The organism is Marinifilum breve, assembly GCF_003202155.1.
In the GTDB taxonomy this organism is placed as follows: Bacteria; Bacteroidota; Bacteroidia; order Bacteroidales; family Marinifilaceae; genus Marinifilum; species Marinifilum breve.
The window spans coordinates 230,686-346,028 of record NZ_QFLI01000002.1 but is presented as its reverse complement, the minus strand read 5'-3'; the positions used below and the strand labels follow the sequence as shown (position 1 = coordinate 346,028).

The following is a 115,343-nucleotide window of genomic DNA, read 5'->3' as shown; positions in this document are numbered from 1 at the left end:
ACTTTGGTCTTTACACCTTAAAGCAACTATGATGAAGATTTCTGATCCTGAAATGTTTAAGCATGCAGTAGAGGTATTCTACGAAGAAGCTATTGCCAAGCACGCTGATACAATCAAGGAATTAGGAGTAAACTTCAACAATGGTTTGGGTGATCTTTATGCTAAGATTGAAAAATTACCAGCAGACAAGAAAGCAGAGATCGAAGCTGATATCATGGAAGTGTACAAAACTCGTCCGGATATGGCTATGGTTGATTCAGATAATGGAATTACCAACCTACACGTACCAAACAACGTAATTATCGATGCATCGATGCCAGTTGTTGTTCGTGATGGTGGTAAAATGTGGAATCCAGAAGGACAGCTTCAGGATTGTGTTGCATTGATTCCAGACAGGTCTTATGCTAGAATGTTCCAGGTTTGTTTCGATGATTGTAGAAAGAACGGAGCTTACGATGTAACTACTATGGGATCTGTATCAAACGTTGGTTTGATGGCTAAAAAAGCTGAAGAGTACGGATCACACGATAAGACTTTTTACGCACAAGGAGAAGGTACTATCCGTGTTGTAGATTTCGACGGAACTGTTTATATGGAACAAGCTGTTGAAACTGGCGATATCTTCAGAATGTGTCAGGTGAAAGATGCTCCAATTCAGGATTGGGTTAAATTGGCTGTAAACAGAGCTAAAGCAACTGGTGCTCCTGCAATTTTCTGGTTAGATGAAAACCGTGCTCACGATGCTCAGTTAATTGCTAAAGTAAACGAGTACTTAAAAGATCACGATACTACAGGATTAGATATTCGTATTCTTGCTCCAGTTGATGCAATCACTGTATCATTGGAAAGAATCCGTAAAGGTGAAGATACGATCTCAGTAACTGGTAACGTTTTGCGTGACTACTTAACTGACTTGTTCCCAATTCTTGAGCTTGGTACTTCTTCTAAGATGTTATCTATTGTTCCATTGATGAATGGTGGTGGTTTGTTCGAAACTGGTGCAGGAGGATCGGCTCCTAAGCACGTACAACAGTTCGAAAAAGAAGGTCACTTGCGTTGGGATTCACTTGGGGAATTCTTGGCATTAGGTGTATCTTTCGAGCACATTGCTAACAACTTCAACAACGAGCAAGCTCAGCTGTTTGCTGATACTTTAGATGCTGGTGTTACTAAGTTCTTAGATGAAAGAAAGTCTCCATCTCGTAAAGTAAATGAATTGGATACTCGTGGTTCTCACTTCTACTTGGCAATGTATTGGGCTGAAGCATTAGCTGCTCAAGATAAAGATGCTGAGTTGAAAGTGAAATTCGCTAAAGTTGCTGCTGATATGCAAGCTAACGAAGAGAAAATCGTTAAGGAATTGAACGACGCTCAAGGTTCAGCAATGAACATTGGTGGGTATTTCATGCCAAACGATGAAAAGGCTTTCGAAGCTATGCGTCCATCAACTTCATTGAATTCAATTGTAGACGCTATCTAATTACATTAGATAAATCATATAGAAAGGCCTTCCAAACGGAAGGCCTTTTTTTTTGCTAAAAATCATAACATATAGGGATTTTATCTGCGATTTGCATGAAGTATTTTTGTATTGCAATGAAGTATGATTTACTTAATAAATATTGATTTATACAATGTCATACTATTTGCGCAAAATCAAATAAACAAACAGAATGTAAATGGTATCTTTTACAAAGAATAGTAAAATGGCAGAGATAATTTTGAAAAATTATCAGTTGCTGCCCATTATCTCGCGATTTGGTATTAAGTTGGGATTTGGGAATAAAACGGTTGAAGAGGTATGTGCAAACAAAAATGTAAATGCTGCCTTCTTTTTGGAAATACTGAACTCTTATCACAATTCAAATTACTTTCCCGATAATCACTTAGGCGATTTTAATGTTGATGTAATGGTAGATTATCTTACCAATACGCATACTTACTATTTGAAGTCAAAAGTGCCGCATATCGAACTTTTTATTGATAAAATGGAAAGGGAAGCTCAAGAGGAAAATAGCAGAAACATAAATTTGTTAAAGCACTTTTTTAGTGAGTACAAATTTGATATTGAGAACCACTTTAAAGAGGAAGAAAAACACATTTTTCCATATGTAATTGATTTAGAAAAGGCTTTAAGTTCGAATAATTGTACCAAAGAGCTTATCGAAAAAATAAAGCACGAGCCCATTGAAGTTTACGAACGAAATCACGATAGTCTTGAAATAAAGTTGGCTGACCTGAAAAACCTAATCATTCGTTTTCTGCCACCATTAAACTGTGAAGATGATTGTGAACATCTTTTGACTGAGTTGTTTCAATTAGAGTATGATATTGAAGAGCATACAAGAATGGAAGAAAAAGTGTTGATTCCGAAAGTTAAGATGTTAGAACAAAAAGTATTGGAGTATTATGGAGTTTGAAGAGAGAAAATTGCATACGGTTATCGCTTCGGAACAATATCTGGTACGACTGGGAGTTAAGACACTTTTAAATGTAATTGGAATAGAGTCCGAGTTACATGAGGTAGATACTTTTGATGAATTGGAATATTTTATGCAAAATGATGAGAATATGGATTATTTAATCCTAAGCGAGGATATTCTGCAAAAGCAAAGAAAAATAGACTGTTTGGAGTATGTGAAAAATTCATTTGGATTGAGTAGTACCATTTTAATAGGCAAACAGCAATTTCCAACTTGTGTGTGCGATCATTTTATTTCTTATTCATGCAGTAGAAAAGAGGTAGTAGATAAGTTGCAGCAGTTCTTTTACGCACCTAAAGCAAATGAACAGCAAGAGGAGGATTCACTAACCTTAAGTGATAGAGAGAGAGATGTTTTAAAGGCTGTGGCACTGGGTTTTTCGAATAAAGAGATTGCCGACCAACTCTTTATTTCTATTAATACAGTAATAACGCATCGTAAAAATATCACCAGTAAATTAGGCATTAAAACCATCTCAGGATTAACCGTGTATGCATTGATGCATCATATCATAAAAGCAGAAGAGGCTATGTAATAGCATTTAAATATTTGCGCAATTGATATTTTTAATTTTATCAATAGTGAATAGGTTTGGAATTTTATTTAAAACGGTAAGTCCTTAAGTGGCTTACCGTTTTTGTATTGTTATACCTTTTAATTTCTGTTCCAGTAGTCACCGGAAGTACTTTCACTGATACTGAGGAATCTTAAATTGAAATTCCGATAAAGAAAACAAAAATATAATTAATACGTGTGGTGTAGTTCTGATTCAATATGATTTTTTGAACTATCAGAACTGTTAATTTGCTGTATCATATTTAAGCAATATTAATCAATTGAAATATTGATTATAAACTATAATTTTGCGTAGGAACTAAAAGCTCAATCCAATACCTATTCATGTAATTATTTATTCTATCTAACACAGTTTCGTAAGTAATTTACATTTCTTTCTCACATCCTTACTTCGAAATTCTACAAAGTTTCCAGATCACTTCTTATTAGAGAAGTCACACTGATCACATAAGCTAATTGCCTTATTTATAGGTATATTTTTTAGGCTAATAAATACTGTTCATGACATGTGAAATATAGAGTACCAACTTCTAATTAGTCATTTGTAGGTATCACTATGTCAGTAAATTACCAATTTCTTATGATTGTCGCCAAAGTAGATTAACTCTAATTTTGGAGCGCAGAACCGATATAAAACACACAAAAAATGCGATTATCAATAAAGACTTTAATCATACTTATATCATTAATTTTTACAGGAGAAGTTTTGTTAGCACAAAACTCACAAATTCAAATTGTACAAAGGAATAATAACAAACCTTTAACTTATGCCAATATTAGTTGGCAGGTTTTGAATCAACCCAAATGGATGGGGTATGCAGCTTCTGATGAAAAGGGATATATTGATATACCTGTTGATGCAGATAAAGAAATAATTATATCAGTTACTAGCGTTGGATATAAATCTGTTTGGGACACCATTGTTCAAAATAAGATAAAAGTAATTTATGTAGAAGAAGATGTATTAAACCTGGAACAGGTAACCGTTACTGGAACTCGTACTCAACATACATTAAAACGAGCTCCTATTCTTACTCAGGTAATAACGCATAAGGAACTGGAAAGGATTGATGCTGTAACTGTTACAGATGTTTTGGAAGCCGAAGTTCCTGGGATTGAAATGGGACGACATGGTTACGGGCCTTCAATGAAAGTTCAAGGTCTTGACCCTCAGTATACTCTTATTTTAATTGACGGCGAACGTATGGCAGGCGAAACGGGTGGAAATGTTGATTATTCTCGCTTAAATGCTGCAAATATAGAGCGTATTGAAATACTTAGAGGTGCCAGTTCAGCACTTTACGGTTCTAACGCAATGGGAGGGGTTATCAATATTATCACTAAAAAACCTCAAAAAAAGTTAGATGTTAGCGTAAGTCTTCGTTATGCAGAAAAAAATCAAAAGAATTACGATAAAAACAAAACTTTTCCAACGGTTTACGAACGTGATTTTTTTAAAAATCAAGACAAACTCAATCTGAATGGTAATATCAATCTTGGTTTCAGACATAAAAATTTCTATTGCCATACTTTTGTGAATTACAAAAGTTATGACGGTTACCACATAGAAGATAAAGAAAGACTTGAAAAAAAGTTTGTATATATTGATACTTCGACCTATTACAATTTTGGTTCATCTACAATATCTGGCTTTCAAAATTATACAATCAAACAAAAATTCGGTTATACTGATGATAAATGGGATGTTCAAATTTTTGGAAATTATTACGAACATGAAGACTTTCCTGTTGCACTTTTTGATTATCGTTACGATACAACTTCTGTAGACAAAGCTGTAGTAGAATATGCTTATAATTGGAAACATGATAAATTCAAAAATTATACGATTGGGGGCTATGTAAACTATAATGTCTCTAATAATAAAAAGATTAGACTTTCTCATAATACTGATGTTTACGATAAATTTGATGTTTTTGAGAAAAGCGGAACAGAGGTTCACAACTATCGTAATACAGTAAATAACACCAAATTCAATTACACTCTACGATTAAAAAAACATAATCTCTTCACAGGCGTTGAAAATCTTTATGAAATTCTGGAAACTGATATGTTTAATGCAGACGAAAGTATGGAAGAAAAAACAACCAACGATGTTGTTCTGATTCTGCAAGATGAAATTCAACTATCGCAAAAATTACAAGCTGTTGTTGGTGTAAGAGGTGGTTATCATACAACTTTTGATTTTCACGCTTCGCCATCTGTTACTTTCAAATATAATATTAACCCGTTCAATATCCGATTAAATTATGCAATGGGTTATCGTGCGCCTACTTTAAAGGAATTATTCATGGATTGGAGTCACATGGGAATGTTTCAAATTGTAGGTAATTCCGATTTAAAACCCGAAACAAGCAATTATTTTTCTTTTTCATTGGATTTTCTTAACAAGAAGAAAAACTTAAATGTAACTGTAATCACTTCATACAACGATATAAAAGATAAAATAGATAATTTATTTATTACAGAAGACGTAATCAAATATTTAAATATGGATGAAGTTGAAATATTTAATGTGGAAGCAATTTTAAAATGGCGTATAAGCCAGAATTTCAATTTTAAGGGTGGATATATTTATACGTCAAGACATGCAGATAATGAAGCTGTTTCTTTATCAGATGTAAGTCCTCACGCATTAACTACTCAATTAGAGTATTTATATGCCAAAAATAAAATAAAAGGATCGGTAAATTTATCTGGTAAAATTTACGGAAAGAAAACTCTTGACGCCTACGAAACCGATGTTGACGAAACTGATGTTCTTTATAATCAGATTTATGAATTACATTATCCTTCGTATGCAATATTTAATCTTACAGCTACTTGCTCTTATGGTGCGCACATAACATTAAGTGCAGGAGCAAAAAATATTTTTGATTATAGAGCACCCGTAGTTACAATGAATACTACTCCTACTGTCGGAAGACGCTTTTTTACCGCTCTAACTTTTAGATTTTAAGGATGTGTATTTAATACAATCAAATAATTACAAAACCGCTTGTGATGAAGTAGTAATTAAAACTCGAATCGTAAGCATAAACAACAAAAAAATGAATAAAATCAGTCTTTTAGCATTAGGTTTGCTATTTTCAACGTCGTTCTTATTTACTTCGTGTAGTGATGATGATAACATTGTTCCGGTAGAAGCAAAAGAAGTAATAATTGATGCTTCTGATTATACTAAATGGGTTTACTTTTCTTTTGAAGAAGGAAAAATTGTAGGCGAATCGGCAGCAAACGAAACTCGTGATGCTCTTGATTGGGACATCGCATTCCATCGTTACAACTTCCGCACAAACAGTGGCACTTCAGGCTCAGGACAAGGTGGACTTTTAGAGTCAACAGAAAATACGGGACAAATAGGTTGGGACAATGTAGTTGAGGCTCCTGAAACAGGTTACAAAGTAGATGAGGATATTACAATAATGCAAGTTTTTGAAATGCCTCCAACACCTACAACTTATGTAACTACAGGTGGAAGTACTGTAATGACAGGCGGAACAGAAGTAGGTTTAACTGTTAGTTTTGATATGTCAACAAGACAATATAGTGTAAATGATCAAATTTATGTTATTAAAACCGCCGATGGAAAATATGCAAAGCTTTGGGTTAGTGATTTTTATGATGCAGATTCAAAATCAGGTCATGTAACCTTAAAATATAGTTACCAGGAAGATGGTTCAAGATCTTTAAGATAATTCCTTTTTTAAATGAAAGGAATCTCCCTGAATATTGATATGCAAAGGGATGGGCAAATATTGCTCATCCCATTTTCTCTTTAAAGATTTAAGGTTATTAATACTTAGTTTTGTGAAAAGTAAAATTTATAAAATTAGCCGCTGGATACATAAGTACTTTGGTTTGCTTGTCCTTCTTTTTATGGCTTATATGAGTCTTTCGGGTATACTGCTAAACCATCCTGATTTAATTCAAAATGCATCCGTTTCTCGAATGTTGGTTCCAAAGCAATATCAGCCAGATAATTGGAATCGTTCTAGTTTAAAGGGGATCGAATATTTGGGAGACTCGCTACTGGTTTATGGTCGACAAGGGATATTTTTATCAACTGATAATGGAAAAAGTTTACAAGCTTTCATGCAAGGAGATTACCCTAAATCTGCTTTAGGGAAACGATCTAATCACCTTTATTATTCCAGAGAAAATAAGCTTCTGCTTTGCGCAAGTAATCAAGGGTGCTTGCAATATAATTTTAAGCAATCTAAATGGATAAATCTCCCGCTTCCGAACGGAGATCATTCAATTATAAAGATTTTAAATACAGGCAAGCACTTATTACTTGTTTCAAAGTCTGATGTCTATCAGACTTCACTTCATAATGATAAGCTCAATTTTGAGAAATTAAGCTTAAAAAAGAAAAAGTATTCTTCCTATATCTCGCTTATTCAGGTATTTTTCCAATTGCACGATGGTTCGATTTGGGGCTTGCCTGGCAAAATACTTTGGGATATTGTGGGACTTATACTGTTCTTTTTAAGTATATCAGCATTTTATATTTGGTATTATCCTAAAAAATGGAAACGTCGATATAAAAGAGAAGGAAGAAGAGCTTCCTACAAAGAGAAAAATGTTCGTTCATTCTTTTTTAAGTACCACAAAAAGCTTGGATGGTATTTTGCCATTTTTTTAGTGCTTATAACATTTACAGGTATGTTTATGAACCCAATTCTCATGATGACTCTTGTAAATGGAAAAGTAAATTCTAAATACTATCCATCGCTTAAAAATGAAAATCCCTGGTACCATAAAATAAGAAATGCCCTTTACGATAATCAACAAAATCAACTGGTATTAGAGTGTTCTGATGGTATTTGGGTTGGAAATTATAATGAGAACATAGAGTTCGAAAAAATTAAACTTCCTGTACGAATTTTTGGTATGGGAACAACGGTTTTTAGAGAAGAAAAACCTGGAGTATGGCTGGTAGGTTCCTTTGGAGGATTAAATCGTGTTGACAGGAATGAAAATCAAAGCGAAAAGATTCTTCAAACAAAGAAAAGTGATAATTCAGGAAGACCTGCATCCACATTTGTTACTGCTTATGAGAAATTGCCGGATGGCAATCACTATATAATGGGCCATTACAAGGGAATATGTAATGTTAAAGGAGAAAAACTTATTGATGTTTTTCCAATGCCTGATAAAATTAGAAAGAACAGCAAACTTCCTTTATGGAATTACATGTTTGAACTGCACAATGCTCGCATGTTTAGAGGATTGATCGGCGGGTTCTACATGTTGATTATACCATTGGGTGGATTGTTATGCCTTCTAATGTTGTTGGCTGGTGTTCTGGATTACTGGCTGACTAAACCCAAAGTACGAAACCGAATTAATTAAAATATAATGAAACGTCCATGAGTAAATAATTATTACCTCATAGACGAGAATGATTATTTAGGAATGGTAATTCCGATAGCTATCGGAACCATCTGACCTAAAAATAAAAATATAAACAGATGAAATTGAAAACTAAAAAATATAAAATAACAATTGGTCTAATAGCACTTGTTGCGCTATTCATATTTTATCAGGCAAAAATTGCCCCAACAAAGATAGGTTTAGTCAATTATCCAGAATTTCTATACACAAAAATAGCTAAGTCGACTGATAGTAAGTTCATATCAGTAAAGCATATTAAGATGGATCAATTGAACAAATTGGATCGATATGATATGTTGATTGTATTTGGCATGGGAATTCGATTATCAGAAGAAGGTGAGCAGGAAATTATCAGAGCTGGCGAAGAAGGTACAAAAATATATCTGCAAGCCTCTACAAATCCCAGATTGAACTTAACCAACATTGAAGGTGAAAATCTTGATAAGGTAACAGATTATTTGAACAATGCCGGCAGTAAGAATTACCGTAACCTGTTGAGCTATATCCGAATGGAAATTGATGGAAAATCATTCATGACTGATGATGTGGAAGATCCTCAGGAAATAGCTTCTGATGTTCTATTTCATATCGATGAAGAAGTAGCATATGAAAAGGTAGCTGATTTTGAAAAATATTGTCTGGAAAAAGGATTTCATAAGGAAGGAGCCAAAAAAGTAGCTCTTTTCACAAGTATTCCGGGACCATTTAATACCAATCGTGATCATATGAATAGTATGATTGAAGAGTTGGAAGGAAGAGGGTTTAATGTTTATCCGATTGCTGCATTTCGAGGACGATTGCCTTATATGCAGGAAATTAAACCAGACTTGGTTGTTTATATGCCTCATGGACGTATCTCAATGGGAGGATCGCCAAAGCGAATGGAATCCTGGTTGAAAGAATTGAATGTGCCTGTCTTGTGTCCGGTAAGTGTATTTAAAAGACATGATGAATGGGTGAAAGATAAACAAGGAATGTTTGGCGGATTATTAAGCCAGTCTGTTACCATGCCCGAATTTGATGGTGGAGTGGTACCATATGCTGTTTTTGCACAATTCGAGGATGAAAATGGATACCTCCTGTTTAAACCAATACCAGGCAGGTTAAAGAAGTTTGGTGACATTGCTGAGAATTACATAAAGCTTGCCGAAAAAAAGAATAAGGATAAAAAATTAGCAATCGTTTATTTCAAAGGCCCTGGGAAAAATGCCTTAGTAGCAGCAAACCTAGAGGTTTTACCCTCTCTTCATAACATGTTGTTGCGTTTGAAAAAGGAGGGATATGATTTAGGTGATTTGCCAGCTAAATACAATGACTTTAAAAAGCTTGTAATGAAAAAAGGACCGGTTTTAGGACCTTATGCCGAAGGAGCGTTCGATCAATATTTAAAAAATGGCGATCCGGAACTAATTCCAGCAGAAGAGTATGAAAGCTGGTGTCATGAAATCTTGCCATCGGAACTGTATGATGAAGTGGAGAAAAGATATGGAAAAGCACCAGGTTCATACATGTCAGTCTATAAAAATGAAAAGGATTATTTGGCTGTTTCGAGAGTTAAATTTGGTAATGTAGTATTGCTTCCACAACCATTGCCTGGATTAGGGAAAAATGAATTTCAATTAATTCATGGCGCTAAAGTAGCACCTCCACACGCCTATATTGCACCTTATTTTTGGATTCAGAGAAGTTTTAAAGCCGATGCCATTTTCCACTTTGGAACACATGGTAGTTTAGAGTTTACTCCTGGCAAACAAATTGCCTTGTCGGATTACGATTGGACTGATCCTTTAATTGGAACAGCACCTCATTTCTATGTGTATACAATTAGTAATGTAGGTGAGGGAATGATCGCAAAACGTAGAAGTTACGGTGTTTTGCAGACATACCTAACTCCTCCCTTTATCGAAGCCAAAGCCAATAAGGAGAAAGACGATATTCGTAAAAAAATGTTGAATTACGAACAAGCCGAAGGTTCGTTGAAAAAGGAATATGCTGTTGCTATTAAAAAACTTCTGATTCAAACAGGATTGCACAAAGATTTGGATTTAGATTCGACACTTACGACTGTTTACACTCCAGAACAAATGATGGATATTGCCAATTATCTTGAAGAAATTGAACATGAGAAGATAACAGGCGGTTTATACACCATGAATGTACCATATACCGAGGCAAAATTAGATGAAACCATTCGCTTGATGTATGAGGATGTTTTGGCTTACAATATGGCTGAAATTGATATTGTTAATGGAAAAATATTAAGATCGGAAATAGACAATAAAGCATTTTTTAATAACAAATATTTACTTCCTGCTAAAAAGCATTTACAAACAATCTTAAAGTTGAAGAATGCCGATCAGTATTTAAGCAAAATAATTAGTAAAGCTGATATTGATAGAGCATCGGCCTGGAAGAAAAGAAATGGAAATTCTCATGGCAAAAAGAGAAGACATCCTCATGCAGTTATGCAGCAAGATAATGAAGATGTCAGTGAAGAAGAAAAGAAACAAGTTCGTGAATTGATAATAAAAATATTACCTAATGCTGAGAAAACGGCTTTCCTGAATAAGCAAAAATCTGAGAAGGAATATGAGAAAACAATGGGAATGTTTGATCCTTCGAAAGCTGCTAGAATCAAGAAAATGGCTAAAATGATTCCTGCAATGGAAAAGGCATTGAAAATGGCAAATGATTCAGCGGTTAAACCAGTTCTGCATTTGATGCAAAAAGAGGAGTTGCGCAAACTTGCAATTCAGTATTTGGATGATAAGAATTTGTTAAAGGAAGTAGAAGAAGAAAGAAAAAAGCAAAATGCACAACTACTGGCAAGAGCTCTTTCTGTCCAAATGATGTCGGTTTGTGATTTAAACGAAGAGACAATTAAAAAATCATCATTAGGAAGATTAGAAGGCAATAAGCATATTTTGAATTTTTATCATGAAAAATCGAAAGTGCTATCAGAACTTCTAAAGAACAATTCAGATCCGAGTGCTGTAAAATTAAAATCTTTCATCAATGAAAAATTAAATGGTTTAATTACTTTAAACGCAGATAGATGGGCGACATTAACTACGAGAGAGAAGAATTTTACCAATGCCGTAGGTGAATTGGAAAATAGTGTAAAATCGGTTCTTGCAAAGCGAGAGAGTTTAGAAATGAGTCCTGAATATGAATTGCGAGCAATTGTGAATTCATTAAAAGGTGGCTATACACCTCCAAGTCCGGGTGGTGATCCTGTGACAAACTCTGCAACAGTGGCTACAGGTCGAAATCTTTATGCAGTAAGTGCAGAACATACACCTTCAAAAGAAGCTTGGGAAGTTGGTAAAAAACTGGCAAACAGTCTTATTGAAAACTATCGTGAAAAGAATGATGGTGCATATCCAAAGAAAATCAGCTTCACTTTGTGGTCGGCTAGTTATATCGAAACAGAAGGAACAACCATAGCTCAGATTTTATACTTCTTAGGAGCAGAGCCAGTTTGGGATCCATTTGGAAGAGTGAAAAATGTACGTCTGATTCCTGCTAAAGAATTAGGAAGACCACGAATAGATGCTGTGGTTCAGACATCTGGACAGTTAAGGGACTTAGCAGCTTCCAGATTGTTCTTGATTAATAAGGCAATTGCTATGGTAGCAGAGGCCAATGAAGAGGATAATAATTTCGTATCTGAAGGTATATTGGCGGCCGAAAAACTATTGGTAGAAAAAGGATTTTCACCAAAAGAAGCACGTGAATTATCTAAACAAAGAATTTTTGGTGGTGTTAATGGCAACTATGGAACTGGAATCATGGGGATGGTTGAAAGTAGCGATCGTTGGGACAGTACCAAGGTAGTAGCTCAAACCTATATCAATAATATGGGAGCAACTTATGGTAGTGAAGAAAGCTGGGGTGATTTTGGAAAAGGAGTATTTGAGGCAGCACTGTTAAATACCGATGCCGTTGTTCAACCACGCCAAAGCAACACTTGGGGTGCTTTAAGCCTGGATCATGTGTATGAATTTATGGGAGGATTGAACCTTGCAGTTAAAGAGGTTACAGGTAAAGATCCTGAATCCTATTTCAACGATTTTAGAAATTCATCGAATCCACGTGTACAAGGTTTAAAGGAAGCAATATGGGTAGAAAGTCGAACAACTCTTTTGAATCCAAGATACATTAAAGAATACATGAAAGGTGGAGCTTCTTCAGCAGAATCATTTGCAGAAACCTTCAGAAACACATTCGGATGGAATGTTATGAAACCTACGGCAATTGAAAACCGCTTGTGGGATGAACTGTACGAAACTTACGTACAAGACAAGCAGAATTTAAATGTGCATGAGTTTTTCAAGAGAGAAAATCCTTATGCCTTACAGGAAATGACAGCTATTATGCTCGAAACAGTTCGTAAGGGCATGTGGAAAGCCAGTCAGGAACAGATAGATGCAATCGCAAAATTACATACAGAATTGGTAAAAGAACACGAAGCTGGATGTAGTGGATTCGTTTGTGACAACCAAAAGCTAAGAAACTTTATTAGTCAGCAAGTTGATTCTGATTTGTCTGAGTCGTACAACAAAGAGATTAATAATGTAAGAGAAGTTGCAAAATCTGAGTCGAAAGACAATGTTGTTCTTAAAAAAGAGGAAAAAATTAATCCATTAAGCGATAAACAAGATAGCTTTAAAATAAACAAACTCGTTGTTTATGGAGCCATTGGATTTATTTTAGCAATGATAGCTGTATTTATTGTCAGAAGACGTAAATTAGACTAATTCTAAAAAAAAGATTATGAAGAGGAAAATTAATTACAAAATACTTGATGGAAGAGGGCAGACAGAAGAATTTAAAGATTGTGTTTTAAATGCTCTCGAAGAAATAAATGAAGGTGAAGGAATATGTGTCATTAAGGAGTTTGAACCTTTTCCTCTTTATAAAATGATGGAGAAACGTGGTTTCGACAAGCATCTTGACAAAATTGGAGAAGAAGAATTTCATGTTTGGTTTTTTCCAAAAGAAATAAAGAAAGATTTGAAGATGAAGCAACATTTAAGTTTGGATGATGAAAAGTTGCAAAAAATAATGGATATAAAACTTCAAGTTTTTAGAGGTGAATTAAAACCTGAAGCGGCAAAGAAAATCATAAATGAGAATTTTGACTCGATAACACCTGAGGAGTTTGCTTATGGCGAACAACATATGCTAAATCATGGAATTGATGATGATTTGATGACTGAAAAAATGGATGATATCATCGAAATATTTAGTGATGTATTAGTTCGTGAAGATTTGAATTTGCCAGAAGGACATCCAATTAATACATACTTAAAGGAGGCTGAAGCATTAGATGGCATTCTTGTAAAGATGGAAGAGCAGTTAAAGGTGAAATTTGCAAAAAATCCTTGGCTGGTATTATATGAAAAGCTAAGCCAAATAAATGTTCATTTTAGCAGAAAGCAGAATCAATTATTTTCTGCCTTAGAGCAAAAAGGTTTTGATAGACCTTCGAAAGTAATGTGGACTTTTGATAATAATGTTCGTGATGCCATAAAAGATGCTTTCATTCTTTTAAATGATGATAAAGATCAGGAATTCCTTAAAGCTCAGGAAAATGTAATTTTTCTGGTTAAAGATATTTTGCTGAAAGAAAGGGAAATTCTCTATCCAACATCCCTAGAACTTATACCGGAAGCTGAATTTGCTGCAATGAGAAAAAGTGATGATGAAATTGGTTATTGTCTCATTGATCATCCGCCTGTATTTAGAGTTGAGAATTCTGAAAATAAAACTAGTGATGAATTATCTGCTAAAGATGATTTGATATCTGATTTGTCTGCTGTTTTGAATAAGCATGGTTTATTAACAAGCAAAACTGATGATGAAGTTCTAGATGTTAGCATGGGCAAGCTAAAACTTGAACAGATAAATCTGATATTTAAACACCTACAGGTTGATCTATCATATGTTGACGAGAATGACATTGTTAAATTTTACAGCGATACCAAGCACCGTGTATTTCCAAGAAGTGCTGGTGTAATTGGCAGAGAAGTACAAAATTGTCACCCACGAGAAAGTGTTGAAACTGTAGAAGAGATTATTAAAGCATTCAGAGAAGGAAAGCAGGATAAAGCAGAATTTTGGTTAGAAATAGGTGGAAAATTCATTTACATCATTTATAACGCTGTTCGCGATGATGAAGGGAAGTTTAGAGGTGTTTTGGAAATGATGCAGGATGTTACTCGCATTAGAAGTTTAACTGGCTCACAAAAACTTTTGAATTGGGAGGATAGTCCTAAAGAAGAAGTTGATACATCTCATCAAAAGGAAGCATCTTCAAACATCAATCCACAGATGACAATAGGGAAACTGTTGAAAGCATATCCTTATCTTAAAGAGTATCTCATTAAGCTAAATCCAATGTTCAATAAATTGAACAATGCAATTGTGTTTAAAACCATGAAAAATGTTGCAACGATGGACATGGTAGCATCAAGAGCAGGAATAAGTACCCATGAGCTAATTGAAAAATTGGATGCTGAAATTGAAAGAAACAAATAAGTCAATATGCAATTATTAATTATTCTTCTTTTTATACTGGCATTTGCCTCGTTTGCATTGCATATCACTTTAATAAAAAGGTGGTTGGTGCAGTTTGTAATCCTTGCAGTTTTAGGATTGGGCTTTTATTTCGCCTATCCTTATGCAATTGAACAAAGCTATACCAGTTTCAGAACAACAATCGATAACCAGCAAATTGTTTCAAATTTTTTAGTCCTACAAATTATAGAATGCATTATGGGTTTACTGTTTTGCATTTTCCTGATAAGAGATTTCTATAAGGAAAGAACAATTGCCATATTCCGATATTTTAAGCTGTTTCCGGGTATAGTAATATTACCTGCACTATTTTATGCAGAGAATATTGTATTTATAACTATTCATGGCTTAAACTTTCAATTCCTGGCAGTGCTAATTGCTATTATTGTTCCCTTGTTTATTTTCGGACTAATAAAACTGATTTCCTGGTTAATTCCTGAATATGATTTAAGACTAGAACTTAAGTTCATACTTCATATCCTTCAGCTGGTGTTGAGTGTAGTCATATCAGTTAAACTTTTTGCCTTACCGGTAAATTCATCTGTTGGAGAGATGAACTATATCCCATTAACAGTTCTGTTAGTTCTGTTGCTTGTTATGGGAAGGATTGGTGTTTATTTGCACCATAGAAAAATGAACAAACTGATAAAATCAAAACTATAATAATGGATCAAATTACGAATCTTTTATACTGGATTTCAACGGGCTTGTTGATACCGGTAATTGTACTTCTTTTAATATTCTTTCTGAGAGCATTGCTTTTGGTAGGATTATTTTATGGTATGTACATACAAAAACTAAAATTCAACAAAACTTTTAAGGAGAAAATCAACAATTTGAATGAAGATAATGTTGATGATCTTTTGGGGAACATAAATGGAACTACCAAATTACTACTAAGTATATATCTAGGGAAATTAATCAAATCACATCCAAAGGATATTTACTACGATAAAATCTTAAACGACTTTGAAATGGCATGTCAAAAGGATTTGTCAGGTAGTCAGACATTGGCAAAATTAGGTCCAATATTGGGTTTAATGGGAACATTAATTCCTATGGGACCAGCATTGGTAGGCTTAGCTTCTGGTGATATTGAATCCATGGCTTTGAACATGCAAGTAGCTTTTGCAACTACAGTAATAGGATTACTAACAGGAGCCGTAGGATTTGTTGTAATGCAGGTAAAACGTCGTTGGTATGCATCCGACATTAGCGATATGGAGTTTGTTGTAGAATTGTTAAAATTATCAAAGAAATAAGATGAAACGGCTATGATTAAATAATTATTAACTCACATGTATAAATGATTATTTAATTCATGGTAAGTTCCATCCAAGAATAACAAATAAAATAAAAGGATGAAACGATCACGCAATTTTCTTGATCAGGAAGATTTAGATCCTATGGCTACGGTATCGAACCTGTTTGATGTTGCTATGGTTTTTGCTCTTGCCCTAATGGTTGCCCTAGTTGCTCGATATAAGATGACTGAAATGTTTTCGCAGGAAGATTTTACCATGGTAAAAAATCCTGGATCTGAGCAAATGGAAATTATTACCAAAAAAGGAGAAAAAATAGAAACCTATAAAGCCTCTGATGAGCAAAAGAGTTCTGGCAATAAAGGGAAAAGAGTTGGTACAGCCTACCAAATGGAAAACGGGGAAATTATTTATATTCCAGATTGAGTCTTGAAATCTGATATGTCATTTTCAGGTATTTAAGGAAGAGATAGGTGATATTGTAATTGCTGCCTGTCTCTTTTTTTAATTAAAAATATGCCTGATTATATTTCAATTTGATATCCATATTTTCAAAAATCAGTATCCAAATAAGACACAAATGCTTGATGAAATTGGGCATAATTTATTTTTGTGAGAAAATTGTAGTGGTAAGTAGCAAATTATTAGTTAGATAGTAGTTGTTCATTGGTTTTTATTATTGAAAGTGTAACGATATCTTTATAAGAATGTAAATTAACTTGCTTCCCGATACATAATGAGTTGCCTATATATAATGATATTAAACTAAGCTGCATATTCTTTAATATTGGTACAAGTTTGCTTATTGATATAAAAAAAACCTCCTTGCTAAAGGAGGATTTTTAGTTTGTTCGGATATGATATATTTACAATAGATTTCCGATTTTAATACCAAAGCTTACAATTCGTGGATTGCCGGGACCATAAATGTAAGCAGGGTCTCTATCTTTTCCCTTATCGAAATCATCTTGATAAGAGTTAAAGATGTTTTTAACACCTCCCCAGAATTTTACACTTGCTCCATTTAATTGTGTGGTATATTCAATTTTTGTTCCCAAGTCAAAGAATGATGAACTCTTTCTCAATTCTCCAGCTACAGGATCAGCAATGGTATTTCCGTAATAAGGCACATACATTTTACCAGTATAATTACCGGTTGCATTTAAACACCAATTGCCTGCAAAATCCCAATCAAGAGTAATGAAACCATAGTTGTTTGGAGTTCTTAAGAAGCTTTTGGTATCGAATTCCTGTGCTTTTTCATATTCGCTTCGTTGCGTAGTAAAACCTGCAACAATAGAAACATCTCTGGATGGTAAGATGTTTAACTCAGTATTAATACCATATACAGAAGCTCCATCTTCAGCATTTTTACGCAATCGGGTTACCACATTGTTTTCGTCAGGTTCAGAAGATTCTTTTACGAAGGCATCGTTCAATTGTGTGTAAAATCCTTCTACTAAAAGACCTATTTTTACATTGCCAATTTTGGTGTTGTAATCCAAAGAAGACATGTAACTATGACTGGTCTCTTTTTTCAGATCTGCACTATTTTTATGAATCACTCTGCGAGCTTGTGAAGCTTCAATGTGTAAATCTTCATCAAAAATTTGAGGTGCTCTATAACCCTGAGAATAGCTAGCTCTAAATTGCAATTCAGGCAAAACATCGTATAAAACATTTACCCTTGGACTAAATACATTTCCTGATTTATCAGATAATGCATGATCAGGGTCCTCAGCTTTGTTTTTGATGCTGTAATGATCGAATCGACCACCAAAGGATAATTTAAATTTTTCAAATTGATAGGTATATTGAGCGAATGTACCAACTGTATTACTGGTTTGATCAGATACTGTTGTATTCTCAGTATAAATATCTTTTTCTTTGTCGTAGTATCCAAGTTTCTCATCTTCAAGAGCTGAGTGTGTATTCTCAATACCAAATACAAGAGAAGAATTCATGAACTTAGCATTGTATTGTGCTCCTGCATTGTAAGTAAAATCATCGGTTTGTCCATAGTCTGCTAATGATTGATTTACACCATAGTAGGAAGCTCTATCTACCTTTTGTCCTGATATGTATAAGGATAATTTATCTTCTTCTCTAAAGAATTGATCGTAGCTAACTGCAGTAGTTGTAATTTTGTGCTCCAGTTGCTCAGCAATATCAGCTCTATGTGCTGGGTAATTAAACATGTTTCCACCTCTTCTTTCTTCGTTAATGTGGAAGAAGTCAACTGCGAGTTTTCCTCTAAAACCAAAACGGTGGAAAAATCTTGTACCTACAGTTGTATTATCCAATTGAGTCGATTCAGAGAAACCATCATCATTGGCATCAAAAGCTTCTTTATCGCGGTAGAATCCATAAACCGATAGGCCTGTTTTGTAATCATCTGATACAACAGAAGCATTAAAATTTACATTGTAATCGACAGCTGGATCATCAGCGCCATCAACACCTACACCAATAAGGCTAGTACTTGCGCCCAATTCATACGAGTTGGTTAATGGATCTTTCAATATCATATTAATGGTACCTGCTATGGCATTGCTGCCGTAAAGGGCAGAACCACCACCGCGAACAACTTCTACTTTTTCAATCATATTGGTAGGAATCAATTCTAATCCGTAAACACCTGCCAAACCACTAAAAATAGGTCGACTGTTGATTAGGATTTGGGAGTATGGTCCTTCCATACCATTCATACGAACCTGGTTGAAACCACAATTCTGACAATTGGTTTCCATGCGCAAACCAGGACTAAAGTTTAAGCTCTCGCTTAGTACAGCAGACTGACTAACTGAAAATAGTGCAGGAGACAAGGAACTTACAATCACCGGTGATTCGGTTCGTTTGCTGGCACCTTTATCGCCGGTAACTACCACCTCGTCTAATCCCAGGGCATCTTCTTCAATATCAAATTTTACTTCAATGGTTTTATCAGCCTCAGTGTTTACCACTTTCTCGCTGGTTTTATAGCCAATTCCCGAAACGACAACTGTTAATTTGCCAACAGGTAAATGCACCAGTCGGTAATGTCCTGTTTCATCAGTTGTTGTTCCAATGGTTGTTCCTTTAATAACTACATTAACAAACGGGAGGTGTTCTCCCTTACATACTACATGGCCAACAATTACAGCATCGCTGTGATCTTTCTGACAAAATGCAAATTGGGCCGTTAGTATTAATACGGCCAGAGTTAAAATGTACTGTTTCATAAAAAATGTTTGAGATTATCATTCTACGCTAACTTGGCGCACCAAGTAGCATGTTGATGAATATTTTGTGAATTAAATAAAATACAAATGTTTAAGCCTTTACCAAGTAGTGGCAAAGCTGTTTTATGGGTATTGTGTAGTATAAAAACATTGCAACAACCAAGTTGAGCAAGTCAGTAGTTGTTATTGAGTTGGTTTGTTTTCTTGAAAAAGAGATATCTGACTTGAACAAATTCATATAAACTTGTTAAATCTCACTAAATAATTGCAATCTCTCTACAAGATATGAATACCAATAATGCACTTGATGAAACTGAAATGGACTCTAATCATTCAGTTTAACCTACAGCAATACGAATTTTATAAGAATTGTTTTGGAGGAGCTCTTCCAAAATCGGAAATAGCAAGAGTCTGATGATATGCTATTGGCAAAGTATCATGATTCTCTTTGGGTGCTAATTTAGCAATGAAACCAAGTACAAGAGCTCCAGTGAAGAACAACAAAGAGATATTTTGCAATATCTGAAGATCATTCTTGTTATGATGATGTTCTGTCGGAGGATTGTCGGTTTGATTAAATGGATGGGCATGTACAACAATCTGACCATCGGCAAGAGAGTGCTGATGGGTAAACAAAATGCTGTTGACAATTAGCAAGCCTATTATATAGAGACCTATATAAGCAAACTTTTTCATATGTCGATGTACCATTTCCATTGCGTAGGCAAATGTATATTAAATTAATTATGGATCATAGTTTTTTATATAAAGTTGTAGATAGATTCTATCAATAAGCCGTTCAGCGGGATGTATGAGCATATAAACCAGTTAACAATTGGATGTTTAAAGGCAAGCAAATAATTCCATTTTATACTAACAAATGATTTTGATGGCTTAAACTCATCAATTCAAATGAGTAAGTAGAAGGAATAATCATAACATATGAGGATTGTAAAAATGAGTAAATAGTAAGAACATTGTAGTCTAATAAAGAACAGTGTTCAGCTTATGCAAATACAAAAAGAAGATAGTAAGGAGCGTATTCTAAAAGTAGCCAAGGAAGAATTCTTGATAAAAGGGTTCAAAGATGCTTCTATGCGTGTAATTGCTAAGAAATCAGGTGTAGGTCTTAGTAATATTTACAACTATTTCAGGAATAAGGATGAAATATTTTGTGAAGTGATGTCATCAGTTCTAGCGGCATTTAGAAAAATGGTAGACGATCACAACGCTCCGGAGCATATCAATTTGAATGTGTTTACCAATTCTGATTTTCAGCATATCATGATTAATGATTTTTTAGGACTTATTAATAAATATCGTCAGGAACTGAAGCTTTTATTATTCTACTCACATGGCTCATCCTTGGAAAACTTTAAAGAAGAATTTATTCAGGAAAGTACGGAAACAGGCAAGGCATATTTGCAGAAAATGAAAGAAAAATATCCTCATCTGAATAGCAATATATCGCCTTTTTTTATTCATACCATTAGTTCAATGTGGATGAATATTATTGGAGAAGTTGTTACCCACGATGAATTATTGGATTCAGAGATAGAAGATTTTGTTAGAGAATATATTGCTTTTAGTACAGCTGGTTGGAAGCGTCTTATGAAAGCTTAAATTTTTTGAACAAACATGAACAGTGTTCGTTTTTGAATATTGGAAATAATTGAAAAGAAATAGTGTACAGTTTTTAAAAGAGAAACAAAAAGACGTTATGAAAAAAATCCTCGTTGCATACTATTCCGAATCAGGATCGACAAAAGAAATTGCTGTAGAAATAGGCAAACAGTTTACCTCTGCGCAGGTTGATGTTTTAACTGTTCAGGAGGTAGATCATCTAGCTTATGATATCATTGTTTTAGGATCGCCCAATAGGTACGGAAAACCAGCCACAGAGTTAATTCAATTTCTGAAAAAGAACGAAGCCAAATTGACAAAGATTCCAATTGCATTTTTCTTTTCCTGTATGGATTGTTACCGTTCTGATCAGGAATCTAATTTGGATATTGATGTATACTGCGATTCAAATTTTCAAGATCAAATAAGAGATTTGAACAAGCTTTCTTCCTGGGAAAAAAGCCATGCAGTTTCATCTTACCTCGAAAACCTAACAGGAATAAGTAAGGATATAAATATACAATCAATAGCCTTTTTCAAAGGACGTCTGGATTTTAAAAAGTTGAGTTTTTTCAATGCTTTGGTCATGCGTCTGGTTTGTTTGCTAAACAAAAATATTAAAAAGGGAGATTATTTTAAATCCAAAGACATAATTGATTGGAGTTATAATTTGATTTTAGCCTAGATAACTGTCATGATTAATAGTCATTATGAGATGGAACAGCTTTAGATATCGAAACTACTATTATTGTAAAGATTGGACAGATATTTATTCTCTGCTAATCTCTATTATCAGGGGAATCACACTAACAATTATTTCTTCCATTGTTATGGTTTTAATCCATACGTTCATATGCATTGTAGATTTGATTTTCTGTAAAATGGAAGAATAGTGAGAAGAAAGTGATTTTATAGGATATATGGCTTTATGCTTCGAGTTTTCAATAAATACCATTAGATATGAAAAAAAATAATAAACAAACACAAGGATTACTACGGCTTATTGAAATAGCTGGCACAAAAAAATGGTTGCTAATTGTATCTATGATTTTAGCAATAGCCTGTAGTGTAGCACAATTTACCCCTTTTGTATCTGTCTATAAAATACTGACAGAGTTGGCAGCTCATGCTACGGATCCTGCCTTATTGGACAAAGCTTACATTTGGAAGTGGGCATACATTACTTTGTGGTCATTTGTAGCTTATGGGGCATTATTGTTCTCCTCTTTGATGTTTTCGCACATTGCAGCATTTAATATATTGTACGAGTTGCGTATGAAACTGGCTCAAAAGTTGGTACGCTTGCCTATGGGTTTTTTCACCAAAAGAGCATCGGGTGATATCAAAAAAGTGATGTCGGAAGATGTGGAACGTATTGAACTGTTCGTAGCACACCACATTCCGGATATTGTGTCAGCTTTTGTATTTCCACTTTTGCTACTTACCTACATGTATGTAGTGGATTGGCGATTGGCACTTGTGGTAACATGTGTTTTTGTAATGGCAATGGGTTTCATATCAAGTATGTCTTTTAATCCGAAAATGAAACTTGTAGTAGAAAAATATTTAAATACCATGGGGCAGATGAATAATAGTATCATTGAGTATGTTCGAGGTATTCAAATTGTGAAAATTTTTAATCGTTCTACAAAAGCATTCGAACGTTTGAATCGTGATATTGATGATTTTCGTGATTTCTCAAATGATATTACTAAAAAATATGCACCAACTTATCTTGGTTTCTATATTCTTTTATCTTCTGTGTTGCTATTTGTAATTCCTGTTGCAGTTTTATTACTACTTAATAGCGAATCTTATTCAGCTTACATTCCCACGGTTTTGTTGTTCTTGATATTAAGTGGTGGTATTTTCTTTCCCATGCTTAAGTTGATGTGGATTGGAGGAATGATGTCGCAAAATAATGTTGGAATTAGTATGATTGATGAAATTCTGAATAAGGAAGAAATAACAGATCCTGAGAGTGAAGAAAACCCGAAGGATGCCTCTATTGTATTCGATAATGTATCGTTTGCATACGATACAACTCAAATTCTGAATCAGGTTTCGTTTACGGCAAAACCTAATACGGTAACAGCACTCGTAGGTCCGTCAGGAGCAGGAAAAACAACCATAGCCATGCTCGCAGCTCGTTTTTGGGATGTAAATTCAGGTGAAATTCGTATTGGAAATGTTCCTATTCACAAAATAAAAGTGTCCAATTTGATGGAAAACATTGCCTTTGTATTCCAAGACAATATGCTCTTTTTCGATACCGTGGAAGAAAACATTCGCATGGGAAACAAAGCGGCGTCAATAGAACAGGTGCAGCAAGCAGCACAGGCAGCGCAATGCCACGAATTTATCACAAAACTGGACCAAGCTTACAATACTTTGGTAGGTGAAGGTGGAACTTATCTGTCGGGTGGCGAACAGCAGCGTATTGCACTGGCACGAGCCATTTTAAAAGATGCCTCTATTATTTTATTGGATGAAGCAACGGCTTATGCCGATCCTGAAAACGAAGGGAAGATACTCGATTCTTTCTCTCATCTTGTAAAGGGAAAGACAGTGATGGTAATTGCGCACAGATTAAGTACGATTACCAATGCTGATCAGATTTTGTACATCGATAAAGGGAAAGTTCAGGAACAAGGAACACATGAAGAATTACTGATGATGAATAAAGAATATGCCCATATGTGGCAAACCTATTCACAATCCAGAGAATGGGTAATTAAAACAGAAAAGGAGGTTTTGATATGATGAATGTGTCAGCAGCATTAAGCTCAGCAACTATGGGGAATCCCAAACGCTTGCGACCAATGATATGGTGGACTATTGTTGAATATTTTTTCCGTGGATCACCTTACGGCATTACACTTTTTATTGTTTGGGAATTGTTTAAACCCTTGCAGAATCCAGGAACATCGCTTGATGTGCAAAAAATAACAATGGCATGTATCAGTATGTTTGTCTCTTTAATATTGCTATATTTTGCCAGTAAAAAAGCCTATTTCGCATCTTACAAAGCAGGTTACGAAATTTGTGCCGATGGACGAAAAGAAGTCACCCGACACCTAAAACGTTTGCCCATGGGATTTTATAATAGTCGCGATCCTGGTGATATTGGGGCTTATGTAGTAAGTGATTATGCCAATATAGAGCAAATGGTTACCCATATGGTGCCACAGTTTTTTGGAGCTTTGGCAATGCCATTGGTCCTGTTAACTGGCTTGTTCTTTTTTAATTGGCAACTGGCCTTGGCAGCTACATTGGTAATCCCTTTGTCTTGGCCTATGTTATTGCTCACCAATTATGTTGTGCGGAAATTTGGAGGAAGACATCAGAAAGTAAAAGTGGAATCGGCTTCGCGTATGATTGAATACATACAAGGGATTCGTTTGATTAAAGCTTTTAATCTTGGTGGAAGTAAATTTGAAAGGCTTGAAAGGGCATTTCGAAAACTAAAGAAAGAAAGTATTCGTCTTGAAGCTGCACCAGGACCAACCATAGTGTTTGCTTCAGTTATTCTGAACGGAGGAATTATACTCATTATTCTTTTGGGTTTCTCTATGTTGCTTTCAGCAGATGTTTCTCTGCCTGTTTATATTCTGTTTTTGGTGTTGGGAGTACACATCTACCAGCCATTGCTGCATGCTATGACATTCATGGCTGAAATGAATTATATGAAATTAGGTGCCGATCGTATTGAGAAGCTTCGTAAAACACCTTTGTTGGAAACAAATATGGAAAAAGAGGTTCACTGTGCCGATATTGAGTTTAGAAATGTTCATTTTAGCTATAAGGATGCGGAAGTAATTAATGGCATATCTTTAAAAATTCCTGAACAGAGCCTAACTGCACTGGTAGGACCTTCAGGATCTGGGAAAACCACTCTTACTCGTTTAATTGCCAGGTTTTGGGATGTTGATGAAGGAGAAGTCTTGATTGGAGGGAAGAACATCAAAAATTATAGTTCGGATACCTTAATGTCACAATTATCCATTGTATTTCAGGATGTTTATTTGTTTAACGACACAATATACAATAACATTCGAATAGGTAAAGAAGATGCCAGGGAGGAGGAAATAATTGCTGCTGCTAAAACCGCACAGTGCCATAGTTTTATTGATGCATTGCCAGAAAAATACAATACAATGGTGGGAGAAGGAGGGAGTACGCTTTCAGGTGGAGAAAAGCAACGCATTTCCATTGCAAGAGCCATTTTAAAAAATGCCCCTATTGTTTTACTCGATGAAGCAACAGCATCGCTCGATCCGGAGAACGAATTGTATATTCAGAAGGCTATTGATGATTTGGTGAAAAATAAAACGGTCATCATTATAGCACACCGTCTGCATACCATTCAAAAAGCCGATAAAATTTTAGTGATTGATAAGGGGCAAATTGCAGAGGAAGGAACACATGAGCATTTACTTGCCAGCAAAGGATTGTATAAATCTCTTTGGGATGAACAACAAAGACTTAAAGGCTGGAAATTTTAAAGTAATAAGTTGAAATTTATTGTCGACCTGTCTTTCCTGTACTTATAGAGGAATATTTTTTAAGAATTCAGACTTGAATTTTATTGAGATACAAGTAGAAATGAATTTGAGATATATCAATGTTGCTTTAAAATCATAATAAGTAGTGATTTAATGAGAGTTAATTCATCAATTCTGATGATTGACAGAGATTAAATCAGATAGTATTTTTATCAAACCAAACATGAAGAAAATTTAAAAGCAAAAAATATGAAAATTCTATCAGTAAACGAAAGTGCAGACAATTTAACAGTTCAATCGGTAAACGGATTAATGTTTATTGAAGAAGATTGGGTGAGGGAAGCCAAAAAGAACAAAAATAAACAAAAGAAAAAGTAAAATATAAAAGATATCTTAGATTACTTCTTGTATAAGTTGTTAATTTAGATTTTGTTAGTTGAAAAAAACCTTGTTGGATAGAGACCAGCAAGGTTTTCTTTGTTTATAAGCATACCATTAGCTCTGAATGAGCTAAATCGGGAAAAACATAAAACCAAATTTCATCTCAATTTTTAAAATCATACTTCTTCTATTCCGATTAATCACCTCCTATTGATAAGAAAGATCATTATGGTTTCATAACATATTGTGATAAAAGGGTGATGTATTTACCAATAAATGATGATTGTAAGTTTGGGATAGCATACATAAATTTGATTTTGAAGTTTTAATAATTGTCCCAAGTGATTGAATTTGGATTTGTTATATAAGTAATAAAATCAATAAAAACAGAACTTAATAGTAATCATTTAAAATTTAACCCAATGTCAGTAAAGTATTCAATTAGCCAAAAAGGAAACCCTAGTAAACCCGAAGAACCTAAAAAATGGTATGCCAATGCCAAAGCTAGTGGCGAAGTAACCTTTAAAGAATTAAGCAAAGAGATTTCGCAAGGTTCCACCACAGTAAGTGATACCGATGCAATGGCTGTTTTAAACGATCTTAACAAACTTCTTGCACGTCATCTTTCTGGAGGCGAAATTGTTCGTTTTGGCGATTTTGGATCATTTCAAGTATCTGTAAAGAGTGAAGGTGCAGAGACCGAAGAGAAATTTCATGCTTCTTTAATTAAAAAAGCCAAAATTAACTTTCGCCCGGGTAGCGATTTAAAAGATATGCTACTTACCCTAAAATATACCAAAGCAGAATAATGAATCGTATTGGTTTCCTGGATGTTTTTTTATTCGTTAAAACATCTTACAAAAAACGTATAGACGATTTACTGAAAACGTCTATACGTTTTGCCTAAAACCTTTAAACGTTTTTGTGAAAAGATATAGACGTTTTGTAAGCCCCGTAGAATAAGGAGTTGCAGAGTGCCTATTGAGCACAAATATTTGAAGACTATTTGATGATACAGCCACAGTAATGTGGCTGTGTTTTATTTGCTAATTTAAATCTTAGAATGAAATGAAAAGAATTCTCTTATTACTTACTTTTTGTATTTTCATGTTTGCATCTTGTGACGATGACCATGAGAATGTTTTACCTGAAACTGATGAAAATGTATTGCCAGATTCTAACCTGGAAAATAGTAAAGAACTAAACTTTCATCTGAAGGTAAAACAAACTTCCATGAGCATTTTTGAACGAATGGAGTTCGAATTTAACCCAAATGAAGGGCATGCTTACAATGAACTGAATAGTACTTACGATTCTATTGAATGGCATGTTGATACAAAGGGGAAGATGAATATTTTTTCTCATGGCTATGATGACGGAGTTGCATGGTCTCATACAACATGGACATGGTCTCACAATTTCTTTTTGCCAGGTAAGTTCAATACTTTTTTGATTGGTTATAAGGATGATAATAAATTCTATAGTGACACAACTGTGATAGATATTACGAATGATAGAGATTTTTTGGCTTATAGGTGGTCGGATATTAAAGGATCTATCGGACAGGGAATGGGCTATCATACACAGTTGCCAAACAAACAAGACTTCACTACCTATCAGGATAAACATGATGATGTACCATGTGTTACTCTAAATATAGCCGACGATAATCAAATTTATGAGCATTTCTTTTTGGATTTTATGAAAGAATTGTATTCTGATCCTGATTACACACTAGAAGCTGAAGAACTTTTAATGGAGAAATACAATGAATTGTTTCATTATAAAAAAGAGGATGCAAGTCCAACCAATATATGGATTACTTCTAATTCTCGAATAGCCTTGCTAAAATGTTATGTGGAACGATATGATTACACTTATTATGAGGTATATGCGGAACCAAATAAATAATGAATATTAAGCTATACTGTTTATTTTAAAACTGGTTAGTAAGGTCTGTCAAATGGAGTAATGATGAATATATATTGGATATTTATCGAATAAGAGAATGGGTAGAAAATAAGCCAATAACACATTTGACAGATAGAGAGTTGAATAAGTATACTGTCGTGGCTTTATAATAACATATCTATATTTAAAATGATCGCTCCCTATTAAGACAATTGATAGGGAGCTTGTTTTATTAAATCATCATAAATAATGAGTAACCTTAACCAATATCATTATTTATGATGATTGTGAGAACTTGTACTACATCCTACTTTTGTGCCATGCTTATTAAGAGTTAGTCTTAATAAGAATCAAAGCCTATATGATATGGGCAAACTAACTGGCAAAATTGTTGGATTAACATGAAATTAAGTTCTCTTATATTATTGTTTGTGTTTGGTATTACAATGATACCATCGCAAGCTATTTCTCAAACTCATCAAAGTGTAAAGGGTAGGGTCCTGTCAAAAGAATCGGGTAAAGCCATTGCTTTTGCAACGGTTGTACTTAACGAATCGCAAAAATGGTCGACTACCAACTTAAAGGGAGAGTTTAGTATTGATAATGTACGAAATGGAGAATACACCATTATTGTTTCGTGCTTGGGTTACAAAAAATTACAAGATACCATTTCACTTACTGAACTAAGAAATCCATTCACATTGCATATGAGTGTGGAATCGCAAGATTTATCAGAAGTAACTGTTATTGCTGAGGAATCACGAGAAAATGGAACATCTTCGGTCATTAAAAAAGACGCGCTTAATCATCTGCAGCCATCCAGTTTTGCGGATATTGTTGAGTTATTGCCAGGAGGTATATCTTCCAACAGAAGTTTAACCTCAATGAACCTAATTTCTCTTCGAGCACCCGTTGAGACCGCGAAAATATCCAATAGAGACAATACATATAATTCATCACTGGGCACTGCCTTTGTGGTTGATGGTACGCCTTTGTCAAATGATGCACAGTTGCAAACCGTTAGTGGTGCAGTTACCTATACAGGAACATCAGATAATTATCTGGTTTATAGAAATACTACTGGTAAGGGTATTGATATGAGAATGATTCCTACCGACGATATTGAGAGTGTAGAAATTGTTAGAGGGATTCCTTCTGTTACTTACGGCTCGTTATCGAGTGGTTTGGTGAATATACAACGTAGTTATAAAAAGAAACCTTTGGAACTTCGTGCCAAAGCCAATTCAGGAATGAAATTGTTTGCTTTGGGTAAAGGTTTCGAGTTCGGTAACAAGACATTGAATGTTAATCTTGACTATATAGATTATAAATCCGATCCTCGTAATGTAATGACCAATTACAGTAGAATGACTGCTTCGTTAAGATTTAAGGATGTTTGGAATACCAACTCGGGTATGTTAGAGTTGAGAACAAACTTAAACTACACCGGATCTTTTGATGAAAGCAAGCGCGATGAAGAGAATGATACGAAAGATGAATTCTATAAAAATGATTACAACAAGTATCGATTGGCATCAAACCTGAATTACTACTTTGATAGAGGTATTGTAAAGAATATTAATTTTTCTGTTTCAGGTTCATATACATCCGAAAATAAAAAGATTAGAAGGTATAGAACCGGAAGAATGAGTCCAATACTGATTGAAAAAGAAGAAGGAGAGTATTATGGAGAATTCTTACCAGCTTCATATTTGGCAAATCTAAAAATAGAGGGAAAACCAGTTTTCCTTTTTGCAAAGTTAAATTCCAATTTAGATTTTGATGTGTTGGGAACCAATCACAATTTAATTGTTGGTGCTGATTGGAGGTACAATAAGAACTTTGGGAGAGGGGAGATTTTTGATGTAACACGCCCACTTTATGCAGGTAATGGTCGTCCAAGACCAGCAAAAGACATTCCTGCTATGGAAGAATTGGCCATTTATGCTGAAGACAACCTGTTGGTCCCTATTGGTCTAAACCGATTAAAGATACGAGCAGGTGTACGAGCTGCTTCTTTGCTAAATGTTTCTGATAAGTACAGCATTGGCAATAAATTCTTCTTAGATCCTCGATTCAATTTAAGCTGGCAATTTCCGTCGTTTATGATGTTCGACAAATTAAGTAAGCTTAGTGTAAGAACAGGTTTTGGGTGGCATACTAAATTCCCAACCTTATCGCATTTGTATCCTAATAAGGTGTATTACGATGCAGTTCAGCTTAATTTTTATTCTCAGAATGATCAGTTAAGACAAATGCATTACAAAACCAAGATTATTGATCCTACCAACTTTGCCTTAAAGCCGAACAGAAATCAAAAAATGGAAGTTGGTTTGGAATTTAAATCAGGTAAAATCAAGTTTGACATTACTGCTTATAAAGAAGAAATGAGCGAGGGATTAAGACGAATGAGTAATTATGACCTATTCAGTTTTAAAAAATATATCATTGAATCCGGACCAGATCCATCAACATTAAATGCACCACCCACTATTGATATGTTCGATTACAAGCAGTACAAAAGGTTTGTGAGCTATGGTCAGTCTAAAAATGGTTCCAGAGAAGAAAAGAAAGGAATAGAATATCAGCTCGATTTAGGGCGTATTGAGGCAATTAAATCGCGTGTTTCGATTAATGGAGCCTGGATGTATATGAAGTATGGAAGTGATGCGCCAAGATATAAAACCTCTTCGGTAGTAATAGGAGGGGATGATTACCCTTACATGGGATATTACGAATGGGATACATCTCGAGAGTATGAGCAGTTCAATACCAATTTCAGATTCGATACTCAAATTGATGAATTGGGCTTAATCTTCTCGTCAACGTTCCAAGTGTTATGGTATACCAGTTGGAAGTATACGCCACATAATGGAATGCCAAGTTATTATATAGATATGAACGATAATAAATTTGAGTATACAGAGGCAGATACTCAGGACCCAATCCTAAAACACTTGTATGAAAAGCCAAGCGATAACGCCTTCGACACCGAGCGAGTTCCCATTACAATTGATTACAATTTGAAGGTTACAAAATTAATAAATCAAAATATGCGTTTGGCCTTTTATGTAAATAGAATACTGTATTACTATCCTGATTATAATAGAAAAGACGGATTTCGAGTGAAAAGATCAGCATCTCCCTACTTTGGGATGGAGTTAAATATTAATATCTAAATCAATATAATATGAAAATTAAAAGTTTATTTTTTGTTCTGCTAGCTTTAGCAGTATTTACAGCTTGTGATGATGATAATACCATTAACAAAACACTATTGAGTGTTAATGTAAACATGCCTGATGATATCAAAGAGAAAAATCCTCAGATAACAGAAGCAGAATTTAATTTAACCAATGTAAATACTGGAGAAGTAATTACTAAAAAAGTGGATTATTTTCCGGTAAGTTACTTCGAAGTTGAAGATGGTTTATACAATGTTGATGTGAATGCAACCATTCAATACGAATCAGCAAATCAAGAAGGCGAAGTGATTGCAAGCAATTCGGTGAAGGCTCGTGCAGTAAAAGATAATGTAGAAGTAAAGGATGGAAATTTAGATTTACCATTGAATTTCTTTATCCAAAGTACAAGTAATTCTTTTGTGATCTCTGAAATTTTCTTTTCGGGAACAAGTACACCAGAAGGAAAATCATACAGATACGATAAATTTTTTGAGATTTACAACAATACCAATGAAACTTTATATGCTGATGGTTTGTGTATTGGAGAAGGTGCTTTCAATACTGTTCTTACTTACTCTCAACTAAGCCCTGAAACTGCAAAAACAAGTAAAGCGGTTCTTCATGCCATTTACAGAATACCAGGATCAGGAAATGAATATCCTATCGAACCAGGTAAAACTCTTGTATTGGCTGATATTGCAAAGGATCATACTGAAGACAATGAGAACAGTTTCGATTTATCGAATTCTAATTTTGAATGGTTTGATGATTACAAAAATTTAGATGTAGATGTACCAGAAGTTGCGAACCTTGAAAAAGTGGTAAGCTATTCTCGTTCAATTTGGACTCCACATAGTAGAGGATACAATGCATATGTAATTTTCAAACTTCCTAACTCAATTACAGCGGAGACATTTGCAACGGAAAACGCATTTGATTATTCATATGTAGTTCACACATCAACAAAAGATATAACAATGAATCGTCAGGCTTGGGCGATTGATACTGATGATGTTATTGATGCTGTAGAGTGTAGTGCTCCTTCTAAATTTAAAGGACTTGCTTACTCTCCAAAATTGGATGTTGGCTATACTTTCGTAGGCGAAACAGCAGATAAAAAGTATGGTCACTCTGTAAAAAGAAGAGTTGAAAAAACGACAGAAGATGGCAGAATTGTATTAATGGATAACAATGATTCATCGATAGATTTCTTAGCAGGTGCAGAAAATCCATCTCCGGGTGTAGTCGGTGATGCTGAGTAATTAATTATCTCAAAGCATTGATAATTAAAATAAATTATAAAAGATGAAACGAGCTTGATTAAAACAATTATTAAACACATACGATAATGATTGTTTTAATCTTGCGGCTTCCATCCGACAAATACAAGAAAATTATAAACGGATGAAAATTAGAAATATAATAATAGCTGCAGCACTTTTAATTTCAGCTGCATCTTGTGATGATAATGATGCCATTAACAAATCATTTGTTGATGTAAAAGTAAGCATGCCATCGCATTTGGAAGGCAAAAGTGCAGAACTTGAGAATGCGGTATTTACATTGGAGAATGTGAATACAGGCGAAAAGTTGGTTCGTGAAACCTCATATATTCCTCAGGTTTACTTCGATTTGGAAGATGGATTATACAATATAAGTGTGGAAGGTACGATTACTTATTCTAACTTGTCATTGGATAACAAGTCAATTCAAAAAGAAACTGGTGTACGAGCTAAACAGGAGAATATTAAAGTAATTGGTGGAGACCTCGATTTAAATTTGGAATTTGTAACATTTAATCCAAGTCAGGGTTTCTTAATTTCAGAGATCTTCTTTGCAGACACCAGAACACCAGAGGGGAAGCAATATGCCGCAGGCGATCAGTATATAGAAATTTATAACAATAGCGATAAAGTATTGTATGCCGATGGATTGTGTATTGCCGAAACTGAATTGATGTCCGTAGAGGCATTAAATGAATATACTCCAGATATTAGAAACGAAGCAGTACCTGTAAGTTCAGTATATATGATTCCGGGAAGTGGTAATGAATATCCAGTGCAACCCGGAGAAACATTGTTGATTTCTGACATTGCAATCAATCATAAAGAAGCTAATAAAAACTCTTTCGATTTGTCGAAATCCAATTTTGAATGGTTTGATGGTGAAGATATTGATACAGATGTTCCAGAAGTGAAGAATATGATTAAAATGGTCTCTACATCTAAATCAGTATGGCATTTACATAGTAGAGGTTTCAAATCCTATATTTTATTTAAGTTCGATAAAGAGGTTCTTCCAGAAGAGTATGTAAAAAATTACGCATACCATTACGAATATTTGTTTGTATTTAATGATATGGAATTTCCTATGGACTTTGATGCATGGAAAGTACCAAACGAATTCATTATTGATGCAGTACAATGTAGTACGCCATCGGAGTACCAGTGGATGGTAATGTCATCTTCTCTTGATGCAAGTTATACACATAGTGGAGATGGTGATGCTTCCCGATATGGAAGAAGTGTAAAGAGAAAAGTGCTTCATGTTGAAGGAGATAGAAGCATATTGCAAGATACCAATGACTCGGCTTCCGATTTTATTCCTACTGCCGAGCCTTCACCAGGAATAATTGAAACTTTAAATTAATTGAATACAAAAAGGATCATCTGAACATTCAGATGATCCTTACCAGTCGATTTACATCATTTTGTTTATACAATGAATAAAATAATTCTTTCTGCCATACTTGCTTTGATATGCACAATGGGTAATGCACAGAATAACAGGACTAACTATGAGTTCCAAAAAGATCAAATTGGTTTATTTTCTAGTTGGTGGAATAATCCTGCAATGCGTTTTCATTATCCGTTAGAGGAACTAACAGAAGTTTCATTGTCACAATCGGCATATGACAATAATGTTTACAATGTGCAAAAAGGAGATAAAGGAAATAATTTTGAATTTTTAGCCAACTCATTTACCAAAAAGCAAAACAAACTATTTTATGGTGGTGCCTCTTATAATAATGGAGTGCAGAAAAATGTAAATTGGAATACATTAACCGATATCGATAGGCTGTATCCATATATTGTAGCAGATACAATTCCTGATAAAATGCGTAAAGAGCAATACTATTTTTCGGGAGGCTATGCTCAAAAGATGAATGAATCGGTATTGGGAATATTTGCTTCTTATACAGCTTCAACTTCCTACGACAGAAGAGATCCCCGTCCTTACAATAAGGTATTTGACTTACAATTAGCTACTGGTATTAGCCGTAAACTCCTTCCTGATTACAATTTTGGACTCAATGTGTTTTTTGATAGGTATCAGCAAGATCAAAAATTATCCCTTTTCAAAGACAATGGCTCAGCAAGTGTATTTTATTTGCGTGGTTTAGGAGTTGCAGATGCAACTTATTCTACTGTGATTACAAAAACTAATGGAGGTGCCGATAATACGTACAAACAGAACTGCTATGGCGTTAATCTTAGCATGTTACCACTAAATAAAAAACGCTTATTCGTTTCCTTATCTGCCTCAATAAATAACTTAGAACTAACATCGGGAAACAACCAAACGGTAAGCGAGTACGATAAAAAACTAGGCAAATTAGAATTTGCTTATAAAATAAGTAAAGGATACAATATCAAATTGCTTGGAGAATTAAGCAAAGGAGATGGAACAGAATTTAATTACGATATATCGAAAAAGTATCTTTTGAATAAAGCAAAGAAATTTACAAACATTACCCAATTTCTTCAATTGGCCTTTGCAGGTGAAATGAATTTAGGTTCGAAAACCAAGGCGAATTTTATACTTAGCTCAGATTACCACAGTCTGGAGGAAAAATATTTAAAAATAGGCAATGCTTCAATCAATAATAAGAATATCAAAAACTTATCTATTGGTTTTTTAGCAAATGTGCTAAGGCAATATGAGCAGTCTAGCTTGCTATTCAAGTTAGAAACTAATTATAGAAACAATTTAAGTAAGGAATTAAATGCTGGAAGATTAGCTGCTGATAAAGCCATTGAGCAATTGGTGATGCCCAATTATACATTCCAATCTTCCAATCGTTTATTTACCAATTTACTGATTAGATACGATTATTTTATCAATGAAAAGTACGCACTCTATCTAAAGGGAAATTTTGCATATAGTAAATTCAATCAGATAGATACGGGTGAGAATGATAATAGGGCGTACAGCATAGCAATTGGCTTGTCATTCTAAATAGTAAAAGATAACATCTAAATAGAACTTATTAAGAACTAACATTTTAAAATAACACTTATGCAACAAGCGATTGTTGAATGCAAAAATTTAACTCATTACTACGGCAAACGTTGTATTTATGAGAATTTAAATTTTGAAATTCCTCAGGGAAGAATTCTGGGACTGTTAGGGAAAAACGGAACTGGAAAAACCACAACCATTAACATTTTAAATGGTTATTTAAAACCTCGAAGTGGAGAATGTTTGATGTTTGGAGAGAGCTCAGCAAATCTATCTTCAGAAACCAAAAGAAAGGTAGGTTTACTGATTGAAGGTCATGTGCAGTATTCATTCATGAACATTTCGGAGATTGAGAAGTTCTACTCGGCTTTCTATCCCAAATGGAGAAAGGATGCCTACTACGAGTTGATGAAATTGTTGAAAATTGACCCTAAGCAGAAGATTTCGCGCATGTCTTGCGGACAGAGATCGCAGGTGGCTTTGGGATTGATTTTGGCGCAGGATCCTGAATTGTTAATTCTTGATGATTTCTCCATGGGTCTGGATCCTGGTTACAGAATGCTTTTTGTTGACTACTTAAGTGAGTATGCAAAGGCAGAGAACAAAACGGTGTTTGTCACCTCTCATATCATACAGGATATGGAGCGTTTAATAGACGATTGCTTAATTATGGATTATGGCAGGATTGTGATGCAAAAGCCGGTAACTGAGCTTTTAGAATCCTTTAAGCGATTCAAGTTTAATTGTACAAATCCTGAGGCTATTAATGAAATTAGCGACATCTATAATCCGGTAACCATAAAAGGGAACACCGAAGTGTATTCACTATTGACCAAAGAGGATTTAGAGAGTTTAATGAGAAAAAACAATGTGATGACAAACGAAATTCAGGAAGAAAGTTTGAGTTTGGAAGAAGCATTTATTGGATTAACGGGAAAATATTAGAGAGATGACAAGTGCATTATTATTTAAAGAATGGAAAAAGACCAAGTGGTTTGCAATTGGAGCTTTTGCAGTTGGTCTGGCTCTTTTAACTTACATATTTTTAAAATTAGGACGATCGTTTAGAATGGTCGGATTGGAACATTTGTGGGATGTAATCGTAAATCGTGATCAGTTTTTGTTTCGCGATGTAAAATATTTTCCATTGGCAACAGGTTTCTGTCTGGCTTTGGCACAATTTGTTCCTGAAATGATTCAGAAAAGAATTAAGCTGAGTTTGCACCTTCCTCTTTCAAATAGGAAAATTGTATTCTCAATGCTAGGATTCGGATTACTTGCTCTGTTAAGCATTTTTGTTTTACACCTAATTGTAATTCTTACATTCTCGGTGTTTTACTTTCCAATGGAGATTATTGAAAGTATGGTGTATACCTTGTTGCCATGGTATGTTGCAGGATTAACGGCATATGCATTTACATCGTGGATTTGTCTGGAACCAACATGGAAACGAAGAATTTTTAATGCATTGCTCATGTTTGCAAGCTTACAATTGTGTTTCCTTTCCGACTTTCCAGCTGCTTACAGTCTGGTTGTTTCGGCAGTTCTATTAATTCCTTTGTATGTATTGCCTTTTGGCTATTTCTCTGTTCAACGTTTTAAAGTTGGAATTCAGGATTAACTTATTCGCTTAATTAAAAATGAAAAATATAAAATATTTAATTATTGTTTTGGGAACCATGATACTAGCATGGTTATTACCCAAATCGTATCATTTGGTAACAGATAAAGCTTCACCAAATATATTTACCTATTACAGTTCAATTGATAAAGCTTTTTGTGCCATCGAATTTGATGATGTAAAGGGGCATTTGATTCGAAAAAACGTAAAGACCAATAAAGAATACAGCGAAGCAGAGTTTGATAGCATTTTGCCAATGTTTTATTCTATGCAACTTTTTTCGGATGGTAGAATGCCTAAAAGCATCAATGGCAAAGATATCAATCCAAGAGTGGTTAACTCAAAGAAATTCTTTTTTCGTGTTAAACCAGCTGATAAAAACAAACCACACATCCCATTGTACACTTTGTTTGAATCTATGTCGAAACGTGTTAGAATCGAAATGCCTGGCGATGTATTTCGTTTGACCGATAGAATTGAGTTTATCAATCCTGAAACCAACGAAATTAATGAGGAAAAAAGTGAGCTTTTCAACGAACAATTTGTTAAGAAAGGTTTTCAGTTTCCTGCGAAAATGGCAGCAGGTAATCCATCAACGCGAAAAGCTTACGAAGAAGGTTACTTTATTGTAGACAATAAGGATCAGATTTTTCATCTGAAAATGGTGAACGCAAAACCCTTTCTGAAGAAAGTACCTTTACCTGATGGAGTAGTTCCTAACTATTTACAGACCATGGAACCTGACGATAGAAGTTTTTATGCATTTGTTTTTGACACCAATAAGAAACTTCACATTATTACAACCAATGCCTATAGCTTACAGGAAATTCCTATGCCAGAGTATGATGTTGATAAAGATCAATTATTGATCATGGCAAATCCCTTGTATTGGAATTTAAATGTGGTATCAGGCAAAGGAAAAGAGGTATGGGCTATTAATGCTGATACAAAAGAGTTTGTAGATACAACCAGCATTGTTGGTGTTGAACAAGGAGTAAATTACAGCAAGTATTTTCTTCCATTTTCGGTAGGATTTACGAGTGGGAATACAAGATATATTAAGCCAATTTTTTATTTCGGTTCATACCTCGTTTTGATAAACAATTTTATTTTGGCTTTGGCCTTTGTAATGATCATCAGATATCGCAAACAAAAAATACAGATCCTGCCTGTTGTTTGGATTTCAATAACAGGGATTTATGGATTTATTGCAAGTATAATATTTAACCGCTAAAGAAAGTAAAAATGAAAAAGTTATTATTCGTTGCATTTGCAGCTTTAAGTGTTTTGGTTTCATGTAATCCAGCCAATAAAAAACAAGAGAACAAGCAAGAAGTAGTTAAAGAAACACCTACTATGAAAAGCATTGCTCAAATCATGGAAATGGCAGAACAAAACGTTGGAAAAGAAGTGTTTTTTAAGGGAATGGTTCAACATGTTTGTGCACATTCGGGAAGACGTGCATTTTTGGTTGATGAGACAGGAAAGTTTTCGATGCGAGTTGAAGCGAAAGGGGAGATTAATGGTTTTAATCGTGAATTATCCGGATCAACCATTGCTGTAAAAGGGACAATTGCAGAGCAAAGACTTACCGAGGAAGAGATTAATACTTATGAATCTAGGGTAAAGGCCAAAGAGGATGCTGAACAAGGAGGAGAGCATTGTTCTGCTGAGATGACAAACATTACCAAAATGCGTGATTGGATGAAAGAAAACAAGAAAAACTATTATTCAATCTATTTTGTAAATGGAACTTCTTATGAAATGGTGGAATAAGAAAGTTTTTAATAAAAGTATCAGGTCTCTTCATCGTGACCTTGGTTACTTGTTTATTGGATTAACTTTAATTTATGCGATATCAGGTATCTTGTTGGTTCTAAAAAAGGATGGACAAAATCCTTCTTATCGTGAAATTATAATGGAGAAAGAGGCTAAAGCGAATTTAAAGCCAGATGAATTAAAAACATTCTGGAAAGATCATTTTAGTGATGCTCCAAAATTAACACGCATTATTCCTGCTGAAGATGTATACAATATATATGTAAAAGGTGGACTGGGTAAGTATTATCCTTATAATGGTCGAATTGAATTTACGATATTTAAGAAGATACCAGTTTACAAATTTGTAAATGATATACACTACAATTCTGGACACAGGTTTACGTTTTTGGCAGTAATCTTTTCAATCGTGTTAGTATTCTTTGCCATATCAGGTGCTGTTATGGTAAAGGGAAAAAAAGGATTTAAAAAGAGGGGAGTTTGGTTGATGATCATTGGTTTCATCATACCTGTTCTTTTGTTTTTTTATACTTAGTCTTTTTTAAGATTAGTTGTTATTTTTGATTTTAAGGCCTTCTGTAGTGGAAGGTCTTTTTTTTCTGAAAGTCTTCAAAATCTTGATGAAATAGATAACGGTACTCTGTACCTAATTATTCTTTAAATTATCAAGTTATCTATAAATGTCAAGCTGCTCTGCACCTAAGTAATACTCAACTCAAATTCATCAGAAAAGTAGTAGAGCTGCGTAAGATTTATAGTTTGATCATCTAAGAGTCTATTTAGGTACAAAGTACCGTAACTTTCATTTTTGATGATTATCCTTTTGTTGTAAAAGCAATTGATTTTTAGATATTAAGAATATCCTCATTTATAAGGATTGATTATGTGTTGGATTAAATTGAAATTTAACAAATAATTCAAAATCTCAATAAAATGGACATCATTACAACAAAAACAGCCTACAGTCAAGTCAATAACCTATTATTTAAAAGTTACCTCCCTAATATTATTTATTCTGCCATAGAAGTTGGAATATTTGACCAATTGGCAAAAGGTCCTAAATCTTGTGTACAACTTGCCAAATTATTGAATGCTGAGGCCAATATTACGGAATCTTTGTTAGAGGTATTACATGCTATTGATTATCTGAAGCGAAAGGATTATACCTACTCTTTGACGGATTTGGCAAAGGAATACCTTACACAGGAATCGGAAGTGAATCAAATTACAGCAGTCAAGCAATTTACTTCAACAGAAGGGCCCTTTGCTAATTTAACTGCTGCTTTAAAGGGGAAAGTACCTGAATTCAATCAGAATGCCTGGAGTTCTGAAGAAGCAATTAGAAGCATTGAACAAGGTTCGAAAGCTGGAGCGTTACAGTATGTACTGAGCTTTGTAAAAGATTTACCTGAATTTATAAAGGCAAGGAAAATGTGTGATTTTGCCGGTAATTCTGGATACTATTCTTATGCCTTTTTAAGCGAAAACAGCAACTTACAATCCCATGTCTACGATTTAAAAGAGGTATGTAAGATTTCAAAAAGAATTAAGAAGGATGAGAAAGGTTTTAATCGTGTGAGCTATCATTCTTTTGATTTGAATAATAATGATGAGTTTGGAGAAGCTTATGATTTCTTTTTTAGTTCACATTTTCTTTACAAATATGATAGTTCGAAAAAATTGGTTGGCTTATTGAAAAAGATCAATAAATCTATGAAAATGGGAGCTTTGTTTGTTTCAAATCATATGACAGGTAAAGCCAGCGGTGAAAATTACCTTACCCTATGCATTGTTGAGCTAATGACAAGAGCTATGGGATTTCCTACTCATTCGGTAGCAGAAGATTTTTTAAAGGATGCTTTAACAGAAGCTGGTTTCGAATGCCGTTACGAAAATGCTCCTGATGAAAGAATAGCTTATCCTGGAATGATAATAGCTGCAATCAAAGTAAGTGAGGTGGAAGATGAAACTGTACCATCAAAAGATTTAAGCGCAAGTATGTTGAAGTAATCTTTTAAAATGATGAATTCATAGAGCATTACTTATAAGAAGGAATAATGGAAAAAATAAAGAATACACTGGAAAACAATATTGCTGAAACCTTATATATTACACTTTACATGAAGGCCTTGGAGAGTCAAAAATCTGACCCAATACTATCGGATCCAATGGCATGTGAAATGTTAAGGACCATCGATTACGATTTCTCAAAATACGATAAGGCCATTCGTTCTGCTATTGGTGTTGTGGTGCGTTCAAAGCATTTCGATGATCAGGTTCGTGACTTCATAAGCAGGAATGTAAATCCTGTGGTAGTAATACTTGGTTGCGGGTTGGATACTCGCTATCATCGATTGAAAGATTGTAATGATGATGCTGAATTTTATGAGTTGGATATACCTGAGGTAATTGCTATGCGCAGAAAATTTATGCCTGAATCTTCAAAGGATACCTATATTTCAGCATCGATGTTCGAAACCGACTGGATGGATATGATACATGAAAAACACAGCAATCAACCAATCATTTTTGTAATTGAAGGTGTTTTAATGTATTTCGAGGAGGAATCTGTTAAAGAGTTATTTTCAGATCTTTCAAAACGATTTTCTAAGGCAGAAATGCATTTTGATGTCGTAAATAAATGGTTGTCCCGTAATTCGCACAAGCACGACACCATAAAAAATTCGGACGCTAGCTTTGTGTTTGGTTTAGATGATGATTTTCTGATTGAAAATTGGGGGCAAAACCTATCTCATCGGAAGACATATTTGTATTCTGATTTTCCAGGATGGAAAAAAGTTGGCTTTATGCAACGTTTTATAATGTCTGTAGTTCCAAAATATAAATATGGAGGAAGATTACTTCATTACGTATTGAACTAAAATCATCATTTCTTAGGATTGATTACTCATGACTTGTTAGTTAATTTTGAATTGTTCTAAACAAGTTACAAGTGAATGAATTTCAGTTTAACGAAAAAATAAATTAACAGTGAGCAATACAGCTATTATTTACGGTTCTACTACAGGAAATACAGAAAATGTTGCTAATCAATTAGCGGGATTATTAAATGCAGATCTATTTGATGCATCTACAAAACCTACTGAGGCATTAATCAAATACGATAATCTTATTTTAGGTACTTCAACATGGGGTGCAGGTGATTTACAGGATGATTGGGAAGACTTTATTTCTGAAATAGATAATGCTAATCTAAGTGAAAAGGTAGTAGGACTTTTCGGTCTTGGAGATGGGTGCAACAATGGAGATACTTTTGTGGGAGGCATGGCACAAATTTACAATGTGGTAAAGGATAGTGATTGTAAAATTGTAGGAAGTGTAGATATTGAAAGTTATGAATTCGAAGAATCGGATGCTGTAGTAGATGGGAAATTTATAGGATTGGCTCTGGATGAAGAAAATCAAGGCGATTTGTCGGAAGAAAGAATTAACAAATGGGTGGAGCAGATCAGTAAAGAGTTAAAATAATTACCAATTCATTGGAATATTTTGACCGATTTGCTTTCTGCAAGATCGATTATAAATATTATAAACAATGTTGGAACACCAAAAAATGGTATTGAATGCTGTTGCCGATGACCCTCTTTTGTTTAAAAAAGAGTTCGAAAAGTCAGCGCAATGGCTAAGCATTAAAGAACAAAAGGAACTAAGTAAATGGGTACAATTGAACTTTAGTGCAAAAGACTACGGATTATTATAGATGTTTATAAATCAAAATCGGTTTAGTGAGTTATTATACTTGGCTAAATCAAAACAGCAGAGGATGTCCTAAATAGGGCATCCTTTTTTGGTTCTATATGATTATTAGTAGTTGAGTTACTAAATAGTACTTAAAATGTATGGTATAAACATTACAATCATTCATTTAAGCTGGTATTAAATAAACTGATAAAAAAAAATATTGTACTAATACTTGAAGTACTCCAAGTATTCTAGGCACTTCCGTAGAAAGTCATACAGCACAAAAGTAAAATTGGCTTTTCTGTAAAATTTTAAAAGATAAATTAGGACTGCCTCAAATAAGAGACAGCCCCCTTTTTTTTGTTAAGATATGTGGATCTTAATAAAAACTATTCGATAGGCTCTAAAACAACTCGAACCACATTCGATTTCTTGCCTACTTCTTTTCCGTCGTAAATATAGTAGGCGTAATATTCTCTTATTTCCACCTCTTTATTGCTAATTCTGCCACGAGTATCATCAAAAGAAGAACGATTTACAGTAGTTTCAAAATTGTATTCTCCATCGTTAGTTTTAGAGTATAGCTTTATGCCGTCCATTGGCTTTTTCTGATATGTAATACGAGGTACACCAGCTATTGGTTCAACTTTTAATTTTGGACGTTTGTTGTTGGTTTCCTCAGTCTTTTTTTCATTTAGCAGACCCAATTCTCTTTTTACATTTTCAGGAATAGTAGGGTCTGAATCGATCTCATTTTTATAATTACGAAGCGATTTGTTGCATGTACTTTTGCTACCAGTAAGCTCTTGGCGCTTATTGCGAGCGGTTTGTAAACATTCATTTTTCTCTTTCCGTAATCGTTCTACCTCTTGTAGTTCCGCAATTAAGGCCTCGGTAGCCTCTTTGGGTAAGATGCCCTGTTCTACATAAGCGGGAGCCTTTTCAATGAAATTTTCTGTTTTTTCAGAATATTCTTCTTCCGATGAACTGATAAAACTTTTAATCGTTGTAATAATTGTAAGAATAAAACTCATAATGATTTCTTTTAAATTTGTAAATATTAAGTGTCTATATTAAAGCTAGAAAACTTGCCAAGAAAAAACACAAAAAAATATATTTTTTATTGATCATCAGGCTGTAAGGCTAGTGTTTCCAATGCTTTCAGAAATCATTAAATTATTAATGTATGATTGATATTAGGATGAATTTGAATTTACAAACTCAAAAATATTGATTAAGTTTAATAATAAAAAAGCCTAAAATAAGAGATACACAAGGATTTAACTCTAGTACAAGATTGGGTAATGTACAGATTGTTAGTTATTAAAGTGTATTGAGTGGGAAGCTGTCAAAAATTAAGGTTTAGTTTGATAAATAATTTTATGGCTATATAATATACAAGGAGTAAAATGCTGTATGATACAAATAGTAGGCAAATTAAAAAGTTTTGTATTCTGTTACAATAGTTATGCATGTAAATAGAAATCGATTAAAATCTAACAATTTAGAGTTTGTAAACAGCCCATATCAGTTTTTAAATTGCTCATATTAGTTTGTAAATCGCCCATATCAGTTAAAAAACAGGCCAAATCAGTTTTAAAACAGCTCAAATCAGTTAAAAAACAGCCCATATTAGTTTGTAAATTGCTCATATTGGTTTGTAAATTATCCAAATTAAACTGTTTCTACATCAGAATGAACTGTTTTGCTTGGCCAAAAATTTAACCGTGAAAGAATAAAAAATGGTGCTAATATCGAACCAGGTTTATCCAGAATAATTACTGTTTACTTCTGAATAATTTTTTTATATTTACATACTGTTCATTCCATTAAGAACAAAATTATTCTACTATATGACCAATACTTCGCATAATTACATCGGTTTTCTTCACGAAACAGCTTGGATCGTAGCCATGGAAACTTATATCTAAAAGAAACTTTGGAAAATGTAAAGCATAAAAAAGCCCCGAATAGAAAGTCGAGGCGGCTTAAATGTTTTCACAACGGAATAATCCTTATTGTGATTTGCTTACAGAATGTACTCCAAAAATAGAAACAATAAATTAAACATACAACTCTTCTTATGAAAAAAATATTAGGTTTAGATCTTGGAACTACCTCTATTGGTTGGGCTTTGGTAAACGAAGCTGAGAATGAATACGAACAATCAGAAATAATTAAATTGGGTGTACGCGTTAATCCATTAACGACAGATGAGCAAACCGATTTTGAAAAAGGTAACCCATTATCGGTGAATGCTGATAGAACTTTGAAGCGTGGTGCAAGAAGAAACTTGCAGCGTTATAAATTGAGACGTAAGAACCTAATGGATCTACTTACGAAGAGTGGAATTATTACCAAGGATACAGTATTGACCGAAGATGGAAGTTTCACCACTCATGAGACCTGGCGTTTACGTTCCTTATCAGCAAGTGATAAAATAGAAAAAGAAGAGTTTGCACGCGTTTTATTCGCCATCAACAAGAAAAGAGGTTATAGAAGTAGCAGAAAAGCCAAAAATGAAGAGGAAGGAAGTGTGATTGACGGAATGGCTATAGCAAAAGAATTATACGATAAACGATTGACTCCGGGACAGTATGTATTGAGCCTGTTAAATGATGGTAGAAAGTATATTCCAGAATTTTATCGTTCTGATTTAAAATCAGAGTTCGATGCAATATGGAATTATCAGAAACAGTATCATCCGGATATACTTACGGAAGAGTTTTACAGAAAACTTGAAGGGCAAGGGCAACAAAATACTCGAAAATTGTTTTTAGCAGTACACAAGATATACACTGCTGAAAACAAGGGTAAACGTGAGCAAGTAAAATTGCAACATTATCAATGGAGAGTAGATGCTCTCCAGCAGCAGTTACCGATAGAAGTTATTGCTTACGTATTGGTCGAAATTAATAATAACCTAAATAAATCAAGTGGCTACCTGGGAGCTATTAGCGATAGAAGTAAGGAACTGTATTTTGAAAAGGAAACTATAGGACAGAATCTTTATCGCCAATTACAGGAGAATTTTCATGGTAGTTTAAAGAACAAAGTTTTTTATCGTCAGGATTATTTAGATGAGTTTGAGAAGATATGGGAAACACAAGCTCAGCACTATAGAGAGTTAACTCCAGAACTGAAAGAAGAAGTGCGCGATGTTGTTATCTTTTATCAGCGTAAGTTGAAATCGCAGAAACACTTAATTAGTAATTGTGAGTTTGAACCGAAACATAAAGCTATACCAAAGTCATCACCTTTGTTTCAAGAGTTTAAAATTTGGTGCTTGGTAAATAATGTAGAGCTTCAAAACCAGAAAAGTAAAGAGCAGAGAAAACTTGATGAAACGGAAAGGCAACTTTTGTTCGAAGAGTTGAATGTAAGAGGAGATTTGAGTCACGATCAGGTATTGAAGTGTTTGGAACTACCGAAAAAAGAATGGAAACTGAACTATAAGGAAGGGCTTTCAGGTAATACAACAAATCAGCAGCTATATGAAGTTTATCAACTGGTTGCAGAGTATGAGGGTTATGGATTCGATTGGGCTAAGAAATCAGCAAGAGAAATTAATGAGGAGTTGAAAGCAATCTTTCCAGAGATTGGTTTATCTGAAGATTTACTTCGTTTTGATGCCGATATTAAAGGAAATGAATTTGATAAGCAAGCAGCATATCAGTTATGGCATTTGATTTATTCTGTTGAAGATGATGAGAAGATTAGTGAGGAAGATCAGTTTGTTTATGGAAATTCGGCAGTAGCATTAAAGAAAAAGTTGCACAAAGGTTTTGGTTTTCAACCTCAATATGCAGCTATGTTGGCTAATTTAAATTTGCAGCAGGATTACGGACAATTGAGTGCTCGTGCCATAAAAAAGATATATCCATATTTGAAAAAGGGATTTCTGTATTCCGAAGCCTGCAATGCGGCTGGTTATAATCATTCACACTCTTTGAATGCAGAAGAATTGGCAAGTAGGGAGCTAAAAGATCAGTTAAATTTATTGCCTAAAAACAGTTTGCGCAATCCTGTGGTTGAAAAGATTTTGAATCAAATGGTGAATTTGGTAAATCAGGTAATTGAGGTATATGGAAAACCAGATGAAGTTAGGGTTGAATTGGCTCGTGAGTTGAAAAAGTCGGCTGATGAGCGAAAGAGGATGACCCAAGGAATTAATGATGCCAAGAAAAGAAATGAAGAGATTGTAAAAATTCTACGTAATGCTCCATATAACCTAACTAATCCTACAAGAAATGATATTACAAAATATCGTTTGTATCAGGAACTAAGTGAAATAGGTTATAAGACGATTTTCACCAATAGGTATATTTCACCGTCTGAATTATTTTCAAAAAATATTGATATAGAACATATCATTCCTAAAGCAAAATTGTTTGATGATTCGTTTACCAATAAAACGCTTGCTTATCGAGAAGTGAATTTGGAAAAAGACGATTCTACAGCGCTGGATTTTATAAGTGAAAAGTATCATTCTGATTTACGGGATTATAAGGATAGAGTGGAAAGTTTGTATGCAGCCTGGTTAAAAACACATAATACCAAGCAAGTAAAAGGAATTAGTAAAGCTAAGTATGAAAAACTACTGATGAAGGAAGTGGATTTGCCTAATGATTTTATTGAGCGTGATCTTAGGAACAGCCAGTATATAGCCAAAAAAGCAAAGCAAATGCTAATGGAGGTAATTCGAACTGTAAATACTACTTCGGGAAGTGTGACAGATCGTTTGCGTGAAGATTGGGGATTGGTGAATGTAATGAAGGAATTGAATTTACCGAAATATAAGGGATTAGGCTTAACAGAAGAGCAGGAGAGAAAAGATAATAAAAAAGTATTGGTGATTAAAGATTGGACCAAACGTAACGACCATCGTCATCATGCTATGGATGCATTAACGGTTGCTTTTACTTCTCATTCACATGTACAGTACCTAAATAATTTACATGCTTCACGCAATATTCAAAGTGAATTACACGGTATTAGAAAGAAAATAACTGAATTACAGGCAACAAAGTCTGGTAACAGTAAGCGTGTATTTAAAGCCCCAATACCTAATTTCAGACAGGAGGCTAAAAATCATCTGGAACAAATACTGATTTCATTTAAAGCTAAAAATAAGGTAGTAACGCAGAATGTAAATTATTACAAAAAATCTGGTGAAACCTATAAAAAAGTACAACTTACACCTCGCGGACAGCTACATAAAGAAACAGTTTATGGAAGGATAATAGAGCAGGGGGTAAAAGAGGAAAAATTAGGTGCCAAAATGACTTTTGAAACAGCACTTAAAGTATGCAAACCAAAATACAAGGATGCCATTTTAAGGCGCTTGGCTGAATTTGGGAACGATGCAAAGAAGGCATTTACAGGAACAAATTCGGTTGCAAAGAATCCAGTTTATACCGATGCTGTAAAACAAGAACAAGTGCCTGAAAAGGTAAAAATTCATGTCGCAGAAGAGAATTATACCATTAGAAAGGAAATAGGACCCGATTTAAAATTGGATAAGATAATAGATGAAGGTGTAAAAAGAATTTTGAGTGCCAGACTGGAAGAGTTTGGAGGCAATGCTAAGGAAGCTTTCTCAAATCTTGATAAAAATCCAATTTGGTTGAATGAAAAGGCTGGAATTGCAATGAAACGTGTTAAAATTTCTGGTGTAAAAAATGCAGAAGCTTTACATGATCAGAAAGATCGCAATGGCAATTTAATAATGGATGCTGAAGGCAAAACCAAACCAGTAGATTTTGTAAGTACAGGAAACAACCATCATGTGGCTATTTATAGAGACCACAAAGGCAAATTGCAAGAACAGGTTGTTTCTTTTTATGAGGCTGTTGCCAGGGTAAATGCGGGAGTTTCTGTAATTGATTACGACTATAAGAAGAAGGAAGGGTGGCAGTTTTTGTTTACCATGAAACAAAATGAAATGTTTGTTTTCCCTGCCGAAGGTTTTGATCCAAATGATGTGGATTTATTGGATGCGAAAAATGCAAAAGTAGTTTCGAAGCATTTATATAGAGTACAGAAGATAGGGACAAAAGATTATTGGTTTAGGCATCATTTAGAAACGATGATTAATGATATTAAAGAATTGAGTGATATTGGATATAAACGTAAAAGGAATCCAGAATCAATAAAGGATATTGTGAAGGTGAGAATAAATCACTTGGGAGAAATTGTTCATGTAGGAGAAGAAGTTCAACAAAAACAGGAAGTAGAAATGAGTATTTAAAAATGTAATCATGATTAAACGCACATTGTATTTTGGAAATCCTGCCTATTTGCGTAGACAGGACAAACAATTGAAAGTATTAAAGCCAGAACAAAGAAAGGAGGTCGCCAGCATTCCCATAGAAGACATAGGAGTAGTGGTATTGGATCATCCGCAGGTAACGATAAGCCAGGCTTTGCTTTCGGAATTGGTGCTAAACAATGTGGCCGTTTTATCCTGTAACGAGAAACATCACCCTGTGGGTTTGTTCATGCCTTTGGCTGGCAACTCCTTGCAATCGGAGCGTTTTAGAATACAAATAGCGGCATCGGAGCCTTTAAAAAAGAACTTGTGGGCTCAAACGGTTGCAGCTAAGGTATCCAATCAGGCTGATATTTTAGAACAAATGGGAAAGGAGGCCAAAAGACTGCATGCTTTAGTTCCGCAAATTAAGTCGGGCGATTCGGATAATATAGAGGGGCGAGCTGCCAGAGTATATTGGGATTTGCTTTTGGGTGATGATGATTTTGTTCGCGAGCGTTTCGGGAAAGCTCCCAATCCGCAGTTGAATTATGCTTATGCTTTAATACGTGCAGCGGTAGCACGTGCTTTGGTGAGTAGTGGTATGCTGCCTACTTTGGGCATTTTCCACCGCAATAAATACAATGCCTATTGTTTGGCCGATGATATTATGGAACCTTATCGTCCGTTTTGCGACCAATTGGTATTGCCCATGTATTACAATGGAGAGTTTACATCGGAGGACTTAACTACCGATCAAAAAGCGAAGTTATTAAGTGTACTGACTTGCGATGTATTAATTGGAGGTAAAAAAAGTCCTTTAATGACAGCCATTAGCCGAACCACAAACTCCTTGTTCGAATGTTTTGCCGGAGAACGACGTAAAATACTCTATCCCGATTTTTATGAGTCACGAAGCCTTAAGCCAATATCGTAGCATGTGGGTGCTGGTGTTTTTCGATTTGCCTACCGATACCAAAAAGGAGAGGAAGGCAGCAGGCCGATTTCGAAAGGAATTGTTGAAAGATGGTTTTACCATGTTTCAGTTTTCCATTTACATGCGAACCTGTCCATCTCGCGAAAATGCCGATGTTCATGCCAAACGTGTAAAGCATTTGTTGCCCGAACACGGTCATGTCGGGATCTTGAAAATAACCGATAAACAATTTGCTGCCATGGAATTGTTTTATAGCAGGGAAACCGCTGATAAACCTGATGTAGTGCAGCAATTGCAACTTTTTTGATGTCGTTACGCTGAATTACTCATTGTTTTGGATGGTCATTATGTGCTAAAGGCAGAATATAAGATTTGTCATTTCGAAGAAGGAAGGACTGAGAAATCTGTTTTAATCTAGAGAGATTGATTTTCATTTTTAGTTATACAAGAATAGGGTAATCTCAGGCCAAAAGATACAGATCCTTCACTTTGTTCCTGCGTTCAGGATGACTATATAACAGTGTCATTTCGCAAAGGAACAGTCTGTTCTGACTTATTTTAGAACAAAGCAATCTGTCAATTTTTGCAGTAAACAGAATTCAAAAAATCTCCATAACAAGAAAACCCGAAGCTTTTTGGCTTCGGGTTTTTCATTTCTAATGTGTTTTACAACTTTCTTATTGTGAGACTCTTTCCCTTGATAGGTTGTAATTCAACACATCAAAGATACATTCTGCAAGCAAATCACAACTCGGGAGCATTGAATGATTGGACCGGAGGCGTTGTAATTCAACACATCAAAGATACATTCTGCAAGCAAATCACAACCGAAATCAGGATAATGGATGAAGGCAAGAGTTGTAATTCAACACATCAAAGATACATTCTGCAAGCAAATCACAACGGCAGATATGGAGCGTCTTATTTTATCGCTGTTGTAATTCAACACATCAAAGATACATTCTGCAAGCAAATCACAACAAGTGTTAAGAAGTTTTATTAAATACTGTGTTGTAATTCAACACATCAAAGATACATTCTGCAAGCAAATCACAACTATTGAGAGAAAATATGTTTTCAATACTGAGTTGTAATTCAACACATCAAAGATACATTCTGCAAGCAAATCACAACTACTTTCTGCTGATGATGTTCGTAGGATTAGTTGTAATTCAACACATCAAAGATACATTCTGCAAGCAAATCACAACTTTGGATACCAAGGTGCATCGGATCTATTAGTTGTAATTCAACACATCAAAGATACATTCTGCAAGCAAATCACAACTATCCATCAGTACTTCAATAAAGATTTTCAGTTGTAATTCAACACATCAAAGATACATTCTGCAAGCAAATCACAACCAAAGCAATAAATTTAAATCGGGTGCGTCCGTTGTAATTCAACACATCAAAGATACATTCTGCAAGCAAATCACAACTATCCATCAGTACTTCAATAAAGATTTTCAGTTGTAATTCAACACATCAAAGATACATTCTGCAAGCAAATCACAACAATGGTCCATGTGTAAAATTAAAAGAAGTAGTTGTAATTCAACACATCAAAGATACATTCTGCAAGCAAATCACAACCAAAGCAATAAATTTAAATCGGGTGCGTCCGTTGTAATTCAACACATCAAAGATACATTCTGCAAGCAAATCACAACTAACAGCCACTATATTAGCCCTGTAAGCGTGTTGTAATTCAACACATCAAAGATACATTCTGCAAGCAAATCACAACCAGTGTCACTTTGAAATCTTCATCTATTAGGTTGTAATTCAACACATCAAAGATACATTCTGCAAGCAAATCACAACTGCATTCAGGAGAGGTTATTAAAACATCCGTTGTAATTCAACACATCAAAGATACATTCTGCAAGCAAATCACAACACACTCGTGCAAAACTTATTGTAACAAAAAGTTGTAATTCAACACATCAAAGATACATTCTGCAAGCAAATCACAACATTTTGGAAGAGGTGGCAGGAATGTTCATGGTTGTAATTCAACACATCAAAGATACATTCTGCAAGCAAATCACAACGGGACCACTGTTCCTTCAGCATCAATATAGTTGTAATTCAACACATCAAAGATACATTCTGCAAGCAAATCACAACACATCAGAACCACCGGTAATTGTAAGATATGTTGTAATTCAACACATCAAAGATACATTCTGCAAGCAAATCACAACTTATGAGGCGGCGCAGATTGATGGTTTCAAGTTGTAATTCAACACATCAAAGATACATTCTGCAAGCAAATCACAACCAGTGTCACTTTGAAATCTTCATCTATTAGGTTGTAATTCAACACATCAAAGATACATTCTGCAAGCAAATCACAACTCCTCGGTATTTCAGTATCCGCCCAGAATGTTGTAATTCAACACATCAAAGATACATTCTGCAAGCAAATCACAACGAGGGCTAACGATAAGGTTACTGCCGATATGTTGTAATTCAACACATCAAAGATACATGCATGATTCATAATTTTATATAAAGGTATCATGAAACATGTTACTGCAAGCAAATCACAACCCAACATTCAATTGCATCAAATTGTGTTCAGTTGTAATTCAACACATCTATGATACATGCATGATTCATAATTTTATATAAAGGTATCATGAAACATGTTACTGAAAGCAAATCATTCATCGGCTTCGCTCAGGGTAAACTTGTTCCTTGTGCTGAGCGCTAGTCGAAGAGAACACACTAAAGATAGAAAAGGGGTTTGTATTATGAAACATTATTTTATTAAAAAAAAACTAAAGGATATGGAATTAATTGGGGTGCAAAAAAAGGCTATTTCAATCAATTGAAATAGCCTCTTACTTTAAATAAAATATGATGTTGGTAGTATGTTATTCAGCATCTTCAAGGTGGTCCATCCAGATTTTGTTAATCTCGTTGTAATCGCCTAAACCTTTCATTACCGTATTAACAGTGTAACCTTTTCCTTCTAATCTTTCTTTCCAAGATTGTTCTGCAGGATCAGTTTCACCAGTGTTACCATTCATATCGTTATTTGCATGATCACCAGCAATAGACATTAATGGAGTAATGGTAACTTTGGTCGCTTTTGGAGAAAGTTTATCCAATTCAGCTAGAATACCACCAATTGAAGTTGTTCCAGCATCAAAACCTATACCTTCAACAGTACCCACAAAGAAGTTAGCATTGATTTTTTGAAGCTCGCTCTGAAGTTTTAAGTATTGAGCATCCGCTGCATGTGGAGTACCGTGACCCATAAACAATACTGGACCTTCAGTAATTTCAGTGGCAAATTTATCAGCCATAATTTCAGCAACAGCTTTAATATCAGCATCGCTATCTAACAATGGACGACCAACTTTAACCGTTACACCTTCATATTTGGCTTTAAATTCAGCAATTGCCTCTTCTAATTCATCAAATTCTTCACCTGGGATCACATGTAAAGATTGTACATCGAATTTAGAAAAACCATCTTTAAACATGATTTCCAATGCTTCTTCTGGAGTATCATTGTCGATAATTTTACCATTCAATGATCCTTCACCATTACCTTGACGCAATTTGTTGATGATAAGGTCTGAGGTATAACCCCATTTGATAGTTTTATCAGCAAATCTTTTTTTAGCTACATTGTCAATGTTCTTGAATGTTTCTTGTGGGTCAGGAAAAGAAGATCCAAAAGTTACCAATAGGATACCATCTTTGTCACCTAGGGTGTTCTTGTCATCATTGTCGTCGTCACTACATCCAGTGAATACCATTGCTAATGCGCATAAAGCGATAGCTGATTTCTTGATTAGATTCATTTTTCTTTTGTTTTTGTTAATTTGATTTTATTGATAATTCCCAAAGGAATTTTAGCTTATTTGCTAAAGTTTACATTCAATCCTACAAAGATTGTTCTTCCTGGATTTAAGGTTCCGTAATGTGAACCATAGGGTCTGTCATCCACATAATCAAACAGGTTGTCGATTCCTGCAGTGATGCGAATTTTGAAGTTCTCCCATTTGTTAATGCTTAGGCTCGAGGAGAGTTTCCATAGTTGGTAAGCATCAGCATAACTTCTCTCCAAATCTTCTTCCAAATAGAAACGATCTGATTTGTAAATGCCAGATAAATTGATGTTTAGTTTCTTCTTGTTCCATCTTTCTGTCCAGGATAATTTCCAAGTGGCGCTATGTTCTGATATTCCATTTAATCTGATGTCCTGTGTTAGGTTCTTTGCACTCACATAGCTGTAGCTACCATTGAATAATAGTTGAGAAAATACCGGAAAGCTAAAATGCCAATCAGCCCCTATAGTTCTTGCATCATCTATATTGTAACGCTTTTTGGTTTCCTCAATTCCTCTACGTGCATGATCGTATGTGGTTGGAATGATCTTATAATCGATTTTGTCGTAGATTCTATTCAGATATATATTTAGGCCTGTTTTAAACTTGTTGGCCTTAAACTCACTTGATATAGAAAAGTAGTGTGATTTCTGAGCTTTCAAGTCTTCATTACCAAGATATAGGCGATACATGCCCATGCGGTTGCTTTCGTAGTAATAGTATAACTCTTTTAAAGTAGGACTTTTAAAACCATTAGAGTAGGTGAATCTATGAGTGAATTTAGATTCTTTGTACATCATGCTTAGTTTTGGAGTTGCTGAGAATCCTGTTTTATCATGGTAAAGAGCTCTAAGACCAGCTACCAAATCTAATTTTTTACTTAGCTTCATTTCATCCTGAACATACAAAGAGTATGTATAGGCATTAACTTTAGGTGTGGTTAACCTGTATCTTGCTTCAAGATATTCGCCTCTAATCTCAGTTCCAAAGCTTAGTTTGTTCTTATTGTTGATGTTAAAGACCCCTTTTACCTGCGAAATTACATTTACCACATCCGAATTTTTAAATCGGTCACCCGGATAATAGGTTTTCTTAATTACATCGGTACTGGTAATATAGGTTTCGTTGTATTTGTATGGATATTCAGTGTAGTACAAGTAATTGTTTACATCAAAATTGAAACTTAAGAAGTTTTTATTTTTTAACTTGTATTGGCCACCAAATGAAATTGCCCTGTTATTGTAATAGTAATTGTGCATTTGTGCTCTGAAAGGAAAATACAAGGTTTTTTCGTACCAGGACAAATCCATATTTAAACTTAACTTTTGGTTCACCTCATATTCTAAAAACTGGCTAATCGTATATGCCTTACTTTTATTTACAGGCTTGTAGTAGGTATGAACCAAAAATGGCAAATCGTGATTGGATTCCCACTTGTTATTAAACTTCATGGAATTCAATTGGTATCCGGCTTTTTGCTTGTAGTTGAAAGTAGTTTTGCCAGATAGTTTCCCTTTACTGAATGTGAAAGAGTTAAGCTGTTTAAAATCTCCATAAGCACCCAAACGAGAACTGCTGTTTGCAGATAGTTTCCCTTTTACTTTTTTGGTGATGATATTGATTACTCCAGCTATGGCATCGGATCCGTATAGAGTAGAGGAAGCTCCTTTTACCACCTCAATTTGCTCAATGTCTGCTGAGTTGATCCTGTTTAAATCAGCATATCCACCAACACCGCCAGTTAATCTTTTACCATTCAAAAGGATCAATACATAGTCTTTGCCCAAACCATTAATTTTGATATTGGAACCCATGGTGCTTGTGGTATAATCAATAGAAGAGGAGATACCCGAAATGATTTCTTCTACATTTCTGCCCGAAATATCAGCAATGTCCTGCTTTGTAATGATTTCTGTTTGAACAGGTACATTATCAATTTTGTAATGGGTTCCGGTACCCGTAACAACGATAGGAGAAATGGTAAAAGATTTTGGCTGCAATCCAATATTGAAATTTTTGGAAGCATTTAACTCAATTTCCTGGCTGAACTTTTCGTATCCAAGAACGGAAACACAAAGGCGGTATTTGCCTTTTGCAATGTTGGTTAAGGAATACTGCCCACTATTTTGTGTAGTTGTTGTGTTTAGACTATCGAGATAGACGTAAGCAAAATCAATTCCTTCCTTGGTGTTTTTGTTGTACACCTTGCCATTTAGGCTAAACTTTTGTGAGAATGCAGAAAAACATACAACCTGCATTAACAACATGCAAAAAATCTTATGCATAGTAAAAACATACTAATGCATTCCTGGAATATGTGAGGTGAATGAAATCAGAAAATATACTCAAATCATCATTAACTTCTTTTCCCGGAAGCAATAATTAAACAATATCTCCTGGCAGGTTTCCTGACTTTCTCGATTCTCAACTCCTTCCCATCCAAAGGACAGTGGATCTCGACTGTTGAGAACAAATTAATATCCACGGGATATTAACGAGATTTACAGTAGCGGGTACTGTTCCGGATTTACACCGGATTCCCTTTTAACTCCTTTTGCTGAATGCAAACTGAGCACCAAAAGCTCCGCAAATGTATTCTTTTTTGTTGATTATAAAATGTAGCAATTCGTTTTGTACGTATGTTAATCAACATATTTGGAATCGGAAAATGTTCATTATTGCATTAAGCTTTTGTTAATCAGTATTTTTCTAAATCTCATAATTGTCAGGTAAATTGATGGGAAGTGATTGCTTTGATAGGATCATATGTTATCTAATGAATTTAGAGTCCTCTCAATGGACTCATTTATAATATTTATCAAAATCCATTCTAAACATTACTTTTGTACTCAATTTTTTCGCAACAGATATGGTTTTCTGTTTGTAAGTGATTGTGAGTTAATAAGTTTTTTGTTTTAAATAATCTTGGATCAATGAATTTTCATAACAAGTCTATCATTTGGGTTGGTTCCATTATTGTTATTGCGTTTGCAATAACGGCCTATTTTATTGGTGAAAAGATGACTCAATCCACTCGAAAGATGAGTGTGGACTTGGCTTTAGCTAAGGCGAATAATAGCTTGCTAATTGTTGAAACTGAAATTGAAAAAAGTTGCAGGCAAGCTGAACTTTTTACCGATGCAGTAGAAGAATTTGCTTATGGACAGGAAATATCATTGATTAAGGAGATACTGGAATCAGATTTAATTGAAAGTTCAGAAATATCTGCTCGTTGGTTTATTAGGGTAGATGAGAATGATAATCTTAGTGGAATTGTTTTGGAAAAATCTGCTGATTCTATTCTGGTAAAATCTACTTCTCCAATTCATGAAAAAATACTTTGGGATCAGCTGAAAAATTTAAAAGGTACGGTTTTAACTCAGCCATACAAAAACGATCATGGTAAAGAACTCATCAGCATTTTAACACCGGTAATTGTAAACTCATACATTCACGGAATCATAGGTTTTGATATAGATCTGAGAAAGTTTCAGCAAGTGTTCTATGATAATAAATCGCTAAGGAGAGCATATGTCAGTATCATTTCGAAAAATGGTATATGTATTACTCACCCTGATGAAAATTTGATTGGAAAGCAGGTAGCAAATCATCAGGATTCAAGTGTTATGCACCTGGCTTTGCGTTCGGGAGAAAAGCAACAGAAGGAAGTAATATCAGAATATTTAAACCTTCCTGTAATGAGGGTATATAAACCAATTCGAATTGCAAATGGAGATGATTATTGGCTGATAACGGTTAGTGTTCCTTTGTTTAACGTGAAGGAATCGGTTGTTGAAATGCGCAATTTGGTTTATCTAATTGGTTTGGTTTTAGCTCTTTTATTGATGGTTTTTCTTTATTTTTCTCAACGCCGTTGGCTTTACGAGTCTACCAAAAGGCGAAGAGCGGAAAGACGCCATTTGAATGAGGTAAGCAAACTTTCCTCCATTATGGAGAGTACCGATCAAATTATGATTTTTTCAGTAGGACATGATTACAAGTATACTAGTTTTAATACCGTGCATAAAGAAGAGGTACTGAAATTTGAAAATGAAATCATTAAGGAAGGGAAGAGTATTTTGGATGCGTACTATGGAGATTTTCGCATCAAAATGAAAATGTATTTGGATAGGGCTTTAGGAGGAGAACACTTTTTGGTAGAATACCAGCGTCATGGAATAGATTATCAGCAAATATTCAATGCCATTTCGGATGCGGATGGCAAGGTGGTTGGTGTAGCAAGTTTTAGAGTAGATATAAGTGAAACCTTACAATTGAGGAAAAAAGCACAGGAGGAAGAAGAGGAGAAGGTAAAGGCTCAGTTAAAGAATATCAAAAATCAAATAAATCCTCATTTCCTATTCAATTCCTTAAACTCACTCTATGCTTTGGTAGATGGGGAGCCTAAATTGGCTCGTAAATTTATTGTGAATTTATCAAAGGTATATCGATATCTGCTTGATAGTAATAACAGTAATTTGATTCAGCTACAACAGGAAATGGATTTTATAAAGCAATACGTTTTTTTGCAAAGAATACGTTTTGGGGAAAATCTAATATTGGAATATGATATCCCCGATGATGCGATGCATTATAAATTGCCATCTGTAAGTATTCAATCGCTGGTTGAGAATGCCATCAAACACAATGTTATTACCAGCGATAAACCACTTACTATTCGAATAAAGCTTACTAATGACAATTGTTTGTTGGTTGAAAATCCTTATCAGCCACGTACCGATATAAATCATTCGCCTGGTACAGGATTGAAAAACCTTGATGCCTTGTACTCCTTCCTTGGCGATAGAAAACCGTATTACGGCATTGAGAAGGAACACTTTATTGCAATCTTGCCTTTGTTTTAGCAAAGTAATTTATTGCCTGTATTCCGTTCATACCATTTTTATAGTCTTTCACTCCCCAATATTTCGGATTCACTCCTTTCTTTTTCCTTGTGAGTTCGAAATAATTCACTTTTGTTCCGAATTCTTGCTTGGAGCTGCTTTGGCAGTAGCAATAAAGAATGCGAAACAACAAATATGAGGAGGTCATCAAGCTTTGGTTGATCTCTTTGAAACAAATCATTATAAATGAATTTAAATACAATTACACCTACTAAGTCGATTGGGAAGCTGATGATAATAGCTTGCATTCTGGGGGGCATGCATGCTAAATCTTTAGCATCAGAGATCCAATCGATTTCTCCTGAAGAAGGAATCTTTAATTTTTGGAAAAAGAAGAAGAAAGAAACAAAAGTTGATTCAACCACAAACAGTAAATCTAAATCGGATTTAAAAGCTTATAGAGAGGTAATCACTTCTGATGCTCACACAAAAGAGGGTATCATTAACATTCACCGTGTAAAGAAAGATTACTATTTCGAAATTGCTGACTCTTTAATGGGACGCGATTTTCTTTTGGTGAATAAGATTTCAAAGGTTCCTTCTCAAGTGAACGAATTGGGTTTGAACAAGGGGATCAATTACCAAAACCTTTTGATTCGTTTTGAGGCAGATACCCTAGAAGAGAAAGTTTGGGTAAAAACTTACCATCCTTACTACGAAGGAAAAGAAGGAGATGCAATTACTCAGTCGGTAAAAGACAATTACATTCCTTCAATTAGAGAAGCTTTCGAATTGGCTTGTATTGGAAAAGATTCTACATCCTATGTTTTTAAAGTAAACAAGGTGTTTGATGGATCTGAAAAGAGTTTGAATGATTTATTTGGAGTATTGGGAATGCCTGGTAGTGCTATTAAATCATTGTCTAAAATTAGTGCAGCAAAAAGTTTTCCTGAGAATGTGATCATGAAATCACTTTTGACCACTAAGGCGGAAGGGATTACTGTTTCGATAGAGGTGACTTCTAATATTGTACTGTTGGCCGAAGAACCAATGAAGCCTCGTTTTGCAGATAGAAGAATAGGCTATTTTACTACAAAGCATTTCTATTATAAGGATGATCAACAAGCTGTTGAGAATCGCGAATTTGTAAACCGTTGGAGACTGGAGCCTAAAAAAGAGGATGTAGAAAAGTATTTGGCTGGTGAATTGGTAGAACCTAAAAAGCAAATTGTATACTATATCGATCCGTCAACTCCACCACAATGGAGACAAGCCATTAAAGATGGAATTACAGATTGGCAAGCAGCTTTCGAGCAAGCAGGTTTCAAGAATGCCATTGTTGCTAAAGATGCACCTGTAGATGATCCTGATTTTGATGGTGATGATGTTCGTTTTTCAATGATTACTTATGCAGCATCGAGCCAGGCGAATGCTATGGGACCATCTGTAGTAGATCCGCGTTCGGGTGAAATTATTGAAGCAGATGTAATTTGGTGGCATAATGTAATGACCGCTCTTCATTCATGGATTAGAATCCAGACAGGAAGCATTGATCCAAAAGCGAGAGATAACAAATTTACAGATGAACATATGGCTCACGCCATCCGTTTTGTTTCTTCTCATGAGATTGGTCACACTCTTGGATTGATGCATAACATGGGAGCTTCATATGCTTTCCCGGTTGATTCATTAAGATCAAAGACTTTTACCAAAAGAATGGGAGGTACAGCACCATCTATTATGGATTATGCTCGTTTCAATTACGTGGCTCAACCTGGAGATGGTATAGAATACATTACTCCACAAATTGGGGTTTACGATAAATATGCCATTGCATGGGCATACCGTTGGATTGATAAGAATACTCCTTGGGATGAGTTGCAGGTATTGGGCAATATGATCCGCAAACATGAAAACGATCCTTTGTATCATTACGGACCTCAGCAATCTGGCAAGAACACAATTGATCCTTCGGCACAAAGTGAAGATTTGGGTGACAACTCAATGAACGCAAGTCGTTATGGATTAAAAAATTTGAAGCGAATTGTTCCAGAAGTAGAAAAATGGACTTATGAAGAAGGCGTAAGCTATGAAAAAGCTGGTAAGATGATGATGGGAGTTATCGGACAATGGTTTACCTACGCCAATCATGTAATTGCAAACATTGGTGGTATCTATTTGGATCAACCAGTTTATGGTGAAAGCAAAGCAGCGTATGCTCATGTTGAAAAAGCCAAGCAAAAGGATGCAGTTCAATACATCATTGATGAAGTTGTTAAAAATCCTGAATGGATTACCAATGCTGAGATCTACAAAAAAACATATCCAATTCGTGAATCAGTTATCGGTGACATTGAATATGCGCCAACAACGCTTTTCAGAGATTTAAATTCTCAGCTTTTCTTTTCAATTCTTAAAGATGAGCGATTGCAAAGAATGTTGCAAAACGAAGCGATGAATGGTAAGAAGGCTTACTCCGTAACCGAAATGATGAAAGATCTTCATAATGGTGTTTTTGCCAAAACCATTAAGGGGCAAAAGTTAGATGTTTTTACTCGTCAAATGCAGAAAAACTTTGTGGATAACTTAATCATTACCCACAACAAAACCATGGTAAAGACTACCAAGAAAACACTACATGACAATCACAATCATTGTGGTTGTGGGCATCACAATCGCATGCCAATGCTTTGTGATTATGCAGTGAAAAGTAAGGATATGTTTGACAATGGCAGTGAAGTAGAAAATATGGAAAGCAAATATGCCGACAGAAATATTTTCTATGCCACGAGCGGCAGGGTGTCAGATGTGGTTTCAGTGAAACGAGGGGAGCTGATGAGAATACGAGATCTGCTTACAAAAAGATTGAAAATTTATGATGAAGCAACAAAGTTTCATTATCAAGATTTACTTCTTCGAATTGAAGAAGCACTTAATATACATCGATAATTAGTTAGTGCAGGTTGGGAGAGTTTACCTTCTCCTTACCTGTTTTTTCGTATAAAATAACCATTAATTTATAACCAATAAAAAACAAAAGTTTATGAGAAGAATGTTAACCTTGCTTTTGATCTTAATGCCCGCATTTGTATGGGCTCAAGAGATGAAGCTGATTAAAGGAAAGGTACTTTCTGAGAGTGATGGCGACGTTCTGATTGGTGCTTCGGTTTATATCGACAAAGCAACCATTGGAGCTGAAACCGGGATGAAGGGAATTATTGAAAACATTAGCTTGGGAACCATTACAGATTTCGATGGAAATTTTAGCCTTGAAGTTCCTAAACAATTAAATACCATTTCATGTAGCTTTTTGGGTTTTGAAACTCAAGTGGTAGACATTAAAGGAAAATCTTTCGTAACCATTAAGTTGGGTGAATCAACCAGTGAATTGGGAGAGGTTATCGTTACAGGTTACCAAAAAATTGAAAAACGTAAAGTAACTTCAGCGGTTGTTAAAGTAAATGCTGATAACATCCGTCAGGCTGGTGTTGCCAATGTAGATCAAATGTTGTCTGGTCAGTTGGCTGGTGTTACCAGTGTTGTTCAAAGTGGTGCTCCAGGTGCTCCTGCTAAAATTCGTATTCGTGGTACAGCTTCATTAAATGGTACTCAAGATCCTCTTTGGGTATTGGATGGTATTCCATTGGAAGGAAATGACGTGCCTGATTTCAACGACAAAGACAATATCGATCAATTGTACAATTCTTCGATTGCAGGTTTAAATCCTCAGGATATTCAAGACATTACCGTATTAAAAGATGCTGCTGCAACTGCCATTTATGGTGCTCGTGCTGCAAATGGTGTAATTGTAATCACATCTAAAAAAGGGAAAGCGGGAAAAATGAGAGTACAGCTTACCAGCAATACTTCATTTATTTCTAAACCTGATTTCGACAAACTAAACCTAATGAATTCCAGCGAAAAAGTGGATTTGGAATTGTTAATGGCAGGAAGAACAGATTTAACTTATAACGCCAGTAAAGGTGGAGTAGCTCAAATTTTAAATGCAAATAACGATTGGGCCAATTTCCAAACTGGTGGTATCGATGCCATTAGCGCAGAATCTCTAGCTGCAATTAACCAATTGAGAACTATCGATCCTAATTTGGAAGATGAATTGTATCAGAATGCAGTGAACCAGGATCACTCATTAAGTATCTCAGGAGGTAGTGAAAATGCTACTTACTATTTTTCTGCTGGTGCACACACCGAGAAAGGTACAACCAAAGGTACATCACTTAATCGTTACAATGTTACTTTAAAAACTGATTTTAAATTAACAGATAACTTGACTTTTGGTGTAAGTATGTTTGCCAACCAAAGAAGAAACCAGAGCTTTTTAACTGAGGGTAGTATGTTGACCAACCCATCTCAGTACATTCGTTCTTCTAATCCTTATTTGAGATTAAGAGATGAAAATGGGAACTATGTATACAACCAGAACGAGAAAGGTTCATGGCGAATAATTAATTTGGACTATAATATTCTTGAAGAAAGAGAAGGTACAAGCCATGTTTTAAAAGGGAACAACTTAAACTCTATCTTTAATGTGAACTGGAAAGTACATCCTAATTTAACTTACCGATCTCAATTCGGATACCAGGTTGACAAATCAAACACTACCAAAGAGGCAGAGCAAGAGACTTACTACGTACGTAGAACTCGTTATAAAAGTGGGTATGGTAATATAGTTGATAACAAGTATGAAAATTACTTTTTGCCTGAAGGTGGAATTATTAAAAACTGGGATTCAGAGAGTACTTATTACAACTGGAAAAACATTCTTCAGTATTCGAAAACTTTTAACGATTTACATGAGGTTGATGTAATGGTAGGTAGTGAGATCAGAGAATCTAAATATACTCAGGTTGCAACTTCTGCTTACGGTTGGAATAGCAAGAACAATACATCTAAACCGGTAATTTATAGAGATGAAGCGGATGCGAAATCATTCCCGTTGTTTACGAAAACCTATAGAAAGAACAGGTATGCTTCTTTCTTCGGAACAGCATCTTATACCTTCAACAGAAAATATACTTTCTTTGGTAGCGTGCGTTTCGATGGATCAGACTTGTTTGGTGTAGATTCGAAATACAGATACTTGCCATTGTATGCATTGAGTGGATCATGGAATGCAAAGGAAGAGTCTTTCTTTAGAGATGTGAACTGGTTGAGCGCCTTAAAATTCAGATCTTCATTTGGTTTACAAGGAAATATCGATAAGCAAAGCTCACCTTATATTGTAGGTACGCCAACTACGGTAACCAACTTACCAGGAAACAGTGAGAATGGAATTACAGTAATGGGGCTTCCTAACGATAAATTAAGATGGGAGAAAACTTCAACTTATAATGTTGGTTTCGATCTGTCAGTATTGCGTCATGCTGTTCGCATGTCTTTCGATTATTATCATCGTAAAGGGACTGATTTGATTGGTTCACAAGCTGTTCCATTGGAAAATGGATTTAATTCAATGTCTGTAAACTGGGCAGAGATGACCAATAAAGGTTGGGAATTAAGTATTTCTACTCGTAATATTAAGACTGATGATTTTGAGTGGAATACAAACTTTAACATTGCTCACAACGAAAACAAAGTACTAAAAGAGCAACAGCAGATCAATTCAACAACTCCATCACGTGAAGGTTACTCAGCCAATTCAGTTTGGGTGATTAAAACTGCAGGATTGGATGAAAATGGCTACCCTCAATTTGAAAAAGATGGTAACATTGTATCGGCAGATGAGTACTTCTCATTGTATGATCAAATGGCTGATTACTATCCTAACTATTTGGCAGGATCAAAATTGACGAATGAAGAGTTGAATGACTTGCTTGTGAATGTAGGTAGTAGAGACCCTAAATATTCTGGTGGTATCATCAATACTTTCAAATACAAGAACATTGACCTTACGGTTTCTGCCAATTTTAATTTGGGAATGAATGTAATGGAAAGACCTCCTTACAGCATGACTCAATATGATAAATCTAACAATGCTTCGAGAGTGCTTTTAGATGTGTTAAGAGGTAACAACAAATCGTTACCGAACTTAATGACAAAAGCATCTGCTGATGGACAGTATTGGATGCAAGAGCAATTATACACCAATATACGCCCTGATTTCTACAACAGTTTAGATATTTGGCACAAAGAGGTAAATTACCTAAGAATTAGTAGCATTCGTATGGGATATACTCTAGGCAAGGACATGCTTCAAGATCTTGGTTTGTCTAGTGTTCGTTTGAGTTTTGAAGCCAGAAATCCTTTCGTGATTTCAAATGGCTATGATGGATATTTCGATCCTGAATCATTTGGAAATATTTATGCTCAGCCACAGCAAAAATCTTATACTATCGGTGTTAACCTAACATTTTAATTGAGAGAAATGAGAAAATTTAATAAATATTTATTTTTATTGCTGGCAGTAGTATCATTCTCTGCCTGTGATGATTATTTGGATGTAAAGCCAAAGGATAGAGTGATTCCAACTACAGGAGAAGATTTTAGAGATCTTTTAAGCAGTGCTTATAATGCACTTCCTGCTGATAAAGCGAAGTTGGCTTTTCGTACCGACGAAGTAAAATTAAATGAAAGCAGATATGATTTATCCAATGTAAAGGATATTTACATGTGGAACGATGCCAATCCTGCTGATAATACAATTACCTATACTTATGATATTTTTTACAAAGTAATCATGTATGCCAATCATGTGATTGCAGAAGGTGATGGTGCAACGGAAGCGACACAGGAAGAGATTGACCAGATTTTAGGAGAGGCATATCTTTTAAGAGCTTATATTCATTTTAACCTGGTAAACATGTTTGGAAAGCCTTATCAGAAAGCAAGCGCTGCTACAGATCGTGGAATTCCTCTTTCTCTGACAATTGATACCGAAGCTGAATACATCCCAAATACAGTTGCTGAAGTATATGAGCAAATTCAATCTGATATTGCAGATGGTCTTTCTAAATTGAAAGTGGATACTTATGAAACTGGTTTGAACTATAGATTTAGCAAGGTGGCTGCATTGGCATTTCAGTCTAGAGTATATTTGTACATGGCTGAATATGCAAAAGCTCAGGAAAGTGCTTTGGAGGCTTTAAAACTAAAATCAGATTTGCAGGATTTGGTAGCTGATAATTCAAAAGCACCACACATGTACGATGCTGTGGAAAGCATTCTTGCCATGGATGCTAATGTGAATAGTGATTTACGTAGTGCTACTTATATTTCAGAAGAAATGAAGGCTGCATTTGATCAAAGCAATGATTTGCGTTTTGCCTTGTATTTTGAGGCAGATGGCGAAGAATTTGCCATTAATAAAGGGATTGAGCTGGCTTCGAAATGTACTTTCCGTACTGCTGAATTGTATTTGATTTTAGCAGAATGTAAGGCTCGTTTGGATGAATTGGATGACGCGAAGGATTATTTGAATCAGCTTAAAGCAAAACGATTGACAACGGATTTCTATACTACTGAAGAAACAAGAATCAATGCATTGAATAAAGCAGATTTAATTGCTGAGATTGCAGCTGAACGTTTCCGAGAGTTGGCTTTCGAAGGTCACCGTTGGTTCGATTTAAGAAGAACAACACAGGAAGAAATCGTTCATACATACAAGGGTGAATCAGCAACTCTTATAAAGAACGATCCTCGATATACATTGCGTTTCCCTCAGGAAGCGATAGACAATAATCCTAATTTGAGAGATTAGGACCGATTAGCATATCATTTGAATCAAAAATTGGGGCATTCCATTGCGGAATGCCCCTTTTCTTTTGTAAATTGGCGCCTTCAAAAAGCGAATACACTATAAGCAAATTTATTTTTAGAATATAGGAAATAGATATGCATTAGTTTTATTTTGGAACTCTCCCTTTTTAGGGGATCCCGAAAGCTTTCGTGGAGGCGACAGCCAGAGGGGTGCATTTATTTATATTTTTACCAATTCACCCTTTTCCCTATTGGGATTTTCCCTTACAAGGGAAAAACTAAACTTGAAAAAGCTATGTGAGATTCATCTGTAACTAATCAATATAGTTTTCATATTTGTGTATAAAGAGAGTCGTAAAAATCAATAGGAGATGATAGAAGTAGTAATTATAGAGGATGAGCAGTTGGCCGCACGAGAGTTGGAGAAGATGCTTCTTAGCCTACGTCCAAACAAAATTCAAATTACAGCACGTTTAGAGAATGTTAAGGAATCGGTGAAACACCTTGCTTCACACAAACCTGATTTGATTTTTATGGACATTCATCTGGGCGATGGCAATAGTTTTGGCATTTTCGATAAAATAAGTGTTGATAGTCCCATAATTTTTACCACAGCTTACGATCAGTATGCCATACAGGCTTTTAAGCAAAACAGTGTGGATTACCTGCTAAAGCCAATTGATCCGGATGATTTGGAAATGGCATTGCAGAAATTCGAGAAGAGATATCAAAACAAGGAAACTGTTGATTTGTCTTCTTTGCAGCAATCTTTAAACCATTTGGTGGCTGGAAATGCATACCAGGAGCGCTTCATGGTAAGTCTTGGCGATCGCTTGTGTTCTCTTGAGGTAGATAAAATTGCCTATTTTATGGCCGATGGAAAATCTCTTTACCTTTTTGGTTTCGATGGGCATCGTTACCTGTGTGATGGCACCTTATCATCTTTAGAGGGCAAATTAGATCCCAAAAGATTCTTTCGCATCAATCGAAAGTTTATGGTGAGTTATGCCTCGATTATCGACATGCATTATTACTCGAAGACAAGAATCAAATTGAACCTGAAGCCTGATCAGGCTGAATGCATTGATGCCATAGTGAGTCAAGATAGAAATAACGATTTTAAGAAGTGGTTAAACGGATAATCACAGCTTGAATTGAAAGATGAAGCCAATATTGATTTACTGCAAGTAATTTAAAGTACAAATGATAGATACATTAGAGCAAGGATTTTTTGGAATTGGAATACAGAATGGAAAAACACCTGAGAATTTAGGGGTGTTATGGCGATCGGCTCAGAATATGGGCGCCAGCTTTATTTTTACCGTTGGTAAACGCTATGCAAAGCAAGCTTGCGATACGCACAAAGCCACAGGAGCCATGCCATATTTTCATTACGACAATTTCGATGATTTCTATGCACATCTACCAAAGGGAGCTGTTCTGGTAGGAGTGGAGTTGGATGACAAAGCCGTGAATCTGGAAGAGTTCAAGCATCCACGTCGTTGTGTATACTTGTTGGGAGCGGAAGACAATGGCTTAACCAAAACTGCCATCGAAAAATCGCACCATCTGGTAAAATTCGATACTCGCCTAAGTGTAAACGTATCGGTTGCCGGTAGCATCATCATGTATGATAGAAACCTGAAGGCTAAGTTTGGGCAGACCATGTATTAACATTAGTTCGACACGCTTAGTATTTCGAAGAAGCTGCACATTTGTTACTGGGTAATTCTAATGTTTTGCATTAGGACGATAGGTGCTCTTTGAGAACATATTTTGATAGTCAATTAAATAGGAGGGATGAAAAGTTCAGCATATTTTCTTTTGCATCCCACCTAAAAGTGATTATTCACAAAGTTATGCTAATTAATATATTCAAACGAATACGGATAACCTTCAGTTTTAATAACTGCATTGTCACTTGCTTTATTGTTAATAGGATCATATGTATAAAATCCTATATCCTTTGTTGTTGCAAGTCCATAAATTACTAAATCCTTATAAAAGCTCACACCTGTTGAAAAATTGTTTGAACTAGGCAAGGGTAATTTTTTAATTGTTTTGGTATTTAAGTCAATTTTTAATGCCATTATGGTTCTGTCTTTAATGTAGTTAACCGGGTCGCTATAGTAAGCATTAAATTGGCCGCTTGCATAAACAATACCTTTTTCTTTGTATTTAAGCATTACAATGTAATTAGCTTGCTTTTCTTCTCCTTCTACATTTGTATTTGTAATATCAAATTGATATGAGTCGTCAAATTCCGTTTCGCCATTTTTAATTCGTAAGAATCCAGACTTGTGACCAATCATTCCAAAACCCGATATGCAGTTGATATAAATATCACCATGTTCATCCATAAAAATGCTGTTAGGATCTGCTTCGGGTTTAGTTGGCATAGAGAATCCCGATTTTTCTTCTGTTATCATTTTTATAGGTTTATCATTATTGGTATCAATAATTAATACATCTACTTTAGCTCGTTTCGGATCGGGAGTAGGTCCTCCTACCAACTGATTTAGCCCTACATACAATAAGTTATCTCTGATAATCATTTGTGAAGGATCTGGGTTTTTATCACCGATAGCATAGCTAGTGATATCTATTTCAGCTATCTTTTCCATTTTTTCATGATTAACAATTAATATTTTTCCCAGTTTAGATAAAGAGATATATGCTTTATTACCTTTGGTAACTATTGCATTAGCCCCCGATTGATCGGGCAGAACCATAGAAGAAATTTTATTTAGTTCACCATTAGACTTTGTGTATTTTATAAATAAATTATTTGACATAGACCATCCTGGCAGCAAAAAAATATCATTACCAATGATTGTTGGAGGATAGCCATACCCAACAGGTAAGGCTTTTTTATTGGTATAACTTGCTGGTTCAATCCCATTTATCAATTGCATATATTCGCTTCCCGATTGTCCATCAGGATTGGGTAATATACTCGATATTAATACGTCGTTTTTGGTGATAATTGATTCTACATTGTCATCATCACTACTACAAGAGCTTATAAAGAAGCTGCATAGCGCCAATGTTAGTAATTTCGTTTCTCTGATCATTTTTCTATAATTTTAATTTTAAATAGATTTTTGTTCTTATTATTTCCAGACGTATCTGATTTTTGCTCCAAAGTTTCTGCCTGGTAGTGGTCTGTTAAATTCTGAGATTACCTCTTCGTCGGTAATATTATTAATCTGTAAGCTTAAAAAAATACTGTTGCTCTTTAAACTATGCTCTAATCCCATATTAAAGGTTATTGCTCTTGGAATTTTCCTTTCCTGATAATCACTCACTTCAAAATCATAGAAATATTCTTCTACAAAAGAGCAGTCGCCAAATAGTCTTGTGTTTTGTTCTGTCCCACCAAAAAAATTCTCTTTATGAAATTCGAATCCGGCATTGGCAAACAACCAGGGAATATTTGGCATTCGTTTCCCTTTGGTTGGGTTAGGAGCAGCTGAACCAGGATCATATTTTCTTGAATCGGTAATGTCCTGATATGTAGCATTGCCCCATAAATAAAAGTAATTGGTTGCATCCCATTTAATTTCTCCTTCTATACCCAGAGTTTTCATCTCGCCAAAGTTGGTGTAAAGTCCTTGCAATGGGCCTGCAGTGTAGCGAATCATATTTTCCAGATGCATGTAAAAACCATTTAATTCTACCTGAAATTTGTGCTGATTCGATTTTGACATATCGTACATAAAACCTAGGTTAAGACTGGTGTTACGTTCAGGAACAAGATTAACTGCAGGAGTAATTATAAAACCATCTCCAAGAAGTTCATTCTCTGCAGGCAAACGTACATCGTATGATGCTGATAACTTACCTAGAAAATGAGGAGTAAATCTGTAACGGATTCCGTTACTAAAGCCCCAATCAGTTTTATGAATATCAATGTTCTTTCGAGTTTGTGAATTGAAGTGATCACCTAAAATACTATTCATGTTATATGAGTAGTATCTAACTGCCATGGCATTGGTAAATTTTTTATTTATCGAGTTGTACTCAAATGTTAGTCCTGATATCCAACTGTTCATTTTTGAATTGAAGTTGGTTTTGTGACCTACCACTTTGTCTTTTAATTTATCTACAGGAATTCCCTTTACGTAATAGTATTGAGAGTTTAAGTTTATACTGCAAGTGTTGTTAAGAATATAGTTAAGATTGGTTCTCTGAAGAAATGTATGCTTTTGCATGCGAGAATCATTGGCATGGGATCCAATTTCTCCACCATAATTAGAAACAGGTACTGCTGTGCTTCCATCCCAGTTATAACGATTTAAGGCAGCATCTTTATGCCTAAATATTGTGTATGAATAAGTATTGTTAAAAATTAAATCTAGTCCGGAAATTAAAAAGTCTTTTTTCTTGTTTTTACAATTAAGAACATATGCATCGGCAAAAGTTTTTGCTTCCTGAATGTTATTTTCAATTCCTTGAATTTCTTTATCGGTAATTATTAGGGCTGGCTCAATTTCTACTTCGTCGAACCACCATTTGCTAAAAGTTACTCCTCCTCCTACAACAAACTTCTTAAATTTGTCGTGATCTCTTTTAACGATTCTACTTCCATACTCTTTTGGGGTGGTCATTGTATAATCGTTATCAGAATAGGTATAGAATCCCCCAATACCATATTCAAAGCCTTTATCTAAGTTGTTTCTTTTATATACACCGGTAATTTTGTGAGTGTTAAATGATTGTATGCAATAACTTGCGTCCATATACTTTGGAGGGTATTCTTTAAGAATAATATTAACCGCTCCGCCTATTGAAGAAGCACCTAATTTTGCAGGAACAATTCCTTTGTAAATTTCTATTCTTTCAATCAAATCAATAGGAATATCATTTATTCCAACAAAGTCTGATTGATCACCAATAGGAGAGTCGTCAAGAAAAATACCAATTCGTTTTCCTTCCAGGCCTCTTACTGATATTTTACTGGCAGATCCAACTCCTCCGGTTGCTCGGATTTTAATACCTGAAGTCTTGGATAAAACATCGTTAATATCACTAACCGTGCCTTGAATTTCGTTCATAGTAATCACAGAAACAGGCATGGCTCTTTCCTGCAATTGCCTGGCATGTGACTTACCAAGAACAGTTACTTCGCCTAAGCTCTCGCTGGATTCTTTTAGTTTTACATTTAGGTTTATCGTTTGATTTGGCTTAATGCTTAGCTTTTTTGTAAAAGTGACATAACTTAAGCAAGAAACCATTACTTCGTAGTTTCCTGAAGGGATATCCGAGAGTAAAAAATAACCATCCTTATTGCTGGTTGTACCTATATTTAGTGATTTGATAACAATGTTTGCCCCAACGATAGAAGTTCCGGATTTAGCATCAAATACTCGTCCCGATATCTTGCCTGTATTGGATGCGATCACATGCAATTGCAAGACAATTAGCCACATTAATATTATAAGTTTTTTCATTTGTTTAATTCATTAAAAGTTTATTTGCATTCCTTTCCCATGCTAGAATTCATCATTGGTACATGATGCATTTCACCATAATAGAGGATTGTAGCTTCACATCATAAAAACTAGATTTATCAAATCTATTTGGGCTAGGAATAATTACCGCAAATATAGATTGGGTCAAGAATTGAAATGTTTAATAAAAAGGGGAAATAATTTAATTTAAGGTGGAATGAATTATAGTCTGGAAATTACTAGTGATAAAGAACAAAATTTTTTGTTGCAGGAGAATATATTACACAGTAATTCAAGTGAAGTATGTCTCGAAAATGATAAACTTGGCAAACTTGCCTTCTGTAATGAGTATAAAAGAGGATTTGTTTTATCTGACATAGAAATACTAGCTAGGAATGAATTGAAGGTCAAAACGACCAGTATTGCCCCGGTTTTTGCTTTGTATTTTATTTTGGATGGGAACATAAAAAGCTCAATTGCAGGTGGCAAGCATGATGACAAGCTTTGGGAAGGTAAAAATAACATATGGACTTTTCCTGAAGATATCTCATGGCAATCAACCTATGCTAAAAACGACCTATTTCGTAGCTTTGGCATTACTTTCGATACGGAATATTTGGAAGAATTGGTCAATAGATATCCTGATTTGTTGGGCAATATCTATAATGAATTTAATTACAAGCATGATTATTGCCTACAGGATAAACATTTATCTACCACGGCCGAAATGAATTTGGCCATCTCGCAAATTCACAATGCATACACCATGGGAAGTGTTCGTGATTTGTATACCGAATCGAAGGTTTTGGAATTAATAGCGCTACAAATAAACAACTTTAGTAGTAAGGATACGAAAACAGATCAAATGCACTGTTCTAAAAAAAGAGATTTGGATAAAATACATGAAGCCAAACATTTGTTGCTATCAGATATTGCGAATCCACCAAGTATTAGCAGCCTTTCAAAAATGATTGGCATGGATGAAAAAAAGTTAAAGTATGCCTTTAAGGAAGTATATCAGCAAACCATATATGGCTGTTTGTTCGAACACAAAATGATTATGGCTCGTCAGTTACTTTTAGATACTGAAAGAACCATATTCGAAATTGCTTTGGATTGCGGTTACGAATATTCATCGCACTTCACAACTGCCTTTAAAAGGAGGTTTGGTGTTACACCGAGAAAGTATAGAGAAGCGGTTTAATTTTGCATGCATTATGTCCCTGTCTTTTAGATATACATATTTGGTGGATAATTTCAAGAATTTATATCGAATGATAGAATTCTCTTATTCTTAGGATTTTATGGCAGAATGATTTTTGGAAGCGATAACATGCTAAGCATCTCCAATGAATATGATACTTAGCATGCTTACAACTATTACTTAATGATTACAATTGGAAAATCCTGTCCATATACATATGTAGTAGGATATTGAGCATCTCCTTTGTATTTTTCTGATAGTTCAGGAACTTTATCATTTAAGAATCTACTTAATTCTTTCACCGTGATCTTTTTGTCTTTTGTTCCGCCATCAGCATCACCTTTTAAACCTTGTAATATTGCGTAGGTAAAAATACCGTGGCCCAGTGATGCAAATTCACTGGCAAATTGTTCCGATTTACTGGCAGTGATCCAATAGGTTCCTGTACTTCTTGCCAGTTGAGCAATGGCTTTTTCTTTAGCAGCACCTCTCGATGCCAAAAGCTCAGTCATACCACCACTCTGACAAGCATCAATGACAAACAATTGTTTTTGTGCTTTCAATTCTGTTGAAAAGGTTTTTAATTCATTGGCAGAAATGCCTTTTGATTGAAGCATTGCTATGTTGCCATACATTTGTGTAACATCATAGGGTACTATGTAGAACTGCGATTTACTTTCTTCGCTCATTACACCATGTCCTGCATAGTAGAATATGAATACATCTTCCTGTTGAGCAGTACTTTTTAATCTTTCAAATTCTTGTATAATTCTTGTTCTGGTTGCCTCTTCATTTTTGATATAAGTAATGCTAATATTTTCATATACACCATTACAACCATTTTTTACTTCGTTGAGAAAGCTTGATGCATCCGCTTCTGCATAGTTAAGCTGATAGCGTGGGTTCTTATATTCATTAACACCAATAGCCAATAAGTGTATGTTGGTTTTATGAATGCTTCCTTCATGGAAAGCAGTAATCTCATGTGGAATACTTTCCGTTCTTTGCTTGTTAAAAGCAGTCGCACGAATTCGGTTTGCTCCATGTACTAAGGCAATATCAAAGGTCTTTGTTACTGACTGTGCATTGGTATCTGCTGATTTAAAATCCAGATGAGAAACCTCTATTAATTTGTCATTTAAATACAGTTGAACATTATCAACACCACCTCCTTGATCTGTAATCTTCACTGAAACCTGGATCTTTTTACTATTGCTTTCAAGAGCATTTTTCGGACTTAGGATTTCCACAAGAGGAGGAAGCTTCATATTGGCCAATAAATCATTACCCATATTGATATTCTCACCACCAAGAATTCGTGCCCCAAGATTTGGAGTGTAGTACTTTTCGTAGAATTGACTCAAGGGGTAAAACTTGGCCTCCTTATCAGGACCTTGATTGATGTGCCATCCCGCAAGAGATTCAGCCCCAGCACTACAGTCAAATAGACCTGATGGAGTATACATTATCCATTCTTGTGATTTGGGATGGACTAAGAGACTTAGTAAGAGTTCTCCATTTTGCATATTATACCAGTTTATGAGTCCATTTTCTTGCGTGGAAGCAATAACTTTATCATTTTGACTAATGTTAACAGACCATGCCGCACCTTGTGTTGGAGCTTCCCAAAGTTTATTTCCTAAAATATCTGTGCAGTAAATATACCAACTAGCTCCTAAAACGATTTTATCGCCTCTATTAGAAATGTCCGTTGAACGACACCTTTCATATTTTTTGAGCAGTTGAGTCAACTTGCCATTTATTTTAGGTTGATAAGAATCTTGCCATTCAGTAACTAAAGTGCCTGATTGTTTGTCAGTATAGAGGTTTAAATCAGATTGATTTTCATCAGTTGTAAGTTTTCTGTTCCTAACTGAAAAACAAATAACATTTCCACCTCTCGGCTTGAAGGAAATTTCATCTCCTGTATTATTTATTTTAAAATATTTGTACTGGGAATTTGCAAAATCATTCAATTCACCTGCTTTGGAGTAGTTTATATTTCCAAAGGCATCCAGCTTGCCAAGATCAGGCTGATAACTACCGTATAATAATGCTTGATCATAGCCTGACCCTAAGCATTTCATATCCATTATTGAATTGTTACAGGCAGGATAATCTGTATAACTCCCTTCTCCAGCATTAGTCCATAGACGGATTATATGATTCCACTTTCCATTTATATATTTGGAATATCTACCTCCACCATATAAATAATTTCCATCGGCAGAAAAACAAACAGAATAACCGAGCCCTCCATTCTTATTCATTTCGCCTAATTTTGGAGTGTAGAGTAATTTTAAGTCGGATGCAGAAAAAACTTCAACTTTGGGAGAATCTGTATATCCTACAGCTATTTTTTTATCGTTAGGCGAAAAAGAGATGGAAGAAGGGCGTTTGCCTGCACCCATGCATTCTTTAATCAAGGTAAAATTCTTATCGTAAAGGCGAATTTTACCATCTAAACATACACTGGCAAATTTTCCGGAAGAAGAGAAGGCAACATTATAGGAACGTGAATTGTATCCATCTAGAAATTTATGCTTGACAAATTTGGATTTCACTTTGGAGTATTCAAACCTGTAGATTACTATGCCTCCACTGCCAAGAGCAGCTGCAAAATATTTGTTGTTAGGTGAAAATTCAATATCAAAAATTACGTCTTCATGTCCTGGTAAACGCTGCAAAAGTTTTCCGTTTGCTCGATTGAAAATGTAAATGTTTTTATGTGCATTCTTTTTTCCTGTATATCCGCCAACTACTACAATTTGCCCATTGGGGCTTATTGCTCCCGCATAAAGTTTGCCATCGAAACCATAACCTATAGGAGGACGAAAAGTTCGAATTAGTTCTCCACTTTTTGCATCCCACAATTTTGCTGTTTTATCATCAGAAACCGTGAAAAAGAATTTACCACTTGCATCGGTACTGATCCTATTTATTTTTGCTGTGTGCATTTCCGTATTCAATCGTAAAATGGGCACAGTACTTTGTGCAATCAAATTATAATTAAGAGAGAAAAGGCAAATACTTAAACAAATCCAAAATAGTTTTATTGTCTTCATAAGTTTATTGGGTAAAGGAATGCTGATTCAAAATACATGAACATTTACGTTATTATTTAATGATTACAAGAGGGAAGTCCTGACCATATCCATAACTGTTTGGATACTGATATTCTCCTTTGTATTTTTTTGACAACTCAGGTACTCTGTCGTTTAGAAAACCATCCAATTCTTGCACTGTGATCTTCCTGTCCTTGGAGCCACTATCGGCCTGACCTTTTAAACCTTCTAATATGGCATATGTGAATATACCATGACCCAATGTTGCAAGTTCTGTAGCGAATTGTTCCGAATTACTTGCGGCCAACCAATAGGTTCCTGTGCTTCGAGCCAATTGAGCAATGGCCTTTTCTTCGGCAGCTCCACGAGATGCTAACAGTTCTGTCATACCACCACTTTGGCAAGCATCAATAACAAACATTTGTTTTTGTGCTCTTAGTTTCGTTGCAAAAGTTTGCAATTCGTTGGACGAAACAGCTTTTGATTGAAGCAATTCATTGTTTCCGTAAATCTGTGTAACATCATAAGGTACAATATAGAACTGGGATTGCTTTTCTTCGCTCATTACCCCGTGTCCCGCATAGTAAAAAACAAAAACATCTTCTGGTTTGGCTGTTTGCTTTAGTTTTTCAAACTCTTGTAAAATACTGGTACGAGTAACCTCCTCATTTTTTAGGTAGGTAATATTTACATTCTCGAACACATCACTCGATCCTTTCTTAAACTCATTGAGAAAACCACTGGCATCGGCTTCAGCATAGTTGAGTTTGTAGCGTGGGTTTTTGTACTGGTTGATCCCAATTGCCAATAGGTGTAAATTGGGTTTGTATGTACTTCCTTCGTAGAACACAGTAATCTCGTGAGGAATACTCTCTGTTCTTTGCTCGTTAAAGGCAGTAGCTCGAATTTTGTTTTTTCCATTTACCAAGGAAACGTGAAAAGTCTTGGTTTTTGATTCTCCATTTTTCTTGACGGTTTTAAAACCGCGTTGAGAGGTTTCTACCAACTTATCGTTTAGGTACAATTGAATGTTATCAATTCCACCTCCCTGGTCGGTGACTTTTACCGTAATCTCAATTTCTTTCTTGGTGCTAATTTCATGATTTCGAGGCGTCAAAATTTCAACCAGAGGTGGTAGTTTTAAATCTGCCAGAACATTCTCAAATTGTATGTCTTCACCTCCAAGAATACGTGCTCCAAGATTTGGGGTATAGTATTTTTCGTAGAACTGACTCAAAGGATAAAATTTCGCTTCTTGATCTGCTCCTTGATTGATGTGCCATCCTGCAAGGGATTCTGCCCCGGGACTACAATCAAAAAGTCCGGAAGGAGTAAATAGAATCCATTTTTGAGTTTTGGGATCCACGTATAGTGTGAGCAAAAGCTCTCCATCCGCCATGCTATACCAAGTAATAATTCCACCATCTTGTGTAGTAGCAACTACCTCGTTGTTTCCACTGATATTTACTGCATATGCACTTTTTAGTTGTGCCGGAGTTTCCCAGATTTTATGCCCAAGCTTATCGGTGCAGTAAATTTGTGTATTCCCACCGAATACAATCTTTTCACCTCCGTCTGCAATATCGGTTGAAATGCTTGTATCATGTTCTCCAAGAAAACTAGTAGTCTTACCATTAATTTTAGGATGTTTGGTATTGTCCCAATCTGTAATAAATATGCCAGATTCGTTATCCGAATAGGATTTATAATCCGATAAATATTCAAATTCTCCTAGTCTTCGGTTTTTAAGCGAAAATGAAGTGGGGGATCCATTTGCTGGTGTAAAGGCAATTTCATCTCCAGTTTCATTGATCATGAGATGATCGTAATCAGAATTTATAAAATCATAAAAATTACCTGATTTGGAATACTGTATATCACCTGACAAACTCATTTTGCTTATATAGGGTTGGGCGAATATACCTCCAAAAAGAATGGATTGTGTTGGATCTTTTCTTGCAATTCTGATTTCCATTACCGAATTGTCAAGAGATACCGGATAATCCGTATAGCTGCCTTGTCCGGCATTGTCCCATCTTCGAATTACATTCCATGAATCTCCATGTGTTTGTTTGGGATAAATGCCACCACCATATAAATACTTACCGTCTGTAGAGAAACAAACAGCATAGCTTACGCCATCATTAAGATCAATTTCATTTAAACTTGGACGATATAGTAAATTTAGGTTTGCTGCAGAAAAGACATCTAACTTTGGGATATCCATGTATCCTATAGCTATTTTTTGTTCGTCTGGTGAAAAGCATATTGTGTAAGGCAGATTACCTGTTCCTGTGGTTTCATTGATTAAGTTAAAGTACTTGTCGTAAAGACGAATCTTTCCATCGTCACATATACTTGCAAGTTTACCGTGAGAGGAAAAGGCTACATTGTTTATTAGTTCAGGACCATAGCCACTCAAACTCTTTAGTTTGCTCCATTTAATTTTTCCATCAATGATGGAAGATTTGAAGATTTCCACACTTTTTTCCATTAGTGCAGCTGCCATAAACTTACCATCGGGAGAAAATTCAATATCCGTAACTACAGTGTTAAGGCCAGATAGAGATTGAATTAATTTGCCTGTTGATCGATTGAAGATATAAATTGAAGTTGACTGATTCCAGCTTAAGCCTGTAAAACCTCCAACAGCTACAATTTCTCCATCGGGACTAATTGCACCAGCCCAGAGTGAACCTTCGAAACCCGAGCCGATGGGAGGACGGAAGGTGCGAATTAAATTCCCTGTATTTGCATCCCACAGTTTGGCAGTTTTATCACAGGCCACGGTAAGAATGTATTTCCCTTGAGCATCGGTACTCATTTTTATGCGAGCTATCTTTGTCAAGTGCATTTCAGGGTTCAATCTAAGTTTAGGCGTAGTGTTTTGGCCCGCCACATTAAAATTAGCCAATATGAGTTGAGTAAATAAGAATATCCAGAACAGTGTTTTTGTCTTCATAGTCTATTGTGAAAAAGAGAGGTTTTAAATCCAGAAAATGGTTTAGCGATAGGTTGTCATGTTCAATCGAACTTCGGCTTTTTTATCCGCGCTGCTAACTTTTTTAAAGCCTCGGGTATTGGCCATTATGGCATTTGTACTTTCTGTAATAAATTGGTATCCGTATTGAACTTGGGTTTGCAAAGACTTGAATGCTTTGGTTTGTGCAGACAATTGCAATGTTTCATAGCCAAAAGGTTCTGCACATTCAAATTCATCAGGAATTTCAACTACCTTGTTGATTTTGCTTTGATCGATGTAGTAGTTGTCCAAAAGCAATACTTTCGAGCCATCAGCCAGGTAGTAAATCACCCGCAAATAGGAGGGAGTATTTACCCTTACAAAAAGCTTCAATCTTTCTCCTTCCTGGAACAATAGGTTCTCATCACCTTTATTGGTCCAAAGCTCGAGAAGCATGTCACCGCTGAGCATTTCATCTTTTCGGAAGTGCTGCATTCGGGTATAGGCATCGCTAAAGTTTTCGGCTTTGTAACTAATCTGCTTATCGATTAGATATTGCTTGTTCATGATATTTTCATCAGCACAGATTAGTTTGCCATTTACATCACTTACAGCTAGGGATAGCCTGATGTTTTCGCCCTCTTCCCAATAAGTTCCTTTCAAAAAAAGAGTGTTATGCTCGGGGGTTTCTAGAATGCCAATGCCTTTATTGCTTAATTCCTGTTGTAGAGCTTGGGCAAATCGTTTGGCAAAAGGACTGGTGAACTTTGTATCGGCATAAGTGGGATAGCTCATTTTTAATTGAGCAGGAGATGGAATTCCCTTTATGACCTTTTCAGATAATAAGGCAGCCAAATCGTTTATGGAACGCTTTTCTCCTGATTCAATTTTTATCAATAGTTGATTCAGCCTTCGATTCAATTGAATCAATCTCTCGGTTTGTGATGTAGTACTGTAACCTGTATCGCTTGCATAAAGCAATGCTTGAACAGAATTGCATTTGTTGGCCTGCAGCAATGCATTGGAGTATTCATTTTGAGCTTGTTTGGTATTCGAAGTTTCGTAAAATGATTCTGCACGCTGTATTAAATTCTCCAATTTGGTAACTTCCGACTGTAATTTCTTCTGATAGTATTTGTTTAATGCCTGCTTTTCGATATAGGCCAGTACGTATACTTTTTTCTCTTTTTTATCGATATGTGTAAGATATTGTAGTCCCACCAGGTCAACATTGGAGTAGGTTGCAATTGAATTTTTAAAATAGGATGAAACCACATTGTTTTTCTGTTGCGACAAATTTGTTGTTAATGATTCTACTCGAATCTGAACATTTTCACTCAGGTTGGATGCAGCTTTCTCTTTCTGCTTTTCCAGAAAATCGTGTGGGTTTTCCTTTTTTGTATAGCAATTTTCTACATATCCGGTGTAATAATGTGCATTGGAGTATTGAAGTTGACGGGAATTGTAATTGATCCAATCAGGAGTTTGTGCAAGAACAATAAAAGCACTGCAGTTAAGCAGTAGCAAAGCCATAATTTTTTTCAGATGGATATGTAAGGAGAAACGCATCAGTTTGAGATTCTTTTGATTCATAATCTAGTCTTTTGTATGAATCATAAATTTACTGATTTATAAAGTTCTTAAACTGCTGGTTTTTAAATTTAGAGCATGTTTAAATTGAAGTGTTTGGATAGCTGAGATCCACTTTAGAATAGTCGTAATGCTCGCTTTGATAAATAAGTAAAAAGAGAGCTTTATTTGCATCTGGAGAGAGAGTTTGATTGGATAGTCAAATTCGGAATTTTTTGAACTGAACTTGCTTTCATTTAATCCAATTTAGCATCGTTTAAGTTGACCACAGAGCACACAGTGTTTCACAGAGAGATCAATATGTCTATTCCTTGTTAACTCATTATTTTCAGATTTAATAATACCTTACCGCTTTTAATTAAGCATACTGACCAATATGAATTACCACTCTGTGTTCCTCTGTGATCTCAGTGGTTAAATACAATATCTGGTAATTTAAATATGATTTAAGCTATAAGGGTACGTTTTTCTCAAAATGAACACTTGTTCTCCCAACTTCCCCTCCGAAAATCCAGCGGCCTCACCCCAAATTGCTTTTTAAAGGCCGTAGAAAAGTGCGAAGCATTATCATATCCGCATTCCAGGCCAACTTCGGCGATGTTTAGATCTGATTTTAGCAAAAGATGGCAGGCTCGTTTCATTTTATGAGCCAAAAGATGAACATGAATGGTATTGCCAAAAATCTGCTTGAAACCCATTTTTAGCTTTTTGGTATTGAGTCCAATTATTTGGGCCAATTATACAATAGTTATAGAGTTATTGCTTATTCAGATAAATTGTTAAATTTGAAAGAATAATATACTAAAAACTGTATTTAGCATTGACCATAACCTTAATAATCCCCTTATGAAATTACTCGAATGTTTAGCTGTTTTATTATTGATGATATCTTGTGCCCAAAATAAGGAATTACACAAAAGTGAAGTAAAAGGTAAAATATCAGAAAACAAATCAAGTGTTAAAGCGAGTACCTCTAAAAGGCTAGGAGGCTTTAAAGTTTTTTATCCTGGAGCTATCTATTATTATTTGAATGATTCAATAGAAAAGGTGGTAATTGCAAATGGTGATTTTGTTATTGATACTTTAAATAGCAAAACACGATTGGATATTCAATCTGATGCAACAAAGTCGACGAAAATCAAATTTAGTTTAATTAGGGATAATCAATTGGAAGCTGAATTGGGCACATATAATTTTGGAGAATTTGCTTCTAAATACATAAAATGGGTAGACGATCCGAAACTTAATAAATCCAGATCGATCGTATACATGCCTATATGCGGAACATTACAGATAACCAGAGTTGAATGTGAGTATGAAGGCTCGTATATTTTATTCGGAAAATTTGATATGGTGTACAGCCAAAAGAATTTGAACGATACCATAAGAGTAAAAGGAGATATTAAAAAATTGAGATATAATGCCTATACCTATGGTATTATTTCGGAAAAATAAAGGATGAATATCTCTCTATATAAGGCACTTTCTATCGATTCTTTGAGGAGTGGTTTTGTGACATGCTAAGCATATTAAAGCTGGCTTTAAGAATTTTGACATGATGTTATTAATACTACTTGATTAGAGAACTTTTTGGAAGGCTAGTTTTATTACATGTCTCACATTTTGGAGATGCTTGACATGTTCGACTTCCCCCTCCGAAAATCCAGCGGCCTCACCCCAAATTGCTTCTTAAAGGCCGTAGAAAAGTGCGAAGCATTATCAAAGCCGCATTCCAGGCCGACTTCGGCGATGTTTAGATCTGATTTTAGCAAAAGATGGCAGGCTCGTTTCATTTTATGAGCCAAAAGATGAACATGAATGGTATTGCCAAAAATCTGCTTGAAACCCATTTTTAGCTTTTTGGTATTGAGACCAACTTCCCGTGACAACTGTTCGATGGTATAGGCTTGATTTAAATCTTTGGTAAGCAGAAATTCCGCTTCTCGAATTTTATCCCGATCGCAGGCTTTCAAATTAAATGCAGCGAAATTTTCGCAAGTAGAGGATTGAATCTGTAAGGATAGCAATTCCAATATTTTTGCCTCCAGGTATAAATCATCTGGCTGTGGCTTGGCAAACTCACCGTCAATTTGTTGGATGATGAATTGAATTTCACGTGTGTTGATCAGGTTGTCAGGCTTTAGGGTAGAGTACTTGCCATTTTGATAGTTGGCATACAAAGCTTTCAGTTTTTCGGGGTAGCGACTGAATAGATGTTCAAGGTAATCCCTTTCGAAAATACAGGAACGATAAGAGTAAAAGGTGTGGGCCTTAAACAGTAGGGAAGGGCGATCTTCATTGGGAACTACAATAATGTTGTTTTGGCCTGTATTGAAGGAATATTTTCTTTCATGGATGATGTAATCCAGTTGCCCCTGTATCATAAAACCAATGCTAAATATGGGTTCATGATCTGGATTAAGATACCTAAGATTATAAGGCACACGAAACTCCACAAGGTTTAAGCTGATGCCCGGCAAACACTTGCGTTCCAATCGAAAGTGATTCTCATTCCTATCCTGATACTTGTATGGAAGATTCAAGTCTTTGTAGAAGTCCTTCAATAAAAAAAGATATTCTTCCTTGCTCATGGTATTTGCAGATGACATCTCCCTATTAAAATGGCTCATGGTACCGATTGTTGAATTTTTAGTTCCTATTGTTAAAGTATTGATTGCTATTCTTACTTAACTTCATACAACTTATTTTATTGCGTAGGTGCAATAAAAACATCACACAATTAATCAGATACAGCATTGAAGTGCTAATTCTGGTATTTTTTAACTAACTAAAATAATTTGCTCATGGAAGTAAAAGAAAAGAACAGTGTAATGCTTGAATTACACGATTTGTCAATCACTGAGAAGAAAGATGATCGATTTGCAAGAGTAGTTACCAGTCTATCGTTTAACGAAGATGATTTGGTGGACATTGCCGTGTCGAGAAGAACCGATTTTAGTGAAAACACTTTGCGCGCAGCAATCGATATTTTAAAGAATATCGCCATTGAGGAAATCTGCAATGGAGCTTCAGTTCAATTCGGACTAGGCTATTTTCATTTGAATGTAAATGGTGTATTTGTTGGCGATAATGCCAAGTGGGATAGTGAAAAACATGCTCTTTCGGTACATGTTACACCTACTGCCGAATTGCGAAAAGCAGTGAAAAAATGCACGGTAAATGTTCGCGGAATGGCTGCTTCACCAATGGCAATTAACTCTGTAATCGATGTTGCTTCGGGAACAACTAACCAAAAGCTTACCCCTGGTGCTCCGGTCAATGTTGAAGGAACACGCATTAAAATTGAAGGAGACAAAGAGGGAATAGGTATCAAGTTAATCAAGGAGGATACCAAAGATGAAACATTAATTCCTGCAACACACATCTCTACCAATTCACCTTCAAAACTCAGTTTTGTTGTACCAGCCGATTTGGCTGCTGGGGATTATCGTTTGGTAGTTGTTACGCAGCATAGCTCTTCTAAAGTATTCTTGAAAGAACCAAGAACATTTGTTTTCGACTATCTACTTGAAGTGGATGCATAATTTGTCTACATGCTTTCACTGTTGAGGTCTTTCCTTTTTTGGAGAGGCCTCTTTTTTTATAATCGACTGTCGGGTATTATAATACCCCAGTGTGCGGTATTAGGCTAATGCGGTCTGCGGTATAGTAATACCCGAGCGTGAGGTATTAGGCTAATGGACTGTCGATTCTTTGGGGAGTAGTTTTGTGACATGCTAAGCATCTCAAAGATGCTTAGCATATTTCTCGCTGAACGTATTTATGCTGATTGTTGATGAATACCACACGAAGGGATTCGTGCGGTAGCGAAGGGTGCTGTAATTGTGCGCTTAGGTAACGGTACGCTGTACCTTTTTGTGTTTCATTCTCAAACTTTCTATAAATATTTGGGTGCTCTGCACCATAATTAACCCTAAAGGCTTAATGAATAAAGCAGCAGAGCTGCGTAAGCTTTATAGAACCATTCGCAATATTTTCAAATAGGTGCAGCGCACCGAAACCATTGGGGTTGTTGGTGCTTTTTCTTGCTGAAAGGTTTTGTGATGATTGTTGATGAATGCCACACGAAGGGATTCGTTCGGTAGCGAGGGTCACAATAGGCTTACTCCATTGTTGCATTATTAATTTGCCTTATGATTTCCTGTTTATACTTTCTATTGTAACCGAATGATGTAATGTTTGGTCTTTTATATGGATCGCATATGCAATTGATATATACTTTTTGATGATGCACGATCACCGTGATTACTTCACCAATAAAATCAAATGGGACTTCGGTGCTAGCAACAAATACATTTTTCGTGCTTTGCTTAATTTTCCATTCGTTTACCTCAGCAATTTTATGGCATATCTCAATTACTTTTTCTTCGGATATGCTGATTGAATATATTTTGAATCGAAGCCTTTTGTATTGTAATAAAAACAAAATGAATGCAATGCCTACAAAAATAGAAGTGCCATCAAACATTTCTCTGATAGGTCTCAAACCATCGTAATTGCCATTAAGGAATTTGATGTAAGAGAAGATGGACAATAAAAATGGAAAGAGGACAAAGAACACAAAGGCATAATGTCCTAAATAGCCCAGTTTTGTAAGTTTTAATCGTGTGGGAGCGCAAGAGCATTCTGGTTGATGGTATTTTTTCATTTTATAATAGTTTAGCTGTAAGGCATTATTTATTGAATTGCCTTATACTCCAATTTAAGCATATTAGCTTTCCTTAATTCTTGCTTGATTTCCATTATAACACCCATTTTAGTTTCTCCATACACCTTTAATTCTATTAGATATTTATCTTTTTTATTCCTTTTGTCACTTGATTTATAATCAATAAGTTTTTGGTGGATATCCTTTATTTCAACAGCTTTGCCATCAAGCAAAATTTCCTTGTTTTGTTTTACTTCAATGGTAATTCTTGTTTCAGATGTATTCTTCACTTCTCTCAATTGACATGAAGTCAATATGATACAAAAGATAATTAATAAGTTTCTCATATTGTTTTTGTTCTAGTGTTAGTATATAACACACAAGAAAATTGATTTTGTTGAACTTTGTTTCGTGCGCAATGGAGATTCTAAGTATTTTATTCTGTTATTTTCAGATTTACTTTTTTGATGTATGTATTAAATCCATCTGGTTTTAACACATCTTCGAAGACTACTACTTGATTGTTATCTCTTACAATTACATTATTGTTTTTCCAGATTCCACCCGATAAATCGAGCATTTTGTGATTGATCATTGAATATTCATCTATTAAAAAAATGATGTTAGTTTCATCATTTACAACTTTTGTAACACCAGAAGCTATGAATAAGTTTTTTGACTTTATTAGAGAAATATCATTTAGTTGAAAATTACTTTTGAACTTATAATAAGCAGGTTGATAATGGTATGATGCCGAGTGTGAAAGTTGTAAATCTTTATCGATGGTATAGCTTTGTGGAATCAGAGCATTATTAAGCTCAACATCTCCAACAATCAAATAGTTTTCATCAGTTTCGATTATATCTTCTACGGTGAATGCGTCAGGAAAACCAGGGGAGTTATGTGCTATTAATTCCAGGTTTGAATTAAACAAGTGAATATCCCAGTTTACAGTTTCTCCTTCATTATTTAGAACAACTGAAGTTATTAAAATGTGTTCATCTTTGTTTATAAAGGCATCTATCAGATAATTGCCAACAGGTATTTGTTCTTTTTTTAAAATCACTCCCTTGTAATTAATTTCATAGCTGAATAGTCCTTCATTTCCACTTGATAAAGCGATTATTCCATCAGAAGTCTTTTCCAAGCGGAAAATTCCTTCGTATTTTTTCTCAAGGCCTAAGTTCCATTTGCAATCTCCCTTAAAATCGAAGTAGGTGATATAGTCTTGTTCCAAATCGTCGTCAGTAAAAATACTACCAGTAACAAGGATACCTTTATTCATAGGTATCACATCCTGATAGTTCATATACTCTTTAGGCTTTAATATTGTTTTTGAGGTTATCTTGTCACCTTTTAACAAATAGATGGCAAGTTTGTTCTTATCCACTTCGCTAGTATTAACTTGAGCTGCAAGCAGAACAATTGAATCATTTAATTTTACTGCTTTTAGCACACTCATTGAATAACAATCATCAATAACTAGTTCAGAATCGACGATTAGATTGTTTTGTGAATGTACAGATAAGCACAATAGGGTAAAGCTTATATAAAGGATCTGTTTTATCATTTTCAAGCTGTTTCTAATTTATCTCCTTCGTATAAGAGTCAATAACTTCGAATACTTGATGATTGGCTTCAAACACTTTCTTGAATACCTCTCTTGACTTCTCAAAGTTTAGCTTGGCATTGCTGAAATCTTCCTTGTCGTATTGAATTAGTGCGGTATAGAAATACAAGTTTCCATCCACCTTTGGGTCTTGTTGGTAATTTTTGTGTTGTTGCGTAAGAAAGGCAAGAAGTTCACCTTCTTTTTTATTGTTCCAGTAGATATTCATTAAATCCTGGTAGATGGTTGGATTTCCTGGGGCCACCAAGAAAAATTGATTGGTTCTTTCTTTGTATTCTTCCTTTTTAAGGGACAATTCTAATTCCAATAAGGGTCTAAGCGTATAGTAACTATTAGGCAGAATTTGATCAGCTTGTTTGTAAAAATCAATGGCCTTTTCGTAATCTTCAGTTTCTCGATACATTACGGCAATCATTCGTGCTGCATCAGCTTTGTAGTCTGGGTATTCGTACAAGTTCATAGCATTTTTAGCACTCTCAATGCCTTTTTCTCTCTGATCGGTATACAAATAAGCATAAGCAAGATTGTAATGACTTGATGGATAATCATTGCGTAGTTCGATGGATTTTTCGAAGAAAGGAATAGAAGATTTGAACTCTTTATTCATAAGGTAAGCATAGCCAATTCCATAAGTCGACCAATAATCATATGTGCCATTATTATAGGCAACTAGATAATTCCTTTTAAATTGGTCAATCAAAAGAGAATCTGGCTGCAACCATCTGCCTTGATATTTCAAATGAACTTCGTGATAGTAATTGCCAAGTTCTTTTTTCAATTTATAGTTTTTTGGATACTTCTTTATCAAGTTGATTAATACTGAATCGGCCGAAAATCGAAACATTGCATAATTTCCTGCCTTGCCTCTAACATCCATAATATCTTCATCTGGATTCAGATCAGTCAGTGCAAACATTTGGTGCATTATGCTGGTAGCAAAATAGTTTAGAAACAAATTGGTTTTGGCAATGGCGATTTCAGGTTTTTGGTTATTCGGATCAGCATCATTCAGAACTTGATATGCCGATTCATATTTCTTTGTTTCTATCAGTTTATTAGCCTTTTCAAGAGTATTGTCTTGGGCAAAAGACAATGAGAAATTAAAGATCAAAAATAGGGTTAGAATGCGTTTCATGCTATTTGTTTTAGTAATTCACTTTTATTTTAATTTCTTAACAAATCCATAGGTTGGGACAGGAGTCTTACCATCCGGCATTTGGCTGAATGCTTTGTATAAAATATAATCCTTGTCTTGATCAATGCCTTTAAACATTTTGCCAATTAAGCTATGGAGTTTATTGTTTTCAAGCTTGGTGCTAATCGTATCTTTTAAGTCAATGGTGGTTAGGTATTCAATCATAGGATAGAATCCTTCTTGAACTCCCTGGGGATGTATTGTTAGAATTTGTGGTTTAGATTCAATTTCATTAATCGTCAAAGGGAAAGTGTATTGCTCATTTATTTTACCCAAGATTTCTTCTTGCAAACTTTTCATTTGATCTTCATTTTGATATTGCCAGAATTGATTTGCAGGTTTTGCAACAAGTGAGCACAAGAACATTGAATTTGCCGCATCAACTAAATGTCCTTTCTCCAATTTATCCTTTGCTATAGAGTATAGTTCAGGAGCTGTTTGTCCATTAATCTTATATTGACCGAACTGAAGGATATTTAATTTCCATCCTTCAGGGGATTTTCCGTAAATGTTTGTTATAATAAACTCATTAAGTTCATTTTTCGGAATAAGAAGGGAAACAAACATTTCTTTGTTCAGGGCCTTATATTGTATGATGTAGTCATTTGGGGCGTTTAAACCTGAAACAACTGTGTTTCCAATGTTTGTAGTTGTATTTTTAACCTGAAATTGATTTAAGATTCTGTAATCCGTGCTTGTAATGATATTACTTGCCTGTAGAATTAACTGGTCAATATTGTCACCACTTTTTTCTAAAAGCTCTTTAGCCATTATCGATTTAATGAGAGTTGTATTATTGGTAGTTACAGCTTTTAATACTTTCTCATCTAGTTCCCTAATTTCATTTCGTACGCTCGATTCGATATTTTCGTCCTTCCAAGTACTATGAGTTCCTAAATTACAACTCTGAGTTATAAATGCTATTAAGATTGTTAAAAGCAGTAGTTTTTTCATTGGAGTTAATATTTTGAATGGGTAATATTGTTTGTCATACTTGGTTGTTTTCAAAATTAAGAAAGTATCATAAAAATCAGTTAAGATAACCTTAAAGAATAATTCCAAATAAATATTGATATATATGTTATTAGTAAATAAGACTGGAGTTGCCTAAACAGAAAAAAGCCAAACAACTCCATGCTGTTTGGCTTTATTTTACAATCAAATCTTTCTGGTATTATTTAATCTCTTCTGTGCCGTTGGCATGCAAGGCAAATCTTCCTTTGTGCTTCTCATGCACTTGTTCTTTTAGGGGCCAGGGCCATCCACCGAACTGTGTTTTGTTAAAATCGGTAAAGGCTTCTTGTATTTCGGCCTGCGTATTCATTACAAAAGGTCCGTACTGCGCTACTGGCTCGCCAATGGGTTTTCCTTGCAGCAACAACAAATAGCCATTGGTATCGCCACATTCCATATGGATGTCTTCATCGGCTTTTAGCTGTATCAAATGGTATTCATTTATCTTTTCCCCATCTATACTGATGCTGCTTCCTTTGTAAAAATACAAGCTTCTGCCAAGTTCTTTGCTTTTGGCTGCTGACAAAGTAAATGTAGCATTGGCCTCCATTTTCATGGTGAGGATACAAACGCCATGCTCAGGATTCTTTGCCCAGGAATTGGGTGTTGGCTCTGGTGCATGCACGCCATTTAATTCTCCTGCAATGATATTGATCTCTGTATTTCTTCCCTGCTTGTCGCTTTCGGTTATACGGGGAATCATGTCGTTCCACAGCATTTTAAAGTGTGGTTCCACAAATTTGTTTGCCTTGGGCAGGTTCAACCATACCTGAAATATCTCCAAGGGATTCTCTTTGTTTTCATTCAGCAAAGGGAACATTTCGGAGTGCTGAACGCCTTTGCCTGCGGTCATCCATTGCACATCACCCGGGCCAAATCGTCCTGCTGCTCCCAATGAATCGCTATGGTCCACATATCCTTCCTTGTTAATGCTAATGGTTTCAAACCCACGGTGTGGATGATAAGGGAATCCAGGAATGTGGGAGCCATGGTACATTCTGTATCCATTTTTCAGGCTAAAATCCTGACCTATGTTTCGACCTTTTAGCTCTTCCATTGGAAGGCCCAACTTGCCATCTCCTTTTGGATACACATCCCTGTGGTGAGCACAAAATAAAAATGGGTCGCTTGTTTCCCAAGGGAAGCCTAGGGGTTTTATTTTTAATATTTTACTTGATTTCATGTTTCCGCTTTTTAAATGTAAATGATCAGATGGCCCAATTGATATTCCACTCTCTCTTTTTATTAGGATGGAAACAGGAAACGGATATCCTGTGTTTTCCATCCTAATTTAGCTTGATATTGAGCCTGTATTATTTCAATTGTAGTTTATTATTAAAGAAATAGGAAACTCCCAACAGTACGATTGCCAATATAGGTGCCACGAACTGTCCATCCTTTGCCACCACATGAGCGCTTAAAGCCAGTGTAAATACAAATAAAAATCCCGCATAGGCCCATTCTTTTAGCATGTTCGACATTTTTGTCCAAATGGCTACTAAGCCCAATATTTTAGCTATGGCTAACGGATATACCAAATAGGTTGGGAAACCAAGTGCTTCAAATGCCTGACTTATGGTCTCATTTTGTAAAAAGTACATGCTTACAGATAGTAGCATGAGTACAGAAAGAATACCTGTTGCACCGAAATAGACGATTTTATTTCTTTTCTGATTCATTTTATTAGTTTTTATTGATTTCGTTTTCAAATATTTTAATCTTCTCGAATAGCTCTTTTTTCAATCCTTCATCTTGAATTCCATTCTCCGAAAAATTGTCGTAAAACGAAGGCAGGGAAAAATCGCTCACCACATTGCCACCAGCATAGGGCATCAGTCCTTTCATAATGCCAAGCACACTTGCACCACCTCTTTCTCCTGGCGAAGTAGCCATAAGCATTATTGGTTTGTCTTTCCATACCTTCGGATCGATTCTGGACATCCAGTCGCTCAAATTTTTAAAAGAGGCACTAGGCAGGCCATTGTGCTCTGCCAGGGATAATACAATTCCATCTGCCTCTTTGATTAACTTTTCAAACTCGTAAGCTTGCTGCGGTATGCCGTTTTGTGTTTCCAAGTCGATAGAATACAATGGCATGATGTAATCATTTAAGTCGGCAATGGTAACATTCACATCTTCTATTCTATAGCTCACATAGCTAGCTAAAGTTTTGTTGATTGAATTGGCACTGTTGCTGCCTCCAAATCCTAAAATTTTCTTGTTCATTTTATCTATTTTTTGTTTGTTCGTATTTGATATTACAAATGTAGAATGGTTTTAAATAAGAAAAATTGAACTAGTTCAAGAAAGTAGGAAAGGGCAGTTTTAGGGGCAATTTATTCTAGCTAGAGGCATGGTTTTGGGGAAGGTAATTAAGGCAAGCATACGTCCTGAAAGGACAGTTTAAAATTGAATTGTCCTCTCAGGACGTTTTCAGAAATGATCTTATGACCCGAGAAGATATCTCGGACTGAAATAAATTAGACTTTCTGCCTTAAATATAGCCTGATTCGTTATATATTTTAAATTACAGAGAGATTTTAATACTTAATAGTCTTTTCTAATAGGAGGATAGAGTAGGTCATTCAAGATCGTATGAATTAGTTGGCTTTTGTTGTGCGCGCAATTATTTTACTCAAAAACTCAGCACTAACGCCTAAATAGGAGGCAATATGATATTGGGGCAGGCGTTGAATTAAATCGGGATATTTTTCTTTGAATTCAAGGTAGTTTTCTTCTGCCGATTTCGAAAGGATGGATACCAGTCGTCTTTGAATGCTCACGTAGGATCTACGAAGACCATTTTCCATTCCATTAGAGGCTCCCAATACTTCAACTACATGTTTCATTCCTTTATCATCAATGGAATAAAGAATGCTATCCTCAGTTGTTTCAAGAAAAAAACAGGTTGCCTGAGGAGTTGCTAAATCTCCAATCACTTGATTTTCCTTAGCAAATAGAATATTAATTTCTTTTCCTTTCGGATCAATTATATACAGGCGTACTAGTCCTTTCTCAATAATATAGTGCTTGGTATTTTCATCTCCTTCTCTAAATATGATGGTCTTTTTCTTTACACTTACTCTTTTATACTGACTCAAAACATATTCCTCTTGGGATTGGGTCATTTGTATTTTTAAAAAGTGATTGTAAAAGTCTACTATTGTGCTCATATGAGGTTTTAATTCATTTAAATTTTGATGAGGTTTAGCAATAACACTTCATCTCTTTCAGCATGAAAAATAGCTAATTTTCTTCTATATAAAGAATTTATGTGCTATGGGAGTTTTAGCTTTTCAAATTGGTTCTAATTCTTTGTATTTAGGATACAATCTAATAGAGGAATAACAATAATTTCTTTGCTTAGTTGAAAAATTGTAAATTTAACATTCGGAAAAATTAACTCTATTTAAACAATCTACTTATGCAAACCCCAATCACCCCATTCGAATCCATCGGCTTATGTTTTAGCGGTGGAGGATATCGCGCTACCTTTTTTTCACTGGGCGTTGTATCCTATCTCAACAAAATTAGCTACAAAGGAGAGTCCTTATTGAGCCATGTAGAGGCCGTAAGTTCGGTTAGTGGAGGTTCCTTGCTTGCTGTGGCCTATGCAAAGGCTGTTCAGGAAGAGAATTTCGACTTCCATACTTTCTACAAATCTTTTTATCAGAGTTTTGTGCCTGGAAAGGACAAGCTGGTAGAGGATGCAGTAGCAAAGCTGGAATCTACCGAAGTTTGGGCAAAACATCCGTACAAGAAGCCTTCGCTCATCAACGCCTTTGCTTTGACCTATGCCGATATGCCCATTTTTCAGGGAGAGTTTGGCATGTTCAAGAAGAGCACATCTCCTAGTTTGAAACATGTTTGTTTTAATGCCACCGAGTTTTCGTATGGCAAAGCTTTCCGCTTTCAGAATGTGGGTGTGTTTGGAAATGGCAATTTACGATGTGCAGAAATGAATCAAGTCAGTGCCAAGGTACAGCTGGCGGATATTGTGGCTTCATCCTCATGTTTTCCTATTGGTTTCGAACCTTTGGTTTTTCCTGACGATTACATTCGTGATCAAAAGGACCCACATTACAAAGCCTTAAAGCGTCTTCCTGATTTCTGCCATGGTGTTGGCGTTATGGATGGTGGTATTGTAGACAATCAGGGAATTGGGAGTATGGTGAACATCAGCAACTCGAAGCAACGTACAAAACCACTGGATTTAATCATTGTAAACGATGTAGGTAGTAGTGACATGCAGCCCTGGCAAGCGGAAAGCACCAAGGATACGACTCAAATGTCGATCAAAGAGAAAGTGAAGAGCCTGTTAAAGTATGTTCGTGTTCACTGGATGTATTGGTCTGTGTTAGTGGTAGGTATTTTGATCATGCTGATTAATTCTTTGGAGTTGATTAAGAGTAGAGAGTGGGTATCCTTATATGTTGTAGGAGGTGTACTTACAGGTATTGGTTTAAGCTTTACTTTAATAGGTGCAATAGCAGGCCATGTAAAGAATGATATCATTAGAAAGCTCAAGGCAGTTTTTAGAAAGAATGTACCGGAATCACTTTTGGATGAGGTGAAATCCTTCCAGCGTTTGGATATCGACCTGGTAAAGCGCATGATGATAGAGCGTGCCACATCGGGTGCGAAAATGATCAATAACGTTTTCTTAAAGCAAATCCGTTACCTGAACTATGAGCTGTTGTACTCTTCGGAGAGCTTGAAAAATCGAAGAATTAGCTCGGTTATCGGGGAATTGAATGGGGAAAAGAAAAATAATGGAGAAATTTCTGCTCCTAAAAAACAATTGAAAACCGTTGCTATGATTGCTTCGGAAGCCCCAACCACACTATGGTGGAGCGAGGAAGATATCAAACAGGATAGAATGAATTCCTTAATTGCATGCGGTCAATTTACGACCTGCTACAACTTGATGAAATACATTTTAGAGCTGAAAAAGAGCGGGATAGAAGCAGAAGGTATGGATGATATGTACAAAGCCCTTAAAAAGGATTGGTCGGCTTTTAACCGGGATCCAATGTTTATGGTGGATACCCATGAATAGATTTGATTCGTATTGGTGTGTTTAAAATCATTACAGAGATATGAGAATTTTTATAATCTAGACCAAATAAAAATTTTTATTGTACTTAAGAAATGCTTATATTGTTGAGCAATTGGAAAAATTTTAATCAAGAAAGTCCAATAAAATCAAATGAAATGGGGAATTTATTATTATATTCCCACTTTAATAAAGAAAAATTATATGAACAAGCAAGAATTGGTTTCAGCAATTGCTGAAAAGGCAGAATTGTCAAAAGCGGATAGCGAAAAAGCATTAAATGCAATGATGGATTCAATTAAAGAATCTTTAGTGAAAGGAGAAAGTACTCAATTGATTGGATTCGGTACATTCTCAATCTCTGAAAGAGCTGCTAGAACAGGTAGAAATCCTCAAACTGGAAAAGAAATTCAGATTGCTGCTAAGAAAGTAATCAAGTTCAAGGCTGGTAAAGCTATGGACGAAGCGGTAAACTAGTATTCAACTACTAGCGCATAGGAACAGCTGCCCTTGGGGTGGCTGTTTTTTTGTGGCCTATTGTGAGGGTAGGATTGATCCTGTATCAAAAGTTGAAATTTCTTTTACTCCTCAAGCCGGAAGGCTCTTACTTTCTCCATTGATGAGAAAGTAAGCAAACAATCTAGGGCGAGTAAGCTCAAACTACTGATACTTGAAAACTTTAAGTGCGACGGGGTGATTTTCGAACAAGTTCTCAACTTCCCCGTCTTTCTATAAGTTTTCTGTGCATAAGCAGCTTGACCTTCCAATGCCCATCCGGCAAGATGTAGATTTGTTGTTTATGGTTATATCGTAGGTTAATAGTATTTTCCTGTCTCTAAGTTGCGTTTCATTTCTGAATGTTCTTTTACAATGCCGTGCATGGCAATAAAAATTCCTTTGTCCATTAGGTTGGCAGTGGCGATTGCGCATCCCAGGTTAATGGGAGCTTCCGAATTGGAAAACCTTTCTGGTCGCACTGCCCCGGTTATTACCACCAGCTTATCGCCGACCTTTTTGCTAAGATAATCTGCGGTTTCACTCATGGTGTCGGTGCCATGGGTCACAATGAATTTGTCGCCTTCGTGATTGCTTATCAAATCAGCCAGGTTCTGTCGGTCCTCTTCTGTAATTTCAAGACTGTCTTTTTGACAAGATGTAAGCACTTCGAATTCAAAGGAAGGATCGAGTTTTTCCAAAATACGCTTGGTAGCCGGTTCTCCAAATTCAAATGCCCAACCTTTTGTTGTGTGAGGATAATCCTTATCAATGGTTCCTCCGGTTTGTACAAATACTAATTTCATGTATTCACATTTGGTTTTAAGATTTTACTACAATGATAAGATTCTTATGAATCGATACCAATTTTCATTTCCTGAATCGGCTCTGTGCTGATTTGATATTCGATCAACTCTTTGTCGCTCATCCAATAGATATCGTCAGCAGGTGCAGATTCGATGGTATAGTAATAGAATTTCTCAGCCTCCGCTTTGCTCCAGCCCACAGCCATGTAATAATCGATATACGGTTGGTGATATTCGTGTCCTTTTGGGAAATCGGTAGCAACTTTTCCTTCTCCAGCCCAGGAATGCACACCTACTTTGGCTCCCTTTTTAATGATGCGCTTCTTTCCTGACAGGAAAAAGTCGGTTCCCCCTGATGCAATCATACTTTCGGATTCCAATACAAACACCAAGTGTTTTTTCGATACCCATTTCGCAATTTCTAGGTTGGCTTCATCATCTACTGATCCTGGCACTTCCAACATTACCAAGGTATCGATATGCTGATGTTCAGTAAATATTGTTTTAAACTGTTCCGGAGTTTTGGCATTGATTATGCCATCCATGTACAAGGTTTTGCCATTAACCTTTAGATCAGTTTGTTCGGTTAGGTTATAAACAATAGCAAATGTAAGATCCTGTAAAATTGGAATTTGCGTAAAAGAAAGGCCAAGTGCAGCCACAACGATTAATGCGATAAATACTTTCTTCATATCAATATGCTTTAATGTTGGTGCATAAAAAATTCCGTACACCAACTAATTATAATTAGTTAAGGTATACGGAATTCCCCCGTAAGATCTGAACTTATTTCCCCAATGTCTTCCTTACGCTAGAAAATAAGCTTGTAGCAATGTGCTACGATTTATGTTCGACAATTATACAAATTATTTTTAAAACGAACTATAATCACACAAGGAATTAATAGGTAGATTTGATTCGACGTACTAGAGAAACAAAAAAAGACATAGTTCAACTATGTCCCTTTTAAATATTTAAAGCACTTATTATTTGATTGCCATGCAAATATCAGAAATTAAGTCTTTTGGTTCTGTTTCCATCGGACTGTTTCGGTAGAATTCCATAGGAGGAATTTTCTTGTTTTGTTTAAACTCTTTAGCTCTTTCCATGGACATGATTGCGCTCCATGCATTCCCAGATAGTTCATATGGGCCAATATGACGAACGGTTTGTACTTTGGTAGCAGGAAGGCTTCCTTTAAACATTCCCGTAGGTATGTTTTGAGAATCCGATTTAATTCCAACTCCAGAAGTATAAACAATCTTGTTTTTGTTAAAATCAAATTTGTGATACACCGAGAACCAATCGCAAGTAACAATATCCTCGTTTACTTTGGCAAATTCAGCGATCTTTTTGAAATCAGCTTCCATTACTTCTCCAATTGTTTCAATGGTGCATTCGCTTTTTATACCAACAAAATTGCAACCTTCAAATTGCGACTCTCCAAGAAATTCAAGTTTGGCATCAACATGACCCTTTTCGATGTAATCTTTCAGCATTAATAAACCACGATCGTAATCCATACCAATTAATCTTTCCATCATATTTTTCATCCAGAACATGAAAAATGGGAGAGAGCCATCCATGGTCCAGGTAAGCTTTGTGGTATTCTCATCGACTTTTTCCAAGATAAAATCGGTTTTTGCTTGCGATTTCCATGGTTTTAGGAATTTAAGATCATATTGAATCAAGCCTTCTTTTTCAGCTTCAATGCTTATGATTCCAGACCCAATTCGTTTGCCATCCCATTCATGACTTTTACCATCAGCGGATACAGATTCTTTTGCTTCAGGTTCAAGAATAAACCAAGGTGACCAAGGTTTCCACTGGTTAAAATCGGTGATAACGCTTCTAACTTTATCAGGTCCAGCGGCAATTGTTATTGATTTTTCAACATGTGTTTTAGGCATAGGTTTTTTATTTTAGGTAATTCGTTTTATATAAGGTGGTTTGTAATCAGAACTTTAAAGTTAAAAAGAATAAGAAGTTGTTACAAGTTTAAATGATTTTCAAGTCTAGAACCGTAATAAAAGTAAGTATATGCTAGCAATTAATGAGATGAACTGCCTACATAGCTTCATTATATAGAAAATAGTCATGTGCTTAATTGAATTCAAATTAAGGCTAGGTGTCTTGGTATTTTTCATGTAATTTTCTCACCATTTCACCTACCATATTTTTTAAATTGGGTGGAGAAAGAATATCAACTTTATCTGTCATTGCTAAAATCCAGCGAGCAAAACCGTTTAAGTCAGGATTTAAGAATTTCATGTTTACGAATTGTCCATCATCCTTCTCATTTAAGTATCCATACCAGTATTTGGCCTCGTGAATATACAATGCCATTTGCTTTTCCATTTTTAGTTCAATTTCGAAGGTTTGGTACTGCTCTTTTTCGCGCGCCAGATATTCTTCGAAAGCTTTGTCTAAAATGCGATGATAAGTTTCTTCACTAATTTCTAGATTTCGTATCCTATCGAGTCTGAAATCACGATAATCACCTCTTAACCTGCAGTAAGCAATTAAGTGCCAGTTTAGGGCATAAAAAAGCAATCCAATTGGCTCTACTTCGCGCATGGAATGCTCTTGATTGTAATGGGCAAAGTAATTCAATTTCAGCACTTTCGATTTTACCAAAGCTTGCTGTATATCCTGTAGGTATATGGAATCTCTTTGAGGAATTTCATAGGGACCATTAAAAACCTTAACTGAACTTTCCAGTTTCTCGAGCATGGCTTTATCTTCGGTTTTCATTACCGATTTGATTTTGTACAAAGCATTTTGAAAAGATTGATCGATGGCTTTATCGGATGTGTGTGGAATTAACTTACCTGCAATTAGAATAGCAGAAGCTTCTTCGGTTGTAAACATGATAGGAGGTAAGGAGTAGTTGTCATCAATAAAGTATCCCACACCTGCCTCGGCGCCAATGGGAACTCCACCTTCTTCCAAAGCACGAATATCACGATAAACGGTTCTTAGGCTAATGCCAAATCGATCCGCTATTTCTTGCGCTTTGACTACCTTTTTGGTTTGCAATTGCGTTAATATTGCCTGTAATCTGTCAATTCTGTTCAAAACTGATAATCCTTAGCTTTAATTAAAAGGAGTGCAGCCGTGAATAGAAAGCTGGCACTCCCATGTTTTTAGTTGATTTGAAACTGTATTTCAGTAATGTTATTCTCAGGTTTATCGAAATCACAATTGATGTATAGTTCTCGACAAGTTTGTCCAGGAACTATATTTTTTGCTTTCATTTCTTCAGTTAATGCTTCGTACGAATCTTTAAGGCTTTCCCATGATCCCAAGTGAGTTTTCTTTACATGCTGATATTCTTCCAGCTTCTCTAACTTAAATTTATCGCTAGAGAATGTATTGCCAAAAGTGGCAACGGGCAAACAAATCTTCAATTCAAATTCTTCTAAGGTAACACAAGTTTCCCATTTATAGATCCAATATTGTGGACCTGAAGGGTGCAAGCCTGCATTCACAGCTTCTTGAACAATCTCTTTTGGAAAGTCTTCAATGTTTTTCATTAAATCTTCCAAGGTTGTTCTCACGACTTTGGACAATACCGTCATTGCTGGTGCTGTTACTTTCTTCATAATTTCCATTTTTAAATTAACAATAGAACAAAGCTAAATGACAGTAGTGACAGCCTTATGTCAGTAGGATTTTAGAATTCTAAAAAAGTTTTCAATTATCATTATTCCGTATAAAAGAGGTCTAGTGTATCCGAGATTTACCATATGGGCTTATTTATCTCGCAACCAATATTAATTTGGTCGCAAACATGGTTGGCAAAACCAAATCCAGCTTCAGAATAAATATCGTAAACCGCATCAACATTCATTTTTTCCAGTTGTTGGCGTTCATCTTCAAATCGGGCAATGGCTGCAATGCTTCCTTTGTAAGGTGTCTTTTTTAATCGTTCTACCGAAAAAAGGTTGGATGCGTGATCGTTCATACAAAGCATTACCAAACGCACGTTGTGGTTCTTTGATTTCTGGAATATGTTTTCCCAGAATTCACTATCTGCTGCATCGTCCTGCTGAATGTTCTTGCCTTCCTTTTTTAACCGTTGAACCACATCGTAATTGTAATCAAGTCCTAATACTTTGCGGCCATAGGTTCTGTTTAATTGCTCGTATACTGCCATTCCAAGTTTACCCATACCGAAAACCAGAATTTCTGCATCACCAATATCAAAAGCTTTATCGTAAACCAATCGTTTATCGGTTTCGAACTTTTTCAAATACTTACGAATTCCTGAGTATATTTTGTGGGCATTAGAGTTTAAAGGTGATGATATTATAAAGGTAATGGCTACAGAGATGGCTATAGATACCAACCAATCGGAAGGAATTAAACCTTTGCCTACTGCAATTGAGGCTACAATCAGACCGAACTCACTGAAATTGGCTAGGGCCAAAGATGTAAAAACTGAGGTTCGTGCTCGGACTCTAAATCGGGTCAGAACCAGGAAATATAAGATTACCTTAAAGTTTATGGCTACGGCAAGCACAAGGGCAAGTATCAACATTTGTAAGCTTGGTAATCCAATTAAACCTATGGAAAGGAAGAAACCAATCAGAAAAATATCTTTGAAACTCATTAAAGAATCGGCCAATTCTTTTGCTTTTTTGTGATTGGAAATCAGGATTCCTACTACCAAAGCACCCAAATCTGCTTTTAGGCCCACAAACTTGAACAATTCAGCACCTACCACAAAAGCCAGGAAGAAGCCATACAATATTAATATCTCGCCATGACCAATTTTTTCCAATATCAGTAATAGAACAGGACGAATGATAACGAATAACACTGGTAATCCGATAGCCCAATAACTTGGAAGCTTTCCTGCAACCAATACAATATAAAATACGGCGAATATGTCTTGAATAATTAGTATACCAATGGATAAAACTCCATATGCAGATTTTAATTCACTTTTCTCTTCCAGAATTTTTACTGCATAAATCGTACTTGAAAAGCTGAGTGCAAAACCGATGATTAATGCTTGTTGCCAAGTAAAATCAGTAAATATATGTAGTGAGGTATAACTTAATCCAAATAAAATAACTGCCATGAGCAGCGTAACCAGTAACATATGAATGGACGCGCCTCCCCATATTTCGCGATGTAATAGATCTTTGATCCTAAGTTTTAATCCAATGGTAAACAGAAGAAGAGTAATCCCCAGATCTGATATACTTTGAATTAAATCATCAGATTCTGCACCAAAATATTTCAGTGTAAATCCTGCCAAAAGATAACCTACCAAAGGAGGTAAGCCAATTAATTTTACAAGAAGTCCTAAACCAAAGGCAATAGCCAACCATACCGGATCCATAAATAATGTTTTTTTAAGAGATTAAGTCCCGCGCTCCTTTTGCGGAGTACTAAAAATAGATAAATCTTATGCAATGAGCAATAATATTTGCTAATGATATATAGGTATATCTTTTGGTGCAAAGATGTGATTTATTTGATGAATTCCCATTTATGATTAAGTGTGTTTTGTACTACGGTGTTGATTCATAAAACACTTAGAGTGGTGAAAAAGTTACAGTATCATAAAATCACAACATATAGCGATTGATAGACATCTCAATGCCCTTTACTTTTGTCGGTATAATTAATCTAAATAAGAACAAAATGCAAAACATCGGAATTTTTTACGGTTCATCCACCGGTAATACAGAAGCAGTAGCAAAAAAAATACAAGACGAACTTGGCGCAGATATCGCATCAACTATTGATGTTGCGGATGCTAGCGCAGCAGACCTTGAAAAGTATAATAACCTAATTTTAGGAACTTCTACTTGGGGTATTGGCGATTTGCAAGATGATTTTGAAGGATTTTTATCTGAAATTTCAAGTGCCAATATGGATGGTAAAAAAGTTGCCTTATTTGGTTTGGGAGATCAGTATTCATACTCAGATTCATTTGTTGATGGTATGGGTGAGATCTTTGAGACACTGGAAGAAAAAAGCTGTGAACTTGTTGGCGAAACCTCTACTGATGGTTATGAATATGATGCTTCGAGAGCAGAAAAAGACGGTAAGCTTGTAGGATTGGCTATCGATATCGAAAATCAAGATGACCAAACAGAAGACAGAGTAGCAGATTGGGTTGCAGAACTTAAAAATCAATTTAATTAGAATATAATGAAACTAACTTGTTCGGATTATAAGACTGCGGATATGCAGATTTTGATTCATCACGTTTATGAATACAACAAAGGATTAAGAAGTTTGGTGTTGCACACCATGCATAGCAGTGAGAAGGAAAAAACAGAAAATTTATTACAGCGTAAAGGAATTAGTTATTTTTTGCAAACTGTTAACGAAAACAAGATAAATGTATTTTTTGGAAAACAAGAATGCATTCAAATTGTAAAATCCTTTGGGGATAAATCATTGTCTGATTTCACAGATGAACAGGATTTTATTCTGGGAATTATGCTTGGCTATGATAGAAATCAGCAATATGAGAGATATATTAAACGAACAGGAATCAATAACGAACTTATAAATGCGAAGTTAGTTGGTTAGAAACATATAAAGATTTTTTCTTTTGCTATTAATTCGATACTCACTTTAGACAGCCATACTGTTCTTTGGTGAGTATTTTTTTTATGCATTTTTTGGTGTAAAAATCATAACATATGGTGATTGTGGATTCAGTTTAATATAGCTTACTTTGCTACTGTTCAATTTATTCAAATCACCTGACGTTTGATATTAGAGTTGGATAGATATGATCAAAAAATTACAAGATGTTGAATATTTAATCTCGCCATGATTAAAATTATATTTAGTGTTATTTAGTAGTATTTTCACCATTTTGTTATGTAGTATAGATGTAGTTCGCAATAGGTTAGTTTTCACTACATCACTTAGGTTTTACCCCAATGGATTTTCTCTGTTGGGGTATTATTTTTGTCAATTTTCTAGAACAATTGCTCTGTCGGCTTTGTTAATTGTTTAGTATTTAGTTTGAGTTTAAATAAGCATTAAATTTAGTAAACTAAAATAGGGGATTGATAGATTTCCCTTACATTTGAATGAAATTAGAAAATACAATAAAGATTATACATTATGGCTATCAATAAAAATGTTGAGAAGATTTTGAATGAGCAGATTAACGCTGAATTTTGGTCGGCTTATTTCTATTTGTCAATGTCTAACTATTTTAATGCGAACGGAATGCCAGGTTTCGCAAACTGGATGAAAGTTCAGTTTGAAGAAGAAACTTTCCATGCGATGAAAATGATGGATTTTGTGAATGAAAGAGGTGGACGCGTTATTCTTCAACCAATTGCTGAAGTTCCTGCTGAATGGGATGGTGTTTTAAATATTTACGAAGAAACATTAGCTCATGAAGAAAAAGTAACTAGCTTGATCAACGAATGTGTAAATGTTGCTATTGAAGAAAAAGACCATGCAACAGTAAACTTCTTGAAGTGGTTTGTTGATGAACAAGTAGAAGAGGAAGCAACAGTTGGGGAAATTATCGATCAATTGAAGATGTTCAACTGCCAAGGACAAGGATTGTACATGTTGGATAAAGAATTTAAAGCAAGAACATTTGTAACTCCTGCTGAATAAGGATATTCTTGATAAAATATCTCGAAGCCTCATGTTATCATGGGGCTTTTTTTATGCATCAAATTTTTACTTCATGTTGCTGATAAATTTTGTAACTTCTTGGGTATGTTTTTAAGTCGTACTAAAATTTTTACAAAATGATTATCAACAAAAAGGTTCAAGAAGTTTTAAATAAGCAAATTAATATGGAGTTTTGGTCTGCTTACCTTTACCTTTCGATGTCAAATTATTTGACAGATCTTGGTTATCCTGGATTTGCACATTGGATGCAGATTCAGTCGAAAGAAGAAGCAGGACATGCTATGAGAATGCTTGACTATGTAAATGAAAGAGGAGGAAGGGTGCTATTGGAGCAAATTCCGTCGGTACCTCACGACTGGAAAGGTGTTTTAGATGTCTTTGAAGAGACCTATAAACACGAACTAAAAGTAACAGAACTGATTAATGAATGTGTTAATGTTGCTAATGCAGAAAAGGATCATGCTACAAAAATCTTTTTAAATTGGTTTGTAAGTGAGCAGGTAGAAGAAGAGTCTTCGGTTAGTGAAATTCTGGATCAGTTGAAGATGTTCGATGCCAAAGGACAAGGAATGTATATGATGGATAATAATATGAGATCTAGAGCTTTGGAGTAATATGAGTTTGTTAAAATCAATTTGAAAGGATGTCTGGTTAATACCATGACATCCTTTTTTTGTATCTGATTTGCAAAAAGAGTTTATCTTTAGAAGAAAATCTTTGTTATGCGAACCATCATCTTTCTTCTGATCATGTGTATGTCAGGTTTAAGTTCAGCTCAAATTAATATGGAAAGAATACAAAATGACATTGACCAAAGTGTTTGGAAAGAGTTTAAATCTACATTTGAAAGGATAGATGCAATAGCATTAAATAATCTCTATGCAGATAAAACATTAAGAGTTACACCAAATGGGATTGATACAGAAAACTCTTTTAAGACTGCAAATATTAAAAGATTTGAAATGCTTAAGGAGAAGTCTGCCATTGTAAAACTGGATTTTTGGTTTGAAAGCAGGCATACAAATTCAGATACCTCTTATGAGGTTGGCTATTATAAAATAGCAACAAAAATTGATGATGAATGCACGATCCATTACGGGCAATTTCATATTGTTCTTAAAAAGATTGCTGGCCAATGGAAAATCGTTCAGGATTGGGATACTACCATTATTAATGGTCAAAAAATCGGTCAAAAAGAGTTTGAGAGAAGAGGTGAAAATCGACTTTATTAGTAATTTAATTGCTGTGAGGCAATTGATTGCTTGGGATATATGTAGATACAGCATTAATGCTGTATTTACGATTTAAATATCAAACCTGCTAAGCATTAATTTGAGTTCAAAATACTTAATCAAATTATTTTCAATAAAACCACCATTAAACCAATAAAAATTTCTACTTTTGGTCTCGATGGATATGAATAGATACCTCATAGTAGTTTTTTGTGTGCTCACAGGATGTGCGGCAGCCGTTCCTATGGCCAATGTTCAGGATTTTACTGTGGACAATGAGCTATTTGCTGAATGGTACGCCGATCATGTTCAAAATCTGGATGAAGCATTTGCTTCGCCAATTCTGGTAAATGTAGAGCAAGAACAATTGGCAGGTTCATGTTTTTCAAATGCAGAAGAATTATCTGTATTGAATGATTTGCCTAAAATTCCTGCATTAAACCAGCAATTAAAATTTCTGAATTATCCTGAACCTGAGGATATAAAAGGATATTTACCTTATTCAGAACCATGTTTTAGCCAAGTTGTTAAGCGCGATAATCCTATTCGTGCTCCTGGTTATTCCTGCTAATTCGTTAAGGTTCAGGCTTGAGCCGATTTTCTATTTTAAATACATTTTAGCTTCTTCTATTCGTAGAGGACTGCATTCAATATTGAAATCAATAAATCATTATGGGTTTTCTAGATAAAACGTTAGGAAAACTGTTTGGTAACAAATCAGACAGAGACTTAAAAGAATTAACTCCTTATTTGGCAAAGATTAAAGCTGAATATGATAGAGTTACAACACTTAGTCACGATGGAATTCGTGAAGAATCTGCAAAATTAAAGCAACGTATTCAAGATTACGTACAAGCTGAAAATGATCAGATTAAATCCTTGAAAGACAAGATCGAAAATGGTGGACTTTCTGTTAATGAGAAGGAAGATATTTACGATCAGATTGATAAGATTGAAGGACAAATCGATGAGAAAATCGAAGAGGTATTGGAACAAATTTTACCAACAGCTTTTGCGGTTGTAAAGGATACTGCTCGTCGTTTAACCGAGAATGAGGAAATTGAAGTTACAGCAACTCAGTTCGACCGCGATTTGGCTCCTCACTTCGATAATGTTCAAATTGATGGAGACAAAGCCGTATTCTTCAATTCATGGACTGCTGGAGGTAATGAGATTGTATGGGACATGATTCACTATGATGTACAGCTGATTGGTGGTACTGTTCTTCATCAAGGTAAAATTGCTGAGATGGCAACAGGGGAAGGTAAAACATTGGTGGCAACCTTACCTGTATTCTTGAATGCATTGACTGGTCGTGGTGTTCATGTAGTAACAGTGAATGATTACCTTGCAAAACGTGACTCGGAGTGGATGGGACCTTTGTACCAATTCCACGGAATGTCAGTTGATTGTATTGATAAGCACTCTCCAAACTCAGATGAGCGTAGAAAAGCTTATGCTTCAGATATTACTTTCGGTACCAATAATGAATTTGGGTTTGACTACCTACGTGATAATATGGCTACCAATCCTAAGGATTTGGTTCAGCGTCGTCACAACTATTCAATCGTCGACGAGGTTGACTCGGTATTGGTTGATGATGCGCGTACTCCATTAATTATCTCAGGTCCAATTCCACGTGGCGACAATCAGCAGTTTGATGCGTTGAAACCTCAGGTTCAGAAAATTGTAAAGGCTCAAAACGACTTGGTAATGAAGATTTTTACCGAATCGAAGAAATTGTTGAATAGCGAAGATAAGAAAGAGCAGGAAGAAGGAGCGAAGTTGTTATTGAGAACTTTTAAAGGTTTACCAAAAATGAAACCTTTAATTAAGTACTTGAGTGAACAAGGTAATAAAGCAACTTTATTAAAAACAGAGAACTTCTACATGCAGGAGAATAACAAGAACATGCACATCATTACTGATGAGTTGTATTTTGTTATCGACGAAAAGCATAACTCTATTGAATTGACCGATAAGGGTATCGATTTACTAAGTGCTGATACCGATGATACAGGATTTTTTGTATTGCCAGATATTGGTACTGAAATCAATGAAATTGAGAAATCAAATCTTCCTGATGAAGAGAAACTGAGAAAAAAGGATGAAATGATCCAATCATACTCGGTTAAAACTGAACGTGTTCATACGGTAAACCAGTTGTTGAAAGCATATACTTTATTCGAAAAAGATGTAGAGTACGTGTTGATGGATGGTAAAGTGAAGATTGTTGATGAGCAGACTGGTCGTATTATGGAAGGCCGTCGTTACTCAGATGGTTTGCACCAGGCAATTGAAGCGAAGGAAAATGTGAAGATTGAGGCAGCTACTCAAACATTCGCTACCATTACCCTTCAGAACTACTTTAGAATGTATCACAAGCTTTCGGGTATGACAGGTACTGCGGAAACCGAAGCAGGTGAATTATGGGATATTTACAAGTTAGAGGTTGTTGTTATTCCAACCAACAAACCAATTGCACGTGATGACCGTGATGATTTGGTATACAAAACCAAGCGTGAGAAGTATGCTGCTGTTATCGAAGAGATTGTTGCATTGGTAAATGCAGGTCGTCCGGTATTGGTAGGTACAACTTCGGTTGAGATTTCGGAATTGTTGGGTAGAATGCTTAAGATTCGTGGAATCAAGCATAATGTACTGAATGCGAAATTGCATCAGAGAGAGGCAGATATTGTAGCAGAAGCAGGTAAGGCAGGTACGGTAACTATTGCAACCAATATGGCTGGTCGTGGTACCGATATCAAATTAACTGATGAAGTAAAAGCTGCTGGTGGTTTGGCTATTATTGGTACAGAGCGTCACGATTCTCGTCGTGTTGACCGCCAGTTACGTGGTCGTGCTGGTCGTCAGGGAGATGTAGGTTCTTCTCAGTTCTTCGTATCTCTTGAAGATGATTTGATGCGTTTGTTTAGCTCAGATCGTATCGTGAAGCTAATGGACCGCATGGGTCTTGAAGAAGGAGAGGTGATTCAGCACAGTATGATTACCAAGTCTATTGAGCGTGCTCAGAAGAAGGTAGAGGAGAACAACTTTGGTATTCGTAAGCGTTTGCTTGAATATGATGATGTAATGAACTCTCAGCGTGAGGTAATCTACAAGCGTCGCCGTCACGCATTGTTCGGAGAGCGTATCCAGGTGGATATTGCCAATATGATGTATGATGTTTCTGAAGTGATTGCCAATGAAAATCATGGTGGCGATTTCGAAGAGTTTAAAATGGACTTGATCCGTACCTTCTCAATAGAATCTCCAGTTACTGAGGAAGAGTTCCTGAAAGAATCTCCTGAAGTAATTGCTGAGAAGATTAATGAGGTTGTAATGGATACCTACAATAGAAAGACAGATGCTATTGCGAAGCAAGCATATCCCGTAATCAAGAATGTTTACGAATCGAAAGGTGAGTTGTACGAAAATATTGTAGTTCCATTTTCTGATGGTTCTAAGATGTTTAATGTAGTTACTCATTTGAAGAAGGCTTACGATACTGAAGCTGAAGATGTAATGAGGTCTTTCGAGAAAGTTTCGATTTTGGCAACTATTGACGAATCTTGGAAAGAGCACTTGCGTGAAATGGATGACTTGAAGCAATCCGTTCAGAATGCATCATACGAGCAAAAAGATCCACTTTTGATTTACAAGTTTGAGTCGTTCAACCTATTTAAAGCAATGGTTGAGGAAGTGAACAAGAAAGTGGTTGCCAGCTTAATGAAAGGCCATATTCCATTGCAAGATCCAGAAGAAGTTCGTCAGGCTGAAGAGCGTAAGCGCGATATGAGCAACCTGAAAACTTCTAAAGAAGAATTGGGTTCTGATGGTAGAAGAGAAGCTCCTAAAAAGGCTGAACCAGTTAGAAACGTTCAGAAAGTAGGACGTAACGAGCCTTGTCCTTGTGGTAGCGGTAAGAAATTCAAGCAATGTCACGGTAAAGGTGTTCCTGCTTAATTTACATTACTAGTAGGAATTCAAATACTACACCCTTTTGTCTGTAGACATTTTCCCTAAAAGGGAAAACATTGATTTTTGATTTCTCTCCTTTTAGGGGAGATGTCCGATAGGACAGAGGGGTGCATTGTAAAATAAGATTTTTAGTTTACGTTAAATTGAGCTGATAATTAACAAATAATGCTAAATTTGACGTGATGTATAAAGTACAAAGTATCAAGTAAGTTAATTCTTCTTGATACTTTTTCTCTTAAATCTTGAGACTAAAATTATAAAATATGTTACTATCAATCCTTTGGGATGTAAAACCCGAAATTTTTACGATAGGTTCCTTTTCCGTTCGTTGGTACGGATTGCTTTTTGCTCTTGGCTTTTTGTTGGGATACTATATCGTTGAAAAAATGTTTAAGAAGGATGGAATCAAGTTAGAATGGCTTGATAAATTGTTCTTGTATACCATGATTGCTACCGTAGTAGGAGCACGATTAGGTCATGTTTTCTTTTATGGATGGGAATTCTACTCACAACATCCGGCAGAAATTATAAAGGTATGGCGTGGAGGATTAGCCTCTCATGGTGCTGCAATTGGTATTATCGCCGCATTGTGGTTCTATTCGAAAAAAGTAAGCAAAAAATCAATTCTGTGGATTCTGGATTACGTTGTAATTCCGGTTGCCTTGGCAGGATGTTTCATTCGTTTGGGTAATCTGATGAATTCTGAAATTATTGGTGTAAAAACAACCGTTTCATGGGGATTCGAGTTTGTAAGAGCATCTATTGAAGACCCACAAGCACCTCGTCATCCAGCACAATTGTACGAAGCAATTTGTTACTTGATTTCTTTTGGTGTACTAATGTTTATGTATTGGAAAACCGATGCAAAACAACGTTCGGGTATGATTTTCGGTGCATTCTTGGTATTGATTTTTACAGCTCGTTTCTTTATCGAGTTCATCAAAGAAAATCAGGAAGCATTCGAAGAAGGTATGGCTTTAAATATGGGACAATGGTTAAGTATTCCGTTTGTATTATTGGGATCTTACTTTGTACTTACAAATCTGAAGAAGAAAATCGCATAAATCTCATCATTGAGATGATATAAAAAATCCGGGCCAGTTTGGTTCGGATTTTTTTGTGCTTATATGTTTGATATTCCCACTCCAAGTGGGATTATCAATAGAGAGGTATATAAGTTTTTATTGGCGACCTCAATAAGAGTGAGAATATCAAATTACATTTTAAAATATCGCACAATTGCAATTATCATTTAATGAAAACCAAAATGCATTTTTTTAGCGTCATCATTTAATGAAAGCATAAAAGTTTGTCCTTTTGGTCTTTCATCGTTTAATGAAAGCATGAAAGTTTATCCTTTTGGCCTTTCATCATTTAATGAAAGCGTGAAAGTTTGTCCTTTTGGCTTTTCATCATTTTATGAAAGAGTGAAAGATTATTCTTTTGACCTTTCATCGTTTAATGAAGACTATATTAATAAATGAGAAGAGCATATTTCTTGATATCTGTACTTGATTTAAGCTCAAATGATTTATTTGTTATAAAAAAATAATCTAATGTAAAATACATTTAAAATAACTTTACCTTTGCGAAGAAAATAAACTTAAGAGTAGCAAAATGTGGTATTTTAAGATAAATCGTATCGTAATTGTTATAACGATATTGGCGCTATTGGTTGGTTGTAATAAAAAGGAGCGTATCTGCACCTTTTATCATTGGGAGCAAACGCTTGATTTGAATACAGACGAAACTCAACTTTTGCAAGACTTCAATGCAAATGAGTTGTATGTAAGAATATTTGATATCGATTTTAAGGATAAAAGTAAAGCTCCTGCATTTCTGTCGAGCCTACATGTTAAGAATCAATTGCCTGAGAATATTAGTGTTATTCCCTGCATTTTTATTACCAATAGAAGTTTTAAAAACATCGATTTTGCAGCTGTAGATTCATTGGCTCATCGAACTGCTGCCCATATCAATTATATTGAAAATACGCAGGACATTGCATTTGGAGATGAAATTCAAATCGATTGTGACTGGACTCCTAGCACTCGTGTACATTACTTTGCTTATTTGAAGCAATTAAAAAAATATTTGCCTCAGTTTGGTACAATTTCTGCTACCATTCGACTTCATCAGTTTAAATATCCTGAAAAAACAGGCATTCCACCGGTTGACAAAGGGAGTCTGATGGTTTATAATATGGGCGATTTTGAGGATAGTGAAGCAAGCAATGCTATTTATAGTAATGATATTTTGAAGCAATATCTCAAGGTAAAAGCTCCTTATCCTTTGCATTTAGATGTTGCCATGCCAACATTTAGCTGGGCTTTGGTATTTCGATTTGGAAAGGCTGTTAAAATTATTCACCATCCCGATATTGAAAACCTCAATTCTGCGAAAGAGCATTTTACAAAGTTGAGTCAGAATAAATATAAAATCAATAAAAATGGCTACTGGAAGGGTTTGTATTTGTACGAAGGCGATGTGCTAAGAGTGGATCGAATTGATGCCAAGGAAATTGAGGAAGGATTAAAGTTGATTCGAAACAATGAATATCTAAATCCGGACAAAGTAATTTATTATCACTTATTCAATAACATTAAACAATTATATACAGATGAAGATTTTGAAAGTTTTAATGCTGTTATTAATTAGCACGATCTTTTGTTTGCCTTCCAAAGCTTGTGGTGGTTGGGAGGAATATGAAACCTATTTTAGGTTATTTAAGCCCAAATATATGATTGCAGACCAGGAGTTTGCATCAATAACCTTTAGTGATGAGCCATGGTCGAATATTTCGGTGTGGTATCCGCAGCAGAATGAGTACGACGAAAATTTAAAACTATGGAAAGCTTATTTCCCTGTATCTTTTGATGATGAAGAATTAAAGCAATTCATCTACAAGCTTTCGGAGGATGATTTAAAAAAGGCCAAGAATAATCCAAGTCAGGCAAGTAATAAGGTATTAAAATGGGTAATTGCCAATGATACCCAAATTTTTGACTATTTATTATTTGCAAAAGAGTGCGAGCAGCATTGTAATCCACGATTTGTTTATTATTGGGAGGAAGCAGAAGAGAAGGACCTTAAGGTTTACAATCAAATAATAGAGAAAGGTATGGCTATGTTTGAGACTTGCAGCAATTCATTCCTGAAAGAAAGATTCGGTTTTCAGTTGGTGAAGTTAATGCGTCATGGCGAAAAATATGATGAATGCCTTGCATTTTGGAACACCAAACTGGCAAAGAACAAAAAATCAATCATGTATTATTGGACCCTGGATCATATTGCAGGAGTACAGATTATAAAAGGGTTGGCAGCTGAAGGTAGAAAAAACTTTATTGAAGTATTTTTGAATAGTCCTGGTAAAAGGTTTTCGAGTTATTGTAGTGTTAAAATTGATACCGACGAGGAATGGCATGAGCTATTAAATGCTTGTGATACCGATAAACAAAAAGAAAGCATGTACTTTATGAGAGCTTCGCAATTGGGTAGTGTTGCTCTTGCCGATCTTGATTCTTTGTATCAGATTAATCCAAAATCGGAATATTTACCAATTTTAATTTGCAGAGAAATAAATAAAATAGAATCAATTTATTTGCAGAATAAAGAAGCTGAGAATGTCTTTTATCAGTTGTATTTCAACAAATCAAACATCAATCAAAAGTTAAGTGATTATCTACAAAAGTTTAATCGATTTTTATCTAAATGTATTGATGAAAAGCAAATTAAGAATATTGATTTTTGGAGGATAAGTTATTTGTATACGAACTTCTTAAAGCAAGATTTCGATGGCGTTAGAGAACAGATTACTCTTCTTTCTAAAAACATGCCAGAGGCTTTTAAGAATCAGCTTGATATTATTGAGAACCTTTTGCTAATAACCGATAACAGCAAAAGTCCTATTCAGCGACAAAATGAAATGAAGGCCACTTGGAATGTGGAAGTAAAAGATTTTGCATATTTCTTCATGAGTCATTCATCTAACAAACTGCCATATCCGCTAAATGTAGATGAAAGAATGTATGACTTGCGTACCGAACTGGATACGGAAAAATTGAAAGCTTTGGTCGATTTGGCAGACAATCAAGAGGAGTTGACTTGGTTCTCTAGTTACATTTTAAAAAATCACTATAGTACAAACTCTGAATATTTAAAGGAAATGCTTGGAACATCTTACCTTGCAGATAATGAAAATGATTTGGCAGTAGATGTTTTATCAGAACTGAGTGAAGAATACAAAGCAAGCAGCCAAACTTTTTATTTGTCCGCAAATCCGTTTAATTATTTAATTAACGATAGAGATACCCAATTGCTTAAAAATGTAGGATATGGTAAGCTAAAGCTAGCTCAGACACTTTATTCAATAAACAACGCAATAAAAGAAGGAAGAGCAACAGCCATGGATTATTATTTGTTGGGTAATGCACAATACAATACCTCTTATTTTGGTTATGCATGGAATGCTAAAGCGTATTATTGGTCGGGAGGCTATTATACAGGCAGTTTTGATTGTACTGATGCCTATCAAAATTTCTTAAAGGCAGCAAAGATGTCGGATGATAAGGAAATGAAGGCAAAATGTTACTACCTGGCAGCCAAAGCCAATCAGAATAAATATTTAACAGATAATAGGGAAAACCTTTATTGGAAAAGTGATCTTAAGGAAAAAGATATGCAGAACAGGGGATATCGGGATGAATTCTTAAAATTAAAAGAGGAATATAAGGACACTGAGTTTTATGAAAGAATTATTGAGGAGTGCAAATACTTTCAGTTTTACGTAAACTAGTAATTGTTTTGGCAATTAGAAAATAAATAAAGCGCATTAGCGATCATACAAAAAATCCGAACCAATTTGGTTCGGATTTTTTTGTATGCTTTTTAATTTAATATCCCCACTCAAAGTGGGGTTATCAATAGGAGATTTGTTTGATAGTGATCATTTATTGGTAACCTCACTCTAAGTGAGGATACCAAATTTATAATTAACCATTAATCAGCTCCATTTCAATCCCCATTTTCTTCATTAAAATAGGGGCGTTAAAGGTTTTGCAAACACCGTTCTGAACTTTGTAATCGAAGTACAATTGTTCACCATCGATTTTAATGTCGAAGAACCTGTTTTCTACATGACCAGGCAATTCATCTTCCAACACCGACAATTCCAAGTCGTGGGTGGCAACCAATCCTACTGCATTGTATTTCACCAATTGCTTGATTAAAGCAGCCGACCCGGTATGTTTGTCTTTGGAATTGGTTCCTCTTAATATCTCATCAAGTAAAAGTAATGCATTTTCTTTTTTGTTTACCTTATCTAATACCTGCTGAATTCTTTTCAGTTCGGCATAGAACGAGGATTCGTTTTCTTCAATTGAATCTTTAATTCGCATGGAAGTATTTACTTCAACATTTGAAACCAACATTTCTTTAGCGCAAACAGGTGCTCCACTCAAAGCAAGAACCACATTCACTCCAATGGTGCGCAAAAAAGTACTTTTTCCTGCCATATTCGAACCTGTAACAATGTGAACCATTCCAGGACCTTGCATTTCATAATCGTTGCAAACACGCTTGCTTTCATCAATCATTGGATGACCAGCTTCTTTCATTTCCAGTTTAAAATGCTCCTCAACAACTGCTGGGAAAGTCCATTCCGGATGATTAAAGCTTAGGTTGGCCATGCTGCTTAAAGCTTCAATTTCACCAATACTTGCAAACCAGTTTTCAATTTCGTGTCCATACTTGGTTTTCCATTTGTTGATACGGAAGAGTAGATGTAGTTCATAAAAAAACAGAAGATTGAACATTATCTGAACCAACATGTTGTATCGCTGATCAAGCAGTTCAATTAATTTTCCAAGTTTTCTAATCTTTTGAAAGGATTTAATATCCTTACTCGCTAGCTTTTGTTTGATTTCATTCAATTTTTCCGATTGCCAGGCTTCAGATTCAAATTCTTCAATGATTTTCGCATAAATCTTAAGCATATCAGCACGTTTTGATGTACTGTTGTGAGCAATTCCTACATTTTTAAAATTAAAGTAATGAATTGCAATACTGATCATCAATAAAACCAAAATTGGAATGGAAGAACCTATCATTGCATAAATTAATGCAGGAAGCGATAAAAAAGGCAAGATCGATATTGCAAGTAAAAGTTTTTTATTGCCATGAAATGGAGATGGAGTTTTTCCCCATTCTACTACAAAATCAGGATCATCGGTCTTTAGTTTTCTTTGTAAACCGTATTGAATGATATTTTGTCGCCAGTCTATTTTATTGCTTAACTCTTGAATGGCTTTTTGTCTTTGGGCAATGGTGTCGTTGTTGGCTGGAGCAGATAAGTAGGAGGACAAACAGTCATTTCCGCTCTTGCTTACGCAACGATTAATCAATTGGTAAATGGAGTGTTCACCAAACATGTCCAAATCGGAACTGTAAGGATGGTTATGTATTTCGTACTCCTTGCCATTGCTATAGAGATTACTATGCCTTGTTTTCAGGCAATTCAATTCATTTTCATTGATTTCAATCAATTTCAGAAGCCTCTTGATGTTTTTCTCATTTCTGCTGTATTTGCGAACAAAATAGGCCAGCGCTCCAATTAAAATGGCAGCAATAAAAATAGCTGCAGGCATTGAATAGGGAAGAATGACATAAAAAAGAACAAAAGCTCCAATTGCACTAAGCAATCTAATTGCTGAATATTTGCGGTTTGCTTTTTTTAACAGCTGAACTTCCTCTTTAAAATTCTGTATGCGTTTTGAATAAAAATCAAGATTCATAGGTGTAATTTTGCTTCTATTTTAGGTTAATTTATTTTGAAAAGCTAAAACTACTAAATCTACTCTTACAATGAGTAGTTATTGAATTTAAAAGAAGGCTTATAACACACAAAAACCTTTGAGTTATAATTGTCTCAAAGGTTTAAGCTGTGTAAAAAAAGGTAATAACAAATCTTCGGTAAGAAGAAACCAAGTAGTTGTATTACTTGTCTTTTCGTAGAAAGATGTCACCACTTATCGTTTTTAGGAAAATTTCCTCACCGCCACCATTTAATGATGTAGAGAATTTTCCGTTGCGGTAATGTTTTAATTCTCCCTTGTTTTTTGTATTCAATTCAAAATCGGTATACATTTCACCAGTAATTGTATTCAAAACCAGATCTGCTTGTTGCTTGCTTGGTAGACTCAGGTCAATGAATCCACTAATGGTTTCTATCTCCATTTTGCTCTGTAAGCCAACAATGCTTATATTACCA

86 protein-coding genes, 1 CRISPR repeat array and 1 riboswitch (2 of these 88 only partly in view) are annotated in these 115,343 nt (G+C 35.3%); of the genes, 56 read left to right on the top strand and 30 right to left on the bottom strand.

The features are described from left to right. From DF185_RS05505 to DF185_RS05455, 11 genes are all read left to right on the top strand, one after another. Positions 1–1,480, top strand: partial view of an NADP-dependent isocitrate dehydrogenase gene (locus DF185_RS05505; RefSeq protein ID WP_110359735.1) — the 3' portion only. Its footprint begins 746 nt before the window's first position; only the last 1,480 of its 2,226 coding nucleotides appear in the window; its start codon lies beyond the left edge, outside the window; the stop codon is at positions 1,478–1,480. 226 nt (positions 1,481–1,706) lie between these two features. Beyond that, positions 1,707–2,420, top strand: coding sequence for a hemerythrin domain-containing protein (locus DF185_RS05500; RefSeq protein ID WP_165835951.1), 714 nt, complete (start codon positions 1,707–1,709; stop codon positions 2,418–2,420). Continuing rightward, positions 2,410–3,018 (top strand): response regulator transcription factor, encoded by a 609-nt coding sequence (locus tag DF185_RS05495; RefSeq protein WP_110359733.1) that lies wholly within the window; start codon positions 2,410–2,412, stop codon positions 3,016–3,018. The genes DF185_RS05500 and DF185_RS05495 overlap by 11 nt, the downstream gene beginning before the upstream one ends. Before the next feature lie 687 nt (positions 3,019–3,705). After that, positions 3,706–6,036 (top strand): TonB-dependent receptor, encoded by a 2,331-nt coding sequence (locus tag DF185_RS05490; protein ID WP_110359732.1) that lies wholly within the window; start codon positions 3,706–3,708, stop codon positions 6,034–6,036. A gap of 91 nt (positions 6,037–6,127) precedes the next feature. Further along, positions 6,128–6,775: an HmuY family protein gene (locus DF185_RS05485; RefSeq protein ID WP_133249965.1), complete on the top strand. Its 648-nt coding sequence runs from the start codon at positions 6,128–6,130 to the stop codon at positions 6,773–6,775. Positions 6,776–6,887: 112 nt separating this feature from the next. Beyond that, a complete protein-coding gene (locus DF185_RS05480) occupies positions 6,888–8,435 on the top strand; it encodes a PepSY domain-containing protein (protein WP_165835950.1) in 1,548 nt (515 codons plus the stop codon). A 119-nt stretch (positions 8,436–8,554) separates the two neighbouring features. Next, positions 8,555–13,237: a cobaltochelatase subunit CobN gene (locus DF185_RS05475; protein ID WP_119754611.1), complete on the top strand. Its 4,683-nt coding sequence runs from the start codon at positions 8,555–8,557 to the stop codon at positions 13,235–13,237. 16 nt (positions 13,238–13,253) lie between these two features. After that, positions 13,254–15,020: a PAS domain-containing protein gene (locus tag DF185_RS05470; protein WP_110359729.1), complete on the top strand. Its 1,767-nt coding sequence runs from the start codon at positions 13,254–13,256 to the stop codon at positions 15,018–15,020. A 6-nt stretch (positions 15,021–15,026) separates the two neighbouring features. Then, positions 15,027–15,722 carry a hypothetical protein gene (locus tag DF185_RS05465; protein WP_110359728.1) on the top strand — a complete coding sequence of 232 codons (696 nt, stop codon included), beginning with the start codon at positions 15,027–15,029 and terminating at the stop codon, positions 15,720–15,722. Positions 15,723–15,724: 2 nt separating this feature from the next. Continuing rightward, entirely contained in the window at positions 15,725–16,321 is a 597-nt protein-coding gene (locus DF185_RS05460) for a MotA/TolQ/ExbB proton channel family protein (protein ID WP_110359727.1), read from the top strand. A 99-nt stretch (positions 16,322–16,420) separates the two neighbouring features. Next, positions 16,421–16,747: a DUF2149 domain-containing protein gene (locus DF185_RS05455; protein WP_110359726.1), complete on the top strand. Its 327-nt coding sequence runs from the start codon at positions 16,421–16,423 to the stop codon at positions 16,745–16,747. A 440-nt stretch (positions 16,748–17,187) separates the two neighbouring features. On the opposite strand, the gene DF185_RS05450 is transcribed toward DF185_RS05455, so the two are convergent. Together DF185_RS05450 and DF185_RS05445 are read right to left on the bottom strand one after the other, a co-directional pair. Beyond that, complete coding sequence (locus DF185_RS05450) at positions 17,188–19,542, bottom strand: TonB-dependent receptor (RefSeq protein ID WP_110359725.1); 2,355 nt, start codon at positions 19,540–19,542, stop codon at positions 17,188–17,190. A gap of 360 nt (positions 19,543–19,902) precedes the next feature. Then, complete coding sequence (locus DF185_RS05445; protein ID WP_110359724.1) at positions 19,903–20,259, bottom strand: DUF8478 family putative metalloprotein; 357 nt, start codon at positions 20,257–20,259, stop codon at positions 19,903–19,905. Positions 20,260–20,550: 291 nt separating this feature from the next. On the opposite strand from DF185_RS05445, the gene DF185_RS05440 reads away from it, so the two are divergent. From DF185_RS05440 to DF185_RS23545, 21 genes are all read left to right on the top strand, one after another. Next, positions 20,551–21,165, top strand: a complete 615-nt coding sequence (locus DF185_RS05440) for a TetR/AcrR family transcriptional regulator (RefSeq protein WP_110359723.1) — start codon at positions 20,551–20,553, stop codon at positions 21,163–21,165. A 97-nt stretch (positions 21,166–21,262) separates the two neighbouring features. Then, positions 21,263–21,850, top strand: a complete 588-nt coding sequence (locus DF185_RS05435; RefSeq protein WP_110359722.1) for a flavodoxin domain-containing protein — start codon at positions 21,263–21,265, stop codon at positions 21,848–21,850. 275 nt (positions 21,851–22,125) lie between these two features. Further along, positions 22,126–23,928: an ABC transporter ATP-binding protein gene (locus DF185_RS05430; protein ID WP_110359721.1), complete on the top strand. Its 1,803-nt coding sequence runs from the start codon at positions 22,126–22,128 to the stop codon at positions 23,926–23,928. Then, a complete protein-coding gene (locus tag DF185_RS05425) occupies positions 23,925–25,670 on the top strand; it encodes an ABC transporter ATP-binding protein (protein WP_110359720.1) in 1,746 nt (581 codons plus the stop codon). Before DF185_RS05430 ends, DF185_RS05425 begins: the two co-directional genes overlap by 4 nt. A gap of 249 nt (positions 25,671–25,919) precedes the next feature. Beyond that, positions 25,920–26,048 (top strand): hypothetical protein, encoded by a 129-nt coding sequence (locus DF185_RS24040; RefSeq protein ID WP_262509975.1) that lies wholly within the window; start codon positions 25,920–25,922, stop codon positions 26,046–26,048. A gap of 425 nt (positions 26,049–26,473) precedes the next feature. Further along, positions 26,474–26,860 (top strand): HU family DNA-binding protein, encoded by a 387-nt coding sequence (locus DF185_RS05420; protein WP_110359719.1) that lies wholly within the window; start codon positions 26,474–26,476, stop codon positions 26,858–26,860. A 259-nt stretch (positions 26,861–27,119) separates the two neighbouring features. Then, a complete protein-coding gene (locus DF185_RS05415) occupies positions 27,120–27,962 on the top strand; it encodes a hypothetical protein (protein ID WP_133249964.1) in 843 nt (280 codons plus the stop codon). 71 nt (positions 27,963–28,033) lie between these two features. After that, positions 28,034–28,132 carry a hypothetical protein gene (locus DF185_RS24185; RefSeq protein ID WP_369073410.1) on the top strand — a complete coding sequence of 33 codons (99 nt, stop codon included), beginning with the start codon at positions 28,034–28,036 and terminating at the stop codon, positions 28,130–28,132. Between the two features lie 231 nt (positions 28,133–28,363). Next, positions 28,364–31,141: a TonB-dependent receptor gene (locus DF185_RS05410; protein ID WP_110359717.1), complete on the top strand. Its 2,778-nt coding sequence runs from the start codon at positions 28,364–28,366 to the stop codon at positions 31,139–31,141. A gap of 11 nt (positions 31,142–31,152) precedes the next feature. Beyond that, on the top strand, positions 31,153–32,409 hold the full coding sequence (locus tag DF185_RS05405; RefSeq protein WP_110359716.1) for a DUF4876 domain-containing protein: 1,257 nt from the start codon (positions 31,153–31,155) through the stop codon (positions 32,407–32,409). A 142-nt stretch (positions 32,410–32,551) separates the two neighbouring features. After that, the gene (locus tag DF185_RS05400; RefSeq protein WP_110359715.1) at positions 32,552–33,796 is read left to right on the top strand and encodes a DUF4876 domain-containing protein; all 1,245 of its coding nucleotides are present in this window, start codon (positions 32,552–32,554) and stop codon (positions 33,794–33,796) included. A 72-nt stretch (positions 33,797–33,868) separates the two neighbouring features. After that, positions 33,869–35,386: a DUF6850 family outer membrane beta-barrel protein gene (locus tag DF185_RS05395; RefSeq protein WP_133249963.1), complete on the top strand. Its 1,518-nt coding sequence runs from the start codon at positions 33,869–33,871 to the stop codon at positions 35,384–35,386. A gap of 60 nt (positions 35,387–35,446) precedes the next feature. Continuing rightward, entirely contained in the window at positions 35,447–36,334 is an 888-nt protein-coding gene (locus tag DF185_RS05390) for an ABC transporter ATP-binding protein (RefSeq protein ID WP_110359713.1), read from the top strand. Positions 36,335–36,338: 4 nt separating this feature from the next. After that, positions 36,339–37,010, top strand: coding sequence for a hypothetical protein (locus DF185_RS05385; protein WP_110359712.1), 672 nt, complete (start codon positions 36,339–36,341; stop codon positions 37,008–37,010). A gap of 19 nt (positions 37,011–37,029) precedes the next feature. Further along, positions 37,030–38,244: a DUF4857 domain-containing protein gene (locus tag DF185_RS05380; RefSeq protein WP_110359711.1), complete on the top strand. Its 1,215-nt coding sequence runs from the start codon at positions 37,030–37,032 to the stop codon at positions 38,242–38,244. Positions 38,245–38,255: 11 nt separating this feature from the next. Beyond that, positions 38,256–38,786: a hypothetical protein gene (locus DF185_RS05375; protein ID WP_110359710.1), complete on the top strand. Its 531-nt coding sequence runs from the start codon at positions 38,256–38,258 to the stop codon at positions 38,784–38,786. After that, on the top strand, positions 38,770–39,324 hold the full coding sequence (locus DF185_RS05370) for a PepSY-associated TM helix domain-containing protein (RefSeq protein WP_165835949.1): 555 nt from the start codon (positions 38,770–38,772) through the stop codon (positions 39,322–39,324). Before DF185_RS05375 ends, DF185_RS05370 begins: the two co-directional genes overlap by 17 nt. Positions 39,325–39,722: 398 nt before the next feature. Further along, complete coding sequence (locus DF185_RS05365) at positions 39,723–40,799, top strand: methyltransferase family protein (protein WP_110359708.1); 1,077 nt, start codon at positions 39,723–39,725, stop codon at positions 40,797–40,799. Positions 40,800–40,846: 47 nt separating this feature from the next. Continuing rightward, positions 40,847–41,671 (top strand): class I SAM-dependent methyltransferase, encoded by an 825-nt coding sequence (locus DF185_RS05360; protein ID WP_110359707.1) that lies wholly within the window; start codon positions 40,847–40,849, stop codon positions 41,669–41,671. 109 nt (positions 41,672–41,780) lie between these two features. Continuing rightward, positions 41,781–42,278: a flavodoxin gene (locus DF185_RS05355; protein WP_110359706.1), complete on the top strand. Its 498-nt coding sequence runs from the start codon at positions 41,781–41,783 to the stop codon at positions 42,276–42,278. 67 nt (positions 42,279–42,345) lie between these two features. Then, on the top strand, positions 42,346–42,510 hold the full coding sequence (locus DF185_RS23545) for a hypothetical protein (RefSeq protein ID WP_165835948.1): 165 nt from the start codon (positions 42,346–42,348) through the stop codon (positions 42,508–42,510). 370 nt (positions 42,511–42,880) lie between these two features. On the opposite strand, the gene DF185_RS05350 is transcribed toward DF185_RS23545, so the two are convergent. Next, complete coding sequence (locus DF185_RS05350; protein WP_110359705.1) at positions 42,881–43,525, bottom strand: hypothetical protein; 645 nt, start codon at positions 43,523–43,525, stop codon at positions 42,881–42,883. A 1,049-nt stretch (positions 43,526–44,574) separates the two neighbouring features. On the opposite strand from DF185_RS05350, the gene cas9 reads away from it, so the two are divergent. Genes cas9 through cas2 form a run of 3 tightly spaced genes read left to right on the top strand, consistent with a single transcriptional unit; the run spans position 44,575 to position 49,985 of the window. After that, a complete protein-coding gene (gene cas9 / locus DF185_RS05345) occupies positions 44,575–48,741 on the top strand; it encodes a type II CRISPR RNA-guided endonuclease Cas9 (protein ID WP_110359704.1) in 4,167 nt (1,388 codons plus the stop codon). Positions 48,742–48,751: 10 nt separating this feature from the next. Continuing rightward, positions 48,752–49,678 carry a type II CRISPR-associated endonuclease Cas1 gene (cas1, locus tag DF185_RS05340; protein ID WP_110359703.1) on the top strand — a complete coding sequence of 309 codons (927 nt, stop codon included), beginning with the start codon at positions 48,752–48,754 and terminating at the stop codon, positions 49,676–49,678. Next, on the top strand, positions 49,647–49,985 hold the full coding sequence (cas2, locus tag DF185_RS05335) for a CRISPR-associated endonuclease Cas2 (RefSeq protein WP_110359702.1): 339 nt from the start codon (positions 49,647–49,649) through the stop codon (positions 49,983–49,985). The genes cas1 and cas2 overlap by 32 nt, the downstream gene beginning before the upstream one ends. Positions 49,986–50,382: 397 nt before the next feature. After that, positions 50,383–52,118: a CRISPR direct-repeat array (repeat unit 47 nt; unit sequence GTTGTAATTCAACACATCAAAGATACATTCTGCAAGCAAATCACAAC). A 445-nt stretch (positions 52,119–52,563) separates the two neighbouring features. On the opposite strand, the gene DF185_RS05325 is transcribed toward cas2, so the two are convergent. Both DF185_RS05325 and DF185_RS05320 read right to left on the bottom strand, forming a co-directional pair. Next, entirely contained in the window at positions 52,564–53,502 is a 939-nt protein-coding gene (locus DF185_RS05325; protein WP_110359700.1) for a sirohydrochlorin cobaltochelatase, read from the bottom strand. 56 nt (positions 53,503–53,558) lie between these two features. After that, positions 53,559–55,814 (bottom strand): TonB-dependent receptor, encoded by a 2,256-nt coding sequence (locus tag DF185_RS05320; RefSeq protein WP_110359699.1) that lies wholly within the window; start codon positions 55,812–55,814, stop codon positions 53,559–53,561. 96 nt (positions 55,815–55,910) lie between these two features. Next, positions 55,911–56,124: riboswitch (cobalamin riboswitch) on the bottom strand. 338 nt (positions 56,125–56,462) lie between these two features. Between DF185_RS05320 and DF185_RS05315 the strand changes: the two genes are divergently transcribed. After that, the gene (locus DF185_RS05315; protein ID WP_110359698.1) at positions 56,463–58,394 is read left to right on the top strand and encodes a histidine kinase; all 1,932 of its coding nucleotides are present in this window, start codon (positions 56,463–56,465) and stop codon (positions 58,392–58,394) included. Here DF185_RS05315 and DF185_RS05310 read toward each other — a convergent pair. Then, the gene (locus DF185_RS05310) at positions 58,369–58,614 is read right to left on the bottom strand and encodes a hypothetical protein (RefSeq protein ID WP_133249962.1); all 246 of its coding nucleotides are present in this window, start codon (positions 58,612–58,614) and stop codon (positions 58,369–58,371) included. The genes DF185_RS05315 and DF185_RS05310 overlap by 26 nt on opposite strands. 5 nt (positions 58,615–58,619) lie before the next feature. On the opposite strand from DF185_RS05310, the gene DF185_RS05305 reads away from it, so the two are divergent. The 5 genes from DF185_RS05305 (at position 58,620) to DF185_RS05285 (ending at position 67,763) form a co-directional block, all read left to right on the top strand. After that, on the top strand, positions 58,620–61,322 hold the full coding sequence (locus DF185_RS05305; protein WP_207784588.1) for a zinc-dependent metalloprotease: 2,703 nt from the start codon (positions 58,620–58,622) through the stop codon (positions 61,320–61,322). 94 nt (positions 61,323–61,416) lie between these two features. Further along, positions 61,417–64,749 (top strand): SusC/RagA family TonB-linked outer membrane protein, encoded by a 3,333-nt coding sequence (locus tag DF185_RS05300; protein WP_110359695.1) that lies wholly within the window; start codon positions 61,417–61,419, stop codon positions 64,747–64,749. Between the two features lie 9 nt (positions 64,750–64,758). Further along, positions 64,759–66,090, top strand: coding sequence for a RagB/SusD family nutrient uptake outer membrane protein (locus DF185_RS05295; RefSeq protein ID WP_110359694.1), 1,332 nt, complete (start codon positions 64,759–64,761; stop codon positions 66,088–66,090). 370 nt (positions 66,091–66,460) lie between these two features. Next, positions 66,461–67,231 carry a LytR/AlgR family response regulator transcription factor gene (locus tag DF185_RS05290; RefSeq protein WP_207784587.1) on the top strand — a complete coding sequence of 257 codons (771 nt, stop codon included), beginning with the start codon at positions 66,461–66,463 and terminating at the stop codon, positions 67,229–67,231. A gap of 61 nt (positions 67,232–67,292) precedes the next feature. Next, positions 67,293–67,763, top strand: a complete 471-nt coding sequence (locus DF185_RS05285; protein ID WP_110359693.1) for an RNA methyltransferase — start codon at positions 67,293–67,295, stop codon at positions 67,761–67,763. 188 nt (positions 67,764–67,951) lie between these two features. On the opposite strand, the gene DF185_RS05280 is transcribed toward DF185_RS05285, so the two are convergent. Next, a complete protein-coding gene (locus DF185_RS05280; RefSeq protein ID WP_110359692.1) occupies positions 67,952–69,163 on the bottom strand; it encodes a DUF4374 domain-containing protein in 1,212 nt (403 codons plus the stop codon). A 39-nt stretch (positions 69,164–69,202) separates the two neighbouring features. Next, positions 69,203–71,542, bottom strand: a complete 2,340-nt coding sequence (locus tag DF185_RS05275) for a TonB-dependent receptor (protein WP_110359691.1) — start codon at positions 71,540–71,542, stop codon at positions 69,203–69,205. A 217-nt stretch (positions 71,543–71,759) separates the two neighbouring features. Between DF185_RS05275 and DF185_RS05270 the strand changes: the two genes are divergently transcribed. Beyond that, a complete protein-coding gene (locus tag DF185_RS05270; RefSeq protein ID WP_110359690.1) occupies positions 71,760–72,746 on the top strand; it encodes a helix-turn-helix domain-containing protein in 987 nt (328 codons plus the stop codon). Between the two features lie 176 nt (positions 72,747–72,922). Here the strand turns inward: DF185_RS05270 and DF185_RS05265 are convergent, their stop codons facing one another. The 4 genes from DF185_RS05265 to DF185_RS24180 form a co-directional block, all read right to left on the bottom strand. After that, positions 72,923–75,811, bottom strand: coding sequence for a caspase family protein (locus DF185_RS05265; RefSeq protein WP_110359689.1), 2,889 nt, complete (start codon positions 75,809–75,811; stop codon positions 72,923–72,925). A gap of 52 nt (positions 75,812–75,863) precedes the next feature. Then, positions 75,864–78,773, bottom strand: a complete 2,910-nt coding sequence (locus DF185_RS05260) for a caspase family protein (protein ID WP_110359688.1) — start codon at positions 78,771–78,773, stop codon at positions 75,864–75,866. A 42-nt stretch (positions 78,774–78,815) separates the two neighbouring features. Beyond that, on the bottom strand, positions 78,816–80,366 hold the full coding sequence (locus DF185_RS05255; RefSeq protein ID WP_110359687.1) for a DUF4384 domain-containing protein: 1,551 nt from the start codon (positions 80,364–80,366) through the stop codon (positions 78,816–78,818). A 467-nt stretch (positions 80,367–80,833) separates the two neighbouring features. Then, positions 80,834–81,100, bottom strand: a complete 267-nt coding sequence (locus DF185_RS24180; RefSeq protein ID WP_110359686.1) for a helix-turn-helix domain-containing protein — start codon at positions 81,098–81,100, stop codon at positions 80,834–80,836. Between the two features lie 109 nt (positions 81,101–81,209). On the opposite strand from DF185_RS24180, the gene DF185_RS05245 reads away from it, so the two are divergent. After that, entirely contained in the window at positions 81,210–81,818 is a 609-nt protein-coding gene (locus tag DF185_RS05245; protein WP_110359685.1) for a hypothetical protein, read from the top strand. A 161-nt stretch (positions 81,819–81,979) separates the two neighbouring features. On the opposite strand, the gene DF185_RS05240 is transcribed toward DF185_RS05245, so the two are convergent. Further along, positions 81,980–82,993 (bottom strand): helix-turn-helix domain-containing protein, encoded by a 1,014-nt coding sequence (locus DF185_RS05240; protein WP_110359684.1) that lies wholly within the window; start codon positions 82,991–82,993, stop codon positions 81,980–81,982. Positions 82,994–83,167: 174 nt separating this feature from the next. Here DF185_RS05240 and DF185_RS05235 point away from each other — a divergent pair, with 174 nt between their 5' ends. After that, positions 83,168–83,908: an HU family DNA-binding protein gene (locus tag DF185_RS05235; RefSeq protein ID WP_110359683.1), complete on the top strand. Its 741-nt coding sequence runs from the start codon at positions 83,168–83,170 to the stop codon at positions 83,906–83,908. Between the two features lie 578 nt (positions 83,909–84,486). Here the strand turns inward: DF185_RS05235 and DF185_RS05230 are convergent. From DF185_RS05230 to DF185_RS05190, 9 genes are all read right to left on the bottom strand, one after another. After that, positions 84,487–85,032 carry a hypothetical protein gene (locus DF185_RS05230; RefSeq protein ID WP_133249960.1) on the bottom strand — a complete coding sequence of 182 codons (546 nt, stop codon included), beginning with the start codon at positions 85,030–85,032 and terminating at the stop codon, positions 84,487–84,489. A 29-nt stretch (positions 85,033–85,061) separates the two neighbouring features. Continuing rightward, on the bottom strand, positions 85,062–85,379 hold the full coding sequence (locus DF185_RS05225) for an ExbD/TolR family protein (RefSeq protein ID WP_110359681.1): 318 nt from the start codon (positions 85,377–85,379) through the stop codon (positions 85,062–85,064). 89 nt (positions 85,380–85,468) lie between these two features. Beyond that, on the bottom strand, positions 85,469–86,494 hold the full coding sequence (locus tag DF185_RS05220; RefSeq protein WP_110359680.1) for a hypothetical protein: 1,026 nt from the start codon (positions 86,492–86,494) through the stop codon (positions 85,469–85,471). A gap of 121 nt (positions 86,495–86,615) precedes the next feature. Further along, positions 86,616–87,797: a tetratricopeptide repeat protein gene (locus DF185_RS05215; RefSeq protein ID WP_110359679.1), complete on the bottom strand. Its 1,182-nt coding sequence runs from the start codon at positions 87,795–87,797 to the stop codon at positions 86,616–86,618. Between the two features lie 24 nt (positions 87,798–87,821). Then, the gene (locus DF185_RS05210) at positions 87,822–88,811 is read right to left on the bottom strand and encodes a hypothetical protein (protein ID WP_133249958.1); all 990 of its coding nucleotides are present in this window, start codon (positions 88,809–88,811) and stop codon (positions 87,822–87,824) included. 220 nt (positions 88,812–89,031) lie between these two features. Continuing rightward, positions 89,032–90,054 carry a pirin family protein gene (locus tag DF185_RS05205; protein WP_110360130.1) on the bottom strand — a complete coding sequence of 341 codons (1,023 nt, stop codon included), beginning with the start codon at positions 90,052–90,054 and terminating at the stop codon, positions 89,032–89,034. 130 nt (positions 90,055–90,184) lie between these two features. Further along, on the bottom strand, positions 90,185–90,550 hold the full coding sequence (locus DF185_RS05200; RefSeq protein ID WP_110359677.1) for a DoxX family protein: 366 nt from the start codon (positions 90,548–90,550) through the stop codon (positions 90,185–90,187). A gap of 4 nt (positions 90,551–90,554) precedes the next feature. Next, positions 90,555–91,097, bottom strand: coding sequence for an NADPH-dependent FMN reductase (locus DF185_RS05195; protein WP_110359676.1), 543 nt, complete (start codon positions 91,095–91,097; stop codon positions 90,555–90,557). 374 nt (positions 91,098–91,471) lie between these two features. Next, on the bottom strand, positions 91,472–92,044 hold the full coding sequence (locus DF185_RS05190; RefSeq protein WP_110359675.1) for a Crp/Fnr family transcriptional regulator: 573 nt from the start codon (positions 92,042–92,044) through the stop codon (positions 91,472–91,474). 251 nt (positions 92,045–92,295) lie between these two features. Here DF185_RS05190 and DF185_RS05185 point away from each other — a divergent pair, with 251 nt between their 5' ends. Beyond that, the gene (locus tag DF185_RS05185; RefSeq protein ID WP_110359674.1) at positions 92,296–93,930 is read left to right on the top strand and encodes a patatin-like phospholipase family protein; all 1,635 of its coding nucleotides are present in this window, start codon (positions 92,296–92,298) and stop codon (positions 93,928–93,930) included. A 150-nt stretch (positions 93,931–94,080) separates the two neighbouring features. Continuing rightward, the gene (locus DF185_RS05180) at positions 94,081–94,404 is read left to right on the top strand and encodes an HU family DNA-binding protein (protein WP_165835947.1); all 324 of its coding nucleotides are present in this window, start codon (positions 94,081–94,083) and stop codon (positions 94,402–94,404) included. A gap of 338 nt (positions 94,405–94,742) precedes the next feature. Here DF185_RS05180 and DF185_RS05175 read toward each other — a convergent pair whose 3' ends face one another. The 6 genes from DF185_RS05175 to DF185_RS05150 form a co-directional block, all read right to left on the bottom strand. Further along, positions 94,743–95,228, bottom strand: a complete 486-nt coding sequence (locus DF185_RS05175; protein WP_110359673.1) for an asparaginase domain-containing protein — start codon at positions 95,226–95,228, stop codon at positions 94,743–94,745. A 44-nt stretch (positions 95,229–95,272) separates the two neighbouring features. Beyond that, positions 95,273–95,920: an alpha/beta hydrolase gene (locus tag DF185_RS05170; RefSeq protein WP_110359672.1), complete on the bottom strand. Its 648-nt coding sequence runs from the start codon at positions 95,918–95,920 to the stop codon at positions 95,273–95,275. Between the two features lie 294 nt (positions 95,921–96,214). Continuing rightward, positions 96,215–97,138: an SRPBCC family protein gene (locus tag DF185_RS05165; protein ID WP_110359671.1), complete on the bottom strand. Its 924-nt coding sequence runs from the start codon at positions 97,136–97,138 to the stop codon at positions 96,215–96,217. A 214-nt stretch (positions 97,139–97,352) separates the two neighbouring features. Further along, a complete protein-coding gene (locus tag DF185_RS05160; RefSeq protein ID WP_110359670.1) occupies positions 97,353–98,306 on the bottom strand; it encodes a helix-turn-helix transcriptional regulator in 954 nt (317 codons plus the stop codon). A 68-nt stretch (positions 98,307–98,374) separates the two neighbouring features. Further along, complete coding sequence (locus DF185_RS05155) at positions 98,375–98,833, bottom strand: GyrI-like domain-containing protein (protein WP_133249957.1); 459 nt, start codon at positions 98,831–98,833, stop codon at positions 98,375–98,377. Positions 98,834–98,970: 137 nt separating this feature from the next. Beyond that, entirely contained in the window at positions 98,971–100,581 is a 1,611-nt protein-coding gene (locus tag DF185_RS05150; RefSeq protein WP_110359668.1) for a cation:proton antiporter domain-containing protein, read from the bottom strand. A 305-nt stretch (positions 100,582–100,886) separates the two neighbouring features. Between DF185_RS05150 and DF185_RS05145 the strand changes: the two genes are divergently transcribed. The 10 genes from DF185_RS05145 to DF185_RS05100 all read left to right on the top strand — a co-directional run bounded on the left by DF185_RS05145 (position 100,887) and on the right by DF185_RS05100 (position 112,871). Continuing rightward, positions 100,887–101,393: a flavodoxin gene (locus tag DF185_RS05145; protein WP_110359667.1), complete on the top strand. Its 507-nt coding sequence runs from the start codon at positions 100,887–100,889 to the stop codon at positions 101,391–101,393. A 6-nt stretch (positions 101,394–101,399) separates the two neighbouring features. Next, complete coding sequence (locus DF185_RS05140; RefSeq protein ID WP_207784586.1) at positions 101,400–101,786, top strand: DUF2023 family protein; 387 nt, start codon at positions 101,400–101,402, stop codon at positions 101,784–101,786. 546 nt (positions 101,787–102,332) lie between these two features. Next, the gene (locus DF185_RS05135) at positions 102,333–102,842 is read left to right on the top strand and encodes a ferritin (protein WP_110359666.1); all 510 of its coding nucleotides are present in this window, start codon (positions 102,333–102,335) and stop codon (positions 102,840–102,842) included. Between the two features lie 137 nt (positions 102,843–102,979). After that, on the top strand, positions 102,980–103,477 hold the full coding sequence (locus DF185_RS05130; RefSeq protein ID WP_207784585.1) for a ferritin: 498 nt from the start codon (positions 102,980–102,982) through the stop codon (positions 103,475–103,477). Positions 103,478–103,648: 171 nt separating this feature from the next. Next, positions 103,649–104,095, top strand: a complete 447-nt coding sequence (locus DF185_RS05125; protein WP_165835946.1) for a nuclear transport factor 2 family protein — start codon at positions 103,649–103,651, stop codon at positions 104,093–104,095. A gap of 184 nt (positions 104,096–104,279) precedes the next feature. Continuing rightward, entirely contained in the window at positions 104,280–104,666 is a 387-nt protein-coding gene (locus DF185_RS05120; RefSeq protein ID WP_133249956.1) for a hypothetical protein, read from the top strand. Between the two features lie 101 nt (positions 104,667–104,767). Continuing rightward, positions 104,768–108,061, top strand: coding sequence for a preprotein translocase subunit SecA (gene secA / locus DF185_RS05115; RefSeq protein WP_110359663.1), 3,294 nt, complete (start codon positions 104,768–104,770; stop codon positions 108,059–108,061). Positions 108,062–108,339: 278 nt separating this feature from the next. Beyond that, entirely contained in the window at positions 108,340–109,140 is an 801-nt protein-coding gene (gene lgt, locus DF185_RS05110; protein ID WP_110359662.1) for a prolipoprotein diacylglyceryl transferase, read from the top strand. Between the two features lie 553 nt (positions 109,141–109,693). Further along, on the top strand, positions 109,694–110,734 hold the full coding sequence (locus DF185_RS05105) for a hypothetical protein (protein WP_110359661.1): 1,041 nt from the start codon (positions 109,694–109,696) through the stop codon (positions 110,732–110,734). Further along, complete coding sequence (locus DF185_RS05100; protein ID WP_110359660.1) at positions 110,697–112,871, top strand: hypothetical protein; 2,175 nt, start codon at positions 110,697–110,699, stop codon at positions 112,869–112,871. The genes DF185_RS05105 and DF185_RS05100 overlap by 38 nt, the downstream gene beginning before the upstream one ends. Before the next feature lie 196 nt (positions 112,872–113,067). On the opposite strand, the gene DF185_RS05095 is transcribed toward DF185_RS05100, so the two are convergent. Continuing rightward, on the bottom strand, positions 113,068–114,867 hold the full coding sequence (locus DF185_RS05095) for a MutS-related protein (protein WP_110359659.1): 1,800 nt from the start codon (positions 114,865–114,867) through the stop codon (positions 113,068–113,070). A gap of 202 nt (positions 114,868–115,069) precedes the next feature. Beyond that, positions 115,070–115,343, bottom strand: the final stretch of a protein-coding gene (locus DF185_RS05090) for a DUF4097 family beta strand repeat-containing protein (RefSeq protein WP_110359658.1). 425 nt of this gene lie beyond the right edge of the window; 274 of the gene's 699 nt are visible here — the last part of the coding sequence; its start codon lies beyond the right edge, outside the window; it ends in the stop codon at positions 115,070–115,072.

Bases quoted from the DNA above. Each gene is read 5' to 3' on its own strand.
- DF185_RS05500 (WP_165835951.1), top strand. From the start codon at position 1,707: ATGGCAGAGATAATTTTGAAAAATTATCAGTTGCTGCCCATTATCTCG.
- DF185_RS05495 (WP_110359733.1), top strand. From the start codon at position 2,410: ATGGAGTTTGAAGAGAGAAAATTGCATACGGTTATCGCTTCGGAACAA.
- DF185_RS05490 (WP_110359732.1), top strand. From the start codon at position 3,706: ATGCGATTATCAATAAAGACTTTAATCATACTTATATCATTAATTTTT.
- DF185_RS05485 (WP_133249965.1), top strand. From the start codon at position 6,128: ATGAATAAAATCAGTCTTTTAGCATTAGGTTTGCTATTTTCAACGTCG.
- DF185_RS05475 (WP_119754611.1), top strand. From the start codon at position 8,555: ATGAAATTGAAAACTAAAAAATATAAAATAACAATTGGTCTAATAGCA.
- DF185_RS05470 (WP_110359729.1), top strand. From the start codon at position 13,254: ATGAAGAGGAAAATTAATTACAAAATACTTGATGGAAGAGGGCAGACA.
- DF185_RS05465 (WP_110359728.1), top strand. From the start codon at position 15,027: ATGCAATTATTAATTATTCTTCTTTTTATACTGGCATTTGCCTCGTTT.
- DF185_RS05460 (WP_110359727.1), top strand. From the start codon at position 15,725: ATGGATCAAATTACGAATCTTTTATACTGGATTTCAACGGGCTTGTTG.
- DF185_RS05455 (WP_110359726.1), top strand. From the start codon at position 16,421: ATGAAACGATCACGCAATTTTCTTGATCAGGAAGATTTAGATCCTATG.
- DF185_RS05450 (WP_110359725.1), bottom strand. From the start codon at position 19,542: ATGAAACAGTACATTTTAACTCTGGCCGTATTAATACTAACGGCCCAA.
- DF185_RS05445 (WP_110359724.1), bottom strand. From the start codon at position 20,259: ATGGAAATGGTACATCGACATATGAAAAAGTTTGCTTATATAGGTCTC.
- DF185_RS05440 (WP_110359723.1), top strand. From the start codon at position 20,551: ATGCAAATACAAAAAGAAGATAGTAAGGAGCGTATTCTAAAAGTAGCC.
- DF185_RS05435 (WP_110359722.1), top strand. From the start codon at position 21,263: ATGAAAAAAATCCTCGTTGCATACTATTCCGAATCAGGATCGACAAAA.
- DF185_RS05430 (WP_110359721.1), top strand. From the start codon at position 22,126: ATGAAAAAAAATAATAAACAAACACAAGGATTACTACGGCTTATTGAA.
- DF185_RS05425 (WP_110359720.1), top strand. From the start codon at position 23,925: ATGATGAATGTGTCAGCAGCATTAAGCTCAGCAACTATGGGGAATCCC.
- DF185_RS24040 (WP_262509975.1), top strand. From the start codon at position 25,920: ATGAAAATTCTATCAGTAAACGAAAGTGCAGACAATTTAACAGTTCAA.
- DF185_RS05420 (WP_110359719.1), top strand. From the start codon at position 26,474: ATGTCAGTAAAGTATTCAATTAGCCAAAAAGGAAACCCTAGTAAACCC.
- DF185_RS05415 (WP_133249964.1), top strand. From the start codon at position 27,120: ATGAAAAGAATTCTCTTATTACTTACTTTTTGTATTTTCATGTTTGCA.
- DF185_RS05410 (WP_110359717.1), top strand. From the start codon at position 28,364: ATGAAATTAAGTTCTCTTATATTATTGTTTGTGTTTGGTATTACAATG.
- DF185_RS05405 (WP_110359716.1), top strand. From the start codon at position 31,153: ATGAAAATTAAAAGTTTATTTTTTGTTCTGCTAGCTTTAGCAGTATTT.
- DF185_RS05400 (WP_110359715.1), top strand. From the start codon at position 32,552: ATGAAAATTAGAAATATAATAATAGCTGCAGCACTTTTAATTTCAGCT.
- DF185_RS05395 (WP_133249963.1), top strand. From the start codon at position 33,869: ATGAATAAAATAATTCTTTCTGCCATACTTGCTTTGATATGCACAATG.
- DF185_RS05390 (WP_110359713.1), top strand. From the start codon at position 35,447: ATGCAACAAGCGATTGTTGAATGCAAAAATTTAACTCATTACTACGGC.
- DF185_RS05385 (WP_110359712.1), top strand. From the start codon at position 36,339: ATGACAAGTGCATTATTATTTAAAGAATGGAAAAAGACCAAGTGGTTT.
- DF185_RS05380 (WP_110359711.1), top strand. From the start codon at position 37,030: ATGAAAAATATAAAATATTTAATTATTGTTTTGGGAACCATGATACTA.
- DF185_RS05375 (WP_110359710.1), top strand. From the start codon at position 38,256: ATGAAAAAGTTATTATTCGTTGCATTTGCAGCTTTAAGTGTTTTGGTT.
- DF185_RS05370 (WP_165835949.1), top strand. From the start codon at position 38,770: ATGAAATGGTGGAATAAGAAAGTTTTTAATAAAAGTATCAGGTCTCTT.
- DF185_RS05365 (WP_110359708.1), top strand. From the start codon at position 39,723: ATGGACATCATTACAACAAAAACAGCCTACAGTCAAGTCAATAACCTA.
- DF185_RS05360 (WP_110359707.1), top strand. From the start codon at position 40,847: ATGGAAAAAATAAAGAATACACTGGAAAACAATATTGCTGAAACCTTA.
- DF185_RS23545 (WP_165835948.1), top strand. From the start codon at position 42,346: ATGTTGGAACACCAAAAAATGGTATTGAATGCTGTTGCCGATGACCCT.
- DF185_RS05350 (WP_110359705.1), bottom strand. From the start codon at position 43,525: ATGAGTTTTATTCTTACAATTATTACAACGATTAAAAGTTTTATCAGT.
- cas9 (WP_110359704.1), top strand. From the start codon at position 44,575: ATGAAAAAAATATTAGGTTTAGATCTTGGAACTACCTCTATTGGTTGG.
- cas1 (WP_110359703.1), top strand. From the start codon at position 48,752: ATGATTAAACGCACATTGTATTTTGGAAATCCTGCCTATTTGCGTAGA.
- cas2 (WP_110359702.1), top strand. From the start codon at position 49,647: ATGAGTCACGAAGCCTTAAGCCAATATCGTAGCATGTGGGTGCTGGTG.
- DF185_RS05325 (WP_110359700.1), bottom strand. From the start codon at position 53,502: ATGAATCTAATCAAGAAATCAGCTATCGCTTTATGCGCATTAGCAATG.
- DF185_RS05320 (WP_110359699.1), bottom strand. From the start codon at position 55,814: ATGCATAAGATTTTTTGCATGTTGTTAATGCAGGTTGTATGTTTTTCT.
- DF185_RS05315 (WP_110359698.1), top strand. From the start codon at position 56,463: ATGAATTTTCATAACAAGTCTATCATTTGGGTTGGTTCCATTATTGTT.
- DF185_RS05310 (WP_133249962.1), bottom strand. From the start codon at position 58,614: ATGATTTGTTTCAAAGAGATCAACCAAAGCTTGATGACCTCCTCATAT.
- DF185_RS05305 (WP_207784588.1), top strand. From the start codon at position 58,620: ATGAATTTAAATACAATTACACCTACTAAGTCGATTGGGAAGCTGATG.
- DF185_RS05300 (WP_110359695.1), top strand. From the start codon at position 61,417: ATGAGAAGAATGTTAACCTTGCTTTTGATCTTAATGCCCGCATTTGTA.
- DF185_RS05295 (WP_110359694.1), top strand. From the start codon at position 64,759: ATGAGAAAATTTAATAAATATTTATTTTTATTGCTGGCAGTAGTATCA.
- DF185_RS05290 (WP_207784587.1), top strand. From the start codon at position 66,461: ATGATAGAAGTAGTAATTATAGAGGATGAGCAGTTGGCCGCACGAGAG.
- DF185_RS05285 (WP_110359693.1), top strand. From the start codon at position 67,293: ATGATAGATACATTAGAGCAAGGATTTTTTGGAATTGGAATACAGAAT.
- DF185_RS05280 (WP_110359692.1), bottom strand. From the start codon at position 69,163: ATGATCAGAGAAACGAAATTACTAACATTGGCGCTATGCAGCTTCTTT.
- DF185_RS05275 (WP_110359691.1), bottom strand. From the start codon at position 71,542: ATGAAAAAACTTATAATATTAATGTGGCTAATTGTCTTGCAATTGCAT.
- DF185_RS05270 (WP_110359690.1), top strand. From the start codon at position 71,760: ATGAATTATAGTCTGGAAATTACTAGTGATAAAGAACAAAATTTTTTG.
- DF185_RS05265 (WP_110359689.1), bottom strand. From the start codon at position 75,811: ATGAAGACAATAAAACTATTTTGGATTTGTTTAAGTATTTGCCTTTTC.
- DF185_RS05260 (WP_110359688.1), bottom strand. From the start codon at position 78,773: ATGAAGACAAAAACACTGTTCTGGATATTCTTATTTACTCAACTCATA.
- DF185_RS05255 (WP_110359687.1), bottom strand. From the start codon at position 80,366: ATGAATCAAAAGAATCTCAAACTGATGCGTTTCTCCTTACATATCCAT.
- DF185_RS05245 (WP_110359685.1), top strand. From the start codon at position 81,210: ATGAAATTACTCGAATGTTTAGCTGTTTTATTATTGATGATATCTTGT.
- DF185_RS05240 (WP_110359684.1), bottom strand. From the start codon at position 82,993: ATGAGCCATTTTAATAGGGAGATGTCATCTGCAAATACCATGAGCAAG.
- DF185_RS05235 (WP_110359683.1), top strand. From the start codon at position 83,168: ATGGAAGTAAAAGAAAAGAACAGTGTAATGCTTGAATTACACGATTTG.
- DF185_RS05230 (WP_133249960.1), bottom strand. From the start codon at position 85,032: ATGAAAAAATACCATCAACCAGAATGCTCTTGCGCTCCCACACGATTA.
- DF185_RS05225 (WP_110359681.1), bottom strand. From the start codon at position 85,379: ATGAGAAACTTATTAATTATCTTTTGTATCATATTGACTTCATGTCAA.
- DF185_RS05220 (WP_110359680.1), bottom strand. From the start codon at position 86,494: ATGAGTGTGCTAAAAGCAGTAAAATTAAATGATTCAATTGTTCTGCTT.
- DF185_RS05215 (WP_110359679.1), bottom strand. From the start codon at position 87,797: ATGAAACGCATTCTAACCCTATTTTTGATCTTTAATTTCTCATTGTCT.
- DF185_RS05210 (WP_133249958.1), bottom strand. From the start codon at position 88,811: ATGAAAAAACTACTGCTTTTAACAATCTTAATAGCATTTATAACTCAG.
- DF185_RS05205 (WP_110360130.1), bottom strand. From the start codon at position 90,054: ATGAAATCAAGTAAAATATTAAAAATAAAACCCCTAGGCTTCCCTTGG.
- DF185_RS05200 (WP_110359677.1), bottom strand. From the start codon at position 90,550: ATGAATCAGAAAAGAAATAAAATCGTCTATTTCGGTGCAACAGGTATT.
- DF185_RS05195 (WP_110359676.1), bottom strand. From the start codon at position 91,097: ATGAACAAGAAAATTTTAGGATTTGGAGGCAGCAACAGTGCCAATTCA.
- DF185_RS05190 (WP_110359675.1), bottom strand. From the start codon at position 92,044: ATGAGCACAATAGTAGACTTTTACAATCACTTTTTAAAAATACAAATG.
- DF185_RS05185 (WP_110359674.1), top strand. From the start codon at position 92,296: ATGCAAACCCCAATCACCCCATTCGAATCCATCGGCTTATGTTTTAGC.
- DF185_RS05180 (WP_165835947.1), top strand. From the start codon at position 94,081: ATGAAATGGGGAATTTATTATTATATTCCCACTTTAATAAAGAAAAAT.
- DF185_RS05175 (WP_110359673.1), bottom strand. From the start codon at position 95,228: ATGAAATTAGTATTTGTACAAACCGGAGGAACCATTGATAAGGATTAT.
- DF185_RS05170 (WP_110359672.1), bottom strand. From the start codon at position 95,920: ATGAAGAAAGTATTTATCGCATTAATCGTTGTGGCTGCACTTGGCCTT.
- DF185_RS05165 (WP_110359671.1), bottom strand. From the start codon at position 97,138: ATGCCTAAAACACATGTTGAAAAATCAATAACAATTGCCGCTGGACCT.
- DF185_RS05155 (WP_133249957.1), bottom strand. From the start codon at position 98,833: ATGAAGAAAGTAACAGCACCAGCAATGACGGTATTGTCCAAAGTCGTG.
- DF185_RS05150 (WP_110359668.1), bottom strand. From the start codon at position 100,581: ATGGATCCGGTATGGTTGGCTATTGCCTTTGGTTTAGGACTTCTTGTA.
- DF185_RS05145 (WP_110359667.1), top strand. From the start codon at position 100,887: ATGCAAAACATCGGAATTTTTTACGGTTCATCCACCGGTAATACAGAA.
- DF185_RS05140 (WP_207784586.1), top strand. From the start codon at position 101,400: ATGAAACTAACTTGTTCGGATTATAAGACTGCGGATATGCAGATTTTG.
- DF185_RS05135 (WP_110359666.1), top strand. From the start codon at position 102,333: ATGGCTATCAATAAAAATGTTGAGAAGATTTTGAATGAGCAGATTAAC.
- DF185_RS05130 (WP_207784585.1), top strand. From the start codon at position 102,980: ATGATTATCAACAAAAAGGTTCAAGAAGTTTTAAATAAGCAAATTAAT.
- DF185_RS05125 (WP_165835946.1), top strand. From the start codon at position 103,649: ATGGAAAGAATACAAAATGACATTGACCAAAGTGTTTGGAAAGAGTTT.
- DF185_RS05120 (WP_133249956.1), top strand. From the start codon at position 104,280: ATGAATAGATACCTCATAGTAGTTTTTTGTGTGCTCACAGGATGTGCG.
- secA (WP_110359663.1), top strand. From the start codon at position 104,768: ATGGGTTTTCTAGATAAAACGTTAGGAAAACTGTTTGGTAACAAATCA.
- lgt (WP_110359662.1), top strand. From the start codon at position 108,340: ATGTTACTATCAATCCTTTGGGATGTAAAACCCGAAATTTTTACGATA.
- DF185_RS05105 (WP_110359661.1), top strand. From the start codon at position 109,694: ATGTGGTATTTTAAGATAAATCGTATCGTAATTGTTATAACGATATTG.
- DF185_RS05100 (WP_110359660.1), top strand. From the start codon at position 110,697: ATGAAGATTTTGAAAGTTTTAATGCTGTTATTAATTAGCACGATCTTT.
- DF185_RS05095 (WP_110359659.1), bottom strand. From the start codon at position 114,867: ATGAATCTTGATTTTTATTCAAAACGCATACAGAATTTTAAAGAGGAA.